General features: G+C 53.3%; 104 protein-coding genes and 6 pseudogenes (1 of these 110 running past the window's edge). 59 read left to right on the top strand and 51 right to left on the bottom strand.

Annotated features, from left to right (window positions below; genetic code table 11):
* From VB712_RS11365 to VB712_RS11350, 4 genes are all read right to left on the bottom strand, one after another.
* Nucleotides 1-1192, bottom strand: partial view of a gamma-glutamyltransferase family protein gene (locus tag VB712_RS11365; RefSeq protein WP_323254727.1) — the 5' portion only. The gene continues 395 nt to the left of window position 1, outside the view; the window shows 1192 of its 1587 coding nt (coding positions 1-1192); its start codon is at nucleotides 1190-1192; its stop codon lies beyond the left edge, outside the window.
* A gap of 114 nt (nucleotides 1193-1306) precedes the next feature.
* A complete protein-coding gene (locus VB712_RS11360) occupies nucleotides 1307-2146 on the bottom strand; it encodes a hypothetical protein (protein ID WP_323254725.1) in 840 nt (279 codons plus the stop codon).
* A 4-nt stretch (nucleotides 2147-2150) separates the two neighbouring features.
* Nucleotides 2151-3125, bottom strand: a complete 975-nt coding sequence (locus tag VB712_RS11355) for a glycosyltransferase family 2 protein (RefSeq protein WP_323254723.1) — start codon at nucleotides 3123-3125, stop codon at nucleotides 2151-2153.
* A 49-nt stretch (nucleotides 3126-3174) separates the two neighbouring features.
* Entirely contained in the window at nucleotides 3175-4098 is a 924-nt protein-coding gene (locus VB712_RS11350) for a CHAD domain-containing protein (protein ID WP_323254721.1), read from the bottom strand.
* 448 nt (nucleotides 4099-4546) lie between these two features.
* Here VB712_RS11350 and VB712_RS11345 point away from each other — a divergent pair, with 448 nt between their 5' ends.
* A complete protein-coding gene (locus tag VB712_RS11345) occupies nucleotides 4547-5530 on the top strand; it encodes a pentapeptide repeat-containing protein (RefSeq protein WP_323254719.1) in 984 nt (327 codons plus the stop codon).
* A 198-nt stretch (nucleotides 5531-5728) separates the two neighbouring features.
* Nucleotides 5729-6103 (top strand): adenosylmethionine decarboxylase, encoded by a 375-nt coding sequence (gene speD / locus VB712_RS11340; protein ID WP_323254716.1) that lies wholly within the window; start codon nucleotides 5729-5731, stop codon nucleotides 6101-6103.
* A 302-nt stretch (nucleotides 6104-6405) separates the two neighbouring features.
* On the opposite strand, the pseudogene VB712_RS20490 reads toward speD, so the two are convergent.
* Together VB712_RS20490 and VB712_RS20485 are read right to left on the bottom strand one after the other, a co-directional pair.
* Nucleotides 6406-6756, bottom strand: a pseudogene (locus tag VB712_RS20490) (Rho termination protein); the annotation flags it as partial.
* A 963-nt stretch (nucleotides 6757-7719) separates the two neighbouring features.
* Nucleotides 7720-8631, bottom strand: a pseudogene (locus VB712_RS20485) (DUF4912 domain-containing protein); the annotation flags it as partial.
* A 77-nt stretch (nucleotides 8632-8708) separates the two neighbouring features.
* Here VB712_RS20485 and VB712_RS11330 point away from each other — a divergent pair.
* The 9 genes from VB712_RS11330 to VB712_RS11290 all read left to right on the top strand — a co-directional run bounded on the left by VB712_RS11330 (nucleotide 8709) and on the right by VB712_RS11290 (nucleotide 14272).
* Nucleotides 8709-8834, top strand: a complete 126-nt coding sequence (locus tag VB712_RS11330) for a hypothetical protein (RefSeq protein ID WP_323254712.1) — start codon at nucleotides 8709-8711, stop codon at nucleotides 8832-8834.
* A gap of 123 nt (nucleotides 8835-8957) precedes the next feature.
* Entirely contained in the window at nucleotides 8958-9611 is a 654-nt protein-coding gene (gene msrA, locus VB712_RS11325; protein WP_323254710.1) for a peptide-methionine (S)-S-oxide reductase MsrA, read from the top strand.
* A 269-nt stretch (nucleotides 9612-9880) separates the two neighbouring features.
* Complete coding sequence (gene pipX, locus VB712_RS11320; RefSeq protein ID WP_323254708.1) at nucleotides 9881-10153, top strand: transcriptional coactivator PipX; 273 nt, start codon at nucleotides 9881-9883, stop codon at nucleotides 10151-10153.
* 28 nt (nucleotides 10154-10181) lie between these two features.
* The gene (locus VB712_RS11315) at nucleotides 10182-10865 is read left to right on the top strand and encodes a YggS family pyridoxal phosphate-dependent enzyme (RefSeq protein WP_323254706.1); all 684 of its coding nucleotides are present in this window, start codon (nucleotides 10182-10184) and stop codon (nucleotides 10863-10865) included.
* Nucleotides 10866-10990: 125 nt separating this feature from the next.
* Entirely contained in the window at nucleotides 10991-11614 is a 624-nt protein-coding gene (locus tag VB712_RS11310; protein WP_323254703.1) for a cell division protein SepF, read from the top strand.
* Nucleotides 11615-11865: 251 nt separating this feature from the next.
* The gene (proC, locus tag VB712_RS11305; protein ID WP_323254701.1) at nucleotides 11866-12669 is read left to right on the top strand and encodes a pyrroline-5-carboxylate reductase; all 804 of its coding nucleotides are present in this window, start codon (nucleotides 11866-11868) and stop codon (nucleotides 12667-12669) included.
* Between the two features lie 202 nt (nucleotides 12670-12871).
* On the top strand, nucleotides 12872-13192 hold the full coding sequence (locus VB712_RS11300; protein ID WP_323254699.1) for a Mo-dependent nitrogenase C-terminal domain-containing protein: 321 nt from the start codon (nucleotides 12872-12874) through the stop codon (nucleotides 13190-13192).
* 4 nt (nucleotides 13193-13196) lie between these two features.
* Nucleotides 13197-13427, top strand: a complete 231-nt coding sequence (locus VB712_RS11295) for a hypothetical protein (RefSeq protein WP_323254698.1) — start codon at nucleotides 13197-13199, stop codon at nucleotides 13425-13427.
* 59 nt (nucleotides 13428-13486) lie between these two features.
* On the top strand, nucleotides 13487-14272 hold the full coding sequence (locus VB712_RS11290) for a Uma2 family endonuclease (protein WP_323254696.1): 786 nt from the start codon (nucleotides 13487-13489) through the stop codon (nucleotides 14270-14272).
* A 10-nt stretch (nucleotides 14273-14282) separates the two neighbouring features.
* On the opposite strand, the gene VB712_RS11285 is transcribed toward VB712_RS11290, so the two are convergent.
* Together VB712_RS11285 and VB712_RS11280 are read right to left on the bottom strand one after the other, a co-directional pair.
* On the bottom strand, nucleotides 14283-14723 hold the full coding sequence (locus VB712_RS11285; RefSeq protein WP_323254694.1) for a lasso peptide biosynthesis B2 protein: 441 nt from the start codon (nucleotides 14721-14723) through the stop codon (nucleotides 14283-14285).
* Nucleotides 14720-15403, bottom strand: a complete 684-nt coding sequence (locus VB712_RS11280; protein ID WP_323254692.1) for an N-acetylmannosamine-6-phosphate 2-epimerase — start codon at nucleotides 15401-15403, stop codon at nucleotides 14720-14722. Before VB712_RS11280 ends, VB712_RS11285 begins: the two co-directional genes overlap by 4 nt.
* A 64-nt stretch (nucleotides 15404-15467) precedes the next feature.
* Between VB712_RS11280 and VB712_RS11275 the strand changes: the two genes are divergently transcribed.
* The 3 genes from VB712_RS11275 to VB712_RS11265 are packed head-to-tail and all read left to right on the top strand — an operon-like array spanning nucleotide 15468 to nucleotide 16561.
* On the top strand, nucleotides 15468-15860 hold the full coding sequence (locus VB712_RS11275) for a hypothetical protein (protein WP_323254690.1): 393 nt from the start codon (nucleotides 15468-15470) through the stop codon (nucleotides 15858-15860).
* Complete coding sequence (locus VB712_RS11270; RefSeq protein ID WP_323254688.1) at nucleotides 15861-16253, top strand: pre-16S rRNA-processing nuclease YqgF; 393 nt, start codon at nucleotides 15861-15863, stop codon at nucleotides 16251-16253. It begins immediately after the preceding gene.
* Nucleotides 16253-16561, top strand: coding sequence for a PqqD family protein (locus tag VB712_RS11265; protein ID WP_323254686.1), 309 nt, complete (start codon nucleotides 16253-16255; stop codon nucleotides 16559-16561). Before VB712_RS11270 ends, VB712_RS11265 begins: the two co-directional genes overlap by 1 nt.
* On the opposite strand, the gene VB712_RS11260 is transcribed toward VB712_RS11265, so the two are convergent.
* Complete coding sequence (locus VB712_RS11260) at nucleotides 16527-17210, bottom strand: Crp/Fnr family transcriptional regulator (RefSeq protein ID WP_323254684.1); 684 nt, start codon at nucleotides 17208-17210, stop codon at nucleotides 16527-16529. The two genes, VB712_RS11265 and VB712_RS11260, sit on opposite strands and share 35 nt — an antisense overlap.
* A gap of 161 nt (nucleotides 17211-17371) precedes the next feature.
* Between VB712_RS11260 and VB712_RS11255 the strand changes: the two genes are divergently transcribed.
* The 5 genes from VB712_RS11255 (at nucleotide 17372) to VB712_RS11235 (ending at nucleotide 22219) form a co-directional block, all read left to right on the top strand.
* Complete coding sequence (locus tag VB712_RS11255) at nucleotides 17372-18622, top strand: sensor histidine kinase (RefSeq protein WP_323254682.1); 1251 nt, start codon at nucleotides 17372-17374, stop codon at nucleotides 18620-18622.
* 64 nt (nucleotides 18623-18686) lie between these two features.
* Nucleotides 18687-18941 (top strand): type II toxin-antitoxin system Phd/YefM family antitoxin, encoded by a 255-nt coding sequence (locus tag VB712_RS11250; RefSeq protein WP_323254680.1) that lies wholly within the window; start codon nucleotides 18687-18689, stop codon nucleotides 18939-18941.
* Nucleotides 18942-18949: 8 nt separating this feature from the next.
* Entirely contained in the window at nucleotides 18950-19366 is a 417-nt protein-coding gene (locus tag VB712_RS11245) for a type II toxin-antitoxin system VapC family toxin (protein WP_323254679.1), read from the top strand.
* Nucleotides 19367-19450: 84 nt separating this feature from the next.
* On the top strand, nucleotides 19451-20989 hold the full coding sequence (locus VB712_RS11240) for a glycosyltransferase family 39 protein (protein WP_323254677.1): 1539 nt from the start codon (nucleotides 19451-19453) through the stop codon (nucleotides 20987-20989).
* A gap of 264 nt (nucleotides 20990-21253) precedes the next feature.
* Nucleotides 21254-22219, top strand: coding sequence for a metal ABC transporter solute-binding protein, Zn/Mn family (locus VB712_RS11235; RefSeq protein WP_323254676.1), 966 nt, complete (start codon nucleotides 21254-21256; stop codon nucleotides 22217-22219).
* Here the strand turns inward: VB712_RS11235 and VB712_RS11230 are convergent.
* Nucleotides 22152-24416: a PP2C family protein-serine/threonine phosphatase gene (locus VB712_RS11230; RefSeq protein ID WP_323254674.1), complete on the bottom strand. Its 2265-nt coding sequence runs from the start codon at nucleotides 24414-24416 to the stop codon at nucleotides 22152-22154. The two genes, VB712_RS11235 and VB712_RS11230, sit on opposite strands and share 68 nt — an antisense overlap.
* A 119-nt stretch (nucleotides 24417-24535) precedes the next feature.
* Here VB712_RS11230 and VB712_RS11225 point away from each other — a divergent pair, with 119 nt between their 5' ends.
* From VB712_RS11225 to sbcD, 7 genes are all read left to right on the top strand, one after another.
* The gene (locus tag VB712_RS11225) at nucleotides 24536-24694 is read left to right on the top strand and encodes a hypothetical protein (RefSeq protein WP_323254672.1); all 159 of its coding nucleotides are present in this window, start codon (nucleotides 24536-24538) and stop codon (nucleotides 24692-24694) included.
* 106 nt (nucleotides 24695-24800) lie between these two features.
* The gene (locus VB712_RS11220) at nucleotides 24801-25892 is read left to right on the top strand and encodes a hypothetical protein (protein ID WP_323254670.1); all 1092 of its coding nucleotides are present in this window, start codon (nucleotides 24801-24803) and stop codon (nucleotides 25890-25892) included.
* A gap of 176 nt (nucleotides 25893-26068) precedes the next feature.
* Nucleotides 26069-27478 (top strand): cation:proton antiporter, encoded by a 1410-nt coding sequence (locus VB712_RS11215; protein WP_416236325.1) that lies wholly within the window; start codon nucleotides 26069-26071, stop codon nucleotides 27476-27478.
* Between the two features lie 41 nt (nucleotides 27479-27519).
* Nucleotides 27520-28917 (top strand): N-acetylmuramoyl-L-alanine amidase, encoded by a 1398-nt coding sequence (locus VB712_RS11210; protein ID WP_323254666.1) that lies wholly within the window; start codon nucleotides 27520-27522, stop codon nucleotides 28915-28917.
* Nucleotides 28918-29018: 101 nt separating this feature from the next.
* Nucleotides 29019-29852, top strand: coding sequence for a glutamate racemase (gene murI, locus VB712_RS11205; RefSeq protein WP_323254664.1), 834 nt, complete (start codon nucleotides 29019-29021; stop codon nucleotides 29850-29852).
* 1071 nt (nucleotides 29853-30923) lie between these two features.
* A complete protein-coding gene (sbcC, locus tag VB712_RS11200; protein WP_323254662.1) occupies nucleotides 30924-33950 on the top strand; it encodes an exonuclease subunit SbcC in 3027 nt (1008 codons plus the stop codon).
* Nucleotides 33951-34048: 98 nt separating this feature from the next.
* Complete coding sequence (gene sbcD, locus VB712_RS11195; protein WP_323254660.1) at nucleotides 34049-35275, top strand: exonuclease subunit SbcD; 1227 nt, start codon at nucleotides 34049-34051, stop codon at nucleotides 35273-35275.
* Nucleotides 35276-35413: 138 nt separating this feature from the next.
* Here sbcD and VB712_RS11190 read toward each other — a convergent pair whose 3' ends face one another.
* From VB712_RS11190 to VB712_RS11175, 4 genes are all read right to left on the bottom strand, one after another.
* Complete coding sequence (locus tag VB712_RS11190) at nucleotides 35414-36349, bottom strand: NAD-dependent epimerase/dehydratase family protein (protein ID WP_323254658.1); 936 nt, start codon at nucleotides 36347-36349, stop codon at nucleotides 35414-35416.
* 69 nt (nucleotides 36350-36418) lie between these two features.
* On the bottom strand, nucleotides 36419-37465 hold the full coding sequence (locus tag VB712_RS11185) for a DUF922 domain-containing protein (RefSeq protein ID WP_323254656.1): 1047 nt from the start codon (nucleotides 37463-37465) through the stop codon (nucleotides 36419-36421).
* A gap of 76 nt (nucleotides 37466-37541) precedes the next feature.
* Entirely contained in the window at nucleotides 37542-38480 is a 939-nt protein-coding gene (locus VB712_RS11180) for a pentapeptide repeat-containing protein (protein ID WP_323254654.1), read from the bottom strand.
* 53 nt (nucleotides 38481-38533) lie between these two features.
* A complete protein-coding gene (locus VB712_RS11175; protein WP_323254652.1) occupies nucleotides 38534-39442 on the bottom strand; it encodes a CoB--CoM heterodisulfide reductase iron-sulfur subunit B family protein in 909 nt (302 codons plus the stop codon).
* A gap of 258 nt (nucleotides 39443-39700) precedes the next feature.
* Here VB712_RS11175 and acpP point away from each other — a divergent pair, with 258 nt between their 5' ends.
* The 6 genes from acpP to VB712_RS11145 all read left to right on the top strand — a co-directional run bounded on the left by acpP (nucleotide 39701) and on the right by VB712_RS11145 (nucleotide 45474).
* Complete coding sequence (gene acpP / locus VB712_RS11170; protein WP_323254650.1) at nucleotides 39701-39946, top strand: acyl carrier protein; 246 nt, start codon at nucleotides 39701-39703, stop codon at nucleotides 39944-39946.
* Between the two features lie 116 nt (nucleotides 39947-40062).
* Entirely contained in the window at nucleotides 40063-41313 is a 1251-nt protein-coding gene (fabF, locus tag VB712_RS11165) for a beta-ketoacyl-ACP synthase II (RefSeq protein ID WP_323254648.1), read from the top strand.
* A gap of 113 nt (nucleotides 41314-41426) precedes the next feature.
* The gene (locus tag VB712_RS11160; protein WP_323254646.1) at nucleotides 41427-42863 is read left to right on the top strand and encodes a NupC/NupG family nucleoside CNT transporter; all 1437 of its coding nucleotides are present in this window, start codon (nucleotides 41427-41429) and stop codon (nucleotides 42861-42863) included.
* Between the two features lie 15 nt (nucleotides 42864-42878).
* Nucleotides 42879-43592: a hypothetical protein gene (locus tag VB712_RS11155; protein ID WP_323254644.1), complete on the top strand. Its 714-nt coding sequence runs from the start codon at nucleotides 42879-42881 to the stop codon at nucleotides 43590-43592.
* A gap of 3 nt (nucleotides 43593-43595) precedes the next feature.
* Nucleotides 43596-44225 (top strand): DUF3318 domain-containing protein, encoded by a 630-nt coding sequence (locus VB712_RS11150; RefSeq protein ID WP_323254643.1) that lies wholly within the window; start codon nucleotides 43596-43598, stop codon nucleotides 44223-44225.
* A gap of 34 nt (nucleotides 44226-44259) precedes the next feature.
* Nucleotides 44260-45474, top strand: a complete 1215-nt coding sequence (locus VB712_RS11145; RefSeq protein ID WP_323254641.1) for a M20 family metallopeptidase — start codon at nucleotides 44260-44262, stop codon at nucleotides 45472-45474.
* Nucleotides 45475-45538: 64 nt separating this feature from the next.
* On the opposite strand, the gene VB712_RS11140 is transcribed toward VB712_RS11145, so the two are convergent.
* Complete coding sequence (locus VB712_RS11140) at nucleotides 45539-47242, bottom strand: ATP-binding protein (RefSeq protein ID WP_323254639.1); 1704 nt, start codon at nucleotides 47240-47242, stop codon at nucleotides 45539-45541.
* A gap of 15 nt (nucleotides 47243-47257) precedes the next feature.
* Here VB712_RS11140 and VB712_RS11135 point away from each other — a divergent pair, with 15 nt between their 5' ends.
* On the top strand, nucleotides 47258-47395 hold the full coding sequence (locus tag VB712_RS11135; RefSeq protein ID WP_323254637.1) for a hypothetical protein: 138 nt from the start codon (nucleotides 47258-47260) through the stop codon (nucleotides 47393-47395).
* Between the two features lie 201 nt (nucleotides 47396-47596).
* Here the strand turns inward: VB712_RS11135 and VB712_RS11130 are convergent, their stop codons facing one another.
* Nucleotides 47597-48208 (bottom strand): TetR/AcrR family transcriptional regulator, encoded by a 612-nt coding sequence (locus VB712_RS11130; protein ID WP_323254635.1) that lies wholly within the window; start codon nucleotides 48206-48208, stop codon nucleotides 47597-47599.
* 91 nt (nucleotides 48209-48299) lie between these two features.
* Here VB712_RS11130 and VB712_RS11125 point away from each other — a divergent pair, with 91 nt between their 5' ends.
* From VB712_RS11125 to VB712_RS11115, 3 genes are all read left to right on the top strand, one after another.
* A complete protein-coding gene (locus VB712_RS11125) occupies nucleotides 48300-49490 on the top strand; it encodes an HlyD family efflux transporter periplasmic adaptor subunit (protein WP_323254634.1) in 1191 nt (396 codons plus the stop codon).
* Between the two features lie 111 nt (nucleotides 49491-49601).
* Entirely contained in the window at nucleotides 49602-50768 is a 1167-nt protein-coding gene (gene devC / locus VB712_RS11120; RefSeq protein ID WP_323254633.1) for an ABC transporter permease DevC, read from the top strand.
* A gap of 11 nt (nucleotides 50769-50779) precedes the next feature.
* Nucleotides 50780-51505 carry a DevA family ABC transporter ATP-binding protein gene (locus tag VB712_RS11115; protein ID WP_323254632.1) on the top strand — a complete coding sequence of 242 codons (726 nt, stop codon included), beginning with the start codon at nucleotides 50780-50782 and terminating at the stop codon, nucleotides 51503-51505.
* A gap of 39 nt (nucleotides 51506-51544) precedes the next feature.
* Here VB712_RS11115 and VB712_RS11110 read toward each other — a convergent pair whose 3' ends face one another.
* Entirely contained in the window at nucleotides 51545-53782 is a 2238-nt protein-coding gene (locus VB712_RS11110) for an ATP-binding protein (RefSeq protein WP_323254631.1), read from the bottom strand.
* Between the two features lie 455 nt (nucleotides 53783-54237).
* Here VB712_RS11110 and VB712_RS20480 point away from each other — a divergent pair.
* A pseudogene (locus VB712_RS20480) lies at nucleotides 54238-54538 on the top strand (hypothetical protein); the annotation flags it as partial.
* Between the two features lie 210 nt (nucleotides 54539-54748).
* On the opposite strand, the gene pstB reads toward VB712_RS20480, so the two are convergent.
* The 5 genes from pstB to cobN form a co-directional block, all read right to left on the bottom strand.
* Nucleotides 54749-55546 carry a phosphate ABC transporter ATP-binding protein PstB gene (gene pstB, locus VB712_RS11105; RefSeq protein ID WP_323254630.1) on the bottom strand — a complete coding sequence of 266 codons (798 nt, stop codon included), beginning with the start codon at nucleotides 55544-55546 and terminating at the stop codon, nucleotides 54749-54751.
* A 122-nt stretch (nucleotides 55547-55668) separates the two neighbouring features.
* Nucleotides 55669-56571, bottom strand: coding sequence for a phosphate ABC transporter permease PstA (gene pstA / locus VB712_RS11100; RefSeq protein WP_323254629.1), 903 nt, complete (start codon nucleotides 56569-56571; stop codon nucleotides 55669-55671).
* Nucleotides 56572-56637: 66 nt separating this feature from the next.
* On the bottom strand, nucleotides 56638-57609 hold the full coding sequence (gene pstC, locus VB712_RS11095) for a phosphate ABC transporter permease subunit PstC (RefSeq protein WP_416236324.1): 972 nt from the start codon (nucleotides 57607-57609) through the stop codon (nucleotides 56638-56640).
* A 95-nt stretch (nucleotides 57610-57704) separates the two neighbouring features.
* Nucleotides 57705-58829 (bottom strand): phosphate ABC transporter substrate-binding protein PstS, encoded by a 1125-nt coding sequence (gene pstS, locus VB712_RS11090; RefSeq protein WP_323254627.1) that lies wholly within the window; start codon nucleotides 58827-58829, stop codon nucleotides 57705-57707.
* A 352-nt stretch (nucleotides 58830-59181) separates the two neighbouring features.
* Nucleotides 59182-63216: a cobaltochelatase subunit CobN gene (gene cobN, locus VB712_RS11085; RefSeq protein WP_323254626.1), complete on the bottom strand. Its 4035-nt coding sequence runs from the start codon at nucleotides 63214-63216 to the stop codon at nucleotides 59182-59184.
* A 122-nt stretch (nucleotides 63217-63338) separates the two neighbouring features.
* Between cobN and VB712_RS11080 the strand changes: the two genes are divergently transcribed.
* Nucleotides 63339-65378 carry a thioredoxin domain-containing protein gene (locus tag VB712_RS11080; RefSeq protein ID WP_323254625.1) on the top strand — a complete coding sequence of 680 codons (2040 nt, stop codon included), beginning with the start codon at nucleotides 63339-63341 and terminating at the stop codon, nucleotides 65376-65378.
* 176 nt (nucleotides 65379-65554) lie between these two features.
* Here VB712_RS11080 and VB712_RS11075 read toward each other — a convergent pair whose 3' ends face one another.
* A complete protein-coding gene (locus VB712_RS11075) occupies nucleotides 65555-66415 on the bottom strand; it encodes a glycosyltransferase family 2 protein (protein WP_323254624.1) in 861 nt (286 codons plus the stop codon).
* Between the two features lie 57 nt (nucleotides 66416-66472).
* Here VB712_RS11075 and VB712_RS11070 point away from each other — a divergent pair, with 57 nt between their 5' ends.
* Nucleotides 66473-67159: a precorrin-8X methylmutase gene (locus tag VB712_RS11070; RefSeq protein WP_323254623.1), complete on the top strand. Its 687-nt coding sequence runs from the start codon at nucleotides 66473-66475 to the stop codon at nucleotides 67157-67159.
* 73 nt (nucleotides 67160-67232) lie between these two features.
* Here the strand turns inward: VB712_RS11070 and sds are convergent, their stop codons facing one another.
* Both sds and VB712_RS11060 read right to left on the bottom strand, forming a co-directional pair.
* Complete coding sequence (sds, locus tag VB712_RS11065) at nucleotides 67233-68204, bottom strand: solanesyl diphosphate synthase (protein ID WP_323254622.1); 972 nt, start codon at nucleotides 68202-68204, stop codon at nucleotides 67233-67235.
* A gap of 306 nt (nucleotides 68205-68510) precedes the next feature.
* On the bottom strand, nucleotides 68511-68960 hold the full coding sequence (locus VB712_RS11060; RefSeq protein WP_323254621.1) for an RNA-binding protein: 450 nt from the start codon (nucleotides 68958-68960) through the stop codon (nucleotides 68511-68513).
* A 601-nt stretch (nucleotides 68961-69561) separates the two neighbouring features.
* Between VB712_RS11060 and VB712_RS11055 the strand changes: the two genes are divergently transcribed.
* Nucleotides 69562-69744: an NblA/ycf18 family protein gene (locus VB712_RS11055; RefSeq protein WP_323254620.1), complete on the top strand. Its 183-nt coding sequence runs from the start codon at nucleotides 69562-69564 to the stop codon at nucleotides 69742-69744.
* Between the two features lie 231 nt (nucleotides 69745-69975).
* Nucleotides 69976-70854 carry a universal stress protein gene (locus tag VB712_RS11050; RefSeq protein ID WP_323254619.1) on the top strand — a complete coding sequence of 293 codons (879 nt, stop codon included), beginning with the start codon at nucleotides 69976-69978 and terminating at the stop codon, nucleotides 70852-70854.
* A gap of 193 nt (nucleotides 70855-71047) precedes the next feature.
* Here the strand turns inward: VB712_RS11050 and VB712_RS11045 are convergent, their stop codons facing one another.
* The 6 genes from VB712_RS11045 to VB712_RS11020 all read right to left on the bottom strand — a co-directional run bounded on the left by VB712_RS11045 (nucleotide 71048) and on the right by VB712_RS11020 (nucleotide 79245).
* Nucleotides 71048-72553, bottom strand: a complete 1506-nt coding sequence (locus VB712_RS11045) for a serine/threonine-protein kinase (protein WP_323254618.1) — start codon at nucleotides 72551-72553, stop codon at nucleotides 71048-71050.
* Nucleotides 72554-72633: 80 nt separating this feature from the next.
* Nucleotides 72634-73089, bottom strand: coding sequence for a hypothetical protein (locus VB712_RS11040; protein ID WP_323254617.1), 456 nt, complete (start codon nucleotides 73087-73089; stop codon nucleotides 72634-72636).
* 24 nt (nucleotides 73090-73113) lie between these two features.
* Nucleotides 73114-74277 (bottom strand): anhydro-N-acetylmuramic acid kinase, encoded by a 1164-nt coding sequence (locus tag VB712_RS11035; RefSeq protein ID WP_323254616.1) that lies wholly within the window; start codon nucleotides 74275-74277, stop codon nucleotides 73114-73116.
* A gap of 186 nt (nucleotides 74278-74463) precedes the next feature.
* Nucleotides 74464-75000 carry an FKBP-type peptidyl-prolyl cis-trans isomerase gene (locus tag VB712_RS11030; RefSeq protein ID WP_323254615.1) on the bottom strand — a complete coding sequence of 179 codons (537 nt, stop codon included), beginning with the start codon at nucleotides 74998-75000 and terminating at the stop codon, nucleotides 74464-74466.
* A gap of 21 nt (nucleotides 75001-75021) precedes the next feature.
* Nucleotides 75022-75345 (bottom strand): phasin family protein, encoded by a 324-nt coding sequence (locus VB712_RS11025; RefSeq protein ID WP_323254614.1) that lies wholly within the window; start codon nucleotides 75343-75345, stop codon nucleotides 75022-75024.
* 129 nt (nucleotides 75346-75474) lie between these two features.
* Nucleotides 75475-79245 (bottom strand): PAS domain-containing protein, encoded by a 3771-nt coding sequence (locus VB712_RS11020; RefSeq protein WP_323254613.1) that lies wholly within the window; start codon nucleotides 79243-79245, stop codon nucleotides 75475-75477.
* Nucleotides 79246-79566: 321 nt separating this feature from the next.
* On the opposite strand from VB712_RS11020, the gene VB712_RS11015 reads away from it, so the two are divergent.
* The 5 genes and pseudogenes from VB712_RS11015 to cobJ all read left to right on the top strand — a co-directional run bounded on the left by VB712_RS11015 (nucleotide 79567) and on the right by cobJ (nucleotide 86949).
* Nucleotides 79567-80808 carry a VWA domain-containing protein gene (locus tag VB712_RS11015; RefSeq protein ID WP_323254612.1) on the top strand — a complete coding sequence of 414 codons (1242 nt, stop codon included), beginning with the start codon at nucleotides 79567-79569 and terminating at the stop codon, nucleotides 80806-80808.
* Between the two features lie 204 nt (nucleotides 80809-81012).
* Nucleotides 81013-82827 carry a putative bifunctional diguanylate cyclase/phosphodiesterase gene (locus VB712_RS11010; RefSeq protein WP_323254611.1) on the top strand — a complete coding sequence of 605 codons (1815 nt, stop codon included), beginning with the start codon at nucleotides 81013-81015 and terminating at the stop codon, nucleotides 82825-82827.
* 311 nt (nucleotides 82828-83138) lie between these two features.
* Nucleotides 83139-83439 (top strand): annotated as a pseudogene (locus VB712_RS20475) (hypothetical protein); the annotation flags it as partial.
* Nucleotides 83440-83590: 151 nt separating this feature from the next.
* Nucleotides 83591-85090: a peptidylprolyl isomerase gene (locus VB712_RS11005; protein WP_323254610.1), complete on the top strand. Its 1500-nt coding sequence runs from the start codon at nucleotides 83591-83593 to the stop codon at nucleotides 85088-85090.
* 41 nt (nucleotides 85091-85131) lie between these two features.
* Nucleotides 85132-86949: a precorrin-3B C(17)-methyltransferase gene (gene cobJ, locus VB712_RS11000; protein ID WP_323254609.1), complete on the top strand. Its 1818-nt coding sequence runs from the start codon at nucleotides 85132-85134 to the stop codon at nucleotides 86947-86949.
* Between the two features lie 119 nt (nucleotides 86950-87068).
* Here the strand turns inward: cobJ and VB712_RS10995 are convergent, their stop codons facing one another.
* Nucleotides 87069-88058: an NF038130 family PEP-CTERM protein gene (locus VB712_RS10995; protein ID WP_323254608.1), complete on the bottom strand. Its 990-nt coding sequence runs from the start codon at nucleotides 88056-88058 to the stop codon at nucleotides 87069-87071.
* Between the two features lie 481 nt (nucleotides 88059-88539).
* Here VB712_RS10995 and VB712_RS10990 point away from each other — a divergent pair, with 481 nt between their 5' ends.
* The 3 genes and pseudogenes from VB712_RS10990 to VB712_RS10980 all read left to right on the top strand — a co-directional run bounded on the left by VB712_RS10990 (nucleotide 88540) and on the right by VB712_RS10980 (nucleotide 90693).
* Entirely contained in the window at nucleotides 88540-88863 is a 324-nt protein-coding gene (locus tag VB712_RS10990; RefSeq protein ID WP_323254607.1) for a DUF760 domain-containing protein, read from the top strand.
* Between the two features lie 72 nt (nucleotides 88864-88935).
* Nucleotides 88936-89322 (top strand): annotated as a pseudogene (locus VB712_RS10985) (hypothetical protein); the annotation flags it as partial.
* A 156-nt stretch (nucleotides 89323-89478) separates the two neighbouring features.
* A complete protein-coding gene (locus VB712_RS10980) occupies nucleotides 89479-90693 on the top strand; it encodes a transposase (protein ID WP_323254605.1) in 1215 nt (404 codons plus the stop codon).
* A gap of 11 nt (nucleotides 90694-90704) precedes the next feature.
* Here the strand turns inward: VB712_RS10980 and VB712_RS10975 are convergent, their stop codons facing one another.
* Both VB712_RS10975 and VB712_RS10970 read right to left on the bottom strand, forming a co-directional pair.
* Complete coding sequence (locus VB712_RS10975) at nucleotides 90705-91520, bottom strand: HAMP domain-containing sensor histidine kinase (protein ID WP_323254604.1); 816 nt, start codon at nucleotides 91518-91520, stop codon at nucleotides 90705-90707.
* Nucleotides 91521-91782: 262 nt separating this feature from the next.
* Nucleotides 91783-92370, bottom strand: a complete 588-nt coding sequence (locus VB712_RS10970; protein ID WP_323254603.1) for an L-threonylcarbamoyladenylate synthase — start codon at nucleotides 92368-92370, stop codon at nucleotides 91783-91785.
* A 72-nt stretch (nucleotides 92371-92442) separates the two neighbouring features.
* On the opposite strand from VB712_RS10970, the gene VB712_RS10965 reads away from it, so the two are divergent.
* Entirely contained in the window at nucleotides 92443-93027 is a 585-nt protein-coding gene (locus VB712_RS10965) for a hypothetical protein (protein ID WP_323254602.1), read from the top strand.
* On the opposite strand, the gene VB712_RS10960 is transcribed toward VB712_RS10965, so the two are convergent.
* The 4 genes from VB712_RS10960 to ndhC all read right to left on the bottom strand — a co-directional run bounded on the left by VB712_RS10960 (nucleotide 93014) and on the right by ndhC (nucleotide 96953).
* Nucleotides 93014-95200: a ComEC/Rec2 family competence protein gene (locus VB712_RS10960; protein WP_323254601.1), complete on the bottom strand. Its 2187-nt coding sequence runs from the start codon at nucleotides 95198-95200 to the stop codon at nucleotides 93014-93016. The genes VB712_RS10965 and VB712_RS10960 overlap by 14 nt on opposite strands.
* A gap of 154 nt (nucleotides 95201-95354) precedes the next feature.
* Nucleotides 95355-95882: an NAD(P)H-quinone oxidoreductase subunit J gene (locus VB712_RS10955; RefSeq protein ID WP_323254600.1), complete on the bottom strand. Its 528-nt coding sequence runs from the start codon at nucleotides 95880-95882 to the stop codon at nucleotides 95355-95357.
* Nucleotides 95875-96594, bottom strand: a complete 720-nt coding sequence (locus VB712_RS10950) for an NADH dehydrogenase subunit K (RefSeq protein ID WP_323254599.1) — start codon at nucleotides 96592-96594, stop codon at nucleotides 95875-95877. The genes VB712_RS10955 and VB712_RS10950 overlap by 8 nt, the downstream gene beginning before the upstream one ends.
* Complete coding sequence (gene ndhC / locus VB712_RS10945; RefSeq protein WP_323254598.1) at nucleotides 96591-96953, bottom strand: photosynthetic/respiratory NAD(P)H-quinone oxidoreductase subunit C; 363 nt, start codon at nucleotides 96951-96953, stop codon at nucleotides 96591-96593. The genes VB712_RS10950 and ndhC overlap by 4 nt, the downstream gene beginning before the upstream one ends.
* Before the next feature lie 224 nt (nucleotides 96954-97177).
* Between ndhC and VB712_RS10940 the strand changes: the two genes are divergently transcribed.
* The gene (locus VB712_RS10940; RefSeq protein ID WP_323254597.1) at nucleotides 97178-97606 is read left to right on the top strand and encodes a photosystem I reaction center subunit II PsaD; all 429 of its coding nucleotides are present in this window, start codon (nucleotides 97178-97180) and stop codon (nucleotides 97604-97606) included.
* Between the two features lie 183 nt (nucleotides 97607-97789).
* Here the strand turns inward: VB712_RS10940 and VB712_RS10935 are convergent, their stop codons facing one another.
* The 6 genes from VB712_RS10935 to VB712_RS10910 all read right to left on the bottom strand — a co-directional run bounded on the left by VB712_RS10935 (nucleotide 97790) and on the right by VB712_RS10910 (nucleotide 104518).
* Nucleotides 97790-98953: a glycosyltransferase family 4 protein gene (locus VB712_RS10935; RefSeq protein WP_323254596.1), complete on the bottom strand. Its 1164-nt coding sequence runs from the start codon at nucleotides 98951-98953 to the stop codon at nucleotides 97790-97792.
* Nucleotides 98953-99567 carry a TIGR04282 family arsenosugar biosynthesis glycosyltransferase gene (locus VB712_RS10930; protein WP_323254595.1) on the bottom strand — a complete coding sequence of 205 codons (615 nt, stop codon included), beginning with the start codon at nucleotides 99565-99567 and terminating at the stop codon, nucleotides 98953-98955. Before VB712_RS10930 ends, VB712_RS10935 begins: the two co-directional genes overlap by 1 nt.
* Before the next feature lie 3 nt (nucleotides 99568-99570).
* Nucleotides 99571-101049 carry a PAS domain-containing sensor histidine kinase gene (locus VB712_RS10925; protein WP_323254594.1) on the bottom strand — a complete coding sequence of 493 codons (1479 nt, stop codon included), beginning with the start codon at nucleotides 101047-101049 and terminating at the stop codon, nucleotides 99571-99573.
* 44 nt (nucleotides 101050-101093) lie between these two features.
* Nucleotides 101094-101612, bottom strand: a complete 519-nt coding sequence (locus VB712_RS10920) for a Rab family GTPase (RefSeq protein WP_323254593.1) — start codon at nucleotides 101610-101612, stop codon at nucleotides 101094-101096.
* A gap of 8 nt (nucleotides 101613-101620) precedes the next feature.
* On the bottom strand, nucleotides 101621-103705 hold the full coding sequence (locus tag VB712_RS10915; protein WP_323254592.1) for an OmpA family protein: 2085 nt from the start codon (nucleotides 103703-103705) through the stop codon (nucleotides 101621-101623).
* A gap of 171 nt (nucleotides 103706-103876) precedes the next feature.
* Nucleotides 103877-104518: a hypothetical protein gene (locus VB712_RS10910; protein ID WP_323254591.1), complete on the bottom strand. Its 642-nt coding sequence runs from the start codon at nucleotides 104516-104518 to the stop codon at nucleotides 103877-103879.
* A 182-nt stretch (nucleotides 104519-104700) separates the two neighbouring features.
* On the opposite strand from VB712_RS10910, the gene VB712_RS10905 reads away from it, so the two are divergent.
* Nucleotides 104701-105282, top strand: a complete 582-nt coding sequence (locus VB712_RS10905; RefSeq protein ID WP_323254590.1) for a thylakoid membrane photosystem I accumulation factor — start codon at nucleotides 104701-104703, stop codon at nucleotides 105280-105282.
* Nucleotides 105283-105375: 93 nt separating this feature from the next.
* Here the strand turns inward: VB712_RS10905 and rpsU are convergent, their stop codons facing one another.
* Complete coding sequence (gene rpsU, locus VB712_RS10900; protein ID WP_072621663.1) at nucleotides 105376-105555, bottom strand: 30S ribosomal protein S21; 180 nt, start codon at nucleotides 105553-105555, stop codon at nucleotides 105376-105378.
* A 132-nt stretch (nucleotides 105556-105687) separates the two neighbouring features.
* Nucleotides 105688-105948 carry an RNA-binding protein gene (locus VB712_RS10895; protein WP_323254589.1) on the bottom strand — a complete coding sequence of 87 codons (261 nt, stop codon included), beginning with the start codon at nucleotides 105946-105948 and terminating at the stop codon, nucleotides 105688-105690.
* Between the two features lie 266 nt (nucleotides 105949-106214).
* On the opposite strand from VB712_RS10895, the gene VB712_RS10890 reads away from it, so the two are divergent.
* From VB712_RS10890 to VB712_RS10865, 6 genes are read left to right on the top strand one after another with little or no spacing between them, the layout of a single operon-like run.
* Complete coding sequence (locus VB712_RS10890; RefSeq protein ID WP_323254588.1) at nucleotides 106215-106535, top strand: hypothetical protein; 321 nt, start codon at nucleotides 106215-106217, stop codon at nucleotides 106533-106535.
* Nucleotides 106536-106546: 11 nt separating this feature from the next.
* Nucleotides 106547-107569 (top strand): YihY/virulence factor BrkB family protein, encoded by a 1023-nt coding sequence (locus tag VB712_RS10885; protein ID WP_416236323.1) that lies wholly within the window; start codon nucleotides 106547-106549, stop codon nucleotides 107567-107569.
* Between the two features lie 56 nt (nucleotides 107570-107625).
* Entirely contained in the window at nucleotides 107626-108276 is a 651-nt protein-coding gene (upp, locus tag VB712_RS10880) for a uracil phosphoribosyltransferase (protein ID WP_323254586.1), read from the top strand.
* Between the two features lie 42 nt (nucleotides 108277-108318).
* Nucleotides 108319-108582 (top strand): hypothetical protein, encoded by a 264-nt coding sequence (locus VB712_RS10875; protein WP_323254585.1) that lies wholly within the window; start codon nucleotides 108319-108321, stop codon nucleotides 108580-108582.
* 57 nt (nucleotides 108583-108639) lie between these two features.
* Nucleotides 108640-108933 (top strand): YggT family protein, encoded by a 294-nt coding sequence (locus VB712_RS10870; protein ID WP_323254584.1) that lies wholly within the window; start codon nucleotides 108640-108642, stop codon nucleotides 108931-108933.
* 6 nt (nucleotides 108934-108939) lie between these two features.
* Nucleotides 108940-109890, top strand: coding sequence for a glycosyltransferase (locus VB712_RS10865; RefSeq protein WP_323254583.1), 951 nt, complete (start codon nucleotides 108940-108942; stop codon nucleotides 109888-109890).
* Between the two features lie 44 nt (nucleotides 109891-109934).
* On the opposite strand, the gene clpB is transcribed toward VB712_RS10865, so the two are convergent.
* On the bottom strand, nucleotides 109935-112559 hold the full coding sequence (clpB, locus tag VB712_RS10860) for an ATP-dependent chaperone ClpB (RefSeq protein ID WP_323254582.1): 2625 nt from the start codon (nucleotides 112557-112559) through the stop codon (nucleotides 109935-109937).
* A 175-nt stretch (nucleotides 112560-112734) separates the two neighbouring features.
* On the opposite strand from clpB, the gene VB712_RS10855 reads away from it, so the two are divergent.
* The gene (locus VB712_RS10855; protein WP_323254581.1) at nucleotides 112735-113286 is read left to right on the top strand and encodes a Uma2 family endonuclease; all 552 of its coding nucleotides are present in this window, start codon (nucleotides 112735-112737) and stop codon (nucleotides 113284-113286) included.
* A gap of 135 nt (nucleotides 113287-113421) precedes the next feature.
* Here the strand turns inward: VB712_RS10855 and VB712_RS10850 are convergent, their stop codons facing one another.
* From VB712_RS10850 to VB712_RS10835, 4 genes and pseudogenes are all read right to left on the bottom strand, one after another.
* Complete coding sequence (locus VB712_RS10850; RefSeq protein ID WP_323254580.1) at nucleotides 113422-114210, bottom strand: hypothetical protein; 789 nt, start codon at nucleotides 114208-114210, stop codon at nucleotides 113422-113424.
* A gap of 278 nt (nucleotides 114211-114488) precedes the next feature.
* Nucleotides 114489-114737: a DUF4926 domain-containing protein gene (locus VB712_RS10845; protein ID WP_416236322.1), complete on the bottom strand. Its 249-nt coding sequence runs from the start codon at nucleotides 114735-114737 to the stop codon at nucleotides 114489-114491.
* Between the two features lie 19 nt (nucleotides 114738-114756).
* Nucleotides 114757-115092 carry a DUF6883 domain-containing protein gene (locus VB712_RS10840; protein WP_323254578.1) on the bottom strand — a complete coding sequence of 112 codons (336 nt, stop codon included), beginning with the start codon at nucleotides 115090-115092 and terminating at the stop codon, nucleotides 114757-114759.
* 87 nt (nucleotides 115093-115179) lie between these two features.
* A pseudogene (locus VB712_RS10835) lies at nucleotides 115180-115343 on the bottom strand (photosystem II q(b) protein); the annotation flags it as partial.

Genomic DNA, 115343 nt, shown 5'->3' with positions numbered 1-115343 from the left:
GGCCGGGAATGAGATTAAACCCCCAAGCCCGGTTTTGCAGCGCGATCCCCGTTCCGGGAACCAAGACCCCGCTGCCAAAATTGATAAAGTTGGATTGAATAAACGACACCATCAACCGCTGATCCGCTGCGCAAAGATACACCGTTCCCCCCTTGGGGATGCCGGGATTAGCTAGGGGGAGAGCGCGATCGCCCACCAGCCGCCGCCGTTGCGCCCCATAATCGGCTGTCAGGAACGCCTCCGGGGGGATGGGCATTGTTGCCGGATCGCTGATATAGGCGCTGGCATCGGCAAAGGCTAACTTCATCGCCTCAATTTGTCGATGGAAGGAGATCACACTATCCCTCGGCTGCGCCGCCAGATCAAAACCCGCCAAAACATTCAACGCCATCAACGCCGCCAGCCCCTGACCATTGGGGGGCATTTCCCACACCTCCACATCCCGATAGGCCAGCTTTAACGGCTCCACCCAATCCGCCCGATGGGCCGCTAAATCCCCAAGGGTCAACCAACCGCCGGTTTCGGCAGAAAAGCGGGCGATCTGTTCGGCAATGCTCCCCCCGTAGAAACTTGCGCCCCCCTCATCGGCTAAAGTTTTCAGCGTTGCGCCATGGCCCGGACTGCACCAAGTTTCCCCGGCATGGGGAGCGCGATCGCCCGGAAAAAAGACCCCCTTAAATGCTTCATACTCCCGCCCCTGCACCGCTGCAAAGCGATGGGCCTCCCGTTGCCAGGCTAAAGCGGTGACGGGGGAAACGGGGAAACCCGCTGTGGCATAGTGGATCGCTGGCCCAAACAGTTGCGCCCAAGGCAACGATCCCCACCGTTCCCACAACCCCCACCAAGCCGAAACCGCCCCCGGTACGGTGACGCTGGGCCAACCAAATTGGGGAATTTCTGCATTGTATTTATCCCGCTCCATCCCCGCCGGACTCCGCCCGGAACCGTTTAAACCATGGAGTTTTGTCCCATCCCACACCAAGGCAAAGGCATCTGAACCCAAACCGTTTGATGTGGGTTCAACGACGGTGAGGGCGATCGCCATCGCAATGGCCGCATCCACCGCATTCCCTCCCGCCTGTAGCATTTCCATCCCCGCCAAACTGGCCAGGGCTTGGCTCGTCGCCACCGCCCCGCGATTACCGAGAACAACCCGTCGTTGGGAGGGATAGGGATAATTAATCAGTACCATAGTTTTCACTCAACGGACTTGGCTCGTAGGATATAGGAAAGAGGAGGGAGAAGTGGGAAGTGGGAAGTGGGAAGTGGGAAGTGAGATCTAAACTTTCAACTGTTCCCCATTCCCTTACAAATACCCCCAATTCCCCCAAAACTTATACCGTACTGGCGTAACATAATGGCGTAACACAATCCCGGCCCCAGCGTAGCGATCGCCCCACTGAAATTCATCATCCCGCGCCATCACATAGCGATCTAAAGGTAACGGTTTGGCCCCATCCCGATGGAGCGTTAGGTGCATCATCGTTTGTTCGGTGAAGTAGTTGGGGGGGGCATCGAGGGCGAGGAAGCGGGCCATGGCTTCCGACCAGTCGGGGGGATGGCCAAAGATGATAAAGCCGCCATTGATCGGTTCCTGTGGGGGGATTCCCTGCAAAATGCGCTGATCAAAGGCGGGATCGGCATCGGGGAGATAGTAGGATTGCCCCGGATTGGCGGTCAACAGTTCCGGGAGTGATGGCCCGCCGGGAAAAAAGAAAATATCGGAATCACTGTAGATCGTCGGCCCGTCGATGGGGATGGAGAGGATCATTGTTAACTTTTTGCCCATGGGATTGAGGGCGGCATAGTCTGCCACGGCGGGCGGTAGGGCTGGATCGGCAAATTCTGCCAAGGGAACGACGCTAATACAGGGGTGAATCCGCCGCAGCAGTTCAATCTCCGCTAACCGATGGCTGCCATCGGAAACAATCACATAGCGATCCGGTACGCCAACAGATTGGAGGAGCGATCGCACGCTGGCCACCTGTTCCGGTAAATCCCGCCCACAGGAGAGGGCATAGACCGACGCGGCAAACCTTGGCCCCCCATTGAGGGGCCGCTGGCTGATTTGGGCCAAGCGCCGCCCATACCACCACCGCATCCCCTCGCCCTTCCACCGGGCCGCCCGATACCCCCAATTCACCATCTGTTTACCTCCATTTCGCCTTGGCATCAATGATCACCTTCGCCCCCGGTAAACGGGCAAAGGCAGCCTTAAACCGCAATTCCCAAGGCAGGGGGCCAAAGTGCGATCGCAGCGCCCCAATTTGCTCCTGAAATACCGCCATCCGCCCTTTGGCAAAACTATCCCGACATAAACTATAGAGGCAATCTTGAGCCTGCTCGCGAATGGCCGCCTCGATCTGAGCATCGCCATAAACCCGTTCACAGAGCCGAAAGGCCTCCCGCGCCCAGGTTTCCATCTGTTGGCTCGATTTGCTTTGATCATGTAATCGCCAATAGGCGAGAATATTCGGCTCAAATGTGAATTTGTATCCCTTGAGGAGCAAGCGTAAAATAAACTCTTGATCCATACAATGGTGATAGTTCAAATCCAGCCGTTCCTGGGCTTGAATTACAGTTTGGCTGAGAAAAATGCTGTGATTGGTGACAGCGGAATAGGGGATCATATTGGCCACCGTTGCCGGTTGAACGGGATAGGCAAATAAATAATCTCCCGCTTCATTGATGTGATCAATTTTGCCATAGATCACATCACTTTCGGGCTGGTTGAGCCAGGCTTGGGCAGCAAAATAGAAGGCATGGGGGCCGTAAAGATCATCAGAATTTTGCCAACCCACCAATTCCCCCGTGGCTTGGTCTAACCCCTGATTAACGGCATCGGATTGACCGCGATCTTTTTGGCTCACCCATTGGATTAAACCGTCGTATTTTTGTAAAATTTCGAGGGTGCGATCGCCACTCCCCCCATCAAAGACCAAGAGTTCACAATTGGGATAGCTTTGCAGCAATACCGAGCGGATCAGGGCTTCTAAATATTGCCCTTGATTAAAACTCGGGGTCACTACCGTAATTTTCGGATAGCGGGGCAACGGGGTTAAGGGCGGTGGCTCTGCTGTCCAGGGCCAGCCGATGTGATCAGGGGGGGGAGGAGGGATAGACATGGGTTGATCGTAATAATATCAAAACTGTAGGGGCGAAAAATTTTTCGCCCTAGGCTCCGGTGAGGGGGAATTGTACCGCTTGATGGAGTTCGTGGCGGGATTGAGGGGAATTGTAAATGTGCTGGAGACTGTGCCAAGCGGTGAGGGATTTGGTGCGATCGCTCTCTAATTGGGCCATCACGTCCGGCAATACTTCCCCTAGGGGTTGTTTCAATTGGTACTGTAAAAACTCCTCCAACACATAGCTATCCTGTAAATCTCCTAACACTGATTGAATTTTTTTAATCTGTTTCAAATGGGTATGGTAAGGCTCACCATAAAACGAGGCAAATAACTCTAGTTGATAACGGGTTTCTTTCCCTAGTTTGCGCAGATCATGGAGAACTTCAATTTCAGCTAAAGCAGCTTCAGGAGAGAGAAAAAACCCTGGATGGAGGAGGAATTTACTCACTTGGGGGGCGAGTAAATCCGCTAAGACTAAAGCAATGGGAGCGTTAGCGATGGGGTAATAGCTAGGGGTGGCCAGCCATTGGTTAAAGGCGGTGTGGAGGGTTTGATAATGGCCTTTGTGGGTGAGGGCGCGGCGGACGGATTTAAGGCGCTGTTTATGTTGTTTGCGGGTGACAGAGGCGATCGCCTCTAAACATTTTTGCTCTTGGGGCGGAATCGCCAGGGCATAATGGTTAAACAGGGTTTCGCTCAATACATCGAGATCCCGGAGCCGGCCTAAAATTCGAGCCACTTTCCCAATTCTGCGGCCCTGGATCACTGGAGGGAGATCCAAGGCAGGGGCAAAACCCGCAAGAGCAGAGCGGAGACGACGCATTCCCACTCGCATTTGGTGAACCGCCTCCGGGTCTTTGCCCTTGAGGACTTCCGGTTCATGGGTGCAAACCGTGTCGAAATGGGTGGCGATCGCCACATAGGCCCAATCACCCAAGGTTTGGGCGGTGGTGGAGGTTGGGTAATTCATAGGGTAGAGGAGAGAGGGTAGGGAACAGGGAACGGGGAACAGGGAACGGGGAACGGGGAACAGATGGAAGTTTTAGAACTCACTCCTCCCTCCTCCCTCCTCCCTCCTCCCTCCTCCCCCACTGTTGCATTCCAGAACAGAGACAGATTATCTTTAGAGTACAAAGAGCGTGTTACTTTCCCCACCCTTCTTAATCCTAATTTTTGTATGCCGAGCCGTGAGGTAGAGCCAAGTGTCCCTGTTGCGCCCCCAGACGCAACCGTTGAACTCGTATTTTTAATCCCTAAGCCCGATTGGTACAGTATCTGGGGTTGGCTATTAGCTCTGTTGTAGTGGCCTTTTCAAGATTGCACGTTTGTGGCGATCGCTACAGCACTTTGAGCCTCAATGCCTACCCCTGGATCAAATCTAACCCGTTTGATCATCTGTTTACCATTAAAAAATTTTTATGCAACCCAGCCCTAGTCCGCAATCTGTTTCTGAGTTTTTAGCCCAGTATCGCAATGGCGATCGCCAGTTCGAGCAGTTGACCCTGCCCAAGGCCAGCCTCAACCACAGCATTCTCAACCACAGCATTCTCCAAGGGGCAACCCTCCCTAAAGCCACCCTCGAACAGGCTCAACTCCTGGAGGTGAATCTGCAATGGGCAGACTTGCAAGGGGTGAAGGCCAATCAATGTCTAGGGATTGGTTTAAACCTTAGTCATAGCCGTTTAGCGCAATCAGATTGGACGCGGGCAAACCTCAGTGGTTTGGCTTGGGGAGGGGCGGAAGTCTCCCAAGCCTGTTTTAACCATGCCACGTTGATTAATAGTCGGGGTCTGGATTTGGTGGGCGATCGCCCCCGCTTCCATGGGGCCGACCTCACCGGAGCGACTTTAACCCGTGCTGATCTTCCCGGTGCAGATTTTAGCCAGACGGTATTGGTGCAAATTATGGCCACCCACCTCAAGAGTCCAGGGGGGAATTTCCAAGGGGCGATCGCCATTCGCAGCTACTTCAACCATGCCCAACTCCCCGGCGCTAATCTACGGGGCGCAAACCTCAGTTATGCGGATCTGCGGGGGGCAGATTTAACAAGCGCGAACCTCCAAGGGGCGATCCTCGAAGGGGCAAACCTCAGCAATGCTCAACTGGATGGAGCCAATCTGCGAGGGGCGCAACTAATCGGCGCTGATCTCCATGGGGCAACGCTCCGTCAAACCCAACTTCAACGGGCTAACCTCACCAGCGCCAACCTCCTGAGCGCTGACCTCACTGAAGCCAATCTCCACGGGGCGATCTTAGCCAAAACTGGCCTACTGTTCGCCCAATTAACCGGCGCAAACCTCAGCCATGCCGCCGTCAAAGGCGCAAATTTTATCGGCGCAAACCTAAGTTTGGCTATCTGCACCGGCACACCCCTCAATGAAGCCGCCATTTTAGGCGGATAAGCGATCCTCTGGGTGCTATGGCAATGGGTTTTGACGGCTCTACCGCCTGGATAGGTAGGGGCGAAAAATCTTTCGTCCTTCCTTCTACCTAGGTATTTCTCCCCCTTTTTGGATCAAAAAAGGGAAAAAAGCAGCATCTGTTCACTGGGGGGATTAAAATAGGAAGATGCACACGCTTTGTGGAGTCAAAAGAGAAGAATGAAAAAAGTGGGAACCCATCTGGTTGTTGAGGCATGGCAAGCACCCGCAACGCTGCTGAACGACCCGGAACGCATTCGCCGGGCGTTGATTGATGCCATTGATGCAGGCGAAGCAACCTTGATCGACCTGTGTGTACACCAGTTTAGTCCCCACGGCGTGACTGCAACGGCGACCCTAGCTGAGTCTCACATTGCAATTCACACCTGGCCCGAATATGGCTATTTTGCCGCTGACTTTTTCTTCTGTGGTGCAGGCAAGCCCAAAGTCGCAGCGGAAGTCCTGCGTAACGCGCTTCAAGCCCAGAAGGTCGATGTTCAAGAAATTGACCGGGGTATTCCGGCCGATGAACCCGCGCTGCAATTGGCAATCTAAACTTCAAAAAATCCGGGGCAGACTTTCCTACCCCGGCATCATCCATCCCACAACAGGGGGCCTGAAGGCCCCCTCTTTTTTGCCGCTATTCTGCTTCGTTTTAATCCTGAGGATCCCCCCGGCTACGCCGACCCCCTTAAAAAGGGGGTTTTTTCTTCACCCCCCTTAAAAAGCTTAAAAAGGGGGTTTTTTCTTCACCCCCCTTAAAAAGCTTAAAAAGGGGGTTTTTTCTTCACCCCCCTTAAAAAGCTTAAAAAGGGGGTTTTTTCTTCACCCCCCTTTTTAAGGGGGGCAGGGGGGATCTAGGCATCAAACCATTCGAGGGTGGCTTCTTCCTTCGTGTTGGTGTGGCGCGACGGTGTGCCGCGCTCAAACTTCATGTGGATGGCGCGGGTTTGCTCCCCATCGGAGGCGATCGCCATAATCGGATAATCCAATTCCCCATCCTGGAACGACATTTGGAAGCGGAATGTACCATCTTCATTGAGCTTAATCGGGCGACCGCCAATGGTGACGGTAGCATCAGGTTCCGTTGCCCCATAGATAATCAGTTCCGCATCCGCCACCAGCCAGAATTTACGGGGGCGAATCGGGGGGGCAGAGGCAGAGAAGCCCACGCCGGACATTCCCATCCCGGACATCGTTAAGCTGCTCATTCCGGCCCCGGACATCATGCCCATGCCGGACATCATCCCAGCCCCAGACATCATCCCCATCCCGGAAGCAGTTAGACCCATGCCGGACATCGTTAATCCGGCTCCGGACATCGTTAAACCCATGCCAGAGGCCGTTAAGCCCATGCCGGACATGGTTAAACCCGCACCAGACATCATACCCATGCCGGACATCATCCCAGCCCCGGACATCATCCCCATGCCAGAGGCGGTTAAGCCCATGCCAGAGGCGGTTAAGCCCATGCCAGAGGCGGTTAAGCCCGCACCAGACATCATCCCCATCCCGGAAACCATGCCCACACCGGACATCATCCCCATCCCGGACATCATCCCCACGCCGGAAGCAGTTAAGCCCATCCCAGAAGCAGTTAGACCCATGCCAGAGGCGGTTAAACCCATGCCGGACATCGTTAAACCCGCGCCGGACATCATCCCCATCCCGGACATCATCCCCATCCCGGAAGCGGTTAAACCCATCCCAGAAGCAGTTAAACCAGCACCGGACATCATGCCCATACCAGAAGCCGTTAGACCCATGCCTGACATCGTTAATCCGGCTCCGGACATCATGCCCATGCCGGAAACGAGGGTTTCACCCATACCGAAGCCCGACATCATGCCCATGCCGGACATCATGCCCATGCCGGAAACAAGGGTTTCACCCATACCAAAGCCCGACATCATGCCCATGCCGGACATCATGCCCATGCCGGAAACGAGGGTTTCGCCCATACCAAAGCCGGACATCATGCCCATGCCGGAAACGCCAAAGCCAGCCCCGGACATCTCGCCCCCCATGCCGGAGGCGGTCATCCCCATGCCCGACATTCCTGCACCGGAAACCCCTGCACCGGACATCGTTAAGCCGGCCCCGGACATTCCCGCTCCTGATACTCCCGCTCCAGACATCGTTAAGCCGGCCCCAGACATCCCTGCGCCAGAGATCGCCGCGCCGGACATTCCCGCCCCAGACATTCCAACACCGGACATTCCTGAACCAGATGCCCATTTGCCCATACCTGAGGGGAAAACATAGGAACTGAGGGAATCTTCACCGTAGAACACTGAACCGGCTTGGCGTTTCGTGGCGGCTACTTCTTCCAATTCCCGCATCCGACGACGGATTTCATCTTCAATACTTTCGCCCCCGATTTGATCGAAGTGGTGGATGGATTGACCGACGAGATTTTGATCCCATTCCACGGTCATAAAGCGGTCTTCAATCCAATCAGAGGGGTAGACGGGGGGTACGCGCACCACGCCGGAACGGGCCAGGGTGAGCCAGCGGCCATCCATGCAGCGGTAGCCAATCTCAACGCGGTATTCGCGATCGCTAATCGGGATCGGAATGTACCAATCCCGGGCTAGCTCGTCGCAGGGATATTCTTGGGTATTGTGGGGGTTTTGCTCCGCCAGATTGATGTTGGTGACATCGTAGATCCGCAGGGCTAACTGTTGCCCCCCTTGACGACGGAGCGTTTCTTTTTGCTCATTGGTAATGTCCCAATAGGCATAACACCATTGGGGATCGCGGGGCATGAGGACGATACAACTTTCGCCGTATCCACTGGGTAAGTCGGGTAGATTTTCATCCACAGAAGCTAAACTTGCTTCGATTAGGTCTCGTTGGCCGACTTCAAATTTTGATGCTTCCACTGCTGTTTTTTCCTCGGTTGGTTGGCTCGCGATCAGGTTATGAGAAGAAGGAAGAGTTTGTTCCATTTCAATGGCTTGAATCGCAGTGAGAAGCTGCGATTTGCGCATTCGACTATATCGAGAAATGTTATAGTCACTGGCAACTTTACGAAGTTGCCGCAGTGTCAATTCTTCGAGGGGTTGGCGTTGTTGGGCCATTGTTACTTCTGTAAATCGGGTTTCTACCACAAATGGGAAGAAAGCGATCGCTCTCTTAGCAAACGAGAAGGATAGCTTTGCTCTACTATCTACGGAATTTCCCTCAAGATGGTCAAGGGGCCAAGGGGATCAATCCCATCGAAATTGCCCCCGATCAACGAGAGGATCGGCAGGGTGGGGATCGCAATGTCAATGAATTTTGACAGATGATCCCAATGGGGGGTGATCGGGATCGCCCTCCGCTCCCTTGAGGTTAGCCCCGCCCCAATCCACCCCATTCCTCCGCTAGAGTAGGGAAATACAGAACACTGTTCAGGATGATGGTTATGGGCTTATTTGGTTTTGGTAAAAAATTAACGATCCCCTCCCCTGAGGAAGCACTGCCGGGACGGTCAACGGCAATCCCCGTCCCGGCCAAACACTACGTCAATGGCAATTCATTACAAGCCCCCTTCCCTGAGGGGATGGAATTAGCCCTGTTTGGCTTGGGGTGTTTTTGGGGGGCCGAGCGGAAATTTTGGCAACTGAAGGGGGTTTATTCCACCGCTGTTGGTTATGCAGCGGGGAGTACCCCCAACCCCACCTATCAAGAAGTTTGTACGGGGATGACGGGCCATAATGAGGTGGTCTTGGTGGTTTATGATCCCACTGTGATTAGCTATGAACAACTCCTCAAGGTGTTTTGGGAAAGCCACAACCCCACCCAAGGGATGCGCCAAGGCAATGATACCGGCACGCAATACCGCTCTGGGATTTACGTCTATTCTGATGGGCAACGGGAGGGGGCGATCGCCTCGAAACAAGCCTATCAAGCGGTCATCCACCAAGCCAACTATGGGGATATCACCACAGAAATCCTTGATGCGCCCCCCTTCTACTATGCCGAAGACTATCACCAGCAATACCTGGCCAAAAATCCCAATGGGTACTGCGGCCTTGGGGGAACAGGCATAGAATGCCCCATTGGCGTGCTGAGTTAACGCGATCCCCTGGGGATAGGTCGAGGATGCCCTGCCCTCGTTGTGGGGAAAAATCCGGATGCCCGGAGCGGCTCTGAGGATCCCTGAAAATCCTCGGAGCTTCGCCATCTTAACCAGCAATTAGAACAGGGGCAGAAGTTAAGGAGGGGACAAATCAGGATATTATGGTCGGTCAAGGCCGATATTAATCCTGTCCTATCGGTATTCAGCAACACCATTCTGAACACGTTAGCCCTGATCCTGCTTAGAGAATTTTTTGGGTCAAACCAATGAAAACCAACGAAACTTATCTGAACCACCCAACGTTTGGCCTTCTTTTCAAGGTTTGTCCCATTGAGAATAATCAAGAACTTTATACGACCCTCTACGCTCAACGCCTTTTCTTTGTCGTTGCCCAGGCCTCCCATGGGTTAAGCTTTGAACCCCTCGGTCGCTCCGATGCGCGGCTCTTGGTGGAAAATCGCCTCCGGAAACTGCGCCGCATCAACGCCACTGAGGAGCATCAAGAATTGAACGTGATTTATAAGCGCACGTTCCAATGAATCAATTCGGTCAATCAGGGGGGGTGAAATGACGACAATCGCGGAAAACTTGGCCGCCATCCGGGCCACCATTCCCGATGGGGTGCGGCTCTTAGCCGTGAGCAAAACCTTTCCCGCCGCTGCGATCCGGGCTGCCTATGGGGAAGGGGTGCGGGATTTTGGGGAAAGCCGGATCCAAGAGGCGATCGCCAAACAAGCCGACCTCGCCGATCTCACCGATATCCAATGGCACTTCATCGGCCATCTCCAAAGCAACAAAGCCAAAAAAGCCCTCACCCACTTTGATTGGATTCACACCTGCGACCACCTCGCCCTCGCCCAACGCTTAGATCGTCTCACTGCTCAATTGGGAAAATCCCCAAAAATTCTCCTCCAAGTTAAACCCTGCCCCGATCCCGATAAATACGGCTGGCCCCTAGAGTCCCTGGGGGCAGATTTACCAGCTTTGGCCCAATGTCAGCACCTCAACATTCAAGGATTGATGACAATTTTGCCCCTCGGTTTAACCAGTGAGGAAATCCGCCAAGCTTTTCAAGCCACCCAAACCACCGCCGCCCAAATTCACAATCAATTCAGCCCCGCTTTGACCATGACAGAGCTTTCCATGGGGATGTCTGGGGATTATCCTTTGGCCATAGCAGCGGGGGCAACGATGATTCGGATCGGCCGGGGAATATTTGGCGATCGCCCCCCCTTCTCTCCCAAAACCTGATCCAATCGCCCCCCAATTTTTAAAACTGGCAAGATTCAAGGTTATGATGTTAGCGGCTTCGTCGCCGGCCGCCATCGCAATCTTGGTATCATTAAGCTCATAATGGGATAGGGAGAAGTTCAGCCGTGAACACGATTTTTAATAAGCTCAAGGATATTGTCGGGTTAAATGAATCCGAGTATGAGTATTATGAAGAGGATATGGAGGGAAATGACTATCAACCCGTCTACCAACCGGAGCCTGCTCCTGTGGTTGAAGATGAGCGTCAACGCCCCCGCCGCACCCGGGAACGTCCCTCCGCGATGACGGCAGCAACCCCCTCTAAAGAATCCATTGGTTTATCAGCAACAGCCCCAGCAGCAAGGAGTAACGTGATAGGAATGCCCGGATCGGCGAATGGAATTTCAGAAGTGGTCGTTATTGAACCCCGCTCTTTTGAAGAAATGCCTCAAGTGATTCAGGCGTTGCGGGAACGGAAGTCCGTTGTTTTAAACTTGACGATTATTGATCCCGATGAGGCCCAGCGGGCCGTTGATTTTGTGGCGGGGGGAACCTACGCCATTGATGGCCATCAGGAGCGCATTGGTGAAAGTATTTTCCTGTTTACCCCCAGTTGCGTCCAGGTCAGCACCCAAAACACGACTCCCCACGAAACCGCTTCTCCCCTGAGTGCTGTGCGAGCCAGTGCCGCCAGCATGGTGAACCCCAATGCCTCTTGGTCTCTTGATCCCAATCGCTTGGTGAATTAGGATCCCCCCTGCCCCCCTTAAAAAGGGGGGTTCCGGATTAACCCCCTTATGAAGGGGGTCGGCGTGAAGCTGTTAAAAAATATGAAGTAAAAGCGAAAGCAGTTCCGGATTAACCCCCTTATGAAGGGGGTCGGCGTAGCCGGGGGGATCGTGAGCCTGGTAACGAAGTACGATCCCCCCTAGCCCCTTTTGAGCCAGGGGGGATCTTGTTTTGGAATTGATTGGTCTGCCCTGGAATGGAGTTGTGGATGATGGTGTATCAATTGGGGATTATTGGCGGCGGTGTGATGGGGGAAGCGTTGCTTTCCCGGTTAATTGCCCAAGGAATTTATGCCCCGCAACAGGTGATTGTGAGTGATCCTGTTCCGGCGCGGGGTGAGGTGCTGCGATCGCGCTATGGGGTCACAGCCACCACCGACAACGCCCAAGCCTGCCAAGCCGAAATCATCCTCCTCGCTATCAAGCCCCAAATTCTCTCCCAATTGGCGCGGCAACTGGCCATGGTAGCCATCCCTCCCCACAGTTTAATTCTCTCTATCCTTGCTGGGGTTCCCCTCGCCCGTTTAGCGGAACTCTTCCCCCAACAGCCGATCATCCGTGTGATGCCCAATACGCCAGCCACCGTAGGGGCAGGGATGACGGCGATCGCCCCCAATGCCCAAGTCACCCCGCAACAGCAGGCCCAAGCCGAAACGATTTTTCAGGCGGTGGGGGAAGTGGTACAGGTTCCAGAAGCAAGTATGGATGCGGTGACGGGGCTTTCGGGGTCGGGGCCGGCCTTTGTGGCGTTGATGGTGGAGGCGTTGGCCGATGGCGGCGTGGCGGCGGGCCTACCGAGGGCGACGGCTCAACAGTTGGCGATTCAAACCGTCCTGGGTACGGCTCAACTCCTCAAAGAGCGCAACCTACACCCCGCCCAACTCAAGGATCAAGTCACCAGTCCGGGGGGAACGACGATCGCCGGGGTGAATGCCCTAGAGCAGCAGGGATTCCGGGGGGCGGTGATGGCGGCGGTTTTGGCGGCCTATGGGCGATCGCAAACCCTCGGCCAGTAGGGCGGAAAATCTTTCGCCCCCTGAATCTTGCGCCCCTCATTTTGGGGCGTATTTCTATGGAGCGATCTTGAAACCACGCCACCCTCCCAGGGCTTAAGCTGTACTTATCATTCATAGATAAAACTTATATTGAATTCATCTTCACATCACCTGAGTTTATCGTTAAGCTACAAATAAGCCATCCAAAGGAGAGCAAACTCCCATGACCTTCATCAACCATCTCAACACCCCGCAATCCCCTCAGCATCAGCCCCATGCGTTATCGGCGGATCTCCTCTCCCCCCTGCGCTCCTGGCTCAATCAAGTTGAAATTGCCAATGTAGCGATCGCCCAATCGATCTGTCGCTGGATTCCGGCTCAATGTCCCTTTGCCCGCAAGCTTGTTTGGCAGGGGCGGACATTGTTGGAAATTCCCCCTTTATGTAAGCTCAATCCCGTCTATGAGGAATTGATCGGTTTGCGCTTCCGCGCTCTCTGCTATCTTGCCGACCAGTCCACCACAGACGTTTGTATTGAGGGCTAGAACCATGCAGAAACTTCAAAATTCCGTCCGTTCCGAAGGCTGGTCGATCCAAGTTTATAGTGGCGATCGCCGCCTCATCCTCTCCCTTGATGCTTCCCATGCTTGGCTATTGGGAACTGGCATTGGCATCGGTTTTGGCATCGCCCTGTTGGGCCTGCGGGGTCAATGTCAGGCCGCTCAACCTCCATCCCCTGGGGAGTCTGCTCCCTTGGTTGCCCCCTTCCAAGTGGATTGAAGGAGTTGGGTTTGCTAAACTAAAAAAACGATTCCCCTCACCCAGCGGAGATCATCGCTATGACCCTTTCCTTGGATTGTGAGATACTCTACCCCAACAGTGATGGTCAGCCAATGGCAGACAATACCCTCCAATTTCGCTGGATTGTCCTGATCAAAGAAAATCTAGAACTGCTCTTTGCGGATCAACCGGATGTTTTTGTGGCGGGAGATTTACTCTGGTATCCGGTGGAAGGACACCCGGAAATCCGTGTCGCCCCCGATGCGTTAGTGGCCTTTGGTCGCCCCAAGGGAGAGCGAGGCTCCTATAAACAGTGGGAAGAGGACAATATTGCCCCACAAGTCGTCTTTGAAATCCTTTCCCCCGGCAATCGTCTGGCGGAAATGAGCAAAAAGCAGCAATTTTATGAGGATTACGGGGTGGAGGAATATTATCTTTACGACCCGAACCGCAATGATTTACATGGTCTGTATCGTACTGTAGAAGGATTGCGGCCCATTGAAGCCATCCACAACTGGACAAGTCCCCGTTTAGGTATTCGTTTTGTGGTCACTGCCACCACGTTAGAACTGTATCGTCCCGATGGGCGACCCTTCCTGAGCTTTTTGGCGTTAGAGCAAAGGGCAGAGCAAGCAAATCAACGGGCGGAACTGGAACGCCAACGGGCTGAACAAGCGGATCAACGGGCGGAACTGGAACGCCAACAAGCTGCTCTGGAACGCCGACGAGCCGAACAAGCAGATCAACGAGCTGCCTTAGAACGCCAACGAGCGGAACAAGTGGCTCAAAGGGCCGAACGATTAGCCGCACAACTGAGAGCGTTGGGCATTGACCCCGAAAGCTAAATGCTGGCGTTTAATTCTTCCTGGATTCGGGAGATTGAAAGGTTTGATACGTCTCCACCAGATCAGCGCGATCGCCTAACACCTTCCCCTCCCATTCCACCCAAGCATGACTCTCCATCACACCCCGATGGCGGCGCATCCCGATTTTTAACGATGCGGTGATCCCGTAGCGTTGGAGGAGATAGAGAAGGAGGAGCGATCGCCTCAGGCAATTACTCCAAGGGCGACTATAGCGATCCGCCAGCATTACCATGGCCGCCAACCGCTTCACAGCAATCCGCCGCTCCACCTTGGGGAGGGGATAGCGGGTTAATAGGTTTTGGGTGCGGCGCAATCCCCGCTGTTGTAATAACAATGCAATGAGCGGCAACAACCCATAGGCTAGGCAGAACCAGCGCCAATCCTGCGAGGATAAACGCCGTAGGCTGCGCCCCTTGCTCCCCCAGTTCATCGCTGCAAACCCGCTAAAAAGGCTTGGGTGCGCAGATCAATCCCCGTGATTGCTGTCCCCACCACCACCGCATCCGCACCATTATTCAAGGCCCGGCACACCATTTCCGGTGTTGCTACTCCCCCCTCACAGATCGTGAAGGTATCCAATTGGGCGGCAATTTCCCCTAATAACTCCCAAGCGGGGGGGGCTTGGTTGTGGGTGAGTTCTGTATAGCCGTAGAGCGTTGTGCCGACAAGATCCGCCCCTAGGGCCACGGCTTGGGCGGCACTGCTTAAACTATCAATATCTGCCATCACTAACTTACCCCGGTCATGGATGGCTTGAATCAATTCCCCCAAGGGTACAGGGCGATCCGCGCTAGCGCACCTATCGCGCTCCGTGGCATCAATGGCGACAATATCCGCCCCCGCCTCAATGACGGCGATCGCATCTTCGATCCGGGGCGTAATATACACCGGATAATCGGGGAGCACCTGCTTCCATAAGCCAATGATCGGGATTTCGGGTAAACGTTGGCGCACCGCCCGGATATGGGCCGGCGTATCAATGCGTACCCCCGCTGCCCCTTGGTTGACTGTGGCGGCGGCGATCGCCGCAATCATTTCCGGTTGATGCAGGGGTGAATCTGCTGGCGCTTGGCAAGAGACAATTAACTGATGGCGAAGGGCTGAAAGCATAGTGCTATCTTTGATAGATATGGTTTGCAAACATATTTTGCTCGAAATTTCACGATACTCCACGATGGCCACCCTTTCCCCCGACGAAATCGAACAGTTTCGCGCCCAACTGAGTAACTATCCGCCGGCCCTGAAAGCGCTGACGGAAATTGAAGACTGTGAGGGCAATTTAGCCGATGCCACCATTTCCCTCGCGATCCGGGCTGGGCAACAACCCCAAGAAGATAACGGCGAATGGCTCGCCGATTTAGCCAAACGTTGTCGGGCGGTGATTTGCCAAGCGATCCCCCGTCAAAATCTTGAAACGGGGGCCATTGAAAAAACAATTATTGCTGTGGCCAGTTCTGAACTGATCCCCGCTGCTTTGGCGACTCCCGTTGTGCTCTATGTTTTAAAAGCGGGCCTAGGGGAATTTTGCCAAGCCTTTGAACCCATTGAGCCGGAGGCAAAACCTTAAATGATTCTCGGCTTTGATCCCGGTCGGGATAAATGTGGGGTGGCGATCGCCTATCCCGACGGTACGCCCCAATGGTATCAGGTGGTGAACCGGGATGATGTTCCTCAAATCCTCACCCAACTCCAACAAGATTACGCCATCACCCAGATCGTCATGGGCAACCAAACCACCGCCCAACAATGGGCTGCTGAGGTAAAACCCCTGTTTCCTGCCGATATCCCCTTAAACTTTGTCAATGAGCGCAACAGCAGCCTCGAAGCCCGCGATCGCTATTGGCAAATGTTCCCCCCCCAAGGGTTAGCCCGCCTCATTCCCCAAGGGATGCGTCTCCCTCCTCGGCCGGTGGATGATATCGTCGCTATTCTGTTAATCGAACGCTACTTAAACCCCTAATGTCCTCTATTGCCCTTGGCGATCGCATCACCCTCGCCCCCGATGTTCTCATCCAAGAACTCGCGGGGGAATCTGTCCTCCTCAACCTCAACAGTGAGGAATATTTCGGCCTCGATGACATTGGCACAAGGATGATTGCGGTGTTGAATGAGTCGGATTCAGTGGCGATCGCCCAAGCCCAACTCCTTGCAGAATACGAAGTCGAGCCGGAACACCTCAGCCAAGACCTCCTGAAACTGATCAGCGACCTGCAAACCCACGGACTGATCACGATTACACCCGCCCCGCCAGATGGCTCAACTGCTTGAGGTTGACAATACAGAGCGATCGCTGTTGGGGATCAATTTCCACCCAGCTTTTACTGTGGAGTTTTTCAATAATTTTGCGCACCTCTTCGGCGGTAATATCGGAAATCTGCGCCAGATCCTCATCGGGAATCATTAAAATTTCCGTCCCCTTTGCCGTCGGTTGGCCGTAATGCTCCGCCAACATCACCAACATTTTCGCCAGCTTAATCGCTGGGGGTTGGTTGCGCAATTGAAACCGGACATTGGAATAACGGAGCCGTTGCACCATCAATTGCAACATTCGATGATGCAATTGGGGATCTTTAAACAGGGTTTGAATAAACCGTTGGGCGGAAACACTCAGTAACTCCACCGGGCAGAGGGCCACCACATCCGTTGAGCGGGGCGACTCATCTAAAATTGCCATCTCCCCAAAAAAATCCCCCCGGCCCATCACCGCCAGCGTAATCGCACTTTCCCCCGATAAGCGCCGCACCTTCACCCAGCCGGAGACAATGAAATAAACCGCATTGCCCCAGGCATCTTCCATCAGCACAGCGCGGTCTCTGGGGTAGCTATGCTTGACGGCCACGGAAAGGAGCCATTCGAGGGTTTCGGGGCTGGCAGTGTTGAAAAGGGGGAAAAGCTCGCTAAAAGCCTTGATCTCCATGAATGGTTGTCAGTGTGAAATTGCCTCAATCTTATCAGATGGGATGGTGGGGTTTGCGGGTTAACGGGGGTGGTGTTGCTCCCTAGGTTGGCCTAACGCGGAGTCTGAGGAAGGGCTGGACTATGATAAAGGGATAGAACCAGGGCAACTTTGAGGTGAGGATGGGCGATCGCCTTCAGGAACGGTCTTTTCGGCTTTTGCTCTATTTGGAGTGGATTTTGTTGGGCATTGCCATGATTGCGGCCCTGTCTATCCATCGGCCCCGCCCGCCCATGATGGCGGTGGATCCCCACAATATTCCCCTTGCGGTATTGGGGTGCATTGCCCTCCTGGGAGGGTTGGGCCTGAGGTTGCCCATCGGTTCCCAAGGGGTTGCGATCCTTTACACGATCGCTGGATTTAGCATCAGTTGGCTGGCGGTGTCGGTGGGGGGGCGGGGCAATACGGTTTTTTCCGCCTTACTCTTGGTGGTGGTGTTGCGGGCCTGTATTTTATTCCCCTGGCGGGGGCGAATTATCACCGCGCTCTGGGCCTATGGTTCTTTTCTGATCGTGCTGTGGATGCGAATTCGGCATTTTGCGGAACATGGTCGAGGCATGGGATCCCTTGATGCTAGCCAGCAACAGCAATTTTTACTCAATTTAATGATCAACTCGGCGCTGCTGTTTGGCTTGGTGCTGATTTTCGTCCTGCTCTTGGTGGGGGCAGTATTATCGGAACGGGAAAGCCGCCAAGCCCTGATTGCAGCCAATCGCCGTCTTCGCCGCTATGCGCTGTTAATTGAAAATCAAGCGATGTTACAGGAACGCAGCCGCATCGCTCGGGAAATGCATGATTCCGTTGGCCATTCCCTCACGGCCCAAAGTATTCAGTTAGAAAATGCCGTCCTCTGCTGGAAACAGCAAAATTGGCAGCAGGGGGAAACCCACCTCAACGCCGCCCGCCAATTGGGCAAGGATGCGCTGCGGGATGTGCGTCAATCGGTGGCATCGTTGCAAACCAGTCCCCTCCAGGGGCGATCGCTCTCCCAAGCGGTGCAAACTTTACTCGATCAATTCACCACGACGACGCAAATCGTCGTTAATCCTGAAATCAATCTCCCCGTCTCTCTGCCAGCGGAAATCAGCACCGCCCTCTACCGTTTAATCCAAGAGGGTTTAACGAATATCACCCGCTATAGTGGGGCAACGGCGGTTAAGCTGACGCTGAAGATCACGCCGGGGGCGATGGGCAAACTAACGCAGATCGCTTTAGTTTTGGTGGATAACGGTTGCGGGTTTGATCCTGCACAAAATACCACAGGGTTCGGTTTACAAAGTATGCGCGATCGCATTGAGGCGATCGGCGGTCAATTCACATTAATCACCGCACCGGGCCAAGGTTGCACGATCCGCGCCACCATTCCCTGTTAATTGCGGTAACGTGAGAGATTGCCGCCATCTAGATTAGAATTTAGATCGATATGAGGACTAGCCTATGCAGATTTGGCCCGTTCAGGACGCGAAAGCCCGCTTTAGTGAGTTGCTGGACGCTTGCGTGAGTGAAGGCCCACAGGTGCTAACTCACCAGGGTACTGAAACTGCTGTATTGGTTCCTATTGATGAGTGGCGACGGCTTCAGGCGGCGGCCCGCCCTTCTCTCAAGCAATTGCTCCTTGCCGACTCGGCCCGCACTGACAGCTTGGTTCCTGATCGCGGCAAAGCCCAACGCCGCCAAGCAGTCGCTCTCTAATAACGCCCATGTACCTGCTCGATACCAATGTTGTCTCTGAGCTTCGCAGACCACGGCCCCATGGTGCTGTTATCGAGTGGCTGAAGTCTGTAGACGACTCCAGCCTCTACTTAGCTACGGTAACGCTGGGCGAGATTCAGGCGGGCATTGAACTGACCCGTGAGCAGGATGTAGAGAAGGCTGGGGAAATTGAGGCGTGGCTAGATCTCGTGGCCGCTTCCTACAACGTTTTACCGATGGATGGGCCAGCATTTCGTTGCTGGGCAAAATTCATGCACCGAAAGTCAAACACTCTTTATGAGGATGCGATGATTGCAGCGATCGCCCAAGTGAATAGCCTTACTGTTGTGACCCGCAACATTGCTGATTTTTCCTCGTTTGGTGTTGAACTACTCAATCCCTTTGAGTTCACCACAAAAGCCTAAAACATAAGCTCAGATGAAACGGCGATCAACCATTATCTTAGCCAAACTGTATTACAGTAAGGGCTAAGTTTTTTGGTGTTTGGTGTGGCAAATTCTACCCTGGGGGCAATTCGCCCGATTCGGTGGCAACCTTGGATTTTTCATCTCGGTTTACCCTTAGCCTTTATGGCGATCGCCCTCTGGCTGATGCCTTTTTCCTCAACCTTTCAATTTGATACCGATGAAGGTTTAAGCTTTTCTCAAGCTCAACTCTATAGCCAAGGCTATGCCCTCTATGGGGAGATTTGGACGGATCAGCCCCCGGTTTTTGTGGTCATCCTCAGCCATTGGCTGCGGTTTTGGCAGGGGTGGGGGTTTGAGAATGTGGTGGTGGTGGGGCGATCGCTCTCCCTGCTGTTTGCCACGGTATTAGTTTGGGCCTTTGCCCAAGTGGTGCGATTGACGGTGAGCGATCGCGCCGCCCTCATCGCCACAGGTTGCTTAATCCTCTCCTGCAACTTTCTTCGCCTCACGGTATCAGCCATGATTGGCCTACCCAGCTTAACCTTAGCGATGTTGGCCATCTATGCCTTGATTGCTGCCCAGGGACGCTTACCCCATCAACAGGCCGGCCTAGCCCTCCTTTCCGGCCTAGCCCTGGCCGTATCCATGCAAATCAAGATGTACACCCTCTTCCTAATCCCCATCTTGGCCCTCTTCTGGTTCCTACCCGCCAAAACCCCCCTTGTTAAAGAAGGCCAGAAAGAATCCCACAATCCCCAACTCTCCCCCCTTTTTAAGGGGGGCTGGGGGGGATCCCTCTTTCTCCTTGCCCTTGCCACTGGCTGGATCACCATCGCTTTCACCTCCGGAGCGATCGCCCATTGGGGTGACTTTTGGCAATTTCATGTCAGCGATGATGTCAAATCCGTCTTTGTCAATGAAATCAGTTGGCGGGATGTGTTGGTGTTTTATGTGCAGGATTTAGATTATGGCGTGCTGGCAATTTGGGGGATTGGGGCCTTGGGGTGGAAAGGTGTTCAATCCCATCGCGGCTTACCCCTGATTTGGTTAGCCACGATCACGCTCCTCCTCATCAACCATAAACCCCTCTGGTATCACCACTATTTGCTCATTTCCATTCCCCTCTGTTGGTTAGCGGCCTTTGGCCTGGAGGCTATGGCTCAAAACTGGCGGCGGCGTAAACAATGGCAATCCCCCCTCGGTTGGACGTTGCTTTTCCTCCTCCTGGCCACCCCTGTTAAATTGGCTCTCATCCAACACCAAAACCAAGTTTTTGCCCGCGAAACCGCCGCCCATCATCTCGTTTTTCAAGAAGTACAGAATTATCAATCCCAAACCCATTGGTTGCTGACGGATTTGCCCATCTATGCGGCCCATGGGGGGCTGAACGTGCCGCCAGAATTGGCGATGATTTCCCGTAAGCGCATTGCCTCAGGGCAAATTACGGCGGCATGGTTGGCGGATCTGATGGCGAAATATCAACCGGAGCAGGTGATTTTAGGCCGGTTTCCCGAATTACGAGACCTATTGCAAACCGAGTTAGATCAGCATTTCGTAGAACAATCCCACCCACAAGTGACCCACTTCATCCACCACAGGCTTCTTAAGGATGAAGGATGAAGGCAGAATAAAAGGCAGAAGGCAGAAGGCAGAAGGCAGAAGGCAGAAGGCAGAAGGCAGAAGGCAGAAATAGTTTTCTACTCTTCACTTCCCACTTCTCACTTCCCACTTCCCACTTCCCACTTCCCACTTCCCACTTCCCACTTCCCACTTCCCACTTCCCACTTCCCACTTCCCACTTCCCACTTCATCCTTCTGCCTTCAAAAACCCTTCAATCATGAAAAAAATATGAGAAAATAATGAAAGAATTATGATAAATCCCCATGAAGTACCTTGGCCTGTTTCCCCTCGCGATCGCCCTTCTCCTTACGGGTTGTCAACCCTCTTCAGCCCCCCCAGATGATCGCCCCACTGTTGTTGCCACCAACACGATTTTGGCTGACCTCACTGAAGATATTGGGGGGGAGGCGATCGCCCTCACCAGCATTCTCAAACCTGGCGATGATCCCCATGTTTACGAACCCGTCCCCCAAGACACGATCACCCTCGAACAGGCAGATCTGATCCTCTACAACGGCTACAACCTCGAACCGGCCTTGATCCGCCTTATGGCCAACGTCAGCGGCCGCCGTTTTGCTGTTGGGGAAGAGATTCCTCCCTTGGAGATGGAATATGAAAATCAACGGGTTCCTGATCCCCATGTGTGGGGCAATGCCCGTAATGGGATTGTGATGGTGGAGGTGATTCGCGATGCTTTGGTGGAATTGGCTCCTGAAAATGCCGAGCAGTTTCGCACCCGTGCGGCAGCTTTGATCGCCGAATTGGAAGCGGTCGATAGTTGGATCACTGCCCAAATTGCGACGATTCCCCCCCAACAGCGTAAACTGGTCACGACTCACGACGCTTTTGCCTACTACACCGATGCCTACGGCTTGGAAATGTTGGGGAGTTTAATTGGGATCAGCACTGAGGAGCAGCCCAGCGCCCAAACGGTACAGGCCCTCAGTGAGCAAATTCGTGCCGCTGGCATTCCGGCTATTTTTGCCGAAACGACGATTAATGATGCGCTGATTCGCACTGTGGCCCAAGAGGCGGGGGTAAAACTCGCTGCTCAACCCCTCTATTCCGATTCCACTGGTGCGCCTGGGAGTTCAGGGGATAGCTATATCAAGATGCTGATTGCCAATACGACGGCCATTGTTACTGCTTTGGGGGGCAGTGTTACTCCTCTACCGGGGGCGGTAACTCCGGCTCCGGCTCTAGCTCCGGCAACTCCGTCGGGGGGCTGATGATGGGGCGAGATTCTTCCTGTTGGCGCATTTCCCGTTGGCGGATTTGGCCTTGGATGATCACGAAGACGAGGAGGATTAGGGCGATCGCCCCCATCCCCAAGGCCACATAACTAAAGGTTTGGCGACGCTCCACGGGTAAACCGGCGGGAAATAGTTCTTCCTCCTCCACATCCTCAAAAAAGGCGGGGGAAACTTCTAAATTGGGATCAATGGGTTGGTCTCGTTCATCGGCTGACCGAGGGAAATCCGCAACTGGATCAGCGTCCTCCATGCCCATCACCACATCACTTTCTCCCCAGATCACTGGCTCACGCACAGAGGGCCGGGATTCAACGCCGGCCGCTGGGGGAGAAGTGGGGGCTTCTCTGGGGGGATAACTGGAGTCTTCAGGGCGTGGCCTTGAATCGATGGAAGGCTCAAAATCTTCCACTGCCGGGCGCGGCTCTGCACTCACCGCTGGGGGAATAAAGTCTGGCTCATCGTTGGTGAAATCTTCAAGATCAAAGTTGTGAAAGCTGTCAATATCGTCAAAATCTAGGGGCAAGTTGCCGTTACTTTCCGGCAGGGGGTCGCTAAAGTTGGTGGCTCGGAATTCTTCGGGAAAGGCAATGGGGGCATTGTCACCCATCTCGGCTTGCTCTGGTTGAGTAGGGGGACGGTCGGCGATTTGCGGGGTGGGGGCTGTGATGAGGGTATTGGCGGTGACGCTATAGTGGGCCGCAACGACGGTGACGTTATCATGGCCGTTCCGCTGTCGCCCTAACTGTACCAATGCCTTCACTGCCTCGGTTAAACTCATCGCGCCCTGGAGAACAATGGGGGCAAAATCCTGCCAACACCGCTCGATTAAATGGCGATCGCTCAACCCATCGGAACAGAGCAACAAAATTCCATCCTCTTCGATTAAAAATCGCTGCACTGTGGGGGTAATGCGATCGCCCCGCCGCGTTCCCAATGCCTGGGTCAAGGCCCCCGCATCAGCCCGCTGCCAAGCCGCCGCCGGTAAACTCCGCCCTAGGCGCACCTCCCGGCTGGCAATATCATCATCGACGGTCAAACATTGGCAGGCCTCGGCGGTGATCCAATAGGCGCGACTATCGCCCACATGGGCAATATACAGTTCATGGCTTTCCCCCCGCAGTTCCGGCGTATCGATCTGTTGGGGGAGTTGCAACGCGAGGACAAGGGTTGTGGCCATGCGTTGGCGGGCAGAACGCTCCTGCTCATCGTTGCGGGCGCAGATCACATTGTTGGCAATGCGAATCAGAGCCATGAGTTGATCCGCCACCACCTGCGGCTCCATAATTTCCGGATCTTCGACAATTTCCTGTAAGAGGGCTTGCACCTGGAGCCGCAGGGATTGGACGGCCATTTGACTGGCGATCGCCCCTCCATCATGGCCGCCAATGCCATCACACACCAACAGCAAATGCTCCTGGCCTGGCCGTTGCAGATCTACGCCTTGGGGATAATGGTGGTCTTCATTGATGCGATCGGCTGCGCCGGGGTCAGTGCCGCTGGCCACCTGTACCGCCAAGGGTAATTGGGCCGCCTGCTCTAATAAAACTTGATTGAGTAGTTTCTCTGCCACCGCGAGGGAAGGGTTGGGTTGGCGGAGAATTTCGATAATATTTTCCAAAGGAGGGGCGATCGCCTCATGGGCCCTCTCAACCAACAGCCCCCAAGCCTCGGCAAAATCCCCCAACGTCGCCCCCCGCAGGATTAACTCCTGCAACCGCAAAAATCCCCCCGCACCACAAACATAATCCAATGTCGTTAAACTGGCCGTCACCCCTTCCGCCGCCAGTACCGGCCACAACTGCAACGCCTGCCAAAACCAATAGGCTTGACGCAAAGGGGTTGCCTCTCCCCAAGCCTGCTCAAGGGTGGGCAACCGCTGCCCCCGATGATCAATCACGCCATGGCTCAACAACAACACCGGCTGTCCCCCCACTTGGCACATCCCATAAACGGTGGGGAGATGGAGCCTGAGGCTAGAGAGTTTTAGATAAGGCAACACCGAGGGCGGGATGGGATCCGGCAAGCGGGGGATTTGTTCAGGATAGATATCCTGCCATACCTTGGGGTAGAGCACCTTATAGCGGCCTTCAACCACGTTGGGCGATGTCAATTTCGCCGCGATTGGCCCAGCAGCCCAAAGGAAAGGATGGGGGGAAAGGGGGGAACGAATCATGGTTGATTAGGAGTCAACGAAATGGGCGTGAGCAACAGCCCCATGGCAAATCAGCTTGCCTTAATCTCTGGGTCTTGTCTAGTTGAAGAGTAATCCATGATCCGCTGATGCATTCATTGATGGATGCAAATCCCGCCAAGTGCAGGGGGAAAGGACTGGCATACGGCCATGGCGATCGCCCCCCTTCCCATGTCACCATCAATCCAGACTGTCGGGATAGGGGTGCTCTGACCCACAGCGATGGGTTGATCCATGCCAGACCCGCTGCCCTCGGATGAGGCAAAGGGTCAGATCAACACCGCTATCCCCATTGAGGATAACCGTCCACCTCAAACGCTCCTTGCTCTTTTGTCTATTCTTGTGATTGTTTATTCAAATCAAACCATGAAAATTTCCAAGATCCTCGCCCAAGCCAGTTTAGGCCTCCTGACCACCGCCACCCTAGCCACCCTGCCCCTACTCACCGCAGCCCCCAGCGCGGCCCAGCGAATTGTCGCCGCCACCCCTGGCGGCTCAGGCATTGCAGGCAACACCCCCATTACCTGGCAATTTGATGATTTCCGGTTAGTCAATCCCCAATCGATCCGCGTCCAACTCAACGGCCGGGACATCACCAACCAAGTCACCGCCACCATGGCCACCGGCAGCTTCACCTACAATCCCCCCCAACCCCTCGCCGCCGGTAACTACACCGTTCAAGTAGAATTTACCAACACCCAAGGGGCCGGCTATCGCGGCACTTGGTCTTTCCAAGTAGCCGATGTCACCCTCGCCCTCACCGCCGTCACCCACAACGGCGCAACCCAACCCCTCACCAGTGGCGATACCTTCACCGCTGAACTCCGGGGAACGGCGGGGGCTAATGCCTCGGTTCTCCTCGTCCAAAATGGCCAAACCGTGCGCACCTTAACCGCCACGGAAACCGCCAGCGGTGTCTACCGAGTCACGCTCCCCGTAGGATCCAATGACCGGGTAACGGAAGGGGTAGTGATTGGTCGCCTCGAACGCAGCGGCCGTGTGGTTTATAGCGTCGCTCCCCAAGCCTTCGCCTTTAACCCCGCCCAAACCACCGCCCAAGTGGAGCAAACCCAAACCACCGGAACCGTCACCAACACCCCCACCAACACCCCCACAACCGCCGCCCAACCCTTAACCGTGGAACTCACCAGCCATCAAAATAATGGTGCTGTCAATGCCGCCAATGGTTTCACGTTCACCGGCAGGACGTTGCCCGGGGCAAATGTAGTCGTGACGGTGGTTTCTGAAGCGCCCAGTGCTTTGGGGGGGTTGATTCGTTTAGGGGGCGGTTCGACGTTGCTCGATCGCACGCCTACAACGGTGCGGCCCGATGGGACATTTAGCGTCACCGTCCCCCGTCCCCCTGTGGTGCAACGGGGAATGCGCTACCAAATTACGATTCAAGCCAATCATCAAGATGCCTCGCGGATCATGAATTTAACATTAGTGCAACAATAGATAATCACCCCTAAAACTAATCAATCAAAATCACTTTGTTTGATGATTAGTAATCCTGAACAAGCCCATCATTTAGATTGATGGGCTTCCTATTGTCAGGATTTGCAAATTGCCTTGTAAAGTCTTGTAAAGTGTAGAGACTGTAAATTAATGTTATTGCGCCCATGCTCGAATTCATGACCGGGGTCAATGCGATCCACGCTCCAATGTTCAAACTTGGCTTAACGCCGCTCCCTTGGTTGGCAACGGCGGCAGAAGCAGAAGCGGCAGACAGTTCGATGGTCTTAGCCGGGGTCTTGCTCAGTTTAGTGGTGGTCTATTTTGCCAGTAAGCTCGGTGGCGAACTCTGCACCCGAATTAACTTGCCCCCAGTATTGGGGGAATTGGTAGGGGGTGTGGTGGTGGGGGTGTCGGCCCTACACCTGATTGTTTTCCCTGGTGAAGGCATTACCGCTGATGATTCCCTGATTATTAAGTTTCTGGAATTCACCGCTGGTCTTGCACCGGAGGGGGCAAGGGCTGTTTTTGATAGCCAAAGCGAAGTGATCTCCGTCCTCTCAGAACTAGGGGTGATTTTGCTCCTGTTTGAAATTGGTTTGGAATCGAAGCTGGATGAATTGATTCGAGTCGGGCCCCAAGCGGCTGTGGTGGCTGTGGTGGGGGTGGTTGCGCCCTTTGCCGCTGGTACCTTCGGCTTGGTTTATCTGTTTGGCGTTCCCCTCATTCCGGCTATTTTTGCCGGGGCAGCGCTCACAGCTACCAGTATCGGGATTACCGCTAAGGTTTTGGCGGAAATTGGTCAACTGTCTTCGACGGAAGGGCAAATTATCATCGGGGCAGCGGTTTTAGATGATGTCCTCGGGATTATCGTTTTAGCGGTGGTGGCCAGCCTTGCCAAGACCGGAGAAGTGGAGATCAGCAATATTCTCTATCTGATCGTCAGTGCGGGGGCATTCTTAATCGGCTCAATCTTACTGGGTCGCTATTTGATCAAGCCCCTCTACGAAAACCTGGTGGCGGAGATGAAAACCCGGGGTCAGATTCTCCTGACGGCGTTAGTGTTTGTGTTTTTCCTCTCTTATATTGCGACGGCGATCCACCTGGAAGCCATCCTCGGCGCGTTTGCTGCCGGTTTGATTTTGGCAGAAACGAACAAACGGTCTGAACTGGAGAAGCAGGTTTTGCCTTTGGCGGATTTCCTGGTGCCGGTGTTCTTCGTGGTTGTGGGGGCCCGCACGGATTTGAGTGTGTTGAATCCCGCCAATCCCACCAATCGCGAAGGGTTGGCGGTGGCGGCTTTCCTGATTGTGGTGGCGATTGTCGGGAAAGTGATCACCGGCTTTACGGTCTTTGGCGGTGAGGGCAAATTGAAAAAATTGGCCATTGGTGTGGGGATGATTCCCCGGGGCGAGGTGGGTTTAGTGTTTGCGGGGGTGGGTTCCGAAAGTGGGGTCTTGTCGCCATCGACGGATGCGGCCATTATTATGATGGTAATTGCGACCACCTTTTTAGCACCGCCACTGCTGCGGATTGTGTTTCGTGATCCCGCACCCACGGCGACGGAATTGTCTGAACCAAAAGGTTAGCCCTATTCACCGTCTGCCTTTATTGAGTTCGTCATTAATCTATGCAGCGATTTGGCTTTTTGTTTACGGTTTTGAGTTTGTGTCTTTGGGGTATCCCCGCTGAAGCTGCCCGGTTGGTGTTTTGGCAGTTTGATGCGGCTCAAAACCGGCTGGTGTTTTCCACCGATGAGGCGGTGCAGCCGAAGGCCCGCCTCCTGCAAAATCCGACTCGGCTGGTGATTGATTTGCCAGGGGTGGATGTGGCAGCGGTGGAGCGTCAGCAATGGCGGGAGGGGGCGATCGCCACCATTCAAGCCCAAGTCGTTGATCCCCAAACCAGTCAGTTGGTGGTGGAGATGGCCCCCGGCTATACCCTCGACCCCCAACAGATCCGGATTGCGGGCCAATCCCCCACGGAATGGCAGGTGGAATTGCCCCAAGCTGTGCGCTCTCCCCTTCCCTCTGTGGCCAATCGTCCCCTGCCCCGTCTTGAGGCCCAGGCTAACAGTACGATTACGGCCATTGAAATTAGTGGGGGGAATCAATTGGTGATCCGGGGCGATCGCGGCATTACCGGCACCAAACAATGGAGCACAGTGGATCGGGCCTATACGATCACGATCCCCAATGCACGGGTCGATGATGCCGTGGCCCAATCTCAACTGCCGGTCAATAGTCCTGTATCCCAATTGCGGGTACGGCAACGGGGGTCAACGGTGGAAATTGTGGTTTATCCCGCCACCAATTTTCAAGCGGGGAATCTGAGCCAACTCAACCCCACCACCTTAGCCCTAAGGTTAGAACCCCAAACCAGTACAAACCGGCCCATTCGCATCCCCCCCACCAGTCAGCCGCCTACAACCATCGGCCGCCCCCCCACGCCCCAACCCAATAACAGCCCCCTCCCCCAACCCACCGGCCGCAATTTGGTAGCCCTTGACCCCGGCCATGGGGGCCGCGATCCCGGAGCCATTGGCATTGGTGGTTTACGGGAAAAAGATGTTATTTTGCCCATTTCTTTAGAAGTGGCCCGCACGCTCCAACAGCAGGGCGTGCAGGTGATGATGACCCGTTCTGATGATCGCTTCATCACCCTCGCGGCCCGCACTCAAATGGCCAACCAAGCAAGGGCGACCATTTTTGTCAGTATCCATGCCAACGCCATTAGTATGAGTCGCCCCGATGTCAATGGGGTGGAAACCTTCTATTTTTCCGGTCAGGGGCAACGATTAGCGCAAAGCATTCAAAGTAGTATTTTACAAAGTATTCCGATGCGGAACCGGGGTGTGAAGCAGGCGCGTTTTTATGTGTTACGCACCTCAGCGATGCCGTCGGCACTGGTGGAGGTGGGTTTTGTCACGGGGGCAGAGGATGCCCCTCGTTTAGCCAATCCCCAATTTCGCAGTCAAATGGCCCAGGCGATCTCGCGGGGAATTCTGCTCTATTTGCAACAAAATTAGAGCTGAGTAATTATACTTGCTAAACATACTCTGCGGGGGGCGATGGAATATCGTGGAGCGCCCCGCTCACCGCGTTGACCTTTTCCTCTGGGATGATTACCATGCAACAGCAGCATATTGGCGTATTTGATAGCGGTGTCGGTGGATTAACGGTGCTTCAGGCCCTCCGACATACCCTACCGGGGGAATCAATCCTCTATTTTGGCGATACGGCTCGCCTCCCCTACGGAACCCGTACCCCGGAGGAAATTATTCAGTTTGTCCGGGAAATTCTCACCTGGATGATGGCGGAAAATACCAAAATGGTGATCATGGCCTGCAATACCAGTTCGGCCTTGGCTTTGGATGTGGTGCGAGCAGAATTTCCGGTGCCGATTTTAGGGTTGATTTTGCCGGGGGCAAAGGCGGCGGTGCAACGGGGCCGGCGGGTGGGGGTGATTGCCACGCCAGCAACGGTGGCTAGTGGGGCCTATGGCCAAGCAATTCACGAAATTGATCCCACGGTGGCGGTGTGGCAAGTGGGTTGTCCGGAGTTTGTACCGTTGATTGAGGGCGATCGCCTCCATGACCCCTATACCCAAACCATCGCCGCCCAATACCTTCAACCCCTCCTCGATCAAGGCATTGATACATTAGTCTACGGCTGCACCCACTATCCCCATCTTGCCCCTGTGTTACGTCGCCTCCTGCCGCCAACGGTGCGCTGCATCAACCCCGCCACGTTTGTAGCCGAAGCCGCTGCCCAGGAACTCCAAGCCTTGGGGCTGCAAAATCCCCACCCCCACCCCAAACCGACCCGCTTTGGTGTGAGTGGGGATCCCGCCACATTTACCCATCTGGCTCAAAAGTGGCTAGGCTATAGCCTCAATGTAGAAAACGTCCACCTGCCGACGGTACAGACAAAACCTGTAACCGCTCAGTCAGTGGACGTTTAACGAGAAAGCCGTGGGGAGCGAAGGAGGGCGGTGGGTTCAGCAATCGCCGGAGTGGAGACTCCGAGGGGTGGTTACTGTGCCATGCCGTTTTCCACGCTGTGCCAGGGCCAACAAGAGATAAATCAATAGCAGGTAACTAACTGCCATTAACAGAATCATCATGAGCACGCCTCCAGGGGAATTGAACTTAAATGGGGGGTGCAGAGTTCAAAATGCGGGCTAGGGTGCGATCCGCGTTAGCGTACCTATCGCCAATACCATTTCACTGCGCCACCAAGACAGTCCCCGTTCTCTAAAAACAGGAAAGTCGCCTTCAGCCAGCCCCATCACACTGTTACCAGTATCCTGGGGAAATATTGCAGATCCACGGCTCTTTTCAAGCACCGTAGCCTTCCTCATCAAAACATCTCGGTGTGGGTATCAGTCTCAGAGAAGTAAGGTGTGAGTAGAGTGATGGGGACTCGCGAACCGAATTCCCGCACTGCTTTGGCCTCACGGCTCCCTCCTACCGAACGAACATAACCCGTAACCGAGCTAATCTGATCAGTTGTGTTCCTCCGCTGGGTTAACAGTTCCATTGCCCAAGGGCAAAACTGTTTCTTCTCCATGGACTCTTGTTTGGAGTAACCAAAACAAACGCCACCAACAGCCAGCCCCAATGCACCTAGCCCGGAAAACCAAGCGGAAGGTGACTGACCCAGAGCAAAACCTGTTGCTGCTCAACGCGCTAGTCGCTATGGATAAAATCGATAAAACCCTTATTCTTAGATTAACATAAGAAATTCATATGTGGCGCAATTTCTCGCAGAAATTGGTGAAATTTTTGTCCGTATTGTATCCTCTTGGCTAAGGGGCGCTTTTTTGTACTGATCTGCTCCACCTGAGTTGTGGAGGGTGAAAAATGTTTCGCCTCTACCTGTTCCCCATTCAGGAAGGCAAAACCAAGGCCGGCGATCGCAAACCCGCTAAACGGTGAAAAATGTTTCGCCCCTACCTGTTCCCCATTCCCTGTTCCCCACTCCCCATTCCCCACTCCCCACTTCCCACTCCCCACTTCCCACTCCCCACTCCATGATCCCCCTTCACCTCACCCTCAAAAACTTCTTCAGCTACCAAGCCGCCAGTCTTAACTTTCAAGGACTCCATACCGCCTGTATTTGTGGAGCCAATGGGGCGGGGAAATCTTCTCTGTTGGAAGCGATGACCTGGGCAATTTGGGGGAAAAGCCGGGCCGGTAGTGAGGATGATCTCATTCATACCGGGGCGCAGGAGGTGCGGGTGGATTTTACGTTTAGTATTGGGGGGGAAACCTATCGGGTGATTCGTTCTCGACCGAGGGGCCGCAGTGGGGAGTTACAATTTCAAATTCAATCCCAGCCGTCGCAATTCCGTACCCTCAATGCGAAGGGAATTCGCGCCACCCAGGATTTAATTATTACCACGATTAAGCTGGACTATCGCACCTTTGTGAATTCGGCCTATCTCCGTCAGGGGCGGGCCGATGAATTTATGCTTGTACCGGCCAATGAGCGGAAAAAGGTGTTGGCGGAGTTGTTGAAATTAGAAGAATACGATCGCCTCGCTGAACGAGCCAAAGATGCCGCCAAGGGGTTTAAGGCCCAGCAAGATTTGCTCAACAGCCAACAGGAACCCCGGGCGGCCCGTCTGGCGGAACAACAAACCCTCACGGTGCAACGGGATGCCTTAGCCCAACAATTGCAACAATTGCAGCGGGCCCAAGGGGCGGATCAGCGCCAACTGGAAGCCCTCAAGCGGGAAAACCATGAGCGCGATCGCCTCACGGAACAGGAGCAATGGCAACAAAATCGCCTTGCTTCCCTGGATCGGGATCAGGAGCGTCGCCGCCAAACCCAGGCGAAGGTGCTAAAAACCTTGGGGGAACTGAACCGGCTTGTGGAAAATCGGGAGGCCATTGGGGCAAATTATCAACAATTGCAACAATGGCAGCGGGAAGATGTGGAACTGACGAACCGCGCCACCGCTGATCATGCTGCCCGCGCCCAACGCCAAGAGGTGATCAACGCCCTGAATGCTGCCCGCAATCAAATTCACCTCAACCAACGCACAACGGAAACGGAACTCAACCGCGCCCGCCAGGAATGCCAAGATCTAGTCCCCATGCTTGCCGAAGCCCCCAACATTGAGGAACGCTGTCGGGAGTTGGCCCAATGCCGCCGTCAATTGCAGGATTTGGATCAACGGCAACAACAGGTTACGCCCTGGGCAAATCGCGCCCAACAATTACGGCTGGAAATTGCCCAGGTGCGATCGCGCTACAGCGCCCAACGGGATCAACTAGCCCGGGAAAAAAGGGAGTTAACGGCGAAAAAACAAACCGGCCCCGCCCTCCGTCAAGAATTGTTCGCCAAGGAGGAGGTCTTGGAAAATTTGAAGCGCAAAGAAACCTATCGAGCGCGGTTAGAATCGAAGCTGTCGGCCCAAACCCTCCGGCAAACGGAGTTAGCTGCTCAACAGCAGGCTTTGAAAAATACACTGGCGGATTTGGAGCAAAAATGGCAGTTTTTACAGGCAGAGGGGGCGAATTGTCCCCTGTGTGATCGCCCCCTTGGAGAGAGCGATCGCGCCCATGTCCTCACCAAAAACCGAACCGCCCAAACCGCCCAACAGGAAGATCTTTGGCATATTCAAACGGAAATCACCGATGCCCAACGGCAACAGGGGGATTTAAAGCGGGAGTTAGCGGCCTTAGCTCAGGAGCTAGAGCAACGCGATCGCCAACAGCAGGAAGTGAATAAATTAGAGCATCAATTGGAGCGATTGGGAGAAATTAGCGAACGAATTTGGGAAATTGATCACGAATTAGAGCATCTCGATCAAGCCCTCCATGCGGGTCAATATGCAGAAGATTTACAACAGGAATTAATGACACTGACTGACCAAATTTCTGCCCTACAATACGACGATAAAACCCATAGTTTACTCCGCAGTCAAGAGCGCAAATTAAGCTGGGCAGAAACCAAAGCCAGCCGCCTTGAAGATGCCCGCAAACGTCAGAGCATTCTCAATGAACAGATCCCCCAACTCCAAGCCCGTCTGACGGCCTTTCAACAGGAACTCACCGCTTTAGAGCAAACTTCTGAATTGGCGCAACAGTTGCAAACCCTGAATCAAACCCTCGCCACCCTCGGCTACGACCCCGACGCACACCAAAAACTCCGCCATCAGCTGCGCAACCATAGCCAATGGGAATTAGACTATCAACGCCTCACCACTGCGGAACAGCAAAAACCTGAAATTGAGGCAGAATTAAGCCAAATAAATGCCCAGTTAGCCACAGGAGAGCAGGAGCGGGCCGCTGTGTTAGATGCGATTAAAACCTTGCAGGCCACCATGGCCACCCTGCCGGATTATCGCGCCCAAATTGCCGAACTCACCACCACCCTCGACCATCGCCAAGCCCAATTGGCCCAATATCAGCGGGACGCTGGAGCCATTGAGGCCCAGATTGATCATTTGACGCAATTAGCGGCGGAATATGCAGAAACAGAAGCCCAAATTAATCAGTTAAAACAACAACACCGCATTTATAATGAACTGGCTAAAGCTTTTGGCAAAAATGGGATTCAAGCCCTGATGATTGAAAATGTTTTGCCCCAATTGGAAGCAGAAACCAATTACACCCTTTCTCGTTTAACGGGAAATCAACTCCATGTGCAATTCCTCACCCAAAAAGCCGGAAAACAGGCCAAGGCTAAACAGGCCCCCAAAATGATCGACACCCTCGATATTTTAATCGCCGATGCCCAAGGCACTCGCCCCTATGAAACCTATTCAGGGGGGGAGGCCTTTCGGATTAATTTTTCGATTCGTTTAGCTTTGGCGAAGTTGCTCGCCCAACGCTCCGGAGCAGCATTACAGATGTTAATTATTGATGAGGGGTTTGGCACACAGGACGGGGAGGGGTGCGATCGCCTCGTCGCCGCCATCAATGCGATCGCCTCCGATTTTGCCTGCATCCTGGCTGTCACCCATATGCCCCAATTTAAAGAAGCTTTTCAGCATCGCATCGAAGTCCAAAAAACCAATCAAGGCTCCCATTTAGTCCTATCCTCCTAGGGGCGAAAATATTGGGGGCGCAAATATTAAACCGTTTGCCCCTACATCGGAGGGCGAAAAATTTTTCGCCCCTACATCCTTCATCCTTCATCCTTCAAATGCCTCCCATTAAACTCCTCCACCTCTCAGATATCCACATCGGCAGCGGCTTTAACCATGGCCGTACTAATCCTGAAACGGGGATGAATACGCGCTTAGAGGATTTTGTGGAAAGCCTCAGCCTCGCCATTGACCGCGCTCTGGATGAGCCAGTGGATTTGGTGCTGTTTGGGGGGGATGCGTTCCCTGATGCTACGCCGCCCCCCTATGTACAGCGGGCCTTTGCCACGCAGTTTCGCCGCCTTGCCGATGCCCGGATTCCCACAATTATGCTTGTGGGCAACCATGACCAACATTCCCAAGGTTCCGGGGGGAATAGTTTGGGGATTTATCACACGCTGGCGGTGCCGGGGTTTATTGTCGGGGAGAACATTGCCACCTATCCCATTGATACCCCCAACGGCCGTATTCAAGTGATTACGCTCCCTTGGTTAAATAATGCGACACTCCTCACCCGCCCGGAAACCGAAGGCAAATCCATGGGGGAAATTCAAAAGCTGCTGATTGATAAATTGGCGGTGGTGTTGGAGGATGAAATTCGCAATCTTGATCCGGAACTGCCGACGGTCTTACTGGCCCATGTAATGGCCGATCGCGCCAATTTGGGAGCGGAGCGGTTTCTGGCGGTGGGTAAAGGCTTTACGCTGCCGGTGAGTTTGTTTATTCGCCCGGAACTGGATTATGTGGCCCTGGGCCATGTCCATAAACACCAAAACCTTAACCCCAATAATCAGCCCCCAGTGGTCTATCCCGGCAGTATTGAGCGGGTGGATTTTAGTGAGGAGAAGGAAGATAAGGGGTTTGTCTTGGTGGAAGTTATCAAGGGTTCCGCCCAATGGCAGTTTTGCCCCGTTGACCCCCGGCCGTTTCGGACGATTCGCGTTGATGTGGCGAAGGAAGAAGATCCCCAATCGGTGATTTTAAAGGCGATCGCCCAAACGGAAATTACCGATGCCGTCGTCCGCCTCCTTTACCAAATTCGCCCGGATCAGTTGGATCTGGTGGAAGCAGGGCCCATCCATGCCGCCCTAGGGGCCGCCCACCACTACACGATCCGCCCGGAACTGGTGAGCCAGTTGGTACGGCCAAGGGTTCCCGCCCTCAATGCCAACAATGCCCTCGATCCCCTCGAAGCCTTGGGGACTTATCTCGACCATCAAGAAAACCTCGAAAAAGACCGCGCCGCCCTCTTAGCCGCAGCAGCACAATTATTAGCCCAGGGTTAGCCACAACCGAAAAACCCTGTAGGGGCGTTGGCTTAAGCCTGCCGGAGGCACAAAAATCTTTCGCCCCCCACGCCAAAATTGCAGAACTTTAGAACTTTAGAACTGTAGGGTGGGCAATGCCCACCTCTTCCCAACCCCTTAACGAGCCGCCAAAATTTGGTCATCTAGGGAGAAATCCGTCTCCTGTTGATCCCGACCACTGGCTAAATAACCTTGGGTGAAGGAATCTTTAAGGCCCGTAATCAGATCGAAACGCGGCGACCAATCGAGATCCGCCTGAGCCTTGTGGATATCGGCAAAGAAATGTTGCGCCCGCAACGGGAAAGCCTTGCGTTTGCCAAAATCGAAGGCTTTGGGGTCAAAATGCACCAATTCCACACTTTCAGGATCTTTCCCTGCCGCAGCGGCACAGGCCCGCGCCAAGCCGTTAAACGTGACAAAGCGATCGCCCGCAATGTTATAAATTTGCCCCTTGGCCCGCTCATTGCCCAAAATCGCCACCATCGCCGCCGCTAAATCCTCCACATGGCCCAACTGGGTAATCGTCTGGCCATCGCCGGGAATGGGAATGGGGCGATCGCGCACAATCCGATCAAAAAACCAGGCTTCAATATCGTTATAGTTTTGGGGGCCGTAGATATACACCGGCCGCACCGCAGTCCAAGGCAGGCCCGCCGCCGCCAGATAGGCCTCCGTTTCATATTTCCCCTTATGACGACTCTTGGGATCCACCGCATCCCCTTCAAAATGGGGCCATTGATCACCCTTTTGATACACCCCGGCGGAACTGACATAGACGAAATGCTCAACGCGCCCCTGAAACAGATCCGCCAGAGGTTGCGTGTCCCCCTGTTCCCGGCCATTGTTGTCGAAAATGGCATCAAATGCTTGACCCTGGAGTTGGGCAGTGAGTTGATCAGGATTGGTGCGATCGCCCTTAATCTGCTCCACCCCTGCCACGGGTGCGGGTCGATTCCCCCGGTTAAACAACACCACCTCATGGCCCTGCGCCACCAACTGCTGCGTCAACGCCACCCCAATAAACCGGGTTCCCCCCATCACTAAAATCCGCATGACTGATCACCTATGATTGCGCCCCAATTTTATCCCGAAGCGCGGCCCTACACCGAGGGATTGAACGGGTTAATACAGCGATTGGCCTTGGAGTTCCTCAATCATCATTGTGCGGAGAGCGTAATAGTCCGGGTGATCATCGGTTTCATCAAAGCGGCGCTGTTCCTCGTTCGAGGCATCAATAATGCTGTGAATGGTGCTATTGGCCGTTTCCACGACCCCATCGCAATCAGTTTGAGCGGGCAACGCTAACACCGCCGGTTCAACCTTGGCCAAGGCCCGCATTAAAATATTCCGGTGCTCATGCTCATGGCGCACGACGGCGTTAAAAAATTGATTCCACCGTTGTTGTAACTGGGGATTGGCTTGGTCATAATCCACCCATTGGGGATAGGTATATTCCACATCCGCATGGGTTTCCACTGTGGCCACTCGACAAAATTGCTGCTGCATTTGCACCACTTCCATACGCCAATGGGGTTTGAGGGAGGCGGTGGCGATCGCCGTCTGGCCACTGTAATGATCAAACCGGGGGCTACGGTATTGAATTTCATCGAGCAATTGCGCCGCCGTCTGGCCCTGGATTTGATAGAACGTATCCCGTTCTGTGAGTTGGGGAGGGTTGGGGGAGCGATCGCCTAAATGTTCGTCAATCAGTTGATCTTGAACAGCGGGAGAGAGATAAAGGCCAAAAGGTTCCGCTGGCTCAGGGGCAGCGGTGACGGCATCGCTGGGGGGCGAGGGGTTTTGTAAAACTGTGGGGCTGGGGGCGATGTGATGCCAACCTAAGGCGACTAAGGCTAGGAGTAACCCCGTCAAGACCGTAGCGATCAACAGTTTTGCCCATCGATGGCGGGGACGCGGTTGGAGGAGCAGCCGTTGCTGTTGCGCCCAATGGCTGAGTCGGGGGTAGGGGCTAGCGATGAGGCAATGGCAGGCCTCCAGGGCCAGCCCCCGCTGACCCGTCGCTTGGTAGGCCTGCATCAAGGCAATCTGTGCCTTGTAATACTCCTTACCCTGGGGGTTCGGGTGACGATGGCAAAATTGGCGGAGAGTGGCGATCGCCCGCCCATATTGTTGATGTTCAAGGGCGGCAAGTCCGGCTTCTAAACTCATCGGTCTGGAGCGATAGAACAGTACAATAATTCACCCATTATAGGCCGCCTTATTTGAGCGATCGCTCAGGCATTGCTTAAGGCGCATCCAATTCCCCACGGCGACGACAACCCTGATCCGAACGGGAGCCATCGGGTAAAATCGCCCGACAGAGAATCAACGTCCCCAACTCCACCGCCGTTAAATTGGCATTGCGCAAATCCGCCTCAAACAAATTCGCATCCCGCAAATCCCCATAACTGAGATCAGCATTGCGTAAATTCGCCTCCCGGAGATTGGCATTGCGGAGCACCGCATAGCGCAAATTGGCCTGCTCCAACACCGCCCCCGTCATTTGGGCATCCCGAAAAATCGCCCCCCCTAAATTGGCCCGCTTCAGGTTCGTATTCAGCAACACCGACCGCGCCAAGTCTGCATAACTGAGATTGACGTTCGCCAAATTACTGTTACTCAAGTTCGTCATACTGAAATTGGCTTGATTTAAGCGACTGTTGGTAAAGTTGGCGTTACTGAGATTACTTTGGCGTAAATTCGTTTCAATCAACGTAGCGCGGCTAAAGTCAGCATCTTGAAAGTTAGCCCCACTCAGATCAGCGGTAGTTAAGACCGTTTGCCGCAAATCCGCGCCGCTGAAATTGGCCTGGGTCAAGGTGGCGCGGCGCAGGTTGGCACTGAGGAGATTGGCGCGGCTGGCTTGGGCGCGGTAGAGGGTGGTTTGTTCGAGGACGGCGTAGCGCAGATCCGCCCTTTCCAGATTAGCCAGGGTCAAATTTGCGCCGCTGAGGTCGGCATATTGCAGATCTGCGCCGCTGAGATTGGCTTCGATCAGATTCGCCCCCGTGAGTTTGGCCCGCTGCAAATCTACGCCGCTTAAATTGGCTTCGCTGAGGTCACAGTTGCGGCATTCTTTGGTTTCCAGGAGTTGGCGCACATGGGCGGGGTTGGCCGCTAGGGCCGGAGCGGCGGCCCAAAGTCCGAGGATCGCAATGGCCCCGCCCCACAATTTGCTGATCATCTTGCTCACAACTCCCGGTTAATGATGGCTAGATCTAGTTTAGCCACGCCGGGTTAGATCAGCCCTAATTTCCCTAACACTGGCTGGGTTGAAACCACATGGCGATCCAACCCCAACACCTGCGGGTCTAACCCTAGGGCTAACCCCACCAATTGGGGTAGGTGTAGCACGGGCAAATTCAGGGGTTCACCGATGACTCGGGCAATTTCCGGCTGGCGAGATTCAAGATTGAGGTGGCAGAGGGGGCAGGGGGTAACGAGGCAATCGGCCCCGGCGGCGATCGCCTCCCGTAAATGTTTCCCCGCCATCTTAAAGGAGGTTTCCGTCGCATAGCTGGAAATCGGCCAACCACAGCATTGGGTTCGCCCTGGATATTCCACCACCGTTGCCCCCAAGGTGGTAAACAGATCCTCCAAAGATTGGGGCCGGAGGGGGTCATCGTAGGGGAGCGTGCTTTGGGGTCGCAGGAGATAGCAGCCATAGAAAGAGGCACAGCGCAAACCCGTCAGAGCTTTCACCACCCGTTCCCCCAACGCTTTTAACCCATAATCCCCCACCAACACCCAGAGCAAATGCTGCACCACAGTTGTTCCTCGGTAAGGCGTACAGCCCTCCTGGGTGAGAAAACCATTCACCTGATTGAAATAGTCCGGTTGATGAACTTGGGCGTGCTTGAGCCGTTCATCCACATGGCCCAACACCCCTTGGCAGGTACTACAGTGGGTCAACATCGGCAGGTTCAAACTTTCCGCCAGGGCAATATTGCGGGCGTTGACGGTATCCTCCAACAGTTGGGAATCTTCTTTGAACGTGCCGGAGCCACAACAGGCCGCTTTTTTCAACTCCAACAGTTCAATCCCCAAGTGCGCCGTCACCGCCGCCGTGGAATCGTAGAGTTCCCGGCAGGCCCCCTGGGCCACACAACCGGGGAAATAGGCATAGCGCAGAGCAGGGACAGACATAGGCGATGAATCCGGAATCGGGACGGGCGAGAGCAACCTACATCCTAAAGGCAGTACTCTCCTTTTCATCCTCTCCCACGGCCTGCCCTGAGGTGGTAAACTGTTGAAATTCTTTAAGAATTACAGATTCAAGGCGATCGCAGTAGACCGCCATTACCACGGAAAAAGAATGCCCACTTTCCGGGTATGATGGAGAACGCTGCGAATCAACGTGGTTTTATTCTGCCCATAGCAAAGCATTTTGAGGTTAATCCAAGCATGAGCAAAGACGATATTTTTGAAAAGGTGAAAGCGATCGTCACCGAACAACTGGAAGTTGAGGCCGACAAAGTCACGCCGGAAGCAACCTTCGCCAGCGATTTAGGGGCAGATTCCTTGGATACGGTGGAATTGGTCATGGCCCTCGAAGAAGAGTTCGATGTGGAAATTCCCGACTCTGTTGCCGAAGGGATCGACACGGTTCAAAAAGCCGTCGATCACATCTACGAGTCTCAGCAGGGCTAAATTCACCCATCAAGCCTCCCTTTTTGTTCATGCTACACCCAAAATCATCAATGGGTGATCTGGCCGCCATGCGGGTGATCTATTCAGGTCTTCTCCTCTTTTAGCATTCAAGGATTATGACAAACTTTCCACGCAAACGGGTCGTCATTACGGGTCTCGGCGCAATTACGCCCATCGGCAACACCCTATCCGACTATTGGGATGGGTTGATGAGCGGACGGAACGGCATTGGCGAGATTACCCATTTTGATCCCTCAAACCATGCTTGCCGGATTGCGGGGGAAGTCAAAGGCTTTGATCCCCATCACTACCTTGAACGCAAAGAAGCCAAACGGATGGATCGCTTCGCTCAATTTGGAGTTTGTGCCAGTAAACAAGCCCTCGCTGATGCGGAGTTGGTCATTGATGAACTCAATGCTGACCAGATTGGGGTTTTGATTGGCACGGGGATTGGCGGATTGAAGGTGATGGAGGAGCAACAGGAGATCTATCTCAATAAAGGCCCCTCCCGCTGTAGCCCCTTCATGATTCCGATGATGATTGCCAATATGGCCGCTGGCCTGACGGCCATCCAAACCGGCGCGAAGGGGCCCAACTCCTGTGTCGTGACCGCCTGCGCCGCTGGCTCCCATGCGGTGGGGGATGCCTTTCGGATTATCCAAGGGGGCTATGCGAAGGCGATGATCTGCGGGGGTACGGAGGCAGCGATTACGCCTTTATCCTTCGCGGGTTTTGCTTCCGCAAAAGCCCTTTCTACCCGCAATAAAACACCTCAAAACGCTTGTCGTCCCTTTGATAAAGACCGCGATGGTTTTGTGATGGGGGAAGGGGCTGGCATTTTAATCTTAGAAGAACTCGAACACGCCCAAGCACGGGGTGCGAAGATTTACGCAGAAATTGTCGGCTATGGCATGACCTGCGATGCGTACCATATTACGTCGCCGGTTCCCGATGGCCAGGGGGCAACCCGGGCCATGGAGTTGGCGATGCAAGATGGGGATTTAACGCCGGAGCAGGTGGACTATATTAATGCCCATGGCACGAGTACCCCGGCCAATGATGTGACGGAAACCCGGGCGATTAAGAAGGCTTTGGGGCAACGGGCTGCGGAAATTGTCGTTAGCTCCACCAAATCGATGACGGGGCATTTACTCGGTGGCTCTGGAGGCATTGAAGCGGTGGCCACGGCAATGGCGATCGCCCATGACCGCGTTCCCCCCACGATCAACCTCACCAACCCCGACCCAGAATGTGACCTAGACTATGTGCCGGGAGAGAGCCGCGCCCATACCGTTAATGTTGCCCTTTCCAATTCCTTTGGCTTTGGGGGCCACAATGTCACGTTGGCTTTCCGTAAATTCCAGTAACCCTGAGCGATCCGACAGAAATCATACTATTATGCCCTTGGCGGGGCAGAGCAGATTTATCCTGAGCCAATGCCCCGGCAACTGAAGTTCATCTTCCCCATGGATAAACGATTGTGGATCTTTTGCTAAATCTTATCTCTGCCTTGGGCATTGGTGTTTTGTGTGTAATTGCGTGGCTTGGCTCGGAAAATCGCCGCGTTGTCCAGTGGAACGTGATTATTTTTGGCATTGGGCTACAGCTTCTTGTGGGGGTTGTAGTTTTTGGCGGTGGCAGTACGTTTATTGCCGGGATCAATAGTGTTATTGATCCGATTTTGGATGCTTCCGAGGCGGGGGCTAAATTCCTGTTTGGGGGGCCCAATTCCCTCCTGGCCACTGACCCCAACATGATGGCGGGGCCGGGGCCAGCGGCACGATGGATTGCCCGCGCTGTGGGCAATGGTTATGTGGCTGTTCCGGGCGATCGCCTCGGCCCTGATAACCTCAACCCTGGTTTTACCTACGTTCTCGCCTTCCGCGCTCTGCCCCAAATTATTTTCTTTGCGGCGTTGGTGGGGTTGCTCTATCGCATGAATGTGATTCAGCCCATCGTGCGGGTGTTTGCGGTTATCTTTCAGCGCACGATGAAAATTAGTGGTGCGGAATCTGTCGCGGGGGCGGCGAATATTTTTGTGGGGATTGAATCGGCGATCGCCGTTAAACCCTTCCTGCCGAAAATGACCCGCAGTGAACTCTGTGCCATCCTCACCAGTTGTTTCGGCTCCATTGCCTCTTCGGTCTTGGGGTTATATGCGGGATTTTTGCGGGGCAGTTTTCCCGGCATTGCCGGCCATTTAGTATCAGCCTCGATCCTCACCATCCCCGCCTGTTTTGTCATTTCTAAACTCTTGGTTCCTGAAACCGGCGAGCCGGAAACCATGGGGGGGGTTCCCGTTGAAGAAGTGGATGAGAATGCCAAAAAGCCCACCTATATGGATAGCCTGATTGTTGGCGCGTTAGATGGGGTGAAGATGGCGGTGGGGATTGCGGCGGTGTTGATCGCCATTTTGGGCGTGATTGCCCTGATCAATGCGCCCTTTAACCAATTATCGATCTGGTTAGGAGCGACGGGGGATGATTCCCTTTTGGGGCAATTTTTCGCTCAACCGCTGCGCAACCTGATGGGGATGCTCTTTTTACCCCTCACATTTTTAACCGGCGTTGCCCTCGATTGGCAAAACCTCTGGACATCTTCCCTGCTCATTGGTCAGCGGGTGTTTGAAACCAGTATTCCCCCCTATTTGGCCCTCAATAGCCTTTCCCAAGGGGGGCTGATTAGCGATCGCGCCCTCTTAATTGTGAGCTATGTCCTCTGTGGCTTTGCTCACCTCGCTTCCTACGGTATTTTCGTCGGGGGGCTATCCTCCCTCGTCCCAGAGCGGCGATCGGAAATTTCCGACCTCGGTTTTAAAGCCCTCTGGGGGGCAACCCTGGCCACCTTGATGACCGGAGCCGTCGCCGGGCTATTCTTCGGCTTGATCGGCAACCCCACCAGCATTATCAATGGTTAATTTGGAGCAGCAATGATGAGCAAACGCACCCAATGGTTTATTGGCTTAATTGGGTTAACCGCCGCCCTGCTGGTGAGTTGGCAATGGCACCCCAGCCTCTGGCAAGATCACTCCCCCGCCTACGCCCAAACCCCAGCGGCGACCCCCGTTCCCAACCCCGCCGCCAGCCCTGAGGCTCCGGCCCCCGTCCCTAATCCGGCAGCCGTCCCCCCGGAACCTCCCGCCCCCACGGTTGCAACCTTACCGCTCAACAGTGTTCCCTATACTGATCCGGGACAACGCTTTCAAGTGGGGATTCTTCAGGGCTATAGCCCCAATACCGTGGCCGGTGTTCCCTTATTTGAATCGCCTCTGGTTCAACTCCCCGATAATCGCACCATTCCCGCCGGAGCGGTGGCCTATACCGTCGCTGTGCGGCCCCGCGCTACCGATGCCCCCCTCAATGTCGGAGCCTTAGGTCAGGTGGCGATCGATACGTTCCGCAATGGGGAAAACTTTGAAGTGGGAGCGGTGGAACCCTTGGGAACCGATGCCGCCCAAACCCCTTGGCAGGGAACCCTCACCACCGGAAGCAAAACTGAACCCATGCAAGGGATGATCATTACCCGGCAAATTCCGGGGCGGGTGCTGATTTTAATGGTGGCAGCCACGGAAGCCGGTGCGGATCAACTGCCATCGGTGGCCCAAACCTTGGCCCCCACCCTCCAGGCCATGGCGGCGGAAGGTTAAACCGTGGCTAAACCCCGCTCAGGCTATCGGGGGGTTGACCCCCAGGTTGAAGCAGAAATTGCCCGGTTGCGGGAATTAATGCCTGCGTCGGGGCGGATGTTGGTGGAAATTACTCCCCAACCCCAACAGTTAGAGGTGATCACCGCTGCTTTTCCCTACCCCTGGCGGTGGGGCCTGCGGCCAGTGGCGATTAATTTTAGCCTCTGGCCCAAATTATCCCGCCCCCAACGGGATTTACTCTTTTTGCGGATGGTGGCTTGGTTGCTGCAAGTGCAGTGGTTTAAGGCGGATTGGTTCCAAGCCTTAACCTTGGTAGGTGTGGCCGGCACAGGGTTTGAATTGCTCCAACAGGATCCGGTGGGGGTTCTGGTGGCGGGGGGGTTAACGGCGGTGGCGGCCCGGCAACTGTGGCGGGATTTTCGCAGTCCCCAGCGGGAACTGGATGCGGATCAAGAGGCGATCGCCGTGGCCCAACGGCGGGGCTACCGTTTAGCAGAAGCGGCGGAATATTTAGGGGCAGCCATTGAAACCAGTGCCGCCCTAGGGGGTCGCCCCCATTTAACCGCTACGGAATTGATGCGGTTACAAAACCTCAAGGCGATCCGGGCCAATGCAACAACGGCCAAGCCTTAGGCTAAAGTGGAGGGATGAATTTCTGACTGCTCCTATGATTGCCGCTATCCCCACTGCTCCCTCCCTCGACCTCACCGCTGTTCGCCTGGAGATCCGCACCCTCCAACAGGAATTAGTGCAGTGGCGACGGCAGATCCATCAACAGCCAGAATTAGGGTTTAAGGAAGAACAAACCGCTGCCTTCATTGCGGCCCAATTAACAGCTTGGGGGATTCCCCATCAAACCGGCATCGCCCACACGGGCATTGTCGCCACCATTGAAGGCCATGCACCAGGGCCAGTGTTGGGGATTCGGGCGGATATGGATGCGCTGCCCATTCAGGAATTGAATGCGGTTCCCTACTGTTCCCAGCGGGATGGGGTGATGCACGCCTGCGGCCATGATGGCCATGTGGCGATCGCCCTTGGGGTAGCCCATTATCTCAACCGCCATCGGGAGGCCTTCCGGGGTACGGTGCGGCTGATTTTTCAACCGGCGGAAGAAAGTCCCGGCGGAGCCAAACCGATGATCGAGGCGGGAATTTTGGCAGATCCTCCCATGGATGCGATCATCGGGCTGCATCTGTGGAATAACCTGCCCTTGGGAACCGTAGGGGTGCGGAGTGGGCCCTTGATGGCGGCGGTGGAATGTTTCCGCTGTACAATTTTTGGCAAAGGGGGCCATGGGGCGATGCCGGATCAGACCGTGGATTCCGTGGTGGTGGGGGCGCAGATTGTTAACGCTTTACAAACCATTGTTTCTCGGAATATTCGCCCCTTAGATGCTGCCGTTGTCACCGTGGGGGAATTCCATGCGGGAACAGCTTTAAATGTGATTGCTGATACGGCGCGAATGTCGGGGACAGTGCGCTATTTTAACCCGGATTTAGCGGGGAAAATTGGTGAGCATATTGAACGGATCATTGCCGGAATTTGTGCGAGCCAAGGGGCAACTTACGACCTGAATTATTGGCAGTTATATCCCCCCGTGGTGAATGATCCAGGGATGGCGGAATTGGTGCGATCGGTGGCTTTGGAAGTGGTGGAAACGCCTTTGGGCATTGTCCCCGATTGCCAAACCATGGGAGGCGAAGATATGTCCTTCTTTTTAGAAGCTGTCCCCGGTTGTTATTTCTTCCTCGGAGCCGCTAACCCTAGCCTCGGTTTAGATTTTCCCCACCATCATCCCCGGTTTGATTTTGATGAAACGGTGCTTTGTTTGGGGGTTGAATTGTTTGTGCGGTGTGTGGAGCGGTTTTGTGGGGTGTAATCACCTGTAGGGGCGTTGGCGTAAGCCTGCCGGAGGCACAAAAATTTTTCGCCCTCCCCTGGTTTTAAAAACCCAAATCGCTGCGGGCGATCGCCGCTACTGCTGCTAATTCTGCATCGGGGAGATCTTGCCAATCTACAGCCCCGATTTCTCGGTAGAAATCTTGATCATAGGGGCGGGTACGGACAACGACGGGCATCGGGACGGCATGACCTAAAATTAACGCCTGCTGTTTAGAATCCAATTTTGCTAACACCGATCGCAGCGCCTGCCCCCCCGATACGCCGGTAAAAATGGCCTCAATATCCTTCTCATCATTGAGTAAACAGGTGATCCGCGTCCCCACTTGGGACATCACCTCATTATCAATGCCCGATGGCCGCTGATCCACCACCAACAGCGTCACAAAATACTTGCGCATTTCGCGGGCGATCGTGCCGAAAATGGTTTGATTGACAATGCCAGAATCAAGGAAACGGTGTGCCTCTTCGATGGTAATCACCAATTGTTGGGGGCGATCGCGTTCATCTTTGGAACGCAAAAACCGATCCGCTTTTTTGACATAACTGCTATGAATTCGCCGCGTGATCATATTCGTCGCCAACATATAGGAAAGCAGATTAGATTGAGAGCCAAACTCAATAATGACGTGCTTGCCCGCATCGAGATATTCCAATACTCGATCAATATAATTTTGGGGGACATTTCGGCGAATATATTTCAAGCTATCGAGGCGCATCAGCTTCCGTTGCAATGCCATAATCGAGCCTTTATGTCCCTGTTTCGTTTCACAAAATTCGGTAATTTCTTCATTAGTCAAACCTAATAATTGCGAAATCCAATCCTTGCCAAATTCCGAGGCCAAAATATTGGCATTATCTAAGCTGGCATCCGATAGCCCCAACTCCCGACTCACCAGCCGCAAATCTTCAATTTCAATCTGGTCATAGCTTAAATATAATTCCTGAGCATCCCGTACACCCCGGCGGTTAGTGGATTCGGGGTCAAGGGTGAAAATTTCAACGCGATGCTGAAATAATTGTTTTAACCCTTTAACGGTGCTGATTTGTTTGCCCTCCTTCATCGCTTCCCAACCATATTCGGAGTGCATATCAAACATCAAATTCACCCCCGCCTGCTTTTGAATAATCCCCGATAAAATCAACCGCGTTAAAAAAGATTTCCCCGTCCCCGACTTACCAAAAATGCCATTACTCCGCTCTACAAACCGCTCCAAATCTAAACAGACCGGCACTTCCATATCCAAGGGTTGCCCCACGGCAAAGTTTTTCCGCAAGGGATCATCTTCCCACCCAAACACCATACGAAAATCTCGCTCGCTGGCATCAAAAACCTGGCTAAAATGGCTCGGAATCGTCTTCACCGGCAATAAAACCACATCGCTATTGGTGTGGGCTGTGAAGGAGCCGAGGGCGCTGTCGGGCTTGGTTGCGTTGGGATTCGGTTGGGCATCGGGAATCAGCATCAACATCGGGGAGAGGTTGATTGTGCCGTAGATGCTGCTGCCGGTGAGGACGGCATGGAGGAAATCATCCTCTGGGGGGGGCGGGTTGGTGAGGATGCGGGGGCTGGTGGTTCCCAGGGTGACATCGGTGAGCAGGCAAAAGAAGCGCGATCGCACCCCTTCAATCACCAAAAACTTCCCCACTCGCATATCTTCCACGGAAACATCCCCATGGAGCCGCACCTCTATCCCTTGACTGAGGGAGCCTTGGACGACGGAACCGAGGGGGGGGTTGTGGTTCATAGTGACGATATAAGGATGATAGTTCTGTTGTGCCATTTTATCGGAAAAATGGGCGATGGGGGTTTATGGCTATTTTGTTTGGCGTTGGGGGAAGGGCCAGGGGAAGCGATCGCCGATGGGTATCACCACCGCATGAATTTGGTGATTTGCTGATATGGCATTAGCCCAGGGGATTGAGTGAAATCTAACTCCACCTCTATGATCGCCCAGAAACTGGTTTTTTTGCATCCCTCCCTTCCCCGCTATAGCCTCTCTGAAACCCGGTTTTTTTGCCGCCCAACCGAGAAACCAGGTTGCGATCGCCCTCTCGTTTGCCGCCTCAATCCTCTCAAAAACCCGGTTGCTAACCCCAGGCTAATTTTTTTGACTGGTAATCATCAGGATTAAACTATCCACTAACCGAGATTCCTCTAAAGGGATAATTTCCGCACCGGAGAGTAGATATTGTGTGATCAAATAATGGGCGATCGCCCCCACAAAAATGCGGGCTGTCGCTTCAGGATCAGCTACTTGTAAATGGGGGCAATGGCGGAAATAATCTGCGAGGGAATTGAGGGCGACGGCAGTAATTTCTTTTAAAAAGGTTTGGGCTAATTCGGGAAATCGCCCCGATTCCGCAATGACAGTGCGGATTAACCCTAAATATTCCCGGTCTTGAATGGGGACTTGCAGCATCGTCATCGCCACATGGCGCAATAGCCGCTCCGGCGGTTCATGGAGGCGGGCCGCAAATTGGGGTGGCTCCAAAATATCGGCAAACTTACTCAACACCAACCGCTCCATGATTGCCATAAATAGGCGGTCTTTACTCGCAAAATGGCTGTAAACCGTCGCCTTGGAAACCCCCGCTCCGCTGGCGATGCGATCCATGCTGGCGGCGGCATAGCCTTGGGCGAGGAATTCGGCGATCGCCCCGTCGAGGATTGCATTGCGTTTTGATGAACCATCCGTAACCATGGCGGGCATTCCTTCCCTTGACAAGACCTTACTAAACAGTTTAGTTTAAAAGCAACACTAAACTAAACAGTTCAGTTTTCTTGGCTCAGAGGTAGCTCCTATGTCCAATCTCCCGATCCATCTTCCCCAAAGCCAACCCTGGCAACGCTGGAGCATTCTCGGTTTTGCGTTGATCGGCCTCGGTGTTGGCGGATTTTATTGGCAACGGCAAGCCACAACCATCGAGGCGACCCCGGCCCCCGTCTTAGCTGCCGTCCCGGCTACCGTCACCGCCCTTGGTCGCCTCGAACCGGAAGGGGAAGCGATCCAAATCCATGCCCCCACCGCTAGCCAAGAGCAACGCATTGCAGAATTGCGCGTCGAGTTGGGCGATCGCCTCACCCCTGGGCAGATTATTGCGGTGTTGGATGGGAGAGATCGCCTCACGGCGGCTTTAGCTCAAGCAGAAAGCGATGTGCGCATTGCTCAGGCTCAATGGAACCAAGTGCGAGCGGGGGCCAAACCGGGGGCGATCGCCGCTCAACAGGCGGAAATTGAGCGGATTACCGCTGAACGTCAAGCCCAATTGCAAGCCCAAGGGGCGATTGTGGCGGAACGGGAGGCAGAATTAACCAATGCGCGGGCGGAATTGGTGCGGTATCAGTCCCTTTATGAGGCGGGGGCGATCGCCGCCATTGAGCGAGATCGCCACCAATTAGCCCAAGACACCGCCCAACGTCGCCTCGAAACCGCCCGCGCTGAACTGGCCCGCCTCCAAACCACCCAAGCCCCCGAACAGGCCCGCGCCGCCGCCACCTTGGATCAATTAGCGGAGGTACGAGCCGTGGATCTGCAACTGGCCCAAGCCCAAATTAGCCGCGCTGAAGCCACCCGCCAACAGGCTCAGGCCAATTTAGAACAGCTTTATGTGCGATCGCCCCGTAGCGGCGTGGTGTTAGATGTTTATAGCCAAGGGGGGGAAGTGGTAGCCCCGGAGGGGATTATTGAATTAGGGGAAACAGCGCAAATGGTGGCGATCGCCGAAGTCTATCAAAGCGATATTCACACCCTGCGCCCCGGTCAAACCGCCACCATCACCAGCCCCGCCCTCACTGAACCCCTAACAGGAACTGTCACCCAAATCGGGGCCAAAATCCAACCCCAAAACATCGTCAACACCGACCCCAGCAGCAACATCGACGGCCGCATCATCGAAGTAATCATTGCCCTCAATCCCGAAGCTAGCCAACAGGCCCAAGGGTTTACCAATTTGCAAGTGGAAATCCAAATCGCTTTGAGAAGTGAGAAGTGAGAGCAATTTAACATCATTATCTTCTCCTTCTGACTTCATCCTTCATCCTTCATCCTTCATCCTTCATCCTTCATCCTTCATCCTTCATCCTTCATCCTTCATCCTTCCCCCATGCTCTCCTCCCTCCGTCGTCGCACTTGGCTCGGTTGGCTCCAACTGAGCCATGAACCCAGTCGCCTCCTCGTTGCCCTTGCGGGGATTGCCTTTGCTGATGTGTTGATGTTTATGCAGTTGGGGTTTCAAGCCTCACTGTTTGATAGCAATACCCGTATTGCCCGCAGCCTAAACGCCGATATCATTCTTGTTAGCCCCAAGGCTAAAAATGCTCAAAACCTTTCCACATTCAGCCGCCGCCGTCTCTATCAAGCGCAGGATGTGGCCGGTGTGGCCCAAGCAATGCCCCTTTATTCCAGTATTTTGACCTGGAAAAATCCCCAAACCCGCCAAGATACATTGATCCAACTGATGGGTTTTGATCCCGCTCAGGATGTATTTCTGCTGCCAGAACTCAACGCCCAACAAGATATTCTTAAACTCCCTGATGTCGTGTTATTTGACCGCCGCTCGCGGGGACGCTATGGGGAGACAATATCCCAACTAGAAACCGGCCAATTTGTCACCACCGAAGCCGAAGGCCGCACCTTAACCATTCGAGGCCTAATCAGTTTGGGGGCCTCCTTTGGGACAGATGGCAGCTTAATGGCCAGCGATCAAACCTTTTTGCGCCTCTTGCCCCGTCGCAATCCTGGCAGCATTAGCCTGGGGTTGTTAAAGGTGGAGCCAGGGGCAGATGTGGCAACGGTTTCGGCACAATTGCGGCAACATTTGCCCTCCGATGTTCATGTCTTCACCCAAGCAGAATTTATCGCCAAAGAACAGAATTATTGGCAAAAAGAAAGCCCCATCGGGTTTATTTTCACGATGGGGACGGCCATGGCTTTTATTGTCGGTGTGGTGATTGTTTATCAAGTATTATCTACCGATGTGAATGCCCATTTACAGGAATACGCCACGTTTAAAGCCATGGGCTATCGCCATCGCTATTTGTTGGCGGTCATTTTTGAGGAGGCGGTAATTTTGGCAGTGTTGGGGTTTTTGCCAGGGGTGATTTTACCCATCGGGTTATATCGGATGGCGGCTCGGGCCACATCCTTACCCATCGCGATGACACTCTATCGGGCGGGGTTAGTGTTTGGTTTAACACTATTAATGTGTTTGTTATCGGGGGCGATCGCCACCCGTCGCCTTCAAGGGGCCGATCCCGCTGATATGTTTTAAATGAGGAAACAATGACCATTTCAGAAACCCAAACCAACCCCCAAACCGAGGCACAAACCGTGATTGCGATCGCCCATCTCGCCCACTATTTCGGTACAGGAGAACTGCGCAAACAGGTTTTACACGACATTCATTTAACGATCGCCGCCGGGGAAATTGTGATCATGACCGGCCCCTCAGGATCGGGAAAAACCACGCTGTTAACGTTAATGGGGGGATTGCGATCAGTGCAAACTGGAAGCCTACAATTCCTCGGCGTAGAACTCTGCGGCGCAACAGCGGCTCAACTCGTCTATATTCGTCGCCACATCGGTTATATCTTCCAAGCCCATAACCTCCACGGCAGCCTAACAGCCCTGCAAAATGTGCGTATCGGCTTAGAACTCCATCCCCAATACAATATTGCCGAAATGCGCGATCGCGCCATCCATGCCCTCGAAACCGTAGGATTAGGCGATCGCCTCAATTATTACCCCGCCAACCTCTCCGGGGGGCAAAAACAACGGGTGGCGATCGCCCGCGCCCTCGTCAGTCAACCCAAGCTCCTCCTCGCCGACGAACCCACCGCCGCCCTCGATCGCCAATCGGGCCGGGATGTGGTGACACTCATGCAAAAATTAGCCCAAGAACAGGGCTGTACCATCCTCCTTGTCACCCACGACAACCGCATTTTAGACGTAGCCGATCGCATCATCGCCATGGAAGATGGTCGGCTCTTGGTGCAGCCCTCACCCTAAATCCCCCTCCCAAGGAGGGCGAGGGACTATGAGGGGCAACTAAATCATTTTCGCAGGTTGATGGATGGGGATTTGAATCGTCATCGCTGTGCCTTGACCGAGGATCGAGCGACAGGTGAGAGAGCCATGGTGTTGTTCCGTGATGATTTGATTGCTGATGGATAGCCCTAAACCTGTGCCTTGGCCTTGGGTTTTGGTGGTGAAAAAGGGTTCAAAAATATGGGCGCGTACCCTGTCGGGCATTCCACAACCATTATCTTCAATTTTGACCACCACTTGGGGCCTTTGATCCTCCAGTTCAATGACTGTGGTAGTGATTTCAATCCGCCCCGGTTGGGGATCTGTAGATCCCTGCCAACGGGCTTCAATGGCCTGAATGGCATTGTTCAACAGATTAATTAATACCTGATTAAATTGCCCCCCATAGCAATCCACCAAAGGCAAATCACCATAGAATTTTTCAATGGTAATGCCGGGGGTATCGGATTTGGGTTTGGTGCGATAGTGCAAAATGAGCAGGATACTGTTAAGGCTATTGTGGAGATCCATCGCCTTCAGTTCCGATTGCTCATGGTGGGAAAAATGGAGGAGCGATCGCACCACCGTTTGAATCCGGTCAATCCCCGTTTGCATCGAAGCAATTAAATTGGGGAAATCTTCCGCAATAAAGTCTAAATCAATAGATTCCTGTTCCGATTGGAGGGCTGTGGCTATTTCCGATGGAGCCATCTGTTGATAAAAACTCACCAAGTTAAAAACATCATCAAAATAGTGCTGGGCATGACTTAGATTTCCAGCAATAAAGTTAATTGGGTTATGGATTTCATGGCACACCCCCGTAATTAACTGCCCTAAACTGGACATTTTTTCAGCTTGGGTGAGTTGTAAATGGGTTTGGCTGAGTTTGGTTAAGGCGGTTTGGAGTTTGGCGGTGCGGTCTTGGATTTGTTCTTCTAGGCTGGCGTTGACCCGTTGGGAAAGGTGGTAAAGGTGATGCTGTTGAATGCCGGAGGCAAATTCTTCACTGAGGGCTTCAATCAGTTGATGGTCGGAGGTTGTCCAGGGGTGACATTGACCATGGATCGATTCTTTCCACACTTCAAAGGAAAGCCGGGGCTGAACTTGTCGTTCATCGGGGTTGAATTCGCCGGCCCAGAGGGTTTCGGTGGCGATTTCGTCCCGAAAGAGGGTGAGGTAGCCAAAGGGTTGTTGTTCTAAATAGAGGGGGGCGATGAGCAGGCCGCGAATCGCTGTACTACGGAAAGCGGGCTGAATGTTGCGCAGTTGCGGTACGAGGTAGACATTGATCGTGCTCCAACTGGGTTGTGATTGTTGTGGGAAAAAGTTTTGCCAGGCGTGGGATTGCTCAATGGCTGTAAACCTTTGCCCTGGGGGAATCACAGGTTGGAGGCCGACGGTGATCACCGCTAGGGTATCGAGGGGTGAGGGGGCCTTGATGGCGGCGGCGGGATTGTCGAGATAACTTTCGAGGATGGTGCGGTTGAGGAAGAGGCGGCCGCCGCAGGCGCTGAGTTTTTCGACGGTGGTGGCGAGGGCAGCTTCCAAATCCATGGCGGTGATGGAATGGAGTTGCTGGCTAATGTGGTGAATGATCGCCTCCCGTTGGGCTTTTTCCTGGGTCGCTTGCCAGAGGTTGGCTTGGGCGATCGCCACCGCCAACTGATCCACCACCATCTGCACCCCCCGCAATCGGGTTTCTGAAACCGTCCAGGATTCGGAATGATGGCCCACCAATAGCCCCCAGGCGCGATTCCCATCGGGGATCGGAACCACGAGGGAGGCTTTTACCCCCATGGCGGTGAGGTATTCCTGATGACAGGGATCAAGGGGACGAAAGCGGATATCTTCGGGGATTTCAATGCTCGTGCCGGGGTTGTGGACACAACCTTGGCCGATTTTGCCGGTATCGACATTCACAATCGATCGCATCCGGGCCTTCATGAAAAGCTCACGGGCATGGGCGGGGATATCATCGGCAGGGAAGTTTAAGCCTAAGAGGGAGGGGAGGCGATCGCCATCTAAAGCCTCCGCCACCACCTGGCCATCCCCATTGGCGGCAAATTTATAAATCTTAATCCGATCAACCCCAAGAAAGTCCCGCACCTCCGCCGCCGTCACCGTTAGCGTATTTTCCAGGCTTAAAGATTGCAAAATCCGGCGACTAATCCGGTTTAACAATTCATCTACCTTGACATGGGCATCAGGCTCTTGGGGCAGGGTATCCAGCGCAAGACCTTGGGGGGTTTGAATATTCATAGAATCTATCAAAGGAGACGATGGACAATATAAATCGGCTCCTCCAGCGTAATTGCCAGCACAGATCTCCGAGGCTAGGTATACAGGAGAGCCAATATTCAATGCGAAGCGGGTAGCGCCATTCGGGATTTTTCTCAATCCCAACCTGAAGATTTTGGATCAATCAATGCTGCGATTACATTCAGTATAGCCGAATACCAGATCTTAACTCATCCCAATCCTCTCAAGTGAATCTCTGGCGAACCCCGCCCCGCCAAGAACTGAAGTTCTTGGCTTAGAACGAAAAAAACCTGTTAAAACAGGTTCGACCGGAGTAGGCGTTAGCCTACTTACGAAAATAGTGCGGGAGTCTTAGAGCAACGTCAATTTATTGCGGGGATGAAAGACGACACGAGGGACTTTAGTCGCCCTCCTTGGGCCAGTCGTGTTATGGTGATTATATTGAATTTCAAACGTCCAGGAACTATCACAAGGCTAAAAACCGACAGGCCTGGAAGCATTTAAGGGTAAGCAGGCAGCGTAATGAGTGGGCGGATTGCCTACTGCGTCATCCAATCTAACGATTTGGTCGCCTAGGAAGACTTGAATGTGAAAGGGTTAGTCTGCAATCGGCATCTGGCCAAGTCAGTAGTGAAGCGGGTTTGTATCCTGCGCCTGGGACGAACTACCGTGGGGCAAACGGGAAGTTATACGCTTGGGGAGATTAGACCTCTGGCTGAGTTGGAGCAATCCTGCTCGGTTAAGTCCGGTCGATGAACCAAGAATCCCCGTTGCTGTCTTCGCGGGGAGTGTCAAGCCATGAGCCGGGGATTTCAATCCCTGGCGATTTGAGGGAATTGGTATCAGTTCTGGCCGGGCATGAGCAAAGAGAAACCCAGAATGCGCCTCAGGCCTCCCCTAAAAGCCTGTAGGGGCGAAAAATTTTTCGCCCCTACACCGAATTAATGCAACAACCGGATTCCATCCTTAACCAAAGCGGCCGTTTACATAGTCCAACGTCAATTGATCCTGGGGGCTGGAAAAAATTGTTTTCGTTTCATCCACTTCCACCAAATACCCCACCCGTTTGCCGCCTTCGAGGGCTTCAGCATTGAAGAAAGCGGTGTAGTCAGAGATTCGCGCCGCCTGCTGCATATTGTGGGTGACGATCACAATTGTGTAATCCTGCTTTAGTTCCGCCATGAGTTCCTCAATCCGCAGCGTGGCAATGGGGTCAAGGGCGGAGCAAGGTTCATCCATGAGGATGACATCGGGTTTCAGGGCGATCGCCCGTGCAATACACAGCCGTTGCTGTTGCCCCCCCGAAAGGGACATCCCGCTTTCCTTGAGCTTATCCTTCACCTCATCCCACAACGCCGCCCGCCGTAGAGAAGTTTCCACCACTTCATCAAGGTTGCTACCGGGATAATTCACCCGTACCGCAAAGGCAATATTGTCATAAATGGTTTTGGGAAATGGGTTAGGCTGTTGAAACACCATACCCACCTTACGCCGCACCGCCACCGGCTCAATATCTTCACCATAGAGATCGATGCCACGATAGCGGATATGGCCCTTCACCACTGCCCCTGGCACTAAATCATTCGTGCGGTTTAAACAGCGCAACAGCGTACTTTTGCCACAGCCGGAGGGGCCGATAAAGGCAGTGATATGGTTGGCGGGAATACTTAACGTCACATCCCGGACAGCCCGAGATTTTCCATAGTAGACATCAACGTTTTGGATTTCAAAAATAGGTTGGGTTTTCACAGGGGCATGAATCATCACTAAATTTCGGTGAATTGGTTAAAAACATTAATAGGGCGCATCTCACTTTAACCCGCTCCCTTGAGGGAAAAATTTTTCCTGTCAACACCCCCCTGATTGAGGGGGGGCAGGTAATTCCCTTAATAGGTTTTTTGACGGCTAAAGAAACGCGCTGCAATGCTGAAGATCAAGACAAGCATCACCAACATCATCGCCGCCGCCCAAGCTAAATCCTGAGAAGCCTTGTAGGGAATGATTGAGAAGAAATAGATCAACACCGGCAGTGTTGCCACGGGTTGAAAGAGGTCATGAGACCAAAAGTTATTGTTGAAGGCGGTAAACAGCAGGGGAGCCGCTTCTCCCGCTGCTCGTCCTAGAGCCAAAACGATCCCGGTAATGAGGGCGGGTAGGGCCGCCGGAATCACAATATTGGCCACCATTTGGAACCGGGTGGCTCCGATGCCCATAGCAGCTTGGCGCATTTCATTGGGAACCAGCAATAAGGCTTCTTCTGTGGCCCGGACAATAATCGGTAACATGAGGACGGCGATCGCCACCCCCCCCGAAAAAGCCGAAAACTTACCCATGGGAATCACCACAATGGAGTAAGCAAACAAACCACACAAAATTGCCGGAACCCCGGTCAGCACATTACAGGAAAACTTGACAAACTGGGCAACTTTAGTCCCCTTGCCAAATTCCGCCAAATAAATCGCCGCCAAAACCCCAAAAGGCACAGCAATCACACTGGCAACCCCTAAGGTGATCAACGTCCCAATGATCGCATGGCCAAAGCCCCCTTCCGTTAAACCCGGTGGCGGCGGCAATTCCGTAAACACGGTGGGAAATTTCAGTTGATTAATCCCCTTCTTAGATACCCCATACACCACCGCCCCCAGAGGAATCAACACCGAAGCGGTGAAAATCACCGTGAGCGATGTTAACACCACCGATAAAATACGGCGATAGCCGGGAATCGCTTTTTTTGATAAATCTAAATCTTCAGTCCCGTTGGGCAATGGCCCTTTATCTGCAATATCCATGGTTATGTGGTTGTAATCTCAATACTCAGGAGGCAAGAATTCAGTTAGCATTCAGTGAGCATTCAACTAGCGTTCAACGTTTTGAAAACGGCGAATAATCAATTCCGCCATAATATTCACCACCAGAGAAAGCACCATCAAGACTAACCCCGCATACATCAGCGCCGACACCTGGAGACGACCCGCTTCCCCGAATTGAGAGGCGATCAGGCCGGTAATCGTCGCCCCCGGTTGAAGGATGGAAATATCAATGCGGTTGGCATTCCCCACCAGCATCGCCGCCACCATCGTTTCCCCCATGGCTCGCCCTAGGGCCAACATTACCGAACTCACGATTCCCGACAGTCCCGCCGGAATTAATACCCGCAAGATAGTTTCCCAGCGGGTTAAACCCAAGGCTAAGGAACCACTCCTCAGGGATGGGGGCAACACTTCAAAGGTACTGCGGGTAATGGAGATGATAATCGGCACAATCATCACCGCTAACACTAATCCCACAATCATCAGGTTATTCCCTCGGGGTGCGCCGCCGCTAAAGAAAGGAATCCAGCCTAAATTTTTGTTCAGGAATTGGAAAAAGGGCCGCAAAAACGGCACTAAAACGAAAATCCCCCAAATCCCTAGCACCACACTGGGAATGGCTACGATTAATTCAATGGCAAAGGCAATGGGGGTGGTGATATAGCGAGGGACAAAATCTTCGGTGAGAAAGATGGCTACGCCTACACCAATGGGAATCGCCAACAGTAGGGCAATAAAGGACGTGATCAATGTTCCGTAAATTTGCGGCATTACGCCGTAAATGTTATTGACGGGATCCCAAGTGCTATTAAAAAGAAAGCCCAAGCCAAACTTTTGCAGGGCTTGGCTACTGGAAAGGCCGGTTTGAATAATCACCCAAACCAGCACAGAGCCAGCACCAATGGCGAGGGTCAAGGTTAAACCCCAAAAACCAATATCAATCACCCGTGCGGGGGTATTTTTTTTCTCAAGACTAGAACTGCGGTTAAAGCCAGAAGGAGAGTTCACGATAGCCATCTTGACTGTTAATTTTTATAGGGTATTCGCTTATGGGGAGAGGGGCAGCGGTGAATCATGGAGATATTGTCCGCTGCCCCATGGATGGGAAAAGTTTAACCGGCTTTGACGCTATCGAGGGCCTCTTGAATCCGTTCAATCAACGGCTCAGGCATTGGCACATAGTAGAGTTCCTCGGTAATGGCCTTACCATCGGGGCTTAAAGTCCATTCTAAAGCGGCTTTGAGGGCTTCCCACTTGGCAGAATCTTCATATTCCCGATAGACCATCACCCACACCAACCCAGAAATGGGGTAAGCATCGGGGTGTTTGGGGTCGGGAACGAGGAGTTCAAAGTTTTCGGGGATTTCTTCGCCTTCAAAGGCTAAGGAGGCGTTAGCGGGGAGGGTGTCGGGGTAGTTTCCGGCGGCGTTTTCAATGCGGGCGACGGGAATGTCGTTTAATTCCGCAAAGGCGTAGGAAATGTAACCGATCGCCCCTTCGTTTTGCTGAATGCCAGCGGCAACGCCTTCATTGCCCTGACCACCAATCCCTACGGGCCAATCGACGGAAGTCCCGGCTCCGGCTTCCCAACCAGGGCAGACGGTATCGAGGTGGTTGGTGAACACAAAGGTGGTGCCGGAACCATCGGAGCGGTGAACCCAGGTGATGGGCAGGTCAGGGAGTTCTACGCCTTCGTTGTCGGCGGCGATCGCCGCATCATTCCAGTTGGTGATCTGGCCGCCGACAATGCCGCAATAGGTTTCGCGGGAGAATTTGATTTCCGCATCCACACCAGGGAGGTTATAGGCAAAGATCACATAACCGCCGACGATGGGCAGTTGCAGGGGTTCGTAGGGATATTTCTCACCGAAGGATTTCATGCGGTCTTCGGATTCGGTGATCGGGGCTTCACTGGCTCCGAAGTCCACCGTGCCGTTGATGTATTGCTCTAAGCCTGCGCCACTTCCCACGGATTGATAGCTGACTTGGACATCCTTATTCACTTCGCGGTTGTAGGTGTCAAACCAGCGTTGGAAGAGGGGGGCGGGGAAGGTCGCGCCGGCCCCGCTGATGGCGATGATTTCGCCAGTACCCTCGGTGGTGACGGGGGGCGCATCGTCATCACCTTCAGTCCCTTCAGTGACGGTTCCTGTGCCACAGGCGGCGATGCTCAAGGAGAGAAGAGTAGCGGTTAACAGGGTGAACTTGCGACGAGAAAGGGATTTGAACGATAGCATGGGTGGCCTCAGGAAAATTTTTCTGAAATTTCAAAACGGGATGGATGTCCCGATAGCTGCTCTTACTAACTTTGGGGAGTTCCCCGACAGGATCGCAGATGGGCGATCGCTGGCGTGAGCAGCAACGGATTTTGGAGGACGCTATTTGCAAATCAACGTATAATGCAGGTTAGTCCGGCTCAATTGAGTAACCTCTGACCGCTCTACAAATGGTTGGATGCTTTGCGGACGAACGTTCCAAATGGGGCAATCTTAAGACCCAAAGGTTAACGGGGGTTTAACAGAATGTTTAGGGAGAACTATTTTTTCCCGAAGTTTTGCTATGGATGGGACTGAAATCTTCAAGGGCCGATTAATCCCCCATCGCTTCGATCACGCCTTCGGCACTGTGGGCGATCGCCCGCAATTGATCCAACAATTCCCCCGGCACATCTTGCCACATCCCCCGCTGTTGGGCTTCAATCAGCCGCTCCGCCATATCCCGTAAGGCCCAGGGGTTTTTCGCCTCCACAAATGATCGCACTTCTGGATCGAGGATATAGGCTTGCGCCACGCCCTCATACATAAAATCCGCCACACAATGGGCCGTCGCATCATAGGCAAAGAGATAATCCACCGTCGCCGCCATCTCAAAGGCCCCCTTATAGCCGTGGCGCATCACCCCCGCAATCCATTTCGGATTGATGACACGGGAACGATAAACCCGCTGAATTTCCTCTTGCAATGTGCGAATTTTTGGGTTTTGGGGTTGGGAATGATCACCAAAATAGGTGATGGGTTGCTGACCGGAAATGTGGCGCACCGCCGCAGTTAAACCGCCTTGGAATTGGTAATAATCATCGGAATCGAGGAGATCATGCTCGCGGTTATCTTGGTTTTGGAGGACAATTTGGCGATCCGTGCCAGCGTACCCATCGCCCAACCGCCGCGCAAAGGCCTCCGGCGCACTTTCCCCGATGCCTGAACCTGTATAGGCATAGCTGCTCCAATTCACATAGGCCCGCGCCAAATCCGCATCACTGCTCCAGTTTTGCGCCTCAATTAGCCCCTGTAACCCCGCCCCATAGGCCCCTGGCTTGGAGCCAAAAATCCGGTATTGAGCGCGGCGTTGGGCTTCCTCCGGCTCTAACCCCTCCTGCTGCCAAAATTGCTGATCTGCCTGAACCTGAGCCGCTAAGGGGTTCTGCTCCGGCGGTTCAGCCAAACTGGCCACCATTGCCACCGCCCGATCCACCAGATCAATCAAATTCGGGAACCCATCCCGGAAAAACCCCGAAATCCGCAGCATCACATCCACCCTTGGCCGTCCCAACACCCGCAGGGGAATCACTTCAAAATCCACCACCCGCCGCGCTAACCCATCCCACACGGGCTGTACCCCCAAGAGGGCTAAAGCTTGGGCAATATCATCGCCTCCGGTGCGCATCGTTGATGTTCCCCATACCGACAGGGCCAACCGGCGAGGATAGTCCCCCTCTTCTTGGCAATAGCGTTCAATCACCCGCTCCGCTGCCTTGCGCCCCACGGCCCAAGCGGTTTCCGTGGGGATGGCGCGAATATCAACGGAATAGAAATTGCGCCCCGTAGGCAGGACTTCGGGCCGGCCCCGCGTCGGTGCGCCACTGGGGCCAGCAACAATATATTCCCCATTTAACCCCCTGAGGAGTTGGTGAATTTCCTGGTCTGTTTGGGCGAGGTTGGGGATCAGTTCGGTTTGGAGCCATTGCAATTCTTGGGTGGTGGCGGGGCCTAGGGGTTGCTGGTTTTCAACGAGGTAAGCGGCTTTGGATTCGAGCAGGGTGACGAGATCCCCGACGGTTTGCGGCCCTGGGGGAGGATTGGGGATCGGCGTGTTGTAGTCCTGCTGAAGTAAATCGAGGTCATAGCCAAGATCTTGGGCGATCGCCCCCCTCAACCCCAACCGTCCCAGCCCCGGAGCGCGGGCAATGGCAATCACCAGATCCCGCCATTGGGTTCCGGTGGGGACTTGGCCGAAAATGTGTAGGCCGTCGCGGATTTGGGCTTCTTTGAGTTCGCAGAGATGGCCATCGGCACGGGTGAGGAATGCGCTCAAGGTTTGGCGGTTGATGTCGCTAATCCCTAAATCTTCGTGGAAGTGGCAGGCTTGGACGGCGGCGGTGAGGCGATCGCCTATCAAGCCTAACCTTGAAGGATCGAGGCTTTGGGCTTCGTAATATTCATCAATCAGGGCTTCGATTTCCTGGAGGGGGCCATAGAGTTCGGCACGGGTGAGGGGGGGGGTGAGGTGGTCGAGGATCACGGCTTGGCTGCGGCGTTTGGCTTGGGAGCCTTCGCCGGGATCATTGACAATGAAGGGGTAGAAGTTGGGCAAGGGGCCAAGGGCTACCTCTGGATAGCAATTTTCGGAAAGGGCGATACTTTTCCCCGGCAACCATTCCAAATTGCCATGTTTGCCGAGATGAACGAGGGCATCAGCTTGGAAGTGCGATCGCACCCAAGCGTAATAGCCCAAATAATCGTGAGTGGGTTCTAAATCCGGGGCGTGGTAGTTCAAACTGGGGTCGCGATCGTAGCCCCGTGAGGGTTGAATGGCAATGAAAAGATTGCCCAGTTGCAATCCGGCAATGGGAATATCTTGCCCATTGAAAGCTCCCCACCGTTGGTTTACGCCTTGTTGAACTTCAAGGGGGAGCGTGGCGAAATAGTCGCGATAAGCTTCGGCTGTTAAGGTCTGATAAACGGGCCGGCCCTGCCAACCATCGGGATCATTCGTCACGCCTTGGGTGAGGGCAAAGATCAGATCATCCCCCGTTGCGGGAATGTTGCCGACCGTATAACCCTCTTCAGCCATGGCTTTAAGGATCGCCACACAACTGGCGGGCGTATCCAACCCCACGCCATTAGCCAGGCGGCCATCGCGGTTAGGATAGTTGGCCAGAATGAGGGCAATTTTGCGCTCCTGGATGGGTTTACGCCGTAAGCGTACCCAATGGGCGGCAAGGTTAACGACGAAATGGAGGCGATCGCCCTTTGGCTCATAAATCACCACATCGGTTTCTAAGCCTTGATGATCCGTTGCCACCGATTTAAAGGAAATCGCCCGCGTAATTACCCGGCCATCCACCTCCGGTAAGGCCACATTCATGGCCACATCGCGGGGACTCAACCCTTGTAACCCTGCGCTCCACTGCTCCACCGTCCCCCCACTGAGGATCGCCTGCAACACCGGCACATTCAACCGTTGCCACAGTTGCGGTTGTTCCGTTTCTCCCAATTTTGCCAGAGAAAAACTGGTGGTATTAATCAGCACATCAATGCCTGCGAGGGCTGTGAGTAATTGCTCATGCAACGTTATATCTTGCAACGAGGCCATAAACACCGGCCGCGCTTCTAATCCCATCAAGGCCAATTGCTCACATAGCCCTTGAATCGGGGCCAAATTTCCCGCCAAATAATGGGCGCGATAGAACAAAATGCCAACGATCCCCCCGGCTGCGCCGACCCCCTTAACAAGGGGGTTTATTTCTTCACCCCCCTTTTTAAGGGGGGCCAGGGGGGATCCTGATTCGCCTAGGCTGACGATCCCCCCGGCTGCGCCGACCCCCTTAACAAGGGGGTTTATTTCTTCACCCCCCTTTTTAAGGGGGGCCAGGGGGGATCCTGATTCGCCCAAGCTGACGATCCCCCCGGCTTCGCCGACCCCCTTAACAAGTGGGTTTATTTCTTCACCCCCCTTTTTAAGGGGGGCCAGGGGGGATCCTGATTCGCCCAAACTGACGATCCCCCCGGCTGCGCCGACCCCCTTAACAAGGGGGTTTATTTCTTCACCCCCCTTTTTAAGGGGGGCCAGGGGGGATCCTCCCCAAACTCCCAAACGGGGAACCGGCTGCGGCCCCAACACCTGATAATCCGTTCCCAAACCCTGATTACTCAACCATTGCAACCCTTGGGCAATATTCGCAACACCCCCCTCGATCAAATATTGCCAAAACTGATGAACTACCCCCAAGGGAGCCGTCGAATGGCTGATCAGTTCAGGATCGGGGCGATCGTCCCCCGGCAACACCAACAGCATTGCCCCCGTTGTCGCCACAATCTCCTTCACCACCTCCAACCCATAGGCCCAATAACTCCGTCCCCCCAACAGCCGCAAAATAATCACCTTGGCATGACTTAACACCTTCTCGCCATAATCATCAATGCTCAAAGGTTGCTGAAGTTGCAACAAATTCACCGCCCGGATCGGCGGGAAATCCGCAGGCAACGCAGGCAACGCAGCGGCAAGAGTTTGAATTTCCGTATCCGCACTGGTGAGGAACAGAATCGGGGCGGAGGTTTGTTCAACAAAAATCACGCCATCAGTGTCAGGAGTCCAGCCACCCGGCGTAGCGGCAATACGGTGCATAGGATTCAGGAGAATTTGGTACAGTGGCCAAACAATGCCATCCTTCACCCTACATCAGAAGCGTTTTTCCCCTTCTGCCTTCATCCTTCTGCCTTCATCCTTCATCCTTTCCCCTTCGTCCCATGTCCAACCGTCTTGCCCAGAGCCAAAGCCTCTACCTCCGTAAACACGCTGAAAACCCCATTGATTGGTGGCCCTGGTGTGATGCAGCTTTAGAGAAAGCTGCTACCGAAGATAAGCCCATCTTTCTTTCCGTCGGTTATTCCAGTTGCCACTGGTGTACGGTCATGGAGGGAGAAGCCTTTTCCGATGAGGCGATCGCCCATTATCTCAATACCCACTTTGTCCCCATTAAAGTGGATCGCGAAGAACGCCCCGACCTCGATAGCATCTATATGCAGGCGTTGCAAATGCTCACGGGGCAAGGGGGCTGGCCCTTGAATATTTGGCTGACACCGGGCGATCGCATCCCCTTCTATGGGGGAACCTATTTCCCCATCCAAGCCCGCTACGGTCGCCCCGCCTTCCTCGACCTCCTCCACGCCCTTGATCGCTTCTACCACGAAGATAAAACCAAACTATCCAGCATCCAAGACCAAATCTACACCGCCCTCAAACGCTCCACCCTCCTCCCCGTCAGCGATACACCCCTTAACGCTGAACTCCTCCACAGCGGCATCAACACCAGCACTGGCATTATCGGCACACCCCGTCCCGGTAATCCCAGCTTTCCGATGATTCCCTATAGCGATCTGGTACTGGCAGGCAGTCGTTTCCCTGGCCGGGAAACGGCGACGGCGATCGCCCAACAGCGGGGGAATGCCTTGGCCCTGGGGGGCATTTATGATCATGTGGCTGGCGGCTTCCATCGCTATACCGTTGATGCCACTTGGACGGTTCCCCATTTTGAAAAAATGCTCTACGACAATGGCCAGATTGTCGAATACCTGGCTAATCTGTGGAGTGCGGGCCATCGTGAGCCGGCCTATCGGCGGGCCGTCGTAGGCACGATCGCCTGGCTCCAACGGGAAATGACCGCCCCAGAGGGGTATTTCTACGCTGCCCAAGATGCCGATAGTTTCCCTGATCCCACAGTGGTAGAGCCGGAGGAAGGGGTTTTTTATATCTGGGGTTATGAGGAACTGAGTCAACAGTTAAGCGCAGGGGAATTACGCGCCCTCTCTGGAGCCTTCAGTATTACCCCAGAAGGGAATTTTGAGGGGATGAATGTGCTGCAACGGGATGAAGGGGGCGATCTTGCGCCGGAAGTGGAAGCGGCCTTGGCGAAACTGTTTACCATCCGTTACGGGGCATCACCCCAGGAATGCCCAACATTCCCCCCCGCCATCGATAACCACAGCGCCAAAACCTATCCTTGGCCCGGTCGAATTCCCGCCGTCACCGATCCGAAAATGATCGCCGCTTGGAATGGGTTGATGATTTCAGGATTAGCACGGGCGGCGGCGGTGTTTGATCTGCCAGAAGCGTTAACCCTGGCAACGGGAGCAATGGAATTTCTCCTGAACCAACAAGGGATAGAGGGACGCTTCCACCGTTTAAATTATGGCGGGACAGTATCTGTGCCTGCCCAATCGGAAGATTACGCCTTTGTGATTAAGGCTCTGTTGGATCTTTACCAAGTGGAGCAGGAAGAGCAATGGTTAACGGCAGCGATCGCTCTTCAGGCAGAGTTTGATCAATACCTTTGGAATGATCAAGGGGGCGGTTATTTCAATGGGGCAGTGGATGCCAGCGGGGATCTGTTGGTGCGGGAACGGAGTTATGTAGACAATGCCACGCCAGCGCCCAATGGGGTGGCGATCGCCAATTTAGTCCGCCTCGCCCTCGTCACCCAAACCACCCCCTATTTAGAACGGGCAGAGCAGGGCTTACTCGCCTTTGTGGGAATCATGGATCAATCCCCCGCCGCCTGTCCCAGCTTATTCGCAGCCTTGGATTGGTTTTTAGCGGCGACATTAGTACGGTCTGATGCTGATCAATTACGCGCATTGGGCCAACAGTTTTGGCCCAGGGCCATGTACCGCCAAGAGGAGATGACCGGGGAAGCCATTGCCCTCGTCTGCCAAGGCCTCACCTGTTTACCCCCCGTCACCACCCCGGAACAATTTGCCAAACTCCTTCAGCAGTGCCACAACCCTTGAGAAGAAAGAGGAAAGAAGAAAGAGGAAAGAGGCAAGAGGCAAGAGGCAAGAGGCAAGAGGCAAGAGGCAAGAGGCAAGAGGCAAGAGGCAAGATCCTGCTCACTTCTCACTTCTCACTTCTCACTCCTCACTCCTCACTCCTCACTCCTCACTCCTCACTCCTCACTCCTCACTCCTCACTCCTCTCTTCTCACTCCTTCCCACCGTTCTGCCACCTCCCGCCAAATTTGCGGGAGATAAGTCAACAGATTGTAATGGGGGGCGAGATATTGGCTGTAGGTCAGAATGTAGCGGAGCAGGCGGAGACGATGGGGGCAAAAATAACGGTTAAAGGCGATGCTGGCATAGAGGCGACTGACATACATCCCTAAAGGGCGGCGGGTGATCACGGTGCGATCGCAATAATGCTCCACATAAGCACCGGGAATGCAGCGACTTTTAAAGCCATGGGCATAGAGATAGGCCCCAAATTCTAAAAAACTTTCCCCATAGCTGTTAAAGTTCTCGATCATCCGAAAACCTTGATCAAAGACGGTGCGGGGGTAAATTGTTGAACCATCAGCAATGCCCCAATTATCATCGGGTTGGGTAATCCCCAAGCCGACCCCTGAGGCAGAAAGCTGATTGGCTCGCTCTGTATGAGAATAAAAGACCCCATCGATATAGCTCCGTTCCCCGGTAGTCCAAAGGGCATTGGGATCAGCCTTGATCGCTTCCCAGCATTGGGCAAAATGATCCGGGGGAAAGCGGTGGTCATCATCCATGGTGCGGATGTGGGTTCCGGTGCAGGCGAGGGCGGCGTGGTTGCGGTTGGCATAGAGGCCCCGGCGCGGCCCCTGGATATAGCGACAATCCCACTGTTGAGCGATCGCCTGATTTTCCCCCTGAAATTCCGGGTCAGAATCATCGGAAATAATAATTTCTGTGGGTTGCACCGATTGCAATGGGTACGCTGATGCGGAGCGCACCGAGGCTAAACAAGTCGCTAAGGATTGGGGGCGATTGCGGGTTAAAAGAGCAACACTGAGTTTAAGCACGGGTGAGCCAAGTCCAGTAGGATCAACATTCAAGCATAATCAGTAAAGGAGAGGGGCTTGAACGCTTTAGATCATCCCATTGTCACCGCAAGTTTCGCCATTATTGACCAGGAAGTGGGTTCCCATAACCTTGATCCAGCAGAGTATGCGATCGCCCGTCGGGTGATTCACAGTACGGCGGATTTTGAATTTTTGCAGTTGTTGCAGTTTAGTCCAGGGGCGATCGCCGCCGGGATTGCTGCCATCCAAAACCATCAGCCCATCATTGTCGATGTCACAATGGTACGCCAGGGCATTCTCAGCAAAGTGGGGCGCACATTCCAAAACCCCATCCTCACCGCCCTCGATTTTGCCCCCACCCCAGAGCCGGGCAAAACCCGCACCGAAACCGGGATCTTACACTGTTTTAGAGAAGCTCCCCAAGGGATCTATGTGATTGGCAATGCCCCCACCGCCTTACTCGCGCTCTGTGATGCCATGACTAACACGGGCCAAAAACCAGCGTTAATCATTGGCGTACCCGTCGGTTTTGTCCAAGTGGAGGAATCTAAAACCCGTTTAGCCACGATGGATTTACCCTACATCCTTACCACCGGCCGCAAAGGTGGTTCACCCGTTGCCGCAGCGATCGTGAATGCTTTACTAAATCTCGCAACCCTCAGCCTAAATCCCTCCCAGAGAGGGAGAGGGACTTTGAATCTAGCTCCCCTTCTCCCCTCTGTAGGAGAAGGGGCTGGGGGATGAGGGGCAGGGCGAAAAATTTTTGTGCCTCCGGCAGGCTTACGCCAACGCCCCTACTCCCCACTCCTCCCTTCAATTACGCCATCCGATTCAGACTATAATTCGCCAAATCCTCTAAAGCTTGGGCGCAGGGGGAAGGGGGAAGGCTTTTGAGATGGGCGATCGCCTCCTCGCAATGGTGTTGAGCCAATTGGCGCGATCGCTCAATGCCCCGACTATTACGCACCAACTCCAACGCCTGCTCCAAATCCCCCGCCTGACTAAACTCCCGCTCAATCAACACCGCAATATAGGGGTGCTCCTCCAAAGCGTAAAGCACCGGAGCCGTCAGATTGCCACTGGCCAGATCCGATCCCGCCGGTTTCCCCAGTACCTCACTGGTGGCGGTGAAATCGAGAATATCGTCGATGATTTGAAACGCCAGGCCGAAGTGATGGCCGTAAAGATAGAGTTCTTGGGTCAATTCCTCCGGAGCATCGCTGAGGACGGCGGCGGCCTTGGCACTATTGGCAATTAGCGAAGCGGTTTTGTAATAGCTCTTTTCTAAATAGGCCTCAATGGACAAATCCGTATCAAAGCGATTTAACCCCTGACGAATTTCCCCCTCCGCAAAATCGCGAATCACCTCCGAGAGCAGCTTCACCACCTGCAAATTATCTAAATTCGCCAAATACCAAGAAGACTGGGCAAAGAGAAAATCCCCCGCCAACACCGCAATCCGGTTGCCGAAAAAACTATTCACCGTCGCCACATTGCGCCGCAGTTCCGATTCATCCACCACATCATCATGGACGAGGCTCGCCGTGTGGATCATTTCGGTGATTTCTGCTAAACGGCGATGGCGCGGTGTAATCTCTTGCCCCATCATCGTCCCCCGCGACACCATTAAGACAATGGCGGGTCGCATCCGCTTGCCCCCAGCCCCAAATAAATGCTCGGCAGCCGCGCTGAGAATGGGATGCTTGGCCCCCACTAAGGCCTTGAGATTAGTGGTGAGAATCTCAAGATCAGCTTCTACCGGGGAAAATAGGGATTTTACAGAGATCATTGGTACGCCCCAACTGGCAAAGAATAGTTAAAAAAGTTTACATATCTTTTAACTTATTTTAAGCTAATCACCCGGCCATGGGCCAAGTTGATCAAAAATTAACCGGGTGTAGCTCAATTTGGCGACACCCACCCCTACCCCAACCCGGAAGAAACTTTTAAGGGTTTCCCCCCTAGGAGCGGGCTGGGTGCAAGGTGGGGAGATGCACCCAAGCCCTGGGCGCTCTCCTTGCTTGAGGTATTGCTGACAACAAAAAGCGCAAACAACACCGAGGCTGCCTGCGCGGATTGGGGCTTGAATCGTCCCTTAGGTGTTGGTGGCCTGGGCGGTGAGCATTTCCTTCAGCCGGGCGAGATCATCGGCCCAGCGGGGATCGGGCTGAACCGAACCGCTGGATGATGAAGCCGTCGTGGTGGTGGTTTGCCGTTTTTTGTTGGTGCTAGCCGTTCGCTTCGTGGTGGGGCTAGGGGTGGGGGTGCTACCTTCCTTTTCCCCTTTCGCTTTTTCCCGAGGCAGGGCTTTTTCGATTTTGAGGGTGGTATCCATGAAGGCTTGACCGTTGTGTTTTTCGATCACTTGATCTGCCATCTCATCGGTGGGAACAGTGACAAAGGCAAAACCACGACATTTCCCGGTTTTACGGTCTTTGATCACTTTGGTGGACACTTCTTCGCCAAATTCCTCAAAAACAGCATGGAGGGCTTGGCGATCAACGGATTCTTTAGGCAAATTGCCGACATAAAGACGAATAGACATGAAAGTTAACTCCGAACAACAATAAACACCGTGAATGGATAAAGTGACCCAAACCCACGTCTTGAAGCTTGAATCAGGCCGCTCTGTAGCCAGTTTGGCGGAAAACGACACTTTACATGGATCAATAACTTAAAGCAATCGATAAAATTTTTGCCCCCAGTCTCTCTATGTTGATGCTTTTGTTCTTGTTGCGCCACAGTTGATTTTGAATGGGCTGGTTTTAAATAGCACAACCCGGCTCCAGACTGGGGTTTCTTCCAGGCCCATCGATTTAAAGATGAATTGGCCAGATACAATTTACTGTTTTTTGCTGACCCCACGCCTAATTATTACAGAATGTTTACGCATTGCGTCAAATTTTTTGAAGAATTGGCTCAATTTCCAGGGCCAAGGACGACGTAGAGAGGGGGCGATCGCCCCGTTGATACCCCATCGACTCACTGCCCCCAACCCGATTAGCGCAAGAAAATTTTTAAAACCGTATCAGAGGTAACTGGCAATCTTGTCAAGGATTTGTTAGATTTTGTAATATCAACAGTAACCCGTTCGTTGCTGGTTTCCGTAATCCACAGTAAACGTCGTTTGTCGTTTGGAGGTTTCCATGTCCCAACCCGTTGATCTTTCCTTGGAACAACAGTTCAACATCCGCTCCTTTGAAACCCAGGTGCAGCAGATGAGCCGCGAGCAAGCCCAGGAGTTTTTGGTGAATATGTACCGCCAGATGCTGGTGCGGGAAAATATGTATAAAGATTTCCTGCGCCATGAATGGGGCATTGGTGCATAGCGGTGGCGGTTGATACCGTCCATTGGGGAGAGGCCGACCTCACAACTCTCGCATCGTTACCATGGCAACCATGCTGGGGGTTTCGGGGCGTACCCTCAATCCATCCACCATTCATCCGTTCGACTTATGGCCCCAATTAAAACACCTATCTCTACTAACCGAACAAGAGTTGAGAAGATGTAGGACAATATAGGACAATAGAAGACAAGCCCACTCCTCAGCCTGTGTTCTATGTTTCAACGCTGCTTAATTTGTACAGATTTTTCCGATGGCCTCCAACGCCTAATCCGTTTTGTCCCGGCTTTGGCTGCTGGGGGATTTACCCAAATTGTCTTTGTCCACACTGTTCCCCTCTGGGAAGAGGGGGATGTTCCCCGTGTGGATCAAGAAAGAATTGATGCGGCCCGGGCCCGCCTAGAAGGGGCGGCGGCCCATGCCCCTGGTGGAGTGGAAATGATCATTGAGGTGCGATCGGGCAAAGCGGCCGAGATCATTCCTAAACTGCTCGAACAGTATCATAGTGATCTGATTCTCATGGGTACACCCACCCGCAGCCTGATGCAAGAAACCGTGTTTGGCAGCACCACCCAAAGTTTAACCCGCAATACCAAAAGCCCTCTTCTGATTCTTCGTCCCCAACTGGTTTCGGTTTATCGTGAGGAAGAACTCAATTTGCGCTGTCAAAACCTTTGGCGCAGTTTGTTGATTCCCTACAACGGCAGTCCATCGGCAGATTATTTAATCGAACGCCTTAAAGGATTAATTGCCAAGGATCCTGACCACAGCCTGACCCAATGCCATCTGGTTTGGGTGGTGACAAGCGGGGGTCGTCGTACTGAGCAGGACAGCTATCAATATCAAATGGCGGAGGGAAAGTTAGCGGCGGTGAAGACGGATTTTGCGGCGATGGGGGTTGCGGTGGAAACTGTGGTACGGACAGGGGATCCTTTGCAGGAAATCATGACTGTGGCCATGGAGATGGATATTAGTGCGATCGCCATTGCCTACCAAAGTCGGGGCGCACTGCTAGATTGGACTTCCCCCAGCTTTGCCAATGAGGTGTTGCGCAACAGTTGGTTCCCGGTTTTATTTTTTAGCCCCAAAGAATAAGCCAGTTTCTCTCGGCTCTGCCGAAGGGCGAAAGATTTTTCGCCCCTACAGCCTGATAGCAGATTGCGAAAGGATGAGAAGGCCATTTCCCCCTTTTTAAGGGGGATCAATGGGGGTATTCATACCTCAAGTTGATGAAAGTTGATGAAAGTTGATGAAAGTTGATGAAAACCGCGATCTCCGCAATCCGACGTTAATAGTGATGGGTGGCGCTGGCATTAGCCTCTAGTTTCATTAAAATTTTCGGCTTCAGTTTTTCCAATTCCTGACGCAATAGACTTTTGCTCATTGTGGCCTGCCCAGCATTGGGGAGGCCCTTGCTAATTTGTACCCAATCTTGGAGACGACGGCATTGCTCCGGATCAATGGTGGTGGTGGTGAGGTTTTCGCATTGGTTCGGGTTTTCGAGGGCAAAGAAGAGGATGCGATAGTAGCCATTTGCCCCTAACAGATGGGTGATTTTTTGCCCCATGCCGGTTTTGAGGTCAAGGTAACAGGGGAGCCAACGGGGGCCCTCTTTACGGTTATAAAGCACCGTCAGCCAGAGCAGCATCGGGTGGGGAATGGTGGAAAACAGGAATTGGTTATAACGGGTGCTGGAGCGACGTTTAACGATATCCTCCAACTCCAACATCACCCACAGGGAAGCATAAAGATCATTATTGGCCCGGATCAATTGCGGAAACACAATTTTCTGGCGGGGTTTGTCCTGGGGCCATTTTTGTTGCCAGCAAACTTGTTCGAGGCTGGATTGGGTGCGGCTTTCTTCGCGGGTGAGGGTGGGGGCGATCGCATCCAGTTGCGCCAGTTTACGGGTGCGGTTATATTCCGCCTCCATGGGTTCAATGAGTTGCAAAATATCCCGCACCGATTGGGGGCGATGGTCAGGATTTTTCGCCAAACAGCGCATCACCAACTGGCTCAGTTCGGGGGGGATTTTTAATTCTGACCGTAGGGGGAGGGGCTGAAAATCGTGGTGTGCCTTATACCAACCACCAAAGGAATTATTTTCCGGCAGCAGCGGCATATCCCGCGACAGCATTTCATAAAGTGTTACGCCTAAACTGTAAATATCCGAACGGCTATCGAGTTCTTTGCCCTCCATCTGTTCTGGGGAGCAGTAGGCGAGGGTTCCCATAAACGAATGGGTTTGATCCCGGTTCGCTTCCACCAGTTTGGCAATCCCAAAATCTAGCAGCTTGACCAATTCGCCAAAACTGACATCTTGGACAAGGAGGATATTACTGGGCTTAATATCCCGGTGAATGATTTGGCTCGGCTCCCCTTTAAATAAAATGCCTTGGTGGGCGCATTCTAAACCCCGACAAACCTGACGCAGGACACTTAAACATTGGCCAAAGGGGAGGGCGCGGGTTTTGATCATGTCGCTGAGGTTTTCCCCTTCGAGGAATTCCATCACGTAGTAGGGGACATCATGATCATCTACGCCATAATCCTTGACTCGGACAATGTGCATCGTTTTTTCTGCTAATAGGGCGCAGATCGTGGCTTCTCGCTCGAAGCGATCGCGCATCCGCTGATTGAGCAGGGTTTGAGCTAAGAATTTCACTGCCACTGTCACCCCCCCTAACAAGGTATCCTCGGCACGGTAGACCCGTCCCATGGCACCTTTTCCGGCAAGTTCAACTAAGCGATAGCGATTGGACAAGCGACGACCAATGTTTGGGTCGGTACTCATATGGCGATCCCCTTCTTGGAGCCTCAATCCTCACGGATTGGCTATGGTGTGATTTTAGCGCGGGTTACGCGGGATCAACCTTATCCCTGACGCTGGAGGGTGGCCTCCATGGTGGTGATCAGTGCGGGGCCGACAAAAGTTCCCCCAGAAAAGAGGTAGGTTTTTTCATCAAGACGATGGAGGCTCTCAAAGCCATTACGCCGCTGGCTTTGGCGATCGTCTTCACTGATCACTTGATACTGCTGCACAATGGAATCCGGTGCGATCCAGCCTTCTCCCTCCACTCGGCCGAGGGTGCTGTGTTGCAAGACGAAGTTGTAGAAGCGATCGCCCAAATCGAGACGACCTCGATATTGTAAGGTCATTTGTGGATGCTCTCCCTGGGGAAATTCGAGGCGCGTCACCCAGGTAAACCAGCTTTGTTGACCCCAGGCAATTAAGGTTTTGCCTGCAATGGGTACGGGTAAACCCTGACGTTCTAACCAATGACCTTTGAAGGTCCAGCGCCCTTCCTCGAGTAGAAAGGTGTGAGACACAGTTTAACAGCACGGATGAGGTTTTCAGGCTCTAGTATAACCCCCGTTTTGGCCAATCACCGGATGGATTTCTCCGAGGGGAATGGCTTGTTTGGCTCCGGTGACGGCGGGGACGTTGCCCGGTGCACCTTGCCAACGCCAATAGGCGAGGACGGCAAAGGCGATCGCCTCTTTAAAATCCGGGTCTAGGCCATAATCGGCGGTGGTGGCCACTGTGGCGGGGGCTAAATGGTGGGCGAGTCGCTCACACAGGTAAGTATTGCGACTACCACCCCCGGCTAAAAGTACCCGTACTGGGGATTGGGGTAAGGATTGGCGGTAGCTGTGGGCGACGGAAAGGGCGGTGAATTCTGTTAAGGTGGCCAGCCAATCGGCGGGACTGAGGCCGTAGGGTTCGGCATCGGTGGCACATTGGGCGAGATAGTCGGGGCTGAAGAGTTCGCGGCCAGTGGATTTGGGGGGAGGTTCGTGGAAAAAGGGATGGTTTAACCAGTGATCAATTAAGGGGAGACAGGGCTGGCCTTGGGCGGCCCATTGGCCGCCGGGATCATAGGTTTGTTGCCCGTGGGTGAGTTGGGCGATCGCCAAATCCAATAACACATTCCCCGGCCCCGTATCCCAGCCTAAAACCTGATCCTGCCAATCCGGTTGTTGACGGGGAGGCAAGTAGGTGACATTGCCAATGCCGCCTAGGTTCTGGATACAGCGGGGTTCGCTGGGATGGCTCAGGAGGGCTAAATCTAAGCGGGACACCAAGGGCGCACCTTGGCCACCAGCGGCCAGATCTGCCACCCGGAAGTTATTCACCGTTGGCGTTTGGGTGAGGTGGGCCAACGTCGCCCCCCGCCCCAATTGGAGGCTATAGCCGAGATCCCCCGCTGGCGGTCGGTGGTAGAGGGTTTGGCCGTGGGAGCCGATTAAATCCACGGGGCCAGTTTGGGCGGTTAAAACCGCGACGGCTTCCGCAAAGGCACAGGCGATCGCCTCATCTAAAACCGCAAATTCCGCCAACGTCAACGCCGCCCCGCCGCAAAGGTCGAGAATTTGCGATCGCAACGCCGTCGGATAAGGCACAGTCATCCCGGCCATTAAATGCACCGAAATCGCTAAATCCGTCCCTTCAATCTCCACACAGGCCACATCAATGCCATCCACCGATGTACCGCTAATTAAACCAATCACCCGCATTTTTGTTTTCCCAATTCCCTAACAAGCACCCCTTTTTAAGGGAGTGTATTCTTGAACCCCCCTTTTTAAGGGGGGCAGGGGGGATCCCGCTTCGTTTTGAGGCTCACGATCCCCCCGGCTACGCCGACCCCCTTAACAAGGGGGTTAATTTCAGAACCCCCCTTTTTAAGGGGGGCAGGGGGGATCCTACTTAATCTCCAACAATTCCACATCAAAAATGAGCGTTGCATTGGGAGGAATCACGCCCCCCGCGCCACGAGCGCCATAGCCCAATTCCGAAGGAATGATCAACTTGCGTCGTTCCCCCAATTGCATGGACATCACCCCTTCATCCCAGCCCTTAATCACCTGGCCAATGCCAATCTTGAAAGAAAACGGCTGACCGCGATCGCGGGAACTATCAAACTGCTTACCATCCTCTAAGGTTCCCGTGTAATGCACCACCACGGTTTTACCGGATTCGGGGGTTGCCCCACTACCGGCCTTGAGGACTTCATACTGCAAACCCGACTCCGTTGTTACAATCTCACTCACAGGGGTTGATTCCTCATCTAAAGTTGGGGTGGGAGCCTCGACTGCCACCGTTTCCGTCAGTGTATCAGGGGAAGCACTCGCTTCAGCAGCGATCGCCTCCGGCCCATTCCCCAACCCGAAAATTAATGAACTGACGAGCACAAGGAGGCACACCGCCATAATTCCAAAACTAATCCAAATTTCACGCATCACGTTTCCCATGAACTCCAATTAACGCCACAGTTTATTTTCTAAATCTCGCACTTGATGCTCCAGGCGGTCAATGCGGCCCCGCAGTTCATCCACCTCCGACTGCCGCGCTACACCAAAATCCCGGAACAAATGGCGCATTTGCACCTGCATCCGCTCCTCAAGATTGCCCTGCTCCCCCTTTACCTTCTCCACCACCTCATCGATGATGGCGCGGGCCTGCTCCGGCTCGATCTTCCCTTCTCGAACCAATTGATCCCCCACTTCCGTTAATTTTTCCGCTAAAAACGACGTGGTTCCCACCCCAATGGTGAAAAGTTCTTGAATCCAGTTATTGTTATCCATCGGCTTTGCATTTTGGAAATCGCATCTTTGCCCCATTGTCCTGTACTGTCCCCCAGACCTGCCACCTCACAACCGTTATTCCTGGCCGCAGGAGGGCAAATCCTCTGATTATCGCTCAATCCCTCAGGCTTATGGGGCGATGGGAACAGTAAAAGCAAAGGTGCTCCCTTCCCCCACCACCGTTTCCACCCAAATTTTACCCCCATGTTGCTCGACAATTTGACGACAGATGGCTAACCCCAGACCCGTGCCGCCAATTTGCCGGACATCGGAGCCATCCCCTTGGCGAAAATGGTCAAAAATAATCGGGATTTGTGCCGATGGAACGCCCCGGCCTTGGTCTTGAACGGTGATGACGAGATCTTTTTCACTGTAGGGGCGGGCTGTGAGGTGAATGGTGGAATGGGGGGGGGAAAATTTAATCGCATTGTTGATCAAGTTGATCAACACTTGGAGGAGATAGTCACGATCGCCCCACAGGGTTAAAGGAACGGGTAAAAGGGCCATGGTGAGGGTGATATTTTGCTCCATGGCAAAAACATTTTGAGTGGCGATCGCCTCTTGCAATAAATGCTGCACATCCCAAGCTTCCATCCGAAATTGGGATTGTTTGGCCTTGAGCCGCTGAAGATCGAGAATATCACTCACCAACCGATTGAGGCGGTCTGTATTGCGCACTGCAATTTCTAACATCCGCTGACCTTGGGGGGTGAGTTGCCCCAATTTCCCCGTTAGGAGCAGTTTTAAAGAACCATGGAGGGAAGTCATGGGTGTGCGCAATTCATGGCTAATCACGGCGATCAATTCATCCTTAATCCGCTCCATTTCCTTGCGATCGCTAATATCCATGTGGGTTCCGGTAATCCGCAGCGGTTTCCCCTGGGCATCATAGTCAAACACCTTGCCATGGGAGGCAATCCACACCCAATGGCCATCCCGATGGCGCATCCGAAATTCCGATTCATAAACCGGCGTTTCCCCGGCAATATGCCGCCCCAACTGGTCAACCATCACCGGCAAATCCTCAGGGTGTACCAGTTCCCGCCAACCCGTTGGCGTATCAAAGGGATTCCCCATTGCATAGCCCAGCATTTGCCAATAGCGAGCATTGTGGACAGCGGTATTTTGTTGGGGTTGACAGTCCCACAACCCCAAATTACTGCCATCTACTGCCAATTGCAGGCGTTCCTCACTGCGGCGACGATCCTGTTCTGCCACCAGACGCTCTAATTCTGCCCCAGCGCGGGCGGCGAAAATTTGTAGAATTAACAGCGGTAATTCCGGTTCTTTGAGCGGTTTAGTATCCATAATCGCCAAATGCCCCAAAATGCGATTGGTTGCATCCTGAAGGGGAACACCGGCATAACTGACCATGCCCTGATTCACCAAATAAAAATCCTCAGGAAACTGCGATTGCACAGCATCGGGATAGAGACAGACCTGCCCCCGCGCAACCAGCGCACAGGGGGTATTGTGCAAATCGTATTCAAAATCCGCTTGAAAGGCAGATCCTTCCCAGATCGCCAAGGTTTTCGCCCGGCTGGGGGGCTGATTAAGGCAGGTGGAAACCACCGCACAACGCACATTCAACACCGCCGCCAGTTGTTTCACCAAGGCGCGAAAAAAATCCCGACCAATCTTGGCTGCCGTGTTTTTGAGCAACACTTGCAACGCCGCTTCTGTGAATTTGCGGGTGCTAATGTCCTCGGCAATCCCCGTAATCCGATAGACCTCCCCCGCAGTATTGCGAATGGGGAAAGCGCGATCGCGAATCCAACGCACCTCTCCATCGGGACGAATGATCCGGTATTCAACTTCACAGGCTGCCTGTTGTTGTTGCTCTAAAAAGGCCGCCATCACCGCCTGATCCTCTGGGTGAACGACCTGTTGATACAATTTGGGGTTTTGGTAGAGATCTTCACAGGATTGCCCCCAAATCGTTTCGTAAGCGGGGGAAACATAAAGTAATTGACCAGAGATTGGGTCAATCATCCAAAACACACTTTGGATATTTTCTGCCAATTGACGAAACCGCGCCTCACTTTCACTTAAGGCCGACTCAATAGTTTGTCGCTGCATCGCATTGGCAAAAATTTCCCCGACTAACTGGAGTAAAGCCACATCTTCCCCTTCCCAACTGCGGGGTTTTTGAATCGCATCTAACCCTAAAAAACCGATGAGTTCTCCTTGAGAAATAATCGGGACGGCAATTAAGGCGTGAATGCGTTGTTGTTGCCAATGGGCTTGCTCCGAGGCGGCGGCCGGTGGTAGGTGGGCGACCGAGGGGACGGAAATCACCTCTAACTGTTGTAATTGAGCCATCAGCCAGGGTAAATCGCCGCTGGAAACTGCATCACAGAGCAATTGAGGATGATCCAGATCGGGGTTAAGCCAAGCGTGGGTATGGATTAACGTTTGTCCTTCGAGTTGGCAAATATAGCTGCGATCCACTTGGGTAAACTCACCAATTTTGGCTAAGGTGGTTTCAATTTCGCGGTCAATATCAGCCCAGTCGAGATTAATAAATTGGGTGGAAATGGTGGTGATCAATTGTTCAAGGGCGAAGCGATCGCTCAGATGATGTTCTACCGCTTTTTGATGGGTAATATCCAAGGCTGTGCCAAATAACCGCGTTACCTGGCCCCGATGATTGAGAATCGGTTGCCCTCGCACCAGGAGATAGCGCAGAGTGCCATCGGGGCAGATAATCCGATGCTCCAGTTCATAGCTTTGGCCATGATTAATCGCCCCTTGAATCGTTTCTTCAACAATGGCGCGATCCTCAGGATGGATGGCGTGAAAGTATTGACCCTGGAGCATACCAGCGGCGGAATGGGTGATGTGAGTTTCTGGGTCATCAGCTTCGGGGGAGAGGTCAAAAATTTTAAACAGTTGCCGTGACCAGGTGGTGCGGCCGGTGATTAAATCCAGTTCCCAATCCCCCATATTGGCGAGGGCTTGGGCGGCTTCTAGCCTTTGCTGGCTTTCCTGCTGGAGGAGTTCTAATTCTTTTTGGGCGGTAATATCACGGGCGATCGCATAGATGACCGCTGCCTCTAGATCGGTGACGGAATTCCATTCCAACCAGCGATAACTACCATCAGCACAACGATAGCGGTTTTGAAAATGGACGATGCTTTTCCCCTCCATCAGTACCCGATAGACGCTTTGGGTTTGCCCCTGATCCTCAGGGTGAACAAACTCCAGAAATGGAGAGGTGGTTAAGGTGGCGGCACTGTGGCCCGTCACCACCAGCCAAGCCGGGTTAACGGTTTGAAAATAGCCGTCAAAATCCGCAATGCAGCAGGGATCAGCGGATTGCCGAAAGAAGCGATCGCCAAAACCGAGGATGGGCTGCTCGGTGTAACTATAAAATTGCGCCAACCGCAGGGTAATCGCCTGACTGGCCAGGGTTAAAGCATTGATCACCTCTTGATCCCACAACTGTTGCACCAACATCGGGGCAGCCTGCGAAAGCACATCCATCACCACATGATCACAACGTAAATAACCCAGGGGCTGCCCCTGCATCGTCAGGGGCAGGATTAACACCCCCTGAAGGCTGGCATCTTGTACCGTGGGCGGCAAGGGGCCATCCATGCCAATCCCCAAGGTAGGAATGAGGGTGATCACTTCTCCGGCGATGATTTTTGCCTGCCAGGTGGCGGGCCAATGGTTGAGAGATTCTTGGGGCAACGTGAGATGAGGACAAGGGGGAATCACCCACTGGTCTTGGAGCAAAAACCAGACCCCTTCATCCTCTGCGGTTAACCGATCAAACCAACACACTCGCTCAACTTGGGCAATTTTCCCCACCATGGGTAAAATTGCTGCTACGCAATGGTCGACATCGCTTTGGTTCAACAAAAGCTGTTGAATTTCCAAGAGGGTATTGAGCATAGTCGGGGCATAACTCTGGGTGCATTCCTGTTCTCTATTTTACGGGGATGTTTGGACAGAGTTAGCAATTTCTTTCACGGTAAAATAGTCGAGTCGGGCGGGATCCCGGAATCCCACTGTCAACGGTAGAGAATCTCGCTTATGCTTAAAAAGGTGAGTTTGCTGATCTCGCAGTTATTGCCCATCACTGCCCCTCAATTTGCCGATTTGTGGGGAAGGTTGTGGTTTTCAGCGTTTTCAAACTGCTCCAGCCCTTGATTTGCCGCGAAGATTGTTAACAAACCCACCCATTATGGGGATGGGGTTTCTCGGAGGAAGATTATGAAAGTTGGATTGCACCCTCTGCTCAACGACCCCCATATTGATGCCCGCCAACAGAGTAGCCAGCGACAACTGTCGATGGCAATTCGGGCGATCGCCCAAGCTCCCGATCAGGCTAACCTTCCCCTCAACCTCTGCCTCGTGCTGGATCACAGTGGTTCGATGAATGGAACCCCTTTAAAAACCGTCAAGCAAGCGGCCCTCAGCCTCATCGACCGCCTGAAGCCTAGGGATCACATTACTGTCATTGCCTTTGACCACCGGGCGAAAGTCCTCGTCCCCAATCAGCCGGTGGAAGATGTGGCGGCGATTAAATCCCGCATTGACCGCCTTGGCCCCGATGGGGGGACGGCCATTGATGAGGGGATGAAGTTGGGGATTGAGGAAACTGCGAAGGGGAAGCAGGATCGGACTTCGCAAATTTTCCTACTCACCGATGGGGAAAATGAGCATGGCGATAATGACCGCTGTTTGAAGTTGGCGAAGTTAGCTTCGGAATACAACATTACGCTGAATACCTTGGGGTTTGGGGCCCATTGGAATCAGGATGTGCTGGAGGCGATCGCCGATCAGGCCAATGGTACGTTGGCCTATATCGAAAGCCCGGAACAGGCGGGGAGCGAATTTGATCGCCTCTTTACCCGCGCCCAATCCGTGGGTTTAACCAATGCCTATCTCAACCTTGAACTGAGTCCAGGGGTGCGCTTGGCGGAACTGAAACCCATTGCCCAGGTGGCTCCGGAAACCGTGGAATTAACGGTACAACAGGAGGGCAATACCTACGGGGTGCGGTTGGGGGATTTGATGAGCGTTGAGCGGATTGTGTTAGCAAACCTCTATATTCACCAACTGCCGCCGGGCAATGCGGCCATTGCCACTGTTCAGGTGCGTTACGATGACCCGGCTACGGGGCAAACGGGCCTGGTTTCCGAGCGGATCCCCGTCTATGCCGAGGTGCAAACCGCCTATCAGCCCCAGCCGGAGCCAACGGTGCAAAAATCGATCCTCGCCTTGGCGAAATACCGCCAGACGCAAATTGCGGAAACAAAACTGCAACAGGGCGATCGCCTCGGTGCGGCCACCATGCTGCAAACTGCCGCCAAAACCGCCCTGCAATTGGGGGATGACAGCGGGGCCACTGTGTTGCAAAAAAGCGCCACCCAGTTACAGGCAGGGGAGGAATTGTCCGAAAGCGATCGCAAAAAAACCCGAATTGTCTCTAAGACGATCCTTCAGGAATGAGCCGTGAGCCACGAGGGAGAACGCTCCACTTCACTCTTTCCTCCCTGCTCTATGCTCTTGCCTCTTCCCTCCCTGAGCCAGATTGATCGCGTGATCGTGACACAGCACACAACAACAAGGGCTGAAACTCCCTATTCTGAAAGTTGGGTTATTCGCAACAGCGTGGTGTCACGAATGGAGATAGAAACATCGGCCCTAATTTTTGTGATTGAAGAGAACCTCAACAATCTCAAGATTCTCTTCAATGTGTTGCGAGATGAGGGTTATCGGGTTTTGGTGGCCACCGATGGCGTGACGGCTTTGGAGAAACTGGATCAAGTTGTCCCTGATTTGATTTTGTTGGATCTAATGTTGCCGGGGCGGGATGGGTTTGAAGTCTGTGGGGAATTGAAACAAAATGTCCGCACTGCCGATGTGCCGGTGATTTTTCTGACGGGGGTGACGGCGATCGCCACCAAACAGCGGGGCCTCGCCCTCGGAGCCGTGGACTACATCACCAAACCCTATCAAGCCGATGAAGTCCTCAGCCGCGTGCAACTCCATCTCAAGCTCCAATCCCTCCAACTCACCCTCCAGGCCCAAAACCAAAAACTGAGCCAGGAAATTACCGCCCGCCGCATCATCGAAGGGGAATTGCAAAAACTCAACAGCACCCTGGAATGTCGGGTACAGGAGCGCACCGAAGCCCTGTTTCAAGCCCTCCAACGCCTCAAGGAGCAGGATGAACAACTGCGCCATAAAGCCTATCACGACCTGCTCACGGGCCTTTACAATCGCAGTTGGCTGATTCAACACCTTACCGAGAGCCTTTACACCGGCCAACAAAAAACCACCTTTTTTCTGGATTTGGATCGGTTTAAAAGCATTAACGATCGCTTTGGCCATCTCAGCGGCGATCTGCTCCTCCAACAGGTGGCCCACCGCTTGCAAACCTTTCTCGGTAGAAATGGTGTGGTGGGGCGTTTGGGGGGCGATGAATTTTTAGTGATTACCCCCCTCCAAGGCCAGGAGGGAGAGGCGATCGCCAAACAACTGATCGAACAACTCCGCTTTCCCTTCCAACTCAATCACTACACCGTCCAAATTGGGGCCTGTGTGGGCATTGTCCCCACCACCGCCCCCTACCACAACGTCACCGAAATTCTCCGAGATGCCGACATTGCCCTCTACCAAGCCAAACGCATCGGCAGCAATACCATCGTCGTCCTCACGCCCCAAATGCAACAGCAGGCCCTAGAACGCATCACCCTCGAAGGGGATCTACGGCGGGGCATTGAACAGGATGAATTTTTCCTGCAATACCAGCCCATTGTCGCCCTCAAAACGCGCCAACTCGTCGGTTTTGAAGCCCTGATCCGTTGGAATCATCCCCACCAGGGTTGTATCCCCCCCGCCCAATTTATCCCCCTGGCGGAAGAAACCGGACTCATTCAACAATTAGACGCTTGGGTACTCAAGGCCGTTGCCCATCAATGGCACAGTTGGCAACACCAAGGCATCGACCTCGACCAGATCACGATTAACGTCAACCTCGCCGCCATCCACTTTCAACAACGGGACTTTTTCAAACAACTAGAAATCCTCCTCCTCCAACTCAATCTCCCCCCCAGTGCCATTAAGCTGGAAATCACGGAAAGTCTCTTTTTGGAGTCTTCCGCCCTCACCCTCTACACCCTCGAACAACTGACCCGCAAAGGCTTTAAACTCTGCATTGATGATTTTGGCACAGGCTATTCTTCCCTGAGTCGTCTCCACACATTCCCGATGCAGGGGTTAAAAATTGACCGCTCTTTTGTGAGTGCCATGAGTGAAGATTCCAGTGTGATTGTGCAAACGATTATCGCCCTCGCTCACCATCTCGGTTTGGATGTGGTGGCGGAGGGGATTGAATGCGCCCAACAGGCGGAGCAGTTACAGAATTTAGGCTGTGATTTGGGGCAGGGTTTTTGGTTTGCCCGGCCCCTGGGAATTCCCCAAGCCACCCAATTACTCCACGAAGCGGTGTTAATTTGCGGTTGAAGACTTCCCATGATTGCTTGTTGGTCTGTGATGGCGATCGCCTCCTCCGAAAGTTCCCCCTCTGCTCAACCTGGATTAAGCTAGATCTAAACATAATCGCTCTGAGAGAAAAGTATGACGATTCAGGATGTTTTAGCTGCGGCCAGCCAATTATCCGAGGCAGAACGTTTGCAAGTCGCAATCCGTTTACGAAAATAGTGCGGGAGTCTGAAAGCCCCGTCAATTTATTGCGGGGATGAAAGACGACACGAGCGACTTTAGTCGCCGTTTTGGGCCAGTCATGTTATGCTAATTACATTGTATTTCAAACGTCTAGGAACTATAACAAGGCTAAAAACCGACAGGCCTGGAAGCATTTAAGGGTAAGCAGGCAGCGTAATGAGTAGGCGGATTGCCTACTGCGTCGTCCAATCTAACGATTTGGTCGCCTGCGAAGACTTGAATGTGGAGGGGTTGGTCTGTGATCGGCATCTGGCCAAGTCAGTAGTGATGCGGGTTTGTATCCTGCGCCTTGGACTAACTACCGTGGGGCAAACGGGAAGTTATACGCTTGGGGAGATTAGACCTCTGGCTGGGTTGGAGCAATCCTGCTCAGTTAAGTCCGGTCAATGAACCAAGAATCCCCGTCGCTTTAGCGCGGGGAGTGTCAATGCTCTAGACCCAGTTTTTTGGCCATGGGGGGCGAATTTTGGGAGGGAAGGGCCTAGAATAGGGTATCAAGATTTAATCCTTGTGCCGTTACCTGCTCCCCAGAGAACCAGCCATGAGCACAGTTCTAAACGCCAATCCGCAAAATTTAGATGCAGAAGCTGTTGTGAACTTGCTGACCTCACCGCAAGTTTTGCCCCATCTGCTCCGAGAACTCACCATTGAGCGGGCGATCGCCCCCATCACCTACACGGATTTAGAGTTTAAGGACTACTGCGACCAATTGGCCCAGCAGCCTCAGTATTTCAACGCGGCACGGGAGCAGATTGAACGGGTTGCACCCCGTCAGCTTAAGTTACAAAAATTTAAAGAGGCGGCTTGGGGGACGCAGGTAGAGGCGGAATTCCTCAACCAACAGGAACGCTACGATCAGGTGCTTTTTTCGCTGATCCAAACCGATAATCTTGAAATTATTCAGGAATTGTATTTTCGGCTCCGGGAATCAGAAGCGGATTTTGCCGAACTGGCCACCCGCTATTCCCAAGGCCCCGAAGCCCGCACCAATGGCCTCGTCGGGCCGTTGGAATTATCCAACCTCCACCCTAAACTGGCCCAAATGCTCCGCATTAGCCAACCGGGCCAGGTTTCCCCCCCGTTTCGGGTCGATCAATGGGTGGTGATTGTGCGGCTGGAGCGATATATTCCGGTGAAATTTAGTGAAGGGTTGCGGCAACGATTAATCCAAGACCGTTTTGAGGCTTGGATGCAGCAGGCGATCGCCCAACAGGCCGATGCCATCCACATCCCCGACCTCCTCAACCTTCCTCCGGCTCCCCCTCATCAGCTTACTGCCACCCCAGAGCCAGCCGAAGGCAATAGTTCCCTCGATGTCCTCGAAGAAGATTCCACAATTATTGAAGATCATCTTCCCCCCTCCGGGTTGCCGGTTCCGCCCATTGTTGATCTGGATCAATCCCCACGCCGTGCGCCTCGGTTTACGGAAGCGGTGTTAATGTCCTTGGTTCCTTTGGCCTTGGGGGGTTGGTCGTTGGCGGCTTTGTTTGGCAATGGTAAGGATGGGACTCCCAATCCTGAAGCTGTTGCACTCACGGATCATGGGGCAGCGGTGGCGGTGGATGAACGGCCAGACCCCCAATTGGCGTTCCATGAAGCGGTGAATCATGCCAATGCAGCGGTGGCGGCCTTGCCCAAAGCCCGCACGGCGGATGATTGGCAGGAGATTGCTGAACATTGGCAGGCGGCAGTGGCGGGGATGCGGGATGTGCCGGTGGATCATCCCCACTATGCCCAAGCTCAGGAGAAGGTGATTGAATATCAGGGCTATGAAGAATATGCCCTTCAGCGTCATCGCGATGTCGATTTAGCGTTTTATGTGGCGGTGCTAGATGCAGAGCGGGCGGTGGATGTGGCCCGGGAGGCGCGGGAGAGCGACAGTTGGGATGATGCGGTGCTGGCTTGGGATCAGGCGGTGGTGTCGATGGAAAAAGTGCCGGAAACGAGCCAGTTCTATAGTTTGGCTCAGGAGAAGGCAATTGAATACCAAATTTATCTGCAATATGTGAAGATGCTGCGGGATGGCAAGATGGCGGGTTAAAATCATGATTCACTAGAAAGATTGTCCATGTTTTTGCTCCTTTGATTAGCCCTTTTTCCTCCCAAACTCTGGCGGCGATCGCCACGACCCCCGCCGCTATTGCCGCACTGTTGCCCCTCTGTCAGGAATACGGGCTGCCTTTATTCGTGCCGCCCGATTGGGCAACGGAGCCGCCTTTGCAATCCTACGGTGAGAACTTAGGGGTTTGCTTGACCCAAATTTGGCAGGATTATGATGGGTTGATTTTTGGTTTGGCTACGGGGGCGGTGGTGCGGTTGATTGCACCGCTCTTAAAGGATAAGGCCACCGATCCGGCGGTGATGGTCGTTGATCCCAGTTCTAAGTCTGTGATTAGCCTCTGTGGGGGCCATCAAGGGGGGGGCGATCGCCTCACGCAAATTCTTGCCAACTATTGGGGCGGTCAGGCGATCCTCACTGGAGCCGCTCAGGGCCAGGATTTGCCGGGGGTGGATATGTGGGGGAAACCCTGGGGATGGCGACGAGGGGCGGGGGATTGGACGGCGGTAAGTGGGGCGATCGCCCGCCATGGTGCGGTGCAAATTCAGCAAAAAACCGGAACAACGCTATGGCAGCAGGGGCTACCGGCCACCCATCCTTTCCAATTTGAACCGCTCCCGAACCCCGATGCTCAGGTGTGGATTGATTACCGGGTTGCGCCCTCTGCCCCTTACCCTACGGTGGCCTGGCATCCCCGTTTGCTTTGGGTGGGGTTAGGCTGTGAGCGGGGGACGAGTTTGGCCTGGGTCGAAGCGGCATTAACACAGGTTTTAACGGCTCAAGGTTTGGCGAGGGAGGCGATCGCCGGCATTGCCACCTTGGATCGCAAAGGCGATGAAATAGCCTTTCTCGAACTTTGCGAACAAGAGAACTATCCTCTCCTAACATTTACCCCAGAAGAATTAGCCCCGATCACCGTACCGACCCCTTCCCCGATTGTCGCCGCTGCCGTGGGAACCCCTAGTGTTGCTGAAGCTGCGGCCCTCAAAGCCAGCGGGGGAGAATTATTAGTCTCGAAACAGGTGTTTACGGATCCCGATGGGGGGGCGGTGACAGTAGCGATCGCCCTTGCCCCCCAGGAATACACGGGCCGCCCTGGTGATCTCGCCCTTGTGGGCATGGGGCCGGGGGCGTTGAGCCAAATGACCCCCGCCGCCCAAATGGCGATCGCCGCCGCCGATGTGGTCATTGGTTACAGCCTTTATCTCGATTTAATCCAATCCCTCCGCCGCCCCGGCCAAATTTGGGAAGCTTTGCCCATTACCCAAGAGGTGCAGCGGGCCGAGCGGGGAGCCACTTTAGCCCGGTGGGGGTTATCCGTCGCGGTGGTGTCATCGGGGGATTGCGGGATCTATGGGATGGCGGGGTTGGTAATGGAAACCCTTGCGGCCCAAGGTTGGGATGGCAAAACCCCCCGGATCACCGTTTTACCCGGTATTACCGCCCTCCAAGCCGCCGCTTCACGGGTGGGCGCTCCCTTAATGCATGATTTTTGCGCCGTCAGTTTGAGCGACCTGCTCACCCCTTGGGATGTGATTGTCCAACGGTTAACCGCTGCGGCCCAGGGGGATTTTGTCACGGCACTGTATAACCCGCGATCGCGCCAACGGCAAACCCAAATCGCCACCGCCCAGGAAATTTTTCTGCAATATCGCAGTCCTGACACCCCCGTCGCCCTAGTGCAATCCGCCTATCGCCCCGAAGAAGCGATCGCCCTCACCACCTTGGGGGAAATGCTCACCCAACCCATCGATATGCTCACCACCGTTTTAATCGGCAACAGCAACACCCGCCGTTATGAAGATTGGCTGATCACCCCTAGGGGTTATCAATTGCCATGAAAAACCCCTCTGGAGAGAGGGGCAACGGGGTTGAAGAGAGATTGAGTTCTGGAGTCAACCGCTGAGGCGTGGGGGCGAAATATTTTTATTTTTCGCCCCTACGGCTATCAATTGCACGGCTAGCGAGCTTGTTTTTGTTTGCGTTTAGCAGCGGAGAAGAGACCCCCCACAACGGCAGTGGCGAGGAGGAATGTGGGTTCAGGGACACCGCTACTCTCCTGAGTTCCCGGTTTTGTCCAGGTATAAACGCCGCTGTAGGATTCGCCATCATCTAAAGCGGTGATTCCCGAAGCAACCGCACTGAAGCTATAGGCATATTCCCGGCCTTGGAATTCCCCATCTTTATAGATATCCACCCGCGCCACTTCGCTGGCTTGGAGGGCTTCTTGTAAGCTGTTGACCGTGGCCAAGAGGGCGGTTAAACCTTCAATAGCAAAGGGAGATGCAGCAATTTGCGCATTGAGGGCGGTGGTGGTGATGCCCATTTTGGCTGCTGCTGCTGCTTTTTGGGTATTGGTAGCGGTGGCTAGTTTAGCCAGGGTTTGAGACTGGGCTAATTTTTCCCCGGCGCGGGTTTGCAGTACACCCCGGAGGTCATAGAAGCCGACCGTGCTTATGGTCATACCGCCACTGTTATCCATGGCAAACTGGGCAATGTTGGGATCACCGAGGCCTGCATGTTTGAATGTTTCTTCAAAAACCGTTTGGGCGGGGCTGCTGAGACTGTTCCAACTGGTTTGGAAACTGTCATAGCGGGTAAACAGGTCGTTCATCCATTGTGTGCCATATTCCTGCCAGTCGGCGGTGGTGACGCTGGTGACTCTGGCGGTGTAGTTGCCCACGGTGGCGTTAAAGCCGACGTTCTCGGTGACATTTTCGCCAGAGTAGTATAATTCTACGTTGGTGCTAAAATCCCCATCGGTGAGAGCCTGGATCGCGGCGGCTTGACCATACTGGTAGAGCGCGTCGGGATCGGGGTTGTGGGTGTAGGTTCGATAGTTAGTTTCGGCATCGTCGAAGTCGAGGGTTAACGACCAAGCCGGTTGGGTGGCGATCGCCCCCAAACTGGCAACTAACGATAAACCGAGCAGTAAGCGTTGTGTAAGCATAGCGGAAATCCTCCCCAAGTCAACTCGCGATTAAAATTGAAAAATGTGCTTTGGGGATGTTAGACCCCGGCAGCTTCAGAAACATCATCTCCTACCTTCTATTAAACTCAACTTTCAGCAAATGTAGGTAAAGTCTTGATGAATTTGGCGGAAAATTTTATCAAGTTTGGGTAAAGGCGCAAAACCGAGGGCAAAGCAAGACAGGATAAGGTTTTTACCTTGTCGGGAGAATTAAGCTTTGCGGTATACACTGAAGGCCAATCTACGTATTTTCACTGAATCATTGAATTTATTCGCGATTTATCAAGGGTTTGCACTGGGTATTTACATAGACAGCGATCACTCTGGGGGTCTCCCTTGTTGGGGGATAGTATAATTACTGATATTATCCCCTCATGGCATTTCGCCTTGAGCCGGCCACAATGAGCAACATGGTTTAGAGTAGAGAAAAGCGAGTCCCCTCATTTTTACCAAAAACCTGATGGTATTAGACCCAAACCTCTTTAACTTCAACACGGAAGAAGCCGACATGAACCTGCTTTTGCGGTATCTGAAGCAGCAACATCCCGAAGTTCTAGAGCAGGTAGCGCAGTCGGCAACCCCGGAAGTCAGGCAGATTATTACCCACAATGTCCAGGGCTTGGTGGGCCTGCTGCCCACAGAAGATTTTAACGTCCAAATCATCACAGATCGGGAAAATATGGCCAATTTGCTGGCCTCGGCGATGATGACGGGCTATTTTTTGCGACGGATGGAGCAACGCATGGAGTTAGATGCGTCCCTCGATAATACAAGCTCACTATAGGGAGGGTGGATGATGATCCAGGGGTTCCGTCGAGGGGCGATGGCTGCGCTAACCCATATCGCTGCTCTCATAATGCTGGTGGTGGTGATGGGTTGGTTGGCTCCGGGGGCGATCGCCCTCACCAGCGTGCAAATTTCTGATCTCGATTACCATGAATGCCCCGCCAATTTGGCAGAGGGGGCGGTAACGAGTATGGGCATTCAAGAGGCCCACTGTTTCCTCGTGACGGGGAAGGCAACGAATCCCACGAGTAAATATGTGATTGATGCGGATGTGTTTGGGCGGATTTACGATGCCAATGGCAATCCGGTGCTCCAAAACCGCACCCGGATCGGCTCGATTCCGGAAATTCCCCCGGGCGAGAGTGATTTTCAAATTCGGATCATGGTGGCGGCAAACCAACCCACACCGCTGCAACTGAAGCAGTTTAAAGCGTCTGGCTTTACCGCTAAGGTGCGCCCCTTCTACTACGCCGAAGACGATCAACTCAATAATTACGAAAATAGTGCGGGAGTCTTAGAGCAACGTCGCTGTCTTCGCGGGGATGAAAGACGACAGGGCGACTTGAGTCGCCGTCCTTGCAGGGCGGCTTATATTGTGTGCTAGGATATAGCCATGATTGTACTAGAGTTTAAAGCCTACGGAAAGCCCCAGCAATTCAGCGCCATAGACGAGGCGGTGAGAACAGTCCAGTTTATCCGAAACAAAGCCATCCGTTATTGGATGGACAACCGGGGAACTGGACAGAACGATCTGCAAAAACTATGCGCTCAACTGGCTCAGGAATTCCCTTTTGCCGCTGAACTCAACAGCATGGCTCGCCAAGCATCCGCAGAAAGAGCCTGGAGTGCAATCTCGCGATTCTACGAAAACTGCAAGAAGGGTATCCCCGGAAAAAAGGGATTTCCCTCCTTCAAGAAAAATAACCGCTCAGTGGAGTACAAAACCTCTGGGTGGAAGTTAGATGAGAATCGCAAGGTCATCACCTTCACCGACAAGAAGGGCATTGGTAGACTAAAGCTCAAAGGCACTCGCGATCTGCATTTCTATCCCATAGAACAGATTAAGCGAGTTCGCCTCATCAAAAGAGCCGATGGCTACTATGCCCAGTTCTGTATTCGTGCAGAACGGACTGAATTCGTTGAACCCTCTGGTCGAGCCATCGGCTTGGACGTTGGACTTAAAGAGTTCTACACCGATAGCAACGGTGAAACAGTGGGAAACCCTCGACATCTCAGGAAAAGTGAGTCACGACTCAAGCAGTCGCAGCGCACTGTTTCCAGAAGGAAGAAAGGGGGTCAGAATCGAGCAAAGGCAAGGGTGGTTCTAGGTAAGCGCCATCTCAAAATAAGTAGGCAGCGTCAAGATTTTGCTGTGAAGTTGGCAAGATGCGTAATCCGGTCTAACGACTTGGTGGCTTACGAAGATTTGAGAATCAGGAATATGGTGCGCAATCACAGCCTTGCCAAATCGATTAGCGATGCTTCTTGGTATCAGTTCCGGGTGTGGTTGGAATATTTTGGCAAGGTGTTCGGCAAGCTCACTATTGCTGTTCCACCCCACAGGACAAGCCAGGAATGCTCTCGCTGCGGTGCCATTGTCCAGAAGACTTTATCCACTCGGACTCATGTTTGTCGATGTGGATGTGTGATGGACAGGGATCATAATGCAGCGAGAAACATCCTCAGTCGGGGATTGAGTACGGTAGGGCATACCGGAACTTTTGCGCGAGACGCAAGCAACGCTTCAGGAGAATCGACCTCTACTTTGGCTGGAGTCATCCTGTCTGAGCAAGTTGGCTCGTTGAGTGAAGAATCCCCGTCGCTTTAGCGCGGGGAGTGTCAACCCAGAGTTTCAAAGTCCAAGTCAATCAGGGGTTCAGCCCGCAGCATCTGACACCGTATCTGTGTAAAGGCATCGCCTTGGGCAGGGGTAGCGCAGAGGGTTAAACTGCCTCCCATGTGGTGAATCAGCTTTGTGCTCAGGGTCAAGGCCATGGCGGGGGAAGGGAGGGGCGGGGGAGCATCTTGGGGTTGATCCGGTTGTACCAAGATCCAGGGTTCTTCCTGATCCCCAAGCTCCCAAATCGTCTGCCCTGAGGTAATCGTGATCAACAGGCTGACAGTTTCGGGTTCGGGTTCGACGGTGATCGTGATTTCGCCTTCTTTGATGGTGGCGATCGCCGTATTGACCAAACTGGCCAAAGCCTGAATAAATTTCTTTTCATCCGCCATCACATAGCAGTCCGGTTCTGGCTCCGTGAGGGTTAAACCATAGCCGCGATTGAGGGCGACGAGGTGGGTCAAGCGATGGATGCCCGCCAAAGCCGTCTGGAGCGAAAGGGGATGGGTATGGACTTGGTTCGTACCGTAGTCCAGTTTAGCGATATAGAGGATTTCATCCAGCAGTTTAAGCAGTTGTTGGGCAGACTCATGGGCCTGACGAACGAAGTCCCGCTCTTCTTCGGGGCTTTCGCACAGGTCAGAGAGGATCAGTTGATGGAGGCCCATCATGCTGCTAATCGGGGCCCGTAGTTCATGGGAGGTGCGAGCCAGGAAACCGCCTTTGAGTTGATTGAGTTGGCTGGCCTGTTCATAGGCTAGGGTCATCTGGGACAAAGCTATTTGTAATTGAGCCAAATCCTGCTGTTCATCCATACCACTTTGTGTTATCTACCTAGATTGATGCTACCTTGCGGCAGGATCGGCGAACGGGCCTGTATGCATTTTGCAACAGTTGGGGGTAGATCGGGGATTTTGGGCCGGGATTCGGCAGAACCGCTCTTGCTACACAATCCGACTTTAATCCCCCCCCGAAATCGCGAAAACTGAGCCGATCGCCGTCAGAGCGGCCGGGGTTCGGCAAACTCATCCCGACAAATCTTGGGTTTGGCCTGACCGGATTGCGGATTCAATCGGGTCAGGCTGGCAAAAAGATGCTGCCTTGCCGGAGGATCTGCCAACCCACCCCTGTCCATTGGGCAACGGTTGAGGGTTGACCCGTTCCCCAGGCTTGATCGGGGGGAAAATCCAGCGCTGAGGGTACGGCCACAGTAGGAAAGGTGGCTTGAATGTCCCCAAAACGGGTTAAAGGGGGTTGACCAGAGCGGTTGGCGCTGGTGGTGGCGAGGGGTTGACTTTGGCGCAATAGCTCAAGGGCAAAGGCCTGATCCGGAATGCGGATGCCAATAGTACCGGGTTTTTGGGGGTTCAGGGTGGCGGGAACTTGGTCGGTGGCGGGGAGAACCAGGGTAAGGGGGCCGGGCCAATATTGCTGGGCGATCGCCTCCCACTGTTGCCGTTCTGCTGCCGTCCCCGCTACATAGGGGGCAAAATCCTCCCAAGCGGCCCCGAGTAAAATCAAGGGTTTATCGGGTTGTCGCTGTTTAAGGTGAAAAATTTGCTCACCCTGGGCAGGTAACGTTGCTAGGGCGGGAACGGTATCGGTGGGGAAGCTGATCACGCCACCGTCAGCTAAGGTTTGCAAGAGGTTAGTAATCGAGGCCATCGTGAGTCTCCTAACAGTTCCTAACGCTGACTCTAAACGTTGCTGGTCAAGGGAGGCAAGGTTGATGGCCCTTTGACTTTATCTGCAATGGGGGCGATCGCCCCCGTTCAATCCAAGCGCTACGCACCCATCACCCTGAGGGGAGGAGCGAATCAAGACAATTCCCAAACAGGCATAGGCATCCGGAACCGCGATCGCCCCCATGACATCATAAAGGTAGAGCGAGTTCGGAACCCCACCATGCTAAAAACCCTATTTCCCGCCATTTTCACCGCCACCGCCCTGCTCGCCACCGTGATGAGCAACGCCACCGCCCAACAGGCGGCCTGTGGCCCTAGCAGTACCGTCACATCCACCCCGACGCAATGCGTTGGTACGGCCCACAGTCAAGCCCTCAGTTGTAACGCTATTCCCCCTAACCCCAGCCACCGGATGCGGATTGCCAGCCCGATGGCGGTGGAAATTCAGGCGACAGGCAACGGGAGCCAACCGACATTGATGATTAATGGCCCCGATGGTTGTTTCTATGCCATGGCCACCCGCAGCGGCGGTACAGCGAAAATTCCTGGCCTGTGGTCAGCGGGAGAGCATACCATTTATGTGGGGGATGCCAATGGAGCATCCAGTCCTTATCAATTGGTCATTACTCCAGAGTAGGATTTAAGTCTTCACCGAGGTTTAAGCCTTGGTGGGCGTTCCATTGCACCATTCCCCCATCCCCGAGCCAGTGGAGTTGGGTGTGGGGAAAATTTTGGGGATGAATTTCCGGGAATGCTTCCGGTTCTTGACGGTTAGTAATGACCACCACCGGAGCCGGGATTGCGGATAAGAGGTCTGGGGTGAGGGCAGATTCAGCGATGATCGCCACATCGGGAATGGTTGTAAATGCCGGTAATGTGGCCACAGGGGCGAGAATCAGCAGCCAATTTTGCCGGGGTTGATGGAGCCAGAGGACAGAATTTTCGGGATTGAGGGGGTGGAGCGTGGTGGCCCCGATGGTGATGGATTGGGAAAGGGGAGGGATGCCCTCGAATTGAGCAGGGGCGGTCGTCCAGAGCGCTTGCAGTTGGCGATTGAGGGCTAAATGGGCCAGATCAAAAGAGCCACCCGTCAGCACGACCCCATCGAGGCGATTAATCCCCCGTTGATGTAAAAAGGGCGTGATTTGATAATCAATCACATCGCGATCCGCGCTAGCGTACCCATCGCCTCCCCCAATTAACCCCACCTTGCCCCGATCCTCCACAATCACCACCGGCTGGGGGGCTGTTGGCAACAGCGTAAAAGCGACCCGCGTCGTCCCCTGTACCCAGAGGGGAATGAATAAGATCCCTAAGCCAGCAAGAATTAACAATAAATGCCGTCGCCAGGGCCAGGGCCGCCAACAGAGGGCCAACCCCACCCCATAAACGAGGGCAATTTGTAGCGGATGGATCGCCCCCACGGCCCGTAAACTCCCCGGTAGATGGTAGAACCATTCAACGATGATAAAGAGGAGTGTGACGGGCCAGGTGAGGGCGAGGGCAATGAGCGCTCCTAAACTGGGGGAAAAGAGGGCGGCGATCGCCACCCCAAACCCCCCCGTACTAATCACCGTAATCAAAGGCGTGGTGACAATACTCACCACGACGTTATAGAGCGATAGCGTTTTGAAATGATAAACCAACAGGGGCAGCGTCCACACCATCGCCGCAATGGGAACCGCAATCACCGTCGCTAAGTAACTGGGCAAAAACGTCAACCGCGCCATCACCCAAGGCGTAGCGGTAATCAGCCCCACAGTGGCCATAAAACTGAGTTGAAACCCCACATCCGCGAGCCAGCGGGGATTAAACAGCAATAATACGGTGGCGGTGACGAGGATCAGACCGAGCGATCGCACCCGCCGCTTCCACACCAACGTACTCAACGCCACCACCCCCATCACCGCCGCCCGCACCACCGCCGCCTGTAGCCCCGTTAACCCCACATACACCGCCAACGTCGTCACGCCCACCGCCATCTGCACCCGAGGGGGCAAAAATCGCGTCACTGCCGATACTACCCCTAGCAACGTCGTCACATGAAACCCCGAAGCTGCTAGGGTATGGGCTAACCCCACCTGGATAAATTGGGTTTGGACATCAATGGCTAAATCCACCGCTTTACGCCCTAACACCATCCCCGCCACCAATACCCCCTTGGGACTGCCTAACCCGTCCACAAAGGCCCGCACAATCCGCTCCCGCGCCTGCCACAATCCCCCCGGTCGCTCCGTCGGTTCCGCCGCCAACTCGCCACTAAAACCGGCAAAAATCCCCTGCCGTGCTAAAAATTCCCGAAAATCAAAGCCCCCCGGTGTGCTGGCCCGAGGGGGATCATAGAGGCGGCCTTGTAATTGCACCCGTTGCCCCGGCACTAGGCCCGTCCCGTGGAGGAGGGGAAGAGTCGCGTAAACTTTGCCGCGAATTTGAGCATTATTGTTGAGTTGTTCGACCCCAAGGATAAGGCGCGTGCGCTGTTTACGGGTGAGGCGAGGGGGTTCGAGAATTTGGCCCGCGAGGATCACCTCTTCCCCTGCCATGCGGGGGAGGGTATGGCTAATATCTTGGGGGCCGGGTTGGGGTTGGAGGAGATGGGTATAGAGGAGGGCGATCGCCCCCACCAGTCCCGCCGCTAACCAAACGCGCCCATGGGGGCCGGCCCGCCACCGTTGGGGCATTTGCCAGGCCAACAGTCCCCCAGCGGTGAGCAAGCCCAAAGCTCCCACCCCCAGGACAGCACCCATATTCCCCGCCAATACTCCCAACACATAGGCGCTCAACAGCACCGCCCAAGCCCATCGACTCATGGCTATTCCTCCCCCACAAATCCCATCGTTCCCTGTTAACTCGTGCCATGGCTCTGCCATGGCGCGGGCGTTGGGCGGCTCTGCCGCCGGTTATGGAGGCGGAGCCTCCGGGGGACGTTACTGGGCAGAGCCAAGTAACGAGGAGAGGGGGGAGCTAATAGGCATCCTGGAGTTCGTAGAAATCCGGGGAAATGTAATCCTTCCGCAGGGGCCAGCCGATCCAATCCTCCGGCATCAGGAGCCGTTTTAAATTGGGATGGCCATCGTAGATGATGCCATACATATCGTAGGTTTCCCGCTCCTGCCAATCCGCCGCCCGCCAGATCCAATAGACCGAGGGAATATGAGGGTTATCACGGGGGACAAACACCTTGACCCGCACCTCTTCAGTGCTGTCGGCATTATCGCGCACCTTCACCAAATGGTAAAAACTGACCAACTCCTTACCGGGGCCTAAATCATAGCCCCCCTGACATTGGAGATAGTTAAACCCATAGGCCCGCAAAGCGGTACAGATGGGCAGCAACACCTGAGCATCAACTTTCAGCAGTTCAACGCCCAGATGATCCCGTTCGAGCAGGTCATGCTCAAAGCCGTTTTCAGTGAGCCAAGTGGAAACGGGGCCGGCGACGAGGGCCGTCGATTCCGTTTCGGGGGTTTGTTCGGGGGTTGCTTCAGCCACGGTTGACTTCCTCCTGGGTGGTTGCACGGGTGGGGGCGATGGGTAGCCCGTAGGCTTCGGTGAGTTGCTGGGCGGGGGTTTGGCGGTCGGGCGATCGCAAATATTCCCCCGTTAAAATCGGCTCCACCACTTTCATATTGTGGGTGGTGCAATAGTATTCATGTTGTTGTTCCTGCACCGTGGCCCGCTCTTGGATCGATTCGTTCGCTACCTTTTTCCGTAGCTTGATAATCGCGTCCATAATCGCCTCCGGCCGGGGAGGACAACCGGGAATATAAACATCCACCGGAATCAACTTATCCACACCCCGCACCGCACTGGGGGAATCAACGCTAAACATCCCGCCGGTAATCGTGCAGGCCCCCATGGCGATCACATATTTGGGATCGGGCATTTGCTCATAGAGGCGCACCAAAGCCGGGGCCATTTTCATCGTGATCGTGCCAGCGGTGATTAAGAGATCCGCTTGGCGGGGGCTGGAGCGGGGTACAAGGCCAAAACGGTCGAAGTCAAAACGAGAGCCGATCATCGCCGCAAACTCAATGAAACAGCAGGCGGTTCCATAGAGGAGGGGCCAAAGACTGGAGAGTCTCGCCCAGTTATAGAGGTCGTCTACAGTGGTGAGGACGACGTTTTCGGATAGATCTTGGGTGACGCTGGGGACAGCGACGGGGTTGAGAATTGTTTCAGGGGAGGATGGGGTAGAACTCATGACCACTCTAAGGCTCCTTTACGCCAGGCATAGACTAGGGCAACGACTAAAATTGCAATAAAAATCAGGGCTTCAATGAAGGCCAGTAGCCCCAATTGACTGAAAGCCACCGCCCAAGGGTAGAGAAAAACCGTTTCTACGTCGAAGACGACGAAGACGAGGGCGAACATATAGTAGCGAATGTTGAATTGAATCCAGGCTCCCCCCACTGGCTCCATGCCACATTCATAGGTGGTGCGCCGCTCTGGGCCGCCGGTACGGGGTCTGAGGATTTTCGATGCCACTAGAGAGAGGATCGGCACAGAACTGGCAATCAGCAGAAAGCCTAAAAAATATTCGTAACCACTGAGGTGAAACACTTGGATTTCCCCATAATGCTGCTCTTAACAGTGGTTTATTATAGGGCCTTCGGTTCAGGGCTGGGGTTGCCGGGGGGAAGCGATCGCCCCTCTGGGGGGCCAAAAAAAGGGGCGATCGCCCCTGAATTTGGGCAAAACTGTAACAGTTCTTGACAAATCTACAGGGGAATTCCACTTGCAGTGATAGCATTCGACTAAACATCACATCCTTTAGAGAGACGTTTATGACAGAGGCACTTTCTGGACAAACTCCGAAGTTTGGTGGCAGCACGGGCGGCCTGTTGACGAAAGCGGAAACTGAAGAGAAGTACGCGATCACTTGGACCAGCGGCAAAGAACAAGTGTTTGAAATGCCCACTGGCGGCGCGGCCATCATGCATGAAGGTGAAAACCTGCTATATTTGGCTCGCAAAGAACAGTGTTTGGCCTTGGGTACGCAACTGCGCACCAAATTCAAGCCGAAAATTGAAGATTTTAAAATCTATCGCGTCTTCCCCAACGGTGAACTGCAATACCTGCACCCCGCCGATGGTGTGTTCCCTGAGAAGGTGAACGAAGGCCGCGAGTTTGCCGGCAAAAAAGACCGCAACATTGGCAGCAATCCCGAACCAATCACGGTGAAGTTTTCCGGCCAAGCCACCTACGAAGTTTAAGCTTTCGACCATTTCCGACGGCTTCAGGGTTGAGCCAGCCGAACCCTGCCGTTAGCAGTTTTTAAAGGAACGTCTCCGGACGTTCCTTTTTTATGGGCAGGGGGAAGGCGAATCGGGTTTGTGGCCGATATTCCGCAGGTAATGGTGCGTCAGTTGCGGCGGAGGGCGAAAAATTTTTCGCCCCTACAGGGTTAATTGACCCTCGATAAAGGCCAGAATCCCCTCGGCCCGCCGTTGCCAACGGTAGTTTTGGACATCCTCGGCTGCTTGGATGGCCATGGCTTGACCGTGATCAGGATTGACTAAGATTTTCTCAATGGCCGCTGCTAAGGCGGTGGGATTATCGGGAGGGATTAAGCAACCATTCTCGCCATCGCGCAACACGGTGGCAATATTGGGCAAATCCGAGGCAATAATCGGCCGTTGTGCTGCCATGTATTCAAACAGTTTTAAGGGGGAGGTGGTGCTGGCTAAAAACCATTGGCTGCTGGTGGGGAGTAACAGCAGATCCGCCGCCCAGAGATAGAGGGGAATTTTCCCTTGGGTTTGATAACCGATGAGATGGAGGTTGGTTAAACCCTGTTGCCGGGCTTGCGATCGCACCCGCTCCACCTCATTGCCCTGTCCACCAACCAGGATAAACTGGCAATCCGGCAGTTGCGCCGCCGCCGCTAAAATCGTCGGGATGCCCTTGTGGTCGTAGAGGCTCCCAGCATAGAGGGCAATAGGTTGATGGGGGGGCAGACTGAGCCGTTGCCTTGCTTCAAGCAGGCTGATGGGGTTTTGAAAAGGCTCTAAATCCACACCACTAGGGGCAATGTAAACCCGGTCTGGCTCTAAGCCCAAAGTTTGATATTGCGATCGCAACTCCGGCGCTAACGTCACAATGCCTAAAAATTGCCGCTGCTGAAACCAAGTTGCCGCCTGGGGCGTGAGGGGTTCATGGAATTCCAACACCACCGACAACCCTGCTGCGAGCAGGGGCTTCACCAAGTAAGGCGTGCGGGTATAAACCACCGTCGGGTTTTGACGACGACAGTAGCCCACCGCCCAGCGGAGATATTTGCGGGGGGAATAGGCCCCTGGTGGAAAGGGGAAAGGCGTGCGCCACGTCAGGGCGGGAATGCGGGTGATTTTAAAGGGGGTGGTGATGCCATACCAATCCTGAAACCGTTGGTTAAAATCCGGCTCTAATCCTAGGAGCGATCGCAGGTTGCCACTGAGAATCAATTCAAAATGATCCACCTGGGTAGTCAAGGCTTGAGCCATTTTCACCGTTTGGATCTCATTGGCCACGGGGGAGGGCATGGTTCCCGCTGAAAGGTAGAGGAGGGAGGATAGGCTCATCATCGATCACCTTGATATTTTTCCCACACCGGCAAATCTTCAGGGTAATCCACATCTGTTAACGTCGGCAGCACCACAAAGGGCATAGCCGCTGTATTGAGAATTTGCCGGGATTGGGCCAAAACTTGATCCGTTCCCCAGGTAATGCTCTGAAATAAATCTGGGTAGGGTTGAGCGAGGCCGATCAGATAATAGCCCCCATCGGTAGCAGGGCCGAAAACAACGGGAGTGGTTGCCAATTGGTCAAAGGCGGCTGCTAATAGCGCCGGGGTGAGGTCGGGGCAGTCAATGCCAATCATTACCGTTCGGCTGGCCCCAAGGCTAAAACTGTGGGCAAAGGCCCGGGCCATGCGATCGCCTAAATCTCCCTCCCCTTGGGGCCAATAGTCCCAACTCGCCCCCAACCAGGCCTGCATCTGCGCTAAATCTCCATCGGTAAAGGCGATCGCCCCCCTCACCCGCCGGGATTGCTGTAACCGCGCCACAGTCGCCAAAGTATGTTCCGTCATCTGCTGCTGCAACTGCGCCGCCCCTTCTGGCCCCAACCGGGGAATCAAGCGGGTTTTCGTCTGGCCAGCAATGGGATAGCGACTCATCATAATTAACTGCTCCATTGCTTAACCCCCCACCGGCAACCGCACCGTAAACGTCGTCCCCACATTCAACGCAGTGACAAACTCAATCATTCCCCCCTGTAATTCCACCGCCCGCTTCACAATCGACAACCCCAACCCCGTACCGCTAATTTCCTGCACATTGCGGGAACGATGAAAACTTTCAAACAGGCGGGGCTGATCCTCCTCCGGCACACCAATGCCATAGTCTTGAACTTCAAAAACCAAGGTTTGCTCAACCTCCCCCACCCGAAACTCAACCCGGGGATGTTTGGGAGAATACTTCACCGCATTACTGAGTAAATTCACAAACGTATGGCGCAACAACTTTTCATCAAGATGATATTGATGTGTTAATACTCCATATTCCAGCACAATTTCATGACTTTCGCTGGCCAAAAACTGAAGCTCCTCTACCAAATCTTGACAAAACTGTTTTAAGTTCAACGGTTGGGGATGAAACTCTAGTTTACCCGTATCGGCCTTACCAATGATGAGAATATCTTCCAGTAAATTATTCATTTGAGTTGTGCATTGGCGGATGCGTTGTAGATGACGGAGCCGCTTTTCCGGATGCCAGGTTAGGGAAAGTTCTTCTAGTAATTCTACGGACATTAAAATACTGGAAAGGGGATTTTTGAACTCATGGGAGGTCATGGCAATGAAGCGGGATTTTAAATCATTGAGTTCTTTTTCTTGAGCGAGCGCTGCATTAATTTCTTGTTCAGCACGTTTACGAGCGGTGATATTGCGCCCGATATAAATGACCACCGGCAAATTACTGCCTTGGGATTGGATCATCGCACAGGAAAAAGCAATGGTGAGAATTTCCCCTTGCTTCGTTTGGCAATTGACTTCAATGTCTTGGTGGATGGCGCTTTCTGGCCAATGTTGCGGCTCTAGGATGGCGGGCAATCCATCGGGAAATAGTAAGGCGAGGGGTTGATTTTTGAGTTCACTTTCGCTGTAACCAAAGAGTTCTAGGGTGGCGGGGTTTACGGTTTTAATATTGCCGGAGAGGTTGGTGGTGAGGAGGGCATCCTCCATGGAGGTGATGATTTTGCGGTTATAGTCTTCAGAGCGTTTGAGAGCATTGAGCAATAATTCTGTTTCATTGACCCGTTGCACAAGGGATTGTCTCAAGAGTGCGGTTTCGGTGACATCATCGATGAACAGCATTAAATATTGCTGATCTAGGCGCTCTAGGTTGAGGTCAATATAAACGAGATGATTAGGGTTGTTATGGCCATAATGGGCAATTTCTTTAATCGTAAAATGTGAGGTTTCGCCCTGAAGAACTTGGTGCGCAACGGCTTCGCTTCCCACTAATTCGGGTAAAAAGCGGCGTAGATCAGACCCAACGGTCAGGGATTCTTGGAGAATTGCTTCAATCCCTGGAGAAAACTCCACAATTAAAAAATCACCATCGGCAATGATATATTCCAAATGATGGGGAATTAGCGGTTTAAGAGGAGGATTCATGACCAACTATCCTGCAACAATCAGGTGAGATGAACTTTACGGGTTTAGGACAACATATTTGTGGCCAGTTCAGTAAAAATTTCATCCACATGATCGCCAGTTTTGGCGGAGGTGAGGTAGGGGCCCAGCAGATGTGGATGGTCAAACTGAATTGTGCTTTGTAAATAGGCTTTTTCGTCACTATCGAGGAGGTCGGTTTTGTTGAGGGCGATCGCCACCCACCCCGCTGGATTCACGCCAAAAAACAGTTGCAGATGATCTTCAATGTGGCTAATTGTCTCTGGCCGGGTGACATCGGCCACGATCAGCACACCGCTAGAACCCTGGAGATAGGTGGGGGTGATTGCTTTAAACTTGGTTTGGCCCTCTAAATCCCAAATCAGCAGCTTCAGTTCATCAATATCAGCATTGGTGGTGAGGGGGATGACTTTGCGGGAAATTTTCACTCCAACGGTGGAGAGGTAGCGATCGCTAAATTCCCGATCCACGAATCGACGGATCAGGCTGGTTTTTCCCACGCCAAAATCCCCCACCATACAAATTTTCTTAGAAACTGTGACCATAACCTGACTTAATTGAGGACTTCAAAGCGCACACACCGACTTAACCATAGTGCATCACTCTCCGTCACTTGGGGAGGGGGGGCGATCGTCCCGGCAGTGACGAGGCGATCGCCATCAATCCCCAACTGCACTAAGGCATCTTTCACCACTTGGGCCCGCTCCGGGGCCAGTTGACGATTAATTTTCTCGGTGCCACTGGTATCAGTATGGCCGATGATTTGCAGGCGGATATTGGGGTTAGCCTGTAAATGAGCCACCAAGGGTTCCAGTTTTTGGGTCTGCTCCTGGGGGGAAATGATCGTCCCATTGGTGTTGAAGTAGAGTCGCTGGGCGGTGGGGGAGGGGTCGCCACTGAAAGTTAAAACCACCGATTGCACGCCGGGGATCTGCCGGAGGCTTTCGGTAAGCGTCGTGATCCGTTCGGGGGCGATCGCCCCCCCTTCAACCATCAATTGCTGATTGACCCGATCATAGCGGCTTGTGAGCATCGCCCCTAACATTTGGCCAAAACTTTGGGTGAGGCGTTGGGCTTCAGCGGCGATCGCCTCTGGGTTGGGGGGAGCCACCACCGTTAATAGTTGATTGTCCAGCACCAAATCTGGGGCAACATCAAGGGCCACTATCCCCGCCTCCTCCCGCAGGTCAGGGCTAGGCACTTTCCCGTTCAGGATCAGGGTTCCCCCTTCAATTTGGGGGCGAATGGCATAGAGGGCTAGGTTGGGAGTGGCAGCGATCGCCTCATCCACCGCCAAAATGACCTGTTGTTTTTGCCAATGGCGATAGTAAACCCACCCCAAAGGAATCCCCAACAGAATCAGTAAAATCAAAAGCCCCACCGGCAGGGGTCGCCGTCGTACCTTCGGTTTGTCCAGTACCGTTGGTGCAATGAGTAACTCCGTTAACAGTTGCGGAATCGAGTCGGGAACCGTCCGCGCATCCCCATCAAACTGCTCCAGCAGCCCCCCATAGCCATGGTTGAGGATAATCGCGCTCAGGGTTTGCCGTAATTTAATTGAAAAATTCGTTGGGGGATCGCCCTGGGTAACGGCGGCAATATAGCAATAGCCCGCCACCTCCATGATGATTTGAAAATCTTCGTAGTCGATCTTGGTTAGTTCCGATTGATGGCGGGGGTCGGTGGAGCATTCCCCGGCAAAACTACGGATGGCGGTGAGCATCCCGGCGAGCATATCGGTTTCCAAGGCTTGGGAGCCGGACTGCTGAACTTCAGCAATCACCAGACCAGAATTTTTATGGATTAAAAACACCGCCTGCACCCGAAAGGGCAGGGCATCGCGCAAAATCTGTTCCGCATCGGAAATCCCCTGCCATCGGAGGGAAAACCGACGCATAATCCCCTGGATGCTCAAGGTCTGCTCGACTCTGGTATTGATCTGGCTGACCACCTCCCCCATGTATTTGGAAATGGTGTTGCCAATCACGGGATAGAGTGCGTCCACCATGGCATCGCGATCGAGGCGGACTTGCTCGGTGATGGCTTTGCCCATAGCGGGGGCAATGGCTTGGATCACCTCGTTGGGGGCCTCCCCCAATTGTTTGGAAATCGCCCCAGGAATCGCCGTGGCGAGGACTTTACTCAGAGCGGTGCGATCGCCTTGGCTGCGAGTTTCAATCACCCGATCAATAATTAACGCCAAGGCCGGAATAATTTCTTCAGGGGATTGGGCAATCTTTTTCTGCAATAAAACCGCAAAAACCGGAAAAATCACCTGACCCATGACGCGAGGATCACGACATTGGTGCTCTAATTGTCGCAGCCGTAATTGCCAAACCTGTTCTTCTTCCGGAGTATCTGGATTTGCCCGGGCTTGTTGGGCTTCAATATCGAGTAAATCCAGCAGGAGTTGCCGTAGGCGTTCCCCTGCCTCATCCGTGGTGAGGGCAGATTTCGCACCATTACGCGCAGCAGCAGGAGCCACAGGATGGCCCTGGGGACGCACATCCTTTTCGGTCAGAAACTGAAACAATTCCCCCAGGGCAAAGTCGTTGCTGTGGGGTGATTCAGTCACCGTTGAGATCGTGCTGTGCTGAGACAGAGCAGGAGCAGTGGAATCGTCTGGGGAAACAGGCATAACTGCCTTTGTGCAGAAAAATAAGGTTTTGATTTCCCGGCCCGCCCGATGTGGTTTTCCAGCCCTTCCCATCCTCCTAAAACCAATGTGATCACAATGGAGCAATGGGCATCGGGTTAACGGGTGGAATGATCACAGGGTCAAGAAGAAATACGGTTAAGGGGGGACCTCCTACATTATGCCGGATGATTGAGAAGTTTGTTTGATCGGAGGGCGTTCTTCCTCCGGTAAAAGAAAATCCGTTTGCAGATGATTTTCCATGGCTTCTTTGAGATCGGGGACAAATTCTGTACCCTTCACTTTGATACAAAGCTCAAACAAAACTTCTGCGAGATCAACGCGGGAAACTTTGGCATCCCGCAGGGTTGAAAAACACTTTTCGAGTTCTTCAAAGATTTTAACTTTTAACGTTTGGCTTTCGGTTTGAAATTGTTCTTGGGTTTGGGTGAGTTCTTCCCGCAGGCTGGCGGTTTTCGAGGTGAAGGTTTTATTGAGGGTTTCGAGAATGTTGTAGTTTTTTTGGCTGGTTTGTTCGAGTTTTTGCCATAGCTTGGTGGTTTCGTCGTGGGTGGTTAAACTAAGGTACTTTAGTTTTTTTTCTAAGGAATCAGCAATCCCTTTGAGTTCTCCCGATAGGGTGCTTTGCATCTGATCGAGGCGATCGCGCAATTCCTGATTCATCGCCGCTGAGTCCGCTTCGAGTTTTTCGATGCGTTGCTCGTAATCGCGCAGTTGAGTACCAAAAAGGATTTCTCGGATCTGCTCAACATTGCCAAGTCGATCGCGCATATCTTGTTTATTCAGTTCTGCCATAACTACTCCTCATGCAATATGGTAGGGCATTGAGTTTAGTCCACCCTTGATGATATTAAGTTATCTTACTGTGTTGTTCAGCACTGTGCGACAAATGCCCTGCTCAAACTGGGAGTTGCGAGCCAAGGGGCCAGTGCCCTCATCATACAAGCAGAACTCCAACTATCTGAGGATATATCAACGTGTCTCTATTTTTCCAATCCATGGGGCGATCGCTCCTGATGCTGGCCCTCCGGCCGGCGCTGGTGGTGCTGATCAGCCTCCTGTGCTGGTTTGGCCTCTCACCTACCGCTATGGCGGGGATCAATGATGACCGCTACGACGGCAACATTTTTGTCCTTTATGCGGGCAATGGCTCCCTCGTCCCGGTGAAGGAAACCCTGGCCCAGGCTTTGGGCCAAGGCCGGCCAACGATGCTAACTTTCTATGTCGATGACAGCCAAGACTGCAAGCAGTTTGCGATCGTCGTCTCGCGACTTCAAGAGTTCTATGGCCGACGCACCTCATTTTTACCGATCAGCGTCGATGCCCTCAATCCTGAAATAACACCTACACCCCTGGATCCCGCCTACTACTACCATGAAGGTGTACCCCAAACGGTGATTTTGGATGGAACAGGTCAGGTGCGCTTTGATCAAACGGGGACAGTTGCCTACGAAACCCTCGATCAGGTGTTTCGGGATATTTTTGATCTCCCGGCGAAAACCACGAAGGATTTTCAGCGGCGCTCCTATAACGAGTTCAACACCGAACTCGCGGAATAGTTAAGGATTTGGCCATCCCCAGAGAAGCGCCAGGGGCATGAACCGCTTCATGCCCCTGGCTGGGTGGTGTGGCGCAATGGAAACCTGTTGCGTTTAGCTGAACCGCTTTTTCCGTCGTCGGGCGATCGCCTTACGTTTTTTCTTTTCCTGTGGCGTTTCAAAATGGCGCAGACGCTTCATATCTGCAAAAATGCCAGCCTTCGATACTTCTCTTCGGAACCGGCGTAAGGCTGATTCAATGCCTTCGTTTTCTCCCACTGTCACCTGAGTCATTCGCTATCCTCCTACGGGTTTAATTACCACTGTACAATCAAAAAGACCCGTTGCCAACGGGTCAGGGGTAGCGTACTACCCAATCCAAGCCTTTATTTATATCACTAAAGGGGCATTGATCCCCAGGTTGAATTAATAACGCTTGTTGGTTTCCTTTGGACGAGCCTTATTGACCTTAAGGACGCGCCCCATCCATTCCGCACCGTCTAATTCTTCAATGGCTTTGTCTTCCTGGGCATCTTCAGCCATTTCTACAAAACCAAAGCCACGGGGGCGACCAGTTTCGCGATCCATTGGCAGTGAAACGCGCTTCACCTCACCATAATCGGAAAACACTTCTTGAAGTTGCTCTTGCGTCACAGTATAGGCAAGATTACCAACATAAATTGACATGGGTATCTCCAACACAATCAAACGATCCATTCGAGAAACTAAATGTCGGAGATACATCTGTCGAGCCAAAAAGCATTGAATCTACCGAACCTAATTTCTTCTCGCTAGGATAACACAGAACCGTAATCCAAACTCGTTCCCCTGCGGATCTACTTGAAAAGGTCTGCTCGCCTTGCTTCGGGGCGATCGCTCAACCCTAGGGGTGAGACGGCAGATCAGATTCCTCTGTTAGAATAGGGGCTATTGCGATCGCCCCCGAAACCGTCATGAACCTCAAAACACTGATCTCTCCCTTCGCCCTCGCCACCCTCATCCTCGCCGCCGCCGCCGCACCCACTTGGGCGCAGACTCAATCCCCCACCGACCCCTTCCCTACCAACGAGCGGGATCCCGTCTTCGGGGATGGCGTTTTCAATCCGATGGATTTGATCCATCGCTCGCGCCAAATCAATACTCCCTTTGATTTTGAATCTAATAGCCGCAACCTGGACAAGGCGACGGAAGATTTTCGTCGTCGTCAACAGGAAGCCATGCAGCAACGACAGGCCCAACCGACGGAAGCCGCTGAACCTGCCACAGAGGAATAACACCGCTTCCAATGGCTTTGCCCCCTTGGATTCTATTTTTTACCTATCTCCGTGGGCCAGTTCTGCGCCAAACCCTTGAGCGGGTGATTCAACAGCGCCTCAATGGTTTGGCAACGGAAATGGCCTATGGTTCGATCTTGGCCCTCTTCCCGGCAATTTTAGCCCTACTGACGGCGGTCGGGTTGTTTGAGGAGTCTTTGCAAACGCTGTTGCGCGATATCCTCAACCCGTTTGTCCAGGTGGATGATGCTTCACTTTATGCGGTGTTGCGGGATGCGGCCTATAGTTTGCGGATTGTGATCCCTGATTTGATGTGGCAATTGTTGGGGAATTTTGTCACGGAAATTACAGGGCGCAAGAATGGCGGTTTGTTTTCGATCAGTTTTATCGTGGCGGTGTGGATTGCCTCCTCGGCCCTCTGTACCGCCATGAATGCCTTTGATCAGATTCATCGCATTCCCCGCCGTTTGCGTCGGCCTTTTTGGCAGGCGCGGGGGGTGGCGATGCTGTTGACGATCGCGAGTATTTTGCTGTTGGCGATCGCCGCCTTCTTCATCCTGATCGGCAACCAACTGATTGCTGCTACGTTGAACATCCTGGAAACTTTCCCCATCTATCGGGTGAAAGAGGGTACTTTTTTACTCTTGCGGCTGTGGCGAACTCTCAACCTTCCTTTTGTGATGGGGTTAGTGGTGATTGCTTTTGTGCTGCTTTACCGTTTGGGGCCGAGTCGTTGGCATCGAGGTACGCCGCTGTTGCCCGGTGCGGTGTTGGCGGCGCTGTCTTGGCTGGGGATTTCTTGGTTATTTCGCCTCTATGTGAATAATTTCGGGGCCTATAACCGGGTCTATGGAGCGGTGGGGACGGTGATGGTCTTGCTACTGTGGTTGCAGTTAACATCCTTGGTGATTTTGGTGGGGAGTCAGTTGAATGTGACGGTGGGGGAAGCGATGCGGGCGGATCGGGCGATCGCCGCCCATCCTCCTCAAAAATCCCTCTCTGCCTCTCCCGTTGATCAGGGGAAACGGCTCTAGTTTTGCTGGGGAAAAAAGCAGTATGCTAAAGGGTTGGTAGTCCTCATCAAACCCCCATGACCCTACAATTGCGCGTTTACGTCCCGGATCACCCCCTGATTAAGCATTGGTTGGGGGTGGCCCGCGATCGCGATACCCCCTCAGTGTTGTTCAAAAGTGCGATGACGGAGTTGGGCCGCTGGCTTACCTACGAAGTCAGCCGCCATTGGCTCCCCACGGGAGAAACAACGGTGACAACTCCCTTGGCTGAAGCCCCCGCCACGCTGATCGATCCCATGGTTCCCATTGCCCTCGTTCCCATTTTGCGGGCGGGCCTGGCCCTCTTGGATGGGGCGCAAACCCTTCTGCCTCTGGCCTCCACCTACCATCTGGGCTTAGTCCGCAATGAGGAAACCCTGGATAATAGTTGTTATTTGAATAAATTACCGCCCCAATTGGCTCCTGATACGCGGGTCTTGATTCTTGATCCGATGTTAGCCACGGGGGGATCAATCATGACGGCGATGGCGGAAGTGGTGAGTCGGGGTGTTGATCCTGCCAATGTGCGCATTGAATGCGTGGTGGCGGCTCCCCCTGCTTTGCAGCAGTTGAGCGCGGCCTATCCCAGCCTCACGGTGTATACAGCGATGATTGATGAGGGGTTAAATGACCACGGCTATATTGTGCCGGGTTTGGGGGATGCGGGCGATCGCGCCTTCGGGACTTAAAATAATCCCAGATTGAAGCCAATTTTAAGGGGATTTTAAATCATGAGTCAACGGGATGGATTTGGCAGCGGTTTCCTACTGGGGGCCTTGATTGGCGGTGCTGTGGGGGGGATTGTGGGGGCGTTGGCGGCTTCGAGGCGATCGCCCCACGCCGCCAGCGAAGAATTAGAAGGCCAAGAACCCACGGAAGAGAGCATTGAGGGGGCCCGGCGCAGCTTAGAGAGCAAAATCGCCCAGTTGAACCTGGCGATCGACGATGTGCGGGAGCAGCTTGGTTCTGTGAATGGTTCCTCGCCAGAGCCATAACTCAGCCTCAACTTGTACAATGCAAAGAAAGTCGTTATTTCAGTAGGAAATTGCCCTATGGATGCTGATGTTGTTAGAGTTTTGGTCGTTGGCCTACAAAACTTTCTTAACCTCTACACGGTTATTTTATTAATCCGCGTTTTACTCACCTGGTTCCAAGGGGCCGGTTGGGCGCAACAGGGGATCAGTGCTCTCAGCCCGATTACTGACCCCTATTTAAATGTGTTTCGCTCCTTGATCCCACCCTTGGGGGGATTAGATATTTCTCCGATGCTGGCCTTCTTTGCCCTTTCGTTTTTGGGACAGTTTTTGGTGCAGCTTGTGGGGGGATTGCTCTACAGCTTGGTTTAAGGCGGGGTGAAGAGTCCAAATCTTTCACCCTATTCCCCCACCGTTTCGGTGATTGTTCCCATTTATAACGGGGCGGCGGATCTACCGGATCTGCTGTCCTGTGTGGAGCAGCAAACCTATCCCAGGACACAGGTAGAATATTTGCTGGTGGATAACCACAGCCAGGATCAGACTCCTGTTTTGTTGAACGCTGCGGTGGAATCTTGGGGGGTGAAAGGGTTGCAGGGGCGATCGCTCCTCGAAGCCACGATCCAAAGTTCCTATGCCGCCCGCAATACGGGCATTCTTGCCGCAAGGGGGGAAATCCTCGCCTTCACCGATGCCGACTGTCGCCCTGTCCCTGATTGGCTCACTCGCCTCGTTGCCCCTTTTGCGGATCAAAGCCTCGGCCTCAGCGTTGGCGAAGTCGTCGCCTTACCAGGGGATAGCCTCTTAGAACGCTACGCCGAACGCAAAACCACCCTCTCCCAACGCCACACCCTCAATCATCCCTTTTGCCCCTACGGCCAGACGGCGAATTTAGCGGTGCGGCGATCGCTCCTCACCACCACAGGTTTATTTCGTCCCCACCTCACCACCGGAGGCGATGCGGATCTCTGTTGGCGAATTTTGCGGGAAACCGGCTGTGGTTGGCAGTTTGTGCCGGAGGCGATCGTTCAGCACCGCCACCGCCGCACGCTCAAAGAATTACAAAGCCAATGGCGACGCTATGGCCGGTCGAACCAATACCTCCACCAGTTGCACGGTGTCCCCTTAATGCGTTCCCTCACGGCTCAAGAATTGAGCTACCGCCTCGCTCGTTGGGCGGTTAAGGAATTGCCCCCGGCTTTGCTCAGGGGGAAAATTCTCGATGTGGTGCAAACGCCGCTAGATTTATTGACATTTGCCGCCCGGAGCCAGGGGCAAAAATCAGCAGTGTTCGATCCCCAAATGGCGGAGATTTCGATTTTGCAATGAGGAGGATGTGTAGGGGCGAAAAATTTTTCGCCCCTCTCTGCCGTCTACAACTTCAGCAACGCCGACGGCAGTTGTTTAAACACCAAATGATCCCCTTCCACGGCCACATCAATGCGATCGCCCGGTTGATAACGACCCCGCAGGATTTCCTTGGCGATCGCCGTCTCCAAATACCGCTGTACCGCCCGCTTCAAGGGCCGCGCCCCATAAACGGGATCATAACCCTTATCGGCCAAATAATCTAACGCCTCCTCACTCAATTGTAAACCTAACTTTTGCTCCTCTAACCGTTGATTGAGCCGCTCCGTTTGCAACTGCACAATTTTCCGCAATTGCGCCTTAATCAAGTTGCGGAAAATGATAATTTCATCCACTCGGTTGAGAAATTCCGGACGGAAACTAGACCGCATCGCATCCATCACCCGGCTCCGCATCGCCTCATACTGCGCCTCACTTTCATCAAAGGCAAATTCAAGAATAAATTGCGAGCCAATATTACTCGTCATAATGATGATCGTGTTTTTGAAATCCACCGTCCGCCCTTGGGCATCGGTGAGGCGACCATCATCGAGAATTTGCAACATGACGTTAAACACATCACCATGGGCCTTTTCAATTTCATCGAACAGAATCACCGAATAGGGACGGCGGCGAATCGCTTCCGTCAGTTGCCCCCCCTGCTCATAGCCCACATAGCCCGGAGGTGCGCCCATTAAGCGGGAAACACTATGTTTTTCCATATATTCCGACATATCAATCCGCACCATCGCCGCTTCTGTATCAAACAAATTACGGGCAAGTGCCTTGGCTAATTCGGTTTTTCCTACCCCTGTGGGCCCGAGAAAAATAAAGCTAGCAATGGGTCGGTTGGGATCGGCCAAACCCGCACGCGATCGCTGAATTGCATCCGCTACCGCCGTCACGGCCTCATCTTGACCCACCACCCGTTCATGAAGTTCATCCTCTAAATGGAGGAGTTTTTCTTTTTCTGATTCCACCAATTTACTCACCGGAATCCCTGTCCATTTAGAAATAATTTCGGCAATATCCGACTCTAAAACCTCCTCCCGCAAGAGAGATTTACCCGTGGTTTGAATCTCCGCTAACTTTTGCTCCACTTCCTTCGCCTGTCGCTGCAAATCCGTCAGCTTGCCATATTGCAATTCCGCCGCTCGGTTATAATCATAATCCCGTTGAGCCTGTTGAATTTCGACATTGACATGATCAATGGTTTCCTTAATGGTTTGCAGTTGATCAATCACCGCTTTTTCAGAATTCCATTGGGCATTAAGGCGAGATTGCTCCTCTTTAAAGTTTGCTAATTCCTTTTCTAAAATTTTCAGCCGCTCTTGAGACATTTGATCCGCTTCTTTTTGCAAGGAAAGTTTCTCCATCTCCAATTGCAACACTTTGCGATCCACTTCGTCCAGTTCTTCCGGCTTAGAAGTGATTTCCATTTTTAACTTTGCCGCTGCTTCATCGACTAAATCAATGGCTTTATCGGGAAGGAAGCGATCGCTAATATACCGATTAGAAAGGGTTGCCGCCGCAACCAGAGCATTATCAGCAATTTTCACCCCATGGTGAACCTCATAACGTTCCTTTAAACCCCTTAGGATTGAAATCGTATCAATTTCCGTCGGTTCATTCACCATCACCGATTGAAATCGCCGCTCTAACGCCGCATCTTTTTCAATATATTTACGATATTCATCCAGAGTTGTAGCCCCAATGCAGCGTAGTTCGCCCCGCGCTAACATCGGTTTTAATAAATTCCCCGCATCCATCGCCCCTTGGGTGGCTCCCGCCCCAACTACGGTGTGAATTTCATCAATAAATAAAACAATTTGCCCATTGGATTCTGTCACTTCTTTCAATACGGCTTTCAGGCGTTCTTCAAATTCCCCCCGATATTTTGCCCCCGCAATTAAGGCCCCCATATCCAGGGCAACCACTTTCCGATCTTTGAGAGAATCTGGCACATCACGGCTGACAATTCGCTGGGCCAATCCTTCAACAATGGCGGTTTTTCCCACCCCCGGCTCCCCAATTAAAACGGGGTTATTTTTGGTACGGCGGGAAAGAATTTGAATCGTGCGGCGGATTTCATCATCCCGGCCAATGACGGGATCAAGTTTTCCGGCCCGAGCCAATTCTGTTAGCTCCCGCCCATATTTTTCCAAAGAATCATATTTACCTTCTGGGTTCTGATCTGTCACTTTTTGATTGCCTCGAATACTTTTAATGATTTCTAGTAATTTGGCTTCGTTGAGACCAATTTCTTGCAGAAGGCCACGACCAAAGCGGTCATCCTGAGCATAGCCTAAAACCAGATGCTCAATGGAGATATATTCATCCTCGAACTTTTTGCGGTGTGCCTCAGCCCGATCCAGGAGCGTATCAAGGCTGCGGCCCAGATAAACGGAGTCGCTGACTTGGTTAAGTTTGGGCTGACGGTTGATAAATTCGTCGGTGCGATCGCGCAGGGTTTGCACACTCGCCCCAGCCTTGCTAAAAATACTGCTGGCTAGGCCGTTATCCTCCAATAGGGCTTTTAATAGGTGTTCACTTTCAAGCTGCTGCTGGCGATTTTGCTTGGTAATTTCGGGGGTTTTGACGATCGCAGCCCAAGCTTTTTCGGTAAATTGATTAGGATTGGTGGGTTGCATAGGAGCTTGATTTAAACTGTCATGATTTTTTTATTCTAAAGGGTTGTGGCTCTGACTCAGATTAGGGATTATCCCCCTAGATCGGGTAGGGTTTTCGCCATCAGTGGGGCGGGGCGATCGCTGCCCATTGCTTTAGAGTAGGGTTAAGACCCCCTTGGATTTTGGAGTAAGACCGATGCGATCGCCTCTCTGGTTGTTGACCGTGGCGGACTATCTGGAAGCTGAAGCAGCCAGCAGCATCCGCCATGAATATGTTAGCGGTTATGTGTTCGCCATGGCCGGAGCGAGCGAAGCCCACAACCTGATTGCGGGTAATCTCTTTGCCCAACTCCGGCCCCATTTGCGGGGGACTGGTTGCCGCACGTTCATGTCGGACATGAAGGTGAGGGTGAAGAATGACATTTTTTACTACCCGGATCTCCTTGTCACCTGTCACCCGGAAGACAATGAGGAATATTTCAAAACGCAACCGACGTTAATTATTGAGGTTCTTTCTAAAACGACTGAGGCAACGGATCGGCGTGAAAAACTGATGCACTATCAAAACTTGGAAAGTTTACAGGAATATGTATTGGTCTCCCAGGATTGCATCAAGGTTGAAGTCTATCGTCGCCAAGCTTCAGGTTATTGGACAGTGGAACTGTTGAATGCAGATGATGATCTGTATCTAGAGTCTGTAGATCTGCAACTCACGATGGCACAGATCTATGAGGACGTTAGGTGGTGATGCAGGAGGGCGATCGCCTGTCACTGTAAGCGGTAACAAGTACCTAAAAAATTTGATTAGGCGACTGTAAATTATCTTGAAGTCAGCACGAAACAAAAGCTTCCGGGAATCCGCCCGACTAAATTTTCAGACAGTTTATCGAAAAACAGTCAGAATTGTGATAATTGTGGCAATCACACCAGCTAAGCTCCAACACCAATGCTCAGTGATAATTTCTAACAAAGCCTTTGGATGAAATCCATAAACCTGATACCACTTGGCATCTGTTTTTAAATTTCCTTCCAGTGTTTGTTCAAGAATGTTTGCAATGACATTAACCTTACGAAGTGTTGATTGATGAAGTTTCACAAACTCCCTAGCTTCAAATGCAATTGCTTCATCTGGCCCATTCAGATATCCAATATCAGAAATTTTATTCTTCTTTGTAAGACTTTCCAGTCGAGGATGGCCTATATAGTTTTTGCCATAAACATTCATAAGAGCGCGAGCTAAATCAAACTTCCGCTCTTCAGGCAAACGTATTGGATTACCACCTAGTACCCGATATCTATGCTCAATGGCTTGAAAACCATAATTAATATCCCTCATATTCCAATGAACCCAAGTGTATTTTTCGTTCATTTTCAGAAAATCAAAAAATTCGTCAAGCATCCGACGCTCAAGATGATTGTACCTATCAACAATTTCTGTATTTAGAAGATTATCTAACTCAGCAATTTTATGAATTGAAAAAGATTCGGTTTGACCTGATGTAAAGTTATGGACAGCAATTGACGTGATTCTTGGTGTTGAACCATCAGATCTGTCATAAAAACTTTCACACGAATAGTGAACGACAAGCGTAGTATTTTGGCGTTCTTCAATTTCGTGTAGTTGATTGAGTGCTTTTCGACGCTTACTGAGCCGCCACAGTTCTTCGCCCACAGATCTCCTTAAAACTTATAAATCAGTAAAGTAGTTTTTTCCTTTATAGCAATCTCCTTAAGCAGTCGATCTACTTGAAGGTTATGGAAATTAAATTTCTTTCACAGCCAAACTCAAAGATGAATCTAGCATATAAATATCGAGGTGTCCCAAACTATTAGACACATCATATACAAAACTTTATAGTCGGCATAGAAACCTTACCCATTAAAGCTTTTGGCTTGATGGTTCGCTTGAGCGGCTTCCAGAAATATGCTCCAATTGAATTCTTCTCCCGCCTATGCTGTAACCATTACAGTTGTTGAACTGGGAGCAATTGGCTCAAAATGTAACACCATAATTTGTTCTGGACATAGCCCAAGAGACTCATAGGTACGGCCGGTGCGATCGCTAAACTCAACTTCAAATGCCGTCCCACTAGCCAAAATTTCAACAACCGTCCCCACCTGCCCCTGACACAAATTGTACTGGGGGAGATCAACAACCAGAGCGACTACATCAAGTAACTTGACTGTATTCATTTTCATTTTATATCACCTTCAAAAGCTACAGAGGATAGCAAGTTGTTAATCTTGGAATATCAGAATTATTTTCAATAATCCAGCCACTCCGAACGATTGCAGTTCTATTTTGCCATTCAAGCGTGAAATCTATAGTGTAACGTTGCCCATATGCATCTTGCCGTCCTGGATGAGCCACTTGGGTTTTCACAATTTTGAGAAGAATTTTGCGTAGCTCTTCAGCGTCAGCATCAGTCATCCCTAAAATAGCAGAAAATAAACGGGCTTTGTGCTTACCATCATCATGATTTTGGTTAAGGCAGTAGTCTCGAAGTTTGCGAATGTCAACTACAGCATTTTCGGAATAGGGTAGTAAATTCACCGTGTTCGTTTTCTTGCTTTATAAAATAAAGCCCCCTCGTGATGAGGGGGCTTTATTCAGTTATAGATTGGTTGTTAAACCAGAATCTTAACCGTTGATCGCAGGAGCAGTCAGAGCCACAGGCGCAGACTCAGCAGAAGCCAAATCTAAGGGGAAGTTGTGGGCGTTGCGTTCGTGCATCACTTCAAAACCGAGGTTAGCGCGGTTCAGGATGTCCGCCCAGGTGTTGATGACGCGACCTTGGCTATCCA

This window comes from Spirulina sp. CCNP1310, assembly GCF_034932185.1.
In the GTDB taxonomy this organism is placed as follows: domain Bacteria; phylum Cyanobacteriota; class Cyanobacteriia; order Cyanobacteriales; family Spirulinaceae; genus Spirulina.
This window is presented reverse-complemented; position numbering and strand designations above follow the sequence as displayed.

Coding starts and splice junctions, on each gene's coding strand:
- VB712_RS11025 (WP_323254614.1), bottom strand. CDS start 75,345: ATGGATAACAATAACTGGATTCAAGAACTTTTCACCATTGGGGTGGGA.
- VB712_RS11130 (WP_323254635.1), bottom strand. CDS start 48,208: ATGCCCGCCATGGTTACGGATGGTTCATCAAAACGCAATGCAATCCTC.
- VB712_RS11360 (WP_323254725.1), bottom strand. CDS start 2,146: ATGGTGAATTGGGGGTATCGGGCGGCCCGGTGGAAGGGCGAGGGGATG.
- VB712_RS10870 (WP_323254584.1), top strand. CDS start 108,640: ATGGATGCTGATGTTGTTAGAGTTTTGGTCGTTGGCCTACAAAACTTT.
- VB712_RS10940 (WP_323254597.1), top strand. CDS start 97,178: ATGACAGAGGCACTTTCTGGACAAACTCCGAAGTTTGGTGGCAGCACG.
- VB712_RS11295 (WP_323254698.1), top strand. CDS start 13,197: ATGCAGAAACTTCAAAATTCCGTCCGTTCCGAAGGCTGGTCGATCCAA.
- VB712_RS11260 (WP_323254684.1), bottom strand. CDS start 17,210: ATGGAGATCAAGGCTTTTAGCGAGCTTTTCCCCCTTTTCAACACTGCC.
- VB712_RS10990 (WP_323254607.1), top strand. CDS start 88,540: ATGGTATTAGACCCAAACCTCTTTAACTTCAACACGGAAGAAGCCGAC.
- VB712_RS11355 (WP_323254723.1), bottom strand. CDS start 3,125: ATGTCTATCCCTCCTCCCCCCCCTGATCACATCGGCTGGCCCTGGACA.
- cobN (WP_323254626.1), bottom strand. CDS start 63,216: ATGCACCGTATTGCCGCTACGCCGGGTGGCTGGACTCCTGACACTGAT.
- fabF (WP_323254648.1), top strand. CDS start 40,063: ATGACAAACTTTCCACGCAAACGGGTCGTCATTACGGGTCTCGGCGCA.
- VB712_RS11265 (WP_323254686.1), top strand. CDS start 16,253: ATGTCCTCTATTGCCCTTGGCGATCGCATCACCCTCGCCCCCGATGTT.
- VB712_RS11110 (WP_323254631.1), bottom strand. CDS start 53,782: ATGAATATTCAAACCCCCCAAGGTCTTGCGCTGGATACCCTGCCCCAA.
- VB712_RS10885 (WP_416236323.1), top strand. CDS start 106,547: ATGGCTTTGCCCCCTTGGATTCTATTTTTTACCTATCTCCGTGGGCCA.
- VB712_RS11290 (WP_323254696.1), top strand. CDS start 13,487: ATGACCCTTTCCTTGGATTGTGAGATACTCTACCCCAACAGTGATGGT.
- VB712_RS10875 (WP_323254585.1), top strand. CDS start 108,319: ATGAGTCAACGGGATGGATTTGGCAGCGGTTTCCTACTGGGGGCCTTG.
- VB712_RS11270 (WP_323254688.1), top strand. CDS start 15,861: ATGATTCTCGGCTTTGATCCCGGTCGGGATAAATGTGGGGTGGCGATC.
- VB712_RS11035 (WP_323254616.1), bottom strand. CDS start 74,277: ATGCGGGTGATTGGTTTAATTAGCGGTACATCGGTGGATGGCATTGAT.
- VB712_RS11180 (WP_323254654.1), bottom strand. CDS start 38,480: ATGATCAGCAAATTGTGGGGCGGGGCCATTGCGATCCTCGGACTTTGG.
- VB712_RS10995 (WP_323254608.1), bottom strand. CDS start 88,058: ATGCTTACACAACGCTTACTGCTCGGTTTATCGTTAGTTGCCAGTTTG.
- pstA (WP_323254629.1), bottom strand. CDS start 56,571: ATGGATATTGCAGATAAAGGGCCATTGCCCAACGGGACTGAAGATTTA.
- VB712_RS11015 (WP_323254612.1), top strand. CDS start 79,567: ATGAAAGTTGGATTGCACCCTCTGCTCAACGACCCCCATATTGATGCC.
- VB712_RS11020 (WP_323254613.1), bottom strand. CDS start 79,245: ATGCTCAATACCCTCTTGGAAATTCAACAGCTTTTGTTGAACCAAAGC.
- sbcD (WP_323254660.1), top strand. CDS start 34,049: ATGCCTCCCATTAAACTCCTCCACCTCTCAGATATCCACATCGGCAGC.
- VB712_RS11125 (WP_323254634.1), top strand. CDS start 48,300: ATGTCCAATCTCCCGATCCATCTTCCCCAAAGCCAACCCTGGCAACGC.
- VB712_RS11185 (WP_323254656.1), bottom strand. CDS start 37,465: ATGAGTTTAGAAGCCGGACTTGCCGCCCTTGAACATCAACAATATGGG.
- VB712_RS11175 (WP_323254652.1), bottom strand. CDS start 39,442: ATGTCTGTCCCTGCTCTGCGCTATGCCTATTTCCCCGGTTGTGTGGCC.
- VB712_RS11005 (WP_323254610.1), top strand. CDS start 83,591: ATGAGCACAGTTCTAAACGCCAATCCGCAAAATTTAGATGCAGAAGCT.
- VB712_RS11350 (WP_323254721.1), bottom strand. CDS start 4,098: ATGAATTACCCAACCTCCACCACCGCCCAAACCTTGGGTGATTGGGCC.
- speD (WP_323254716.1), top strand. CDS start 5,729: ATGAAAAAAGTGGGAACCCATCTGGTTGTTGAGGCATGGCAAGCACCC.
- clpB (WP_323254582.1), bottom strand. CDS start 112,559: ATGCAACCCACCAATCCTAATCAATTTACCGAAAAAGCTTGGGCTGCG.
- VB712_RS11315 (WP_323254706.1), top strand. CDS start 10,182: ATGACGACAATCGCGGAAAACTTGGCCGCCATCCGGGCCACCATTCCC.
- VB712_RS11190 (WP_323254658.1), bottom strand. CDS start 36,349: ATGCGGATTTTAGTGATGGGGGGAACCCGGTTTATTGGGGTGGCGTTG.
- devC (WP_323254633.1), top strand. CDS start 49,602: ATGCTCTCCTCCCTCCGTCGTCGCACTTGGCTCGGTTGGCTCCAACTG.
- VB712_RS10925 (WP_323254594.1), bottom strand. CDS start 101,049: ATGAATCCTCCTCTTAAACCGCTAATTCCCCATCATTTGGAATATATC.
- VB712_RS11210 (WP_323254666.1), top strand. CDS start 27,520: ATGCAGCGATTTGGCTTTTTGTTTACGGTTTTGAGTTTGTGTCTTTGG.
- VB712_RS11155 (WP_323254644.1), top strand. CDS start 42,879: ATGAGCAAACGCACCCAATGGTTTATTGGCTTAATTGGGTTAACCGCC.
- pstC (WP_416236324.1), bottom strand. CDS start 57,609: ATGGCTATCGTGAACTCTCCTTCTGGCTTTAACCGCAGTTCTAGTCTT.
- VB712_RS11045 (WP_323254618.1), bottom strand. CDS start 72,553: ATGAGTACCGACCCAAACATTGGTCGTCGCTTGTCCAATCGCTATCGC.
- VB712_RS10935 (WP_323254596.1), bottom strand. CDS start 98,953: ATGAGCCTATCCTCCCTCCTCTACCTTTCAGCGGGAACCATGCCCTCC.
- VB712_RS11245 (WP_323254679.1), top strand. CDS start 18,950: ATGTACCTGCTCGATACCAATGTTGTCTCTGAGCTTCGCAGACCACGG.
- acpP (WP_323254650.1), top strand. CDS start 39,701: ATGAGCAAAGACGATATTTTTGAAAAGGTGAAAGCGATCGTCACCGAA.
- VB712_RS10960 (WP_323254601.1), bottom strand. CDS start 95,200: ATGAGTCGATGGGCTTGGGCGGTGCTGTTGAGCGCCTATGTGTTGGGA.
- pstB (WP_323254630.1), bottom strand. CDS start 55,546: ATGATTCATGCCCCTGTGAAAACCCAACCTATTTTTGAAATCCAAAAC.
- VB712_RS10895 (WP_323254589.1), bottom strand. CDS start 105,948: ATGTCAATTTATGTTGGTAATCTTGCCTATACTGTGACGCAAGAGCAA.
- VB712_RS11285 (WP_323254694.1), bottom strand. CDS start 14,723: ATGAACTGGGGGAGCAAGGGGCGCAGCCTACGGCGTTTATCCTCGCAG.
- VB712_RS11135 (WP_323254637.1), top strand. CDS start 47,258: ATGATAGTTCTGTTGTGCCATTTTATCGGAAAAATGGGCGATGGGGGT.
- rpsU (WP_072621663.1), bottom strand. CDS start 105,555: ATGACTCAGGTGACAGTGGGAGAAAACGAAGGCATTGAATCAGCCTTA.
- VB712_RS11060 (WP_323254621.1), bottom strand. CDS start 68,960: ATGTCTATTCGTCTTTATGTCGGCAATTTGCCTAAAGAATCCGTTGAT.
- upp (WP_323254586.1), top strand. CDS start 107,626: ATGACCCTACAATTGCGCGTTTACGTCCCGGATCACCCCCTGATTAAG.
- VB712_RS10980 (WP_323254605.1), top strand. CDS start 89,479: ATGATTGTACTAGAGTTTAAAGCCTACGGAAAGCCCCAGCAATTCAGC.
- VB712_RS11230 (WP_323254674.1), bottom strand. CDS start 24,416: ATGATTCGTTCCCCCCTTTCCCCCCATCCTTTCCTTTGGGCTGCTGGG.
- VB712_RS11345 (WP_323254719.1), top strand. CDS start 4,547: ATGCAACCCAGCCCTAGTCCGCAATCTGTTTCTGAGTTTTTAGCCCAG.
- VB712_RS10845 (WP_416236322.1), bottom strand. CDS start 114,737: ATGAAAATGAATACAGTCAAGTTACTTGATGTAGTCGCTCTGGTTGTT.
- VB712_RS11055 (WP_323254620.1), top strand. CDS start 69,562: ATGTCCCAACCCGTTGATCTTTCCTTGGAACAACAGTTCAACATCCGC.
- VB712_RS10890 (WP_323254588.1), top strand. CDS start 106,215: ATGAACCTCAAAACACTGATCTCTCCCTTCGCCCTCGCCACCCTCATC.
- VB712_RS11225 (WP_323254672.1), top strand. CDS start 24,536: ATGGATGCAAATCCCGCCAAGTGCAGGGGGAAAGGACTGGCATACGGC.
- VB712_RS10970 (WP_323254603.1), bottom strand. CDS start 92,370: ATGGCCTCGATTACTAACCTCTTGCAAACCTTAGCTGACGGTGGCGTG.
- VB712_RS10950 (WP_323254599.1), bottom strand. CDS start 96,594: ATGAGTTCTACCCCATCCTCCCCTGAAACAATTCTCAACCCCGTCGCT.
- VB712_RS10975 (WP_323254604.1), bottom strand. CDS start 91,520: ATGGATGAACAGCAGGATTTGGCTCAATTACAAATAGCTTTGTCCCAG.
- pipX (WP_323254708.1), top strand. CDS start 9,881: ATGAAAACCAACGAAACTTATCTGAACCACCCAACGTTTGGCCTTCTT.
- sbcC (WP_323254662.1), top strand. CDS start 30,924: ATGATCCCCCTTCACCTCACCCTCAAAAACTTCTTCAGCTACCAAGCC.
- VB712_RS11050 (WP_323254619.1), top strand. CDS start 69,976: ATGTTTCAACGCTGCTTAATTTGTACAGATTTTTCCGATGGCCTCCAA.
- VB712_RS11030 (WP_323254615.1), bottom strand. CDS start 75,000: ATGCGTGAAATTTGGATTAGTTTTGGAATTATGGCGGTGTGCCTCCTT.
- VB712_RS11280 (WP_323254692.1), bottom strand. CDS start 15,403: ATGCTTTCAGCCCTTCGCCATCAGTTAATTGTCTCTTGCCAAGCGCCA.
- murI (WP_323254664.1), top strand. CDS start 29,019: ATGCAACAGCAGCATATTGGCGTATTTGATAGCGGTGTCGGTGGATTA.
- pstS (WP_323254627.1), bottom strand. CDS start 58,829: ATGCTATCGTTCAAATCCCTTTCTCGTCGCAAGTTCACCCTGTTAACC.
- VB712_RS11080 (WP_323254625.1), top strand. CDS start 63,339: ATGTCCAACCGTCTTGCCCAGAGCCAAAGCCTCTACCTCCGTAAACAC.
- VB712_RS11235 (WP_323254676.1), top strand. CDS start 21,254: ATGAAGTACCTTGGCCTGTTTCCCCTCGCGATCGCCCTTCTCCTTACG.
- VB712_RS11255 (WP_323254682.1), top strand. CDS start 17,372: ATGGGCGATCGCCTTCAGGAACGGTCTTTTCGGCTTTTGCTCTATTTG.
- VB712_RS10855 (WP_323254581.1), top strand. CDS start 112,735: ATGCGATCGCCTCTCTGGTTGTTGACCGTGGCGGACTATCTGGAAGCT.
- VB712_RS11220 (WP_323254670.1), top strand. CDS start 24,801: ATGAAAATTTCCAAGATCCTCGCCCAAGCCAGTTTAGGCCTCCTGACC.
- VB712_RS11140 (WP_323254639.1), bottom strand. CDS start 47,242: ATGAACCACAACCCCCCCCTCGGTTCCGTCGTCCAAGGCTCCCTCAGT.
- VB712_RS11250 (WP_323254680.1), top strand. CDS start 18,687: ATGCAGATTTGGCCCGTTCAGGACGCGAAAGCCCGCTTTAGTGAGTTG.
- VB712_RS11275 (WP_323254690.1), top strand. CDS start 15,468: ATGGCCACCCTTTCCCCCGACGAAATCGAACAGTTTCGCGCCCAACTG.
- msrA (WP_323254710.1), top strand. CDS start 8,958: ATGGGCTTATTTGGTTTTGGTAAAAAATTAACGATCCCCTCCCCTGAG.
- VB712_RS10910 (WP_323254591.1), bottom strand. CDS start 104,518: ATGGCAGAACTGAATAAACAAGATATGCGCGATCGACTTGGCAATGTT.
- VB712_RS10930 (WP_323254595.1), bottom strand. CDS start 99,567: ATGGAGCAGTTAATTATGATGAGTCGCTATCCCATTGCTGGCCAGACG.
- VB712_RS11215 (WP_416236325.1), top strand. CDS start 26,069: ATGACCGGGGTCAATGCGATCCACGCTCCAATGTTCAAACTTGGCTTA.
- VB712_RS10920 (WP_323254593.1), bottom strand. CDS start 101,612: ATGGTCACAGTTTCTAAGAAAATTTGTATGGTGGGGGATTTTGGCGTG.
- sds (WP_323254622.1), bottom strand. CDS start 68,204: ATGATCTCTGTAAAATCCCTATTTTCCCCGGTAGAAGCTGATCTTGAG.
- VB712_RS10915 (WP_323254592.1), bottom strand. CDS start 103,705: ATGCCTGTTTCCCCAGACGATTCCACTGCTCCTGCTCTGTCTCAGCAC.
- proC (WP_323254701.1), top strand. CDS start 11,866: ATGGTGTATCAATTGGGGATTATTGGCGGCGGTGTGATGGGGGAAGCG.
- VB712_RS11115 (WP_323254632.1), top strand. CDS start 50,780: ATGACCATTTCAGAAACCCAAACCAACCCCCAAACCGAGGCACAAACC.
- VB712_RS11145 (WP_323254641.1), top strand. CDS start 44,260: ATGATTGCCGCTATCCCCACTGCTCCCTCCCTCGACCTCACCGCTGTT.
- VB712_RS11300 (WP_323254699.1), top strand. CDS start 12,872: ATGACCTTCATCAACCATCTCAACACCCCGCAATCCCCTCAGCATCAG.